We start from the raw sequence: 115,087 nt of genomic DNA on the forward strand, positions 1-115,087 counted from the left end.
TGCCAATGCCCAGCAACAGTTCGCCAGCGCGCGCTTCGGCCGTGTAGCCGTCGTATTCGGCGAACTTCGCTTCGAGCTCGGCAGCGTGCATGTAGTCGTCGTCGGTAGCGTCGGGATTCGCGTAAATGGCATCGCGCTCGGACATCGCGTTCCACATTTCCGTGTGGCCCATCATCACGACGTCGATCACGCGCATGTCTTCATACGCGAACTGATCCTGACGCAACTTACCGAGACGCACGTTCGGTTCGAGCATCACAGTGCCGGAGCTCGGTTCCAGGTCGCTGCCCAGAATTTTCATGAACGTGGATTTGCCGCAACCGTTCGCCCCGATCAGGCCGTAGCGATTTCCTTCCCCGAACTTGACCGAAATGTTCTCGAAGAGGGGCTTCGGCCCAAATTGCATGGTGATGTTGGCAGTAGACAGCACAGCGCGTCCTTTTGAATGGTGTACGGCGAAAAACCCGCAATTTTAGCAGTTTTTGGGACGAATTGCGGCATTGCAGCGGAAAGCTGCAATGCACGGGCGCGTACACCGCGCTTCCGGCGATCCGCAAATGGTGCCCTGCGTGGCGCGCCAATGACCCAGCAAATGCCGCCGCGCCGGGCGTTCCGGGCTGACTGAATCTGCCCAAATCCGCCGCTGCCGCCCGTCCCGAGCCTAGATGCGCTCCGCGATGTACGCCTTCACCAGCCCCGCCTCGGCCGCCACGATATCGAATTTCTGTGGCAATTCTTCGATACCGATAAACGCCGCCGGCCGCTCCGGCTCGCGCTCAAGCGCTTCGCGGATGGTTTCGCCGAATTTGATCGGCTGGGCGGTTTCCAGCACGATCATCGGCACGCCCGGTGTCAAATGCTCGCGCGCAACCTTCAGGCCGTCGGCCGTGTGGGTATCGATCATGGTGCCGTAACGCTTGAACGCGTCGCGGATGGTGTCCACCCGGTCCGCATGGCTGCTGCGTCCCGACACGAAACCAAATTCCTTCACGCGCGCAAAGTCACCGCTGGCCGCGAGGTCGAATCCACCCTTTTCTTCCACATCGCGGAACAATTGCAGCACGCGCGCGGGATCGCGGCCGAGCAGATCGAACACGAAACGCTCGAAATTCGACGCTTTCGAGATATCCATGCTCGGGCTGGTCGTGTGATACGTCTCGGCGGCCGTGCGCACGCGATAAATCCCGGTGCGGAAAAATTCGTCGAGCACGTCGTTTTCATTCGTGGCGACGACCAGTTGCTCGATCGGCAAACCCATCATCCGCGCAATATGCCCCGCGCACACGTTGCCAAAATTACCCGATGGCACCGTGAACGACACCCGCTCGGCGTTCGACTTCGTCGCGGCGAAGTAGCCCTTGAAATAATAGACAACCTGCGCCACCACACGTGCCCAGTTGATCGAATTGACCGTGCCGATCTTGTTGGCCGCTTTGAACGTGTGATCGTTCGACACCGCCTTGACGATGTCCTGGCAATTGTCGAAGTTGCCGATCACGGCCAGATTGAAGATGTTCGGGTCCTGCAACGAAAACATCTGCGCCGTCTGGAACGCGCTCATCTTCTGATGCGGCGACAACATGAAAACGCGCACGCCCTGCTTGCCGCGCATGGCGTATTCGGCCGCGCTGCCGGTGTCGCCCGAGGTCGCGCCAAGAATGTTCAGCGTCTGCCCTTGCTTGGCCAGCGTGTACTCGAACAGGTTGCCGAGCAACTGCATGGCCATGTCCTTGAACGCGAGCGTGGGACCGTTCGACAATTCCAGCAGCGACACCGTCGTGCCGCCCTCTTCGCCCAGCGTTTTCAGCGGCGTAATCTGCGACGCGCTCTCGTGATCGCGAACATTGCTGTACGTGCTCGCCGTATAAGTGCGGCGCGTGAGCGAGTGCAGATCTTCGTCGGAAATGTCGTCGCTGAACTTGCGCAGGATTTCGTAGGCGAGATCCGCATACGAAAGCGTGCGCCAGGCGGTCAGCTCGTCCGCCGTGACGCGCGGATATTCAGCGGGCAAATACAGGCCGCCGTCCTTGGCGAGACCGCCGAGAAGGATGTCGGAGAAAGTATGTCGTTCGCCGAAACCGGCGCCGCGCGTAGAGATATAGTTCATTTCAAAGCCCTAGTTCAATCCTTCCATGCGCAGCTTCGTCACTTTCGAAACCACGGTGGAAAGCGCCTCGATCTGCGTGATCGCCGCGTTGATTTCCCGTTCGACCGTTTCGTGCGTGAGCAGGATGATGTCGGTTTCGCCCTTGTCCTCACCATCGACGTGCTCGGATTCCTTCTGCAGCAACGCGTCGATGGAAATGACCTTGTCGGCGAGAATCCGCGTGATGTTGGCGAGCACGCCGGTGACATCCGCCACGCGCAGGCGCAGGTAGTAGCTGCTCGTCACTTCCTCGATCGGCAGGATAGGCGTGTTGGCGAGGCTGTCCGGCTGGAACGCCAGGTGCGGCACGCGATGTTCCGGGTCGGCCGTATGCAGGCGCGTGACGTCCACGAGATCGGCGACCACCGCCGACGCAGTCGGCTCAGCACCCGCACCCTTGCCGTAATAAAGCGTGGTGCCGACTGCATCGCCGTGCACGACCACCGCGTTCATCGCGCCCTCCACGTTCGCCAGCAAGCGTTTTGCCGGAATCAGGGTGGGGTGCGTGCGCAACTCGATGCCCTTCTCCGTGCGCCGCGCAATACCCAGCAGCTTGATCCGATAGCCCAGCGCCTCGGCATAGCGGATATCGATGGCGTCGAGCTTGCTGATCCCTTCCACGTAAGCCCGGTCGAATTGCACGGGCACGCCGAACGCGATCGCGCTCATGATCGTGACCTTGTGCGCCGCGTCGACGCCTTCAATGTCGAAGGTCGGATCGGCTTCGGCATAACCCAGTTCCTGGGCCGCTTTCAGCGCGGTCGCGAAGTCGAGCCCACGGTCGCGCATCTCCGAGAGAATGTAGTTCGTCGTGCCGTTGATGATGCCCGCGATGTACTGGATCCGGTTGGCCGTCAGTCCTTCGCGCAGCGCCTTGATGATCGGAATACCGCCCGCAACCGCCGCTTCGAACGCGACCATCACGCCCTTCTTGCTCGCCGCTTCGAAAATCTCGCTGCCGTGCACGGCCAGAAGTGCCTTGTTCGCCGTCACCACATGCTTGCCGTTGGAGATGGCGCGCAGCACCAGTTCGCGCGCGATGCCCGTGCCGCCGATCATCTCGGCCACGATGTCGATGGAAGGATCGTCGACGACGGCGTTGAAGTCGGTCGTGACGTCAATGCCCGCCGCGCCCTGCACCTTCGACGGCGTGCGCACCGCGATGCGCGTAATTTCGATGCCCCGTCCGGCGCGCCGTTTGATTTCTTCCTGATTGCGGCGCAGCACCGTGAAGGTGCCGCCGCCGACGGTGCCGAAGCCCAGCAGGCCAACTTTGATCGGTTCCATTGCAGCGTGAGTCTTATAAGAGAGGTTTTAGACAGAGTGACGCTTTCGATAACCATCGAGAAAGCGCGCGATACGGTTGATGGAGTCAGCGAGATCGTCCACGTTCGGCAGGAACACTACGCGGAAATGGTCCGGCGCCGGCCAGTTGAACCCGGTGCCCTGGACCAGCAGCGTACGTTCTTCGAGCAACAGGTCCGTAATGAACTGCTGGTCATCGACGATCGGATACATCTTCGGGTCGAGCTTCGGAAACATGTACAGCGCCGCCTGCGGCTTGACGCAACTCACGCCGGGAATGGCGGTGAGCATGTCGTACGCGAGTTCCCGTTGCTTGAAGAGCCGGCCGCCCGGCACGATCAGGTCGTTGATGCTCTGGTAACCGCCCAGCGCCGTCTGGATGGCGTACTGCCCCGGCACGTTCGCGCACAGGCGCATCGAGGCCAGGATGCCGAGCCCTTCCATATAGTCATGGGCAATGCGACGGTTTTCACCCGTGAGACCCGAGATGAACATCCAGCCCGCGCGATACCCGCAGGCCCGGTAGCTCTTCGACAAACTATTGAACGTGACCGTCAGCACGTCCTCCGACAACGCCCCGACCGCCGTGTGCTTGCGGCCGTCGTAGACGATCTTGTCATAGACTTCGTCGGCGAAAATGATCAGGCCATGCTTGCGCGCCAGTTCGATCATCTCCAGCAACAGTTCGTCCGAATACAGCGCGCCGGTCGGATTATTCGGGTTGATGATGACGAGCGCCTTCGTGTTCGGCGTGATCTTCGAGCGCAAGTCGTCGAGATCGGGCATCCAGCCGGCGGATTCGTCGCAGAGATAGTGCACCGGCGTACCGGACGACAAGCTCACCGCAGCCGTCCACAGCGGATAGTCCGGTGCGGGCAACAGCACTTCGTCGCCGTCGTTGAGCAGACCCTGCATGGCCATCACGATCAGCTCGGACGCGCCGTTGCCAATGTAGATGTCGTCCAGTTCCACGCCCGCCACACCCTTTTGCTGGGTGTAATGCATGATCGCCTTGCGCGCGGCGAACACACCCTTCGAGTCCGAATAACCCGACGAAGTCGGCAGGTTACGGATCATGTCCTGGATGATCTCGTCCGGCGCATCGAAGCCGAACGCGGCCAGGTTGCCGATATTAAGCTTGATGATCCGGTGGCCCTCGTCCTCCAGCCGCTTCGCGTGCTCGAGCACGGGACCGCGAATGTCATAACAGACGTTCTGTAATTTATTGGATTTTAGAATCGGTTTCACGGCGGGAAAGCTCACTGGTTACTGGAAGTCAGGCTCTGGATCAGGAAAATCGGCAAATAAAGTTGACAAGTCAGGGCCGCGGACTCGGCGCAGCGCCGGCCACGCCGGTGTTTTCGCCCGGCGCTTCAGGCGCTGCGCGTGAAAACACGTCAAACCGAGACCTTGAACGGACCGGACACCGCGCAGAAACCCTAAGTAGCGACGCGGAACAGGCAGTCTAGCGAAAATGCGTCGGATAGAGGCAGGTTTAGGCGTAATCGTGTGAGCTTATGGCCATCAGGCCAAGGCAAAACGCCCGATTGCGTGTCGGCAAGCAGCTTGTGGCGGCACGCGAAGCATCGCGCCGCCCGGGCTCGCAACCCGCTGACGGCTGAAAAGTTATAATTTAGCGGATTATCCGTGACTTTCGCAATGCGCCACCGGCAAAACGCGTGCACATCGGCTTCATCCAGGTGCCCGCACAAGCCGATGAACTCTGTATTGCCCGCCGAGCCGTCCGGTTGTCGCAGGACTCTCGCGCAGTCACCTCTCGCCATCAACTTGCCTGTCGGAATACCGATTTGAAACTACATCAGGAAGCCAGCGGCGCGCTCAATACCATCACGAGTTACGGCGCCGATTACGTCGCGATCAATCTGCAACGCCATGAAGGCAGCATCATCGTGATGCCGGAAACGCCCGTGATCGCATGGCCTGTGTCCTCGTTCGAGGCGCTGACGCCGGAAGATTTTGACGCGCTCATCGCGATCGCGCCTGAAGTCGTCGTGTTCGGCAGCGGTGCGCGCCTGCGTTTTCCGCATCCTCGGCTCATCGCGAAGCTTTCCCAGCAACGCATTGGCGTGGAGACAATGGATTTCGGCGCCGCATGCCGTACTTACAACATTCTCATGTCGGAAGGCCGCCGGGTCGCCGCTGCGCTGCTGATCGAAGCGTAACTTCGGCATACCGGTGGAAGCTCACATGAACGCCGCGGCAACGCTTCAGCGCGGATTCCACGCGCCGGTGCGATAAACTGCCGCCCGGCGCCGAAATCGATACGGCTATCGGCATCGGGAACGCCTGTTTTCTGCGCACCGATGGATGACGCGCCGGCCCGCACCCGCCCGCCGCACGGCGAAACGCACAAGGACTGGCCGTTTGGCTGGCTTGTGCGCGTTGTCGAAGCAGCGGAACCTGCATGGGCTGGCCGCGCGCCGAATGGTGCCGAATAGGTGCCGGATACGCGTCGAAGCTTGCCCCCAATGTGCCTGCTAAGCGGGCCTTAAGCCTCAATGCGCCAAACTCGAGCCCCCCATGGATTTTGCTAGCGCCGCGAAAGCGGCATCGGACAGGTCGACTCTCATGAACGATACGCCCTCCCGGCTACCGCTCACCCGCCTCTCACTTCTATTGCTGATCGCGGCACTCGCCGTGATCTGGTTCGCGCCGCTGGGCCTGCGCCATCTCGTCCCAAGCGACGAAGGCCGTTACGCCGAAATGGCGCGCGAAATGTTCGTGACCGGCGACTGGATCACGCCGCGTTACAACGGCTACAAGTATTTCGAAAAACCGCCGCTGCAAACTTGGGCGAACGCGCTGACGTTCGCATGGTTTGGTATCGGCGAATGGCAGGCGCGGCTTTATACCGCGTTGACGGGCTTTGCCGGCGTGCTGCTGATCGGCTATACCGGCGCACGTGTCTTCAACGGCGTGACGGGATTTTGCGCGGCCGTCGTACTGGCGACTTCGCCGTACTGGAACCTGATGGGCCATTTCGACACGCTCGACATGGGCCTGTCGTTCTGGATGCAACTCACGCTCTGCAGCTTGCTGCTGGCGCAACGTCCGAACCTGCCCGCGCCCCAAGTCCGCCTTTGGATGTGGCTTTGCTGGGCCGGCATGGCGCTCGCGCTGTTGTCAAAGGGGCTGGTTGGCCTGATTCTGCCGGGCGCGGTGCTGGTGCTCTACACGCTGATCGCGCGTGACTGGGCGTTGTGGCGCCGGCTTTATATTGGCAGCGGGCTGATCCTGTTCCTGATAATTGCCGCGCCGTGGTTCGTTCTGGTCCAGATCAAGAATCCCGAATTCCTGAATTTCTTTTTCATCGTGCAGCAGTTCGCCCGATATTTGACCCCCGAGCAGAACCGTCCGGGTGCGTTTTATTACTTCGTGCCGGTGCTGATTGTCGGCTTCCTGCCCTGGCTCTCGGTGTCGTTCCAGAGCGTCCGGCATGCGCTGAAGGTGCCGCGCCAGCCGAACGGCTTCGCACCGGTCACTCTGCTCCTGGTCTGGTCGGCGTTTATCTTCTTGTTCTTCAGCGCATCGCATTCGAAACTGCTGTCGTACACGCTGCCAATCGCGCCTTCCATTGCGTTGCTGATCGCGATCTACTTGCCGCTGCTCACGCGCGCCCAATGGCACAAGCACCTGACCGGGTACGCGGTATTTCTTGTCGTGGCGGCTTTCGGCGCGATCTTTTTGGGTCGGATGGGCGGTGGCCACACGCCGAATGCGCTGTACAGGGAATTTCAGGTCTGGGTGTACGCCGCGCTCGCCGTGGCCTTCGTGGTCACGCTGGCTGCGATCTGGCTGAACCGGCGCAGTTCGATGGGTGGCGTGGTGCTACTGGGAACTGCGTGGCTGTTAATGGGCACAATTGCCGGCACCGGCCACGATGTATTCGGCCGCGAAAGCTCGGGCGTGCAGTTGGTGCCCGCGGTGAAAGCCGCCATGGCCCGATTGCCCGCCGACACGCCGTTCTACTCTGTGGCCAAACTCGATCACACCATGCCGTTCTATCTCGGCCACACCATGATCATGGTTCAGGAACCCGACGAACTGAAGTTCGGAGTCACGACGGAACCCCAGAAGTGGGTGCCGACCATCGACGAGTGGATCCAGCGTTGGGATGCGCAACGCTGCGGTCTTGCGCTGATGCCGCCCGGCCGGTATGACGAGTTGCTGGCAAAGCACGTGCCCATGCAGGTCATAGCGCGGGACGACCGAAGGGTGATTGTCGAGAAACCCCAGCCTTGAAACAATGGCGCCGCGTGTTGACCTGAGCACCGGCCGCCCGCGGATACAAAAGCCGGACAACGCCACGAAGTCTCACCGCTTCGCCGCGCTCCGCAAAAAACCCTATTACGGCCCACGATGAACCCGATATCCTTCATTTGCATCATCACCGGCGTCATGCTGAACGCCGGTGCGCAGTTGCTGCTCAAAGCGGGCGTGAACGCGGTCGGCCATTTCGAATTCACCCCGGCGAACATCGTGCCGATTGGTTTCAAGATCGCGACGCAATGGCCGATCATCGGCGGGCTGGCATGCTACGTGATCAGCGTCTTCGTATGGATCGTGGGATTGTCGCGGGTCGACGTTTCCATTGCTTATCCCATGCTCTCGCTTGGCTACGTGGTGAACGCGTTCGCGGCGTGGTATTTGTTTGGCGAAATCCTGTCATTGCAACGGCTGGTCGGCATCGGCATTATCCTGATCGGCGTCGTGGTACTGACGCGCGGTTGAGGTGTTAAGCGCAGCCAAATGTGCCTGAGCGAACCTGAATCCAGCACACCCCCGGCTGACATTGCGTATCAAAGACTGTGCTTCAAAGACTCTGTTTCAAAGACTGTGTATCAAAGATCTCACCGTTCCTTTCCTTCGCAGAGCTTCCATGACCCAGAACGTGCCCTCTAATACGCTGCCCTTTCTGCCTTTCGTACGCGCCGAGATCGACGAAGAAACGATTCAGGGCGTCGTCGACGTTCTGCGTTCGGGCTGGATCACGACCGGTCCGCAAAACCAGCAGTTCGAAGCCGAACTGTCCGCCTATTGCGGCGGCCGCCCGGTACGCACGTTCAATTCCGGCACGGCGACCATGGAGATTGGCCTGCGTATCGCAGGCGTGGGCGAAGGCGACGAAGTCATCACCACACCCATGACCTGGGTCGCGACCAGCAATGTGATCATTGAAACAGGCGCTACACCGGTGTTCGCGGATATCGACCCGGTCACGCGCAATATCGACCTGGACCTGCTCGAAAAAGCCATTACGCCGCGTACCAAGGCAATCCTGCCGGTATATCTGTCGGGCCTTCCCGTCGATATGGACCGGCTGTACGGCATTGCGCGCGAACATGGCCTGCGCGTGATCGAAGACGCGGCCCAGGCATTTGGATCGTCCTGGCGCGGACAGAAGATCGGCGCATTTGGCGATATTATTTCGTTTAGCTTTCACGCGAACAAGAACGTCACGTCGATAGAAGGCGGCGCGCTCGTGCTGAATAATGAGGAAGAAGCCGTGCTGGCACAAAAGTACCGGCTGCAAGGCATCACGCGCACCGGCTTTGACGGTATGGACTGCGACCTCCTCGGCGGCAAATACAATCTCACCGATGTCGCCGCCCGCGTCGGCCTTGGCCAGCTCAAGCATGTGGAGCGCTTCACGGAACAACGCCGCGAGCTGGCACGCGCATACTTTGAGAGTTTCGCGAACGGCGCGGCCGTGCGAATGGGCGTGCAGCTACCGGTGCCGAATTTCACCGACAGCAACTGGCACATGTTCCAGATCGCCCTGCCGCTCGAGCGCCTGTCGCTTACGCGCTCGGCGTTCATGGGCCTGATGAAGGAGCGTGGCATTGGCACGGGCGTGCATTACCCGGCGCTGCACCTGTTCACGCTGTATCGCGGACGCGGGTTTCACGAAGGCATGTTCCCGCACGCCGAAAAATATGGCGCATCAACGGTCACGCTGCCGCTTTTCACGCAGATGACCCAGGACGACGTGACACGCGTCGTGCGTGCAGTCAATGAAATCTGTGCGGCGCACGCCATTTAAGGTACCTAAAAAGGCACTTGAATAAGATGCCTAAAGCAGCGCAGGCACGCACGCCACGCGGATGGCACAGCAAAACAAGAACCACATTTATCACGGACACCTTGCGGAACCATCGTCAACATGAGTCAAACGGATTTTCTGCAGACCGGCCCTGAATTAACGGTCGTGATCCCGGTGTACAACGAAGAAGAAGGCCTCGCCGCCCTCTTCTCCCGCCTGTATCCCGCGCTTGACGCGCTCGGCGCAACGTATGAAGTCATCTTCATCGACGACGGCAGCCGGGACAAGTCGGCGAGATTGCTTGCCCAGCAGTTTCGCGCGCGGCCGGACACCACCCGCGTCATCCTGCTGAACGGCAACTATGGCCAGCACATGGCCATTCTTGCGGGCTTCGAACAATCGCGCGGGGAAAGCGTCATCACGCTCGACGCCGACTTGCAGAACCCCCCCGAGGAAATTGCCAAGCTGCTCGAGAAGATGCGGGAGGGTTACGACTACGTCGGCACGATTCGCCAGCAACGCCAGGACAGCTTTTGGCGCAAGAAGGCGTCGCGCCTGATGAACCGGCTGCGCGAGCGCATCACGCGTATCAGGATGACCGACCAGGGTTGCATGCTGCGCGGTTACAGCCGGCACATCATTGACACCATCAACCGCTGCGGTGAAATCAACACCTTCATTCCTGCGCTGGCCTATACCTTCGCGCAGAACCCGATCGAAATCGATGTCGCGCACGAAGAGCGCTTCGCTGGGGAATCCAAGTACTCGCTTTACAGCCTGATCCGCCTCAATTTCGACCTGGTGACCGGATTTTCGGTCGTGCCGCTGCAGTGGTTGTCGTTTATCGGCGTGATCTTGTCCGTGGGGTCCGCGGGCTTGTTCCTGCTGCTGTTGGTTCGACGCTTCATGTTCGGCGCGGAAGTCGAAGGTGTGTTTACGCTGTTCGCCATCACGTTCTTCATGCTTGGCGTGATCATCTTCGCGCTTGGGCTGCTGGGCGAATATATCGGCCGGATCTATCAGCAAGTGCGTGCACGGCCGCGTTACCTGGTGCAGACCATCCTGGAAGAGCGCGACGGCAAGCTTGCGCGAACCATGCCACGCCAGGAAGCGGTAGCAGCAATCAGCCGCGAGGTCGATCCTCTATGAGGTCGCTATGAACCCAGCGGCTACCGGTACGAACGCTACGAGCGCTCCACGCGCGAAACCTCTCGCGGTCGTATTCGCGTATCACAACGTCGGCGTACGCTGCCTGCAGGTCCTGCTCGCGCGCGGCGTGGAGGTCGCGCTGGTCGTCACGCACGAAGACAACCCGGACGAGAACATCTGGTTCGGCAGCGTGAAGTCAGTCGCGGCGGACCATGGCATCACGGTCATCACGCCGGCCGATCCCAAGTCGCCCGAACTGCATGACGCAATCAGCGAACTCGCTCCGGACTTCATTTTCTCGTTCTACTACCGGCACATGCTGCCAGTCGGCCTGCTCGCACTCGCCGCCCGCGGCGCGTACAACATGCACGGTTCGCTGTTGCCGAAGTATCGTGGACGCGTGCCCACCAATTGGGCTGTGCTGAACGGAGAAACCGAAACGGGCGCGACGCTGCACGAGATGGCAGCAAAACCCGACGCCGGTGCGATCCTTGCCCAGACGCCGGTGCCCATTCTCCCCGACGACACCGCCGCGCAAGTCTTCGACAAAACCACCGTCGCCGCAGAACAAACCTTGTGGCGTGTCTTGCCGGCCTTGATCGCGGGCGAAGCGCCGCATTTGCCGAACGACCTCACGAAAGGCAGTTACTTCGGCGGCCGGAAGCCGGAGGATGGCCGCATCGACTGGTCGCAAACCGCGCAGCAGGTCTACAACCTGATTCGCGCCGTCGCGCCGCCGTATCCGGGGGCTTTTACGGACATCGGCCAGCAGCGGTTTATTGTCGCGCGGGCTCGTCTCGTGCCCGAAAACGGCCTGCCGGGTATCGACGCCGAAACCCTGCGTGAGGTCTCGAATTTGCCCCCTGGCCTGCACGTGAAGGATAATGCGCTGTTTGGCGTATGCGGCGACAGCCGCGTCGTCGCCATCCGTGAACTACGGCAACCATTCGTGGACGAAAACCAGACTCCCGCCGGCGGCGAACGCGTCGTCAGTCCTGCCGAATTCGGCCGACTCACTCAATCACTTCCTCATTCATGAAAAAAGTCCTGATCCTGGGTGTCAACGGCTTCATTGGCCACCACCTCTCCAAGCGCATTCTCGAGACGACCGACTGGGAAGTCTTCGGCATGGACATGCAACGCGACCGTCTCGGCGACCTCGCCAATCACGAGCGCATGCATTTCTTCGAAGGCGACATCACGATCAACAAGGAGTGGGTCGAATATCACATCAAGAAGTGCGATGTGATCCTGCCGCTGGTTGCTATCGCCACGCCGGCGACCTACGTGAAGCAGCCGCTGCGCGTGTTCGAACTCGACTTCGAAGCGAATCTGCCTATCGTGCGTTCGGCCGTGAAATACGGCAAGCATCTTGTGTTTCCGTCCACCTCCGAGGTGTACGGCATGTGCACCGACGAGCAATTCGATCCCGAAGAATCGCAACTGAGCTACGGCCCGATCAACAAGCCGCGCTGGATCTACGCGTGTTCGAAGCAGTTGATGGACCGCGTGATCTGGGGTTACGGCATGGAGGGCCTGAACTTCACGCTGTTCCGCCCATTCAACTGGATCGGCCCGGGTCTCGACTCCATTTACACGCCGAAGGAAGGCAGCTCGCGCGTGGTCACACAGTTCCTGGGTCACATCGTGCGAGGTGAAAACATTAGTCTCGTCGATGGCGGCGCGCAAAAGCGTGCGTTCACCGATATTGACGACGGCATCGGTGCATTGATGAAGATCATCGAGAACAAGAACGGCGTGGCGACGGGCAAGATCTATAACATCGGCAATCCGAGCAACAACTTCTCGGTTCGCGAACTCGCGCACAAGATGCTGAAGCTCGCCAACGAGATCAGCGAGTACACCGAAAACGCGAAGTCGGTGCAACTTGTGGAGACCTCGTCGGGAGACTACTACGGTGCGGGTTATCAGGACGTGCAGAACCGCGTGCCGAAGATCGACAACACGATCCAGGAACTCGACTGGAAACCGGTCGCGACCATGGACGACGCGTTGCGCAAGATTTTCGAAGCCTATCGCGGCGATGTAGGCACGGCGCGGCGCCTTGTCGAAGATCAGTCTTAAGGACGGCGCGTGGCTCGCATCGTTCTGAAAATCGACGTCGATACCTTGCGTGGCACGCGCGAAGGCGTGCCGAATCTGGCACGCCTGCTCGACAAATATCGCGCCCGCGCCACGTTCCTGTTCAGCCTTGGACCCGATCACACCGGCTGGGCATTGCGCCGCGTGTTTCGGCCCGGATTTCTGAAGAAGGTGTCGCGGACGTCGGTGGTCGAGCATTACGGCATCAAGACGCTCATGTATGGGGTACTTCTGCCGGGGCCGGATATCGGCCGCCGTGCGGTCGCCGAAATGCGCGCGGTTCATGAAGCGGGTTTCGAGTGTGGCATCCACACATGGGATCACGTGTACTGGCAGGACAATGTCCGTGCCGGCAATCGTGAGTGGACAGCCGGCCAGATGCAGCGCAGCCATGCACGTTTCGCCGAGATCTTCGGCACGCCACCCGTTACGCACGGCGCGGCGGGCTGGCAGATGAACGGCTACGCGTTCGAACAGATCGATGCCTGGGGCATGAAGTACGCGTCCGATGGGCGTGGCCACACGCCCTACATTCCGGTGCTAGACGGCCGAACGCTGAATCACGTCCAGATGCCCACCACGCTGCCGACGCTGGATGAAATCCTCGGTGTGGATGGCGTTGACGTGAACAACGTGGCCGCGCATTTGTTGGGGCTCACGTCAAAGCAGGCGCACGACCAGGTCTACACGCTGCACGCCGAGTTGGAAGGACAAAAGCTGGCCACGGTATTCGAGCAATTGCTGGCCGGCTGGAGCGCGCAAGGTCATAGCTTCTGCACGATGGGCGACTATCACGCGACGCTGGACCGCGCGACACTGCCCACGTACCCTGTCGCGTGGGGCGAGATTCCAGGTCGCGCAGGCGAGTTGATACTGCAGCCGGATTAATACACGTCGGACGGATTGAAGCACGTGCACGTCGGACGTGTGCTTGGGGCTCGGCCGAGCGAGCTATTTTGCAAACTCGGACGGCCGGTTCGGCTGATCCGGCTCTGCCGAACCGGGCGAGCGGGTGCCAAGCCGGATCAGACCCAGCCAGACCGCGCCTTGCCCCGACGCATCAAGCTTTCCCCTGATCCGCACTACCGTTCCAACGTGTTCGTTCACCAGAAGCTGGCGCGCGGGCACGTGTCTACCGATAAAAACTGGAGAAACTTCGTGCCGATCGCAGTCGATCAACCCGTTCCCGATTTCACCGCGCCCGCAACCGGCGGCGACTTTTCGCTGTCTAGTCTGCGAGGCAAGAAAGTCGTGCTGTTTTTTTATCCGAAAGACAATACGCCCGGCTGCACCACGGAAAGCCTGCAGTTCCGTGATCTTTATGCGAAATTCAAGAAGGCAGGCGCTGAAGTGATCGGTATCTCGCGTGACAGCGTGAAATCGCACGACAACTTCAAGGCGAAGCTGGAACTGCCGTACACGCTGGTGTCCGACTCCGACGAAGTCATCTGCTCGCTCTTCGGCGTCATCAAAATGAAGAAAATGTATGGCAAGGAAGTACGCGGAATCGAGCGTTCGACCTTCCTGCTGGACGCGAACGGCGTGCTTCGCCGGGAGTTCCGTGGCGTAAAGGTTCCAGGCCACGTTGAGCAGATTGTGGAAGCTGTACAAGCGCTTTGAGGCACGTTATATTGATTCGCAATGAGCGCTTGCCCTTCCCTCCATTTCTCTTTGCGTAGCGTCCGGTGTTTCGCGGTTTTCCCCGCGACCGGCACGGGGTCCCGCTACACGCCACGCCTTGAATCCTGGGGCGTGGCGGAAGTTGAAAGGCGCTTTGAAGCTGGCGCTGTCGAGCCGCTGGTCCCATCGTCCGGGACGGCGGCTTTTTTGTTCGCGGACGCTCCCTTACCCGCAGCGTGTGCGCCTTGGGCGTCCCGCGCCGTCCGTGCGTTTCATCCCCGTTTTCTTCAGGACGCAACTTCCAAGGAGCCGATCGAAATCTAGGCGAACCGGCGTTTTCGAAACCGAAGCGCGTCTCCGGGCGCAAACTGCATCGACGTCCGGCCTTCTGGCTAAAAGCCTGAGGCCTGAAAGACCCACGCAGGATGCGACAGGCGACGCACGACATACGATCCGAATCCTATCGAGGAAAACCATGCCTTTGCCTACCGCACCCGTCAAGCTCGGCAACCTCCTGCCGTCTGAAGAATACAAAGCCAAAGCCCGGCCTGCCCGATCATCGAAAAAGCAGGCAAGCGACGGCGATCTAGTTGAAACCGAAACCGATTTTGGCGCGAGCGTCGGCGCTTCGCGTCCTGCTGCCGCGAATACCGCCAACACGTTGCGCGCCATAGCAAGCGAGACGCTGGCGAACGCGGCCAAAGGCTCGGCGGTAGAAGCCTCCGATGCAGCGCCCGCCGCGCGCACGCGCCGCACGAAACAAACCGCGGCGTTGCTGCAACCCGCTGCTGCACCGGCCGAACAGATCGAAACCACGCAGCCCGCTGTCGCACGTACGCCGGTCGAAGCACGTGAACGCACGCCGGCGCGCTCCGAAGCACCGGTCGCGCCCGTGGCTGCGGCAGCTCAACCGCGTGGCCAGCAAAAGCGCCGCCAGCGTGGTCAGCCGGAAAACGAGATCGGCAAGCTGTTCGTGCTCGACACGAACGTGCTGATGCACGATCCGTCATCGCTGTTCCGGTTCGAGGAACACGACGTCTATCTACCCATGATGACGCTCGAGGAACTCGATGATCACAAGAAGGGCATGTCGGAGGTCGCGCGCAATGCGCGTCAGGTGAGCCGCACGCTGGATGCATTGGTGGCGCACGTCGGCGAGATGTCGGCGGGGTTGCCGTTATCGGCGCTGGGCAATCGCGATGCAACCGGCCGCCTGTATTTCCAGACCACGCTGACCGACATTGAGCCGGTCGAAGGCCTGCCGGTCGGCAAGGCCGACAACCAGATTCTCGGCGTGGTTCGCGCGCTGCAAAAGGAGCGCACCGATCGCCAGGTCGTGCTGGTGTCGAAAGACATCAACATGCGCATCAAGGCCCACGCGCTCGGCCTGCCCGCTGAAGATTATTTCAACGATCAGGTGCTGGAAGACAAGGATTTGCTCTATTCCGGTGTCCGCGCGTTGCCGTCCGACTTCTGGACGAAGCACGCGAAGGGCATGGAAAGCTGGCAGGACACCAAGACAGGCACAACGTATTACCGGGTGACCGGTCCGCAATGCGCGTCCATGCTGGTGAACGAGTTCGTTTATTTCGAACCGCAGAACGGCGAACCGTCGTTCTACGGCATCGTGCGCGAGTTGAACGGCAAGACAGCGCTGCTGCAAACGCTACGCGATTACAGCCACCACAAGAACAATGTGTGGGGCATTACGTCGCGCAATCGCGAGCAGAATTTCGCGTTGAACCTGTTGATGAACCCGGACGTGGATTTCGTCACGCTGCTGGGTCAGGCCGGTACCGGCAAGACCTTGATGGCGCTGGCCGCCGGCCTCGCGCAAGTGCTCGACGACAAGCGCTATAACGAGATCATCGTCACGCGTGCGACGGTTCCGGTTGGCGAAGACATCGGCTTCTTGCCGGGTACGGAAGAGGAAAAAATGCAGCCGTGGATGGGCGCATTCGACGACAACCTCGAAGTCCTGCAAAAGACCGACGACGCCGCCGGCGAATGGGGCCGCGCCGCCACGCAGGAACTGATCCGATCGCGCCTGAAGGTGAAGAGCATGAACTTCATGCGCGGCCGGACCTTCGTGGACAAATACGTGATCATCGACGAGGCGCAGAATTTAACGCCCAAGCAGATGAAAACGCTCGTCACGCGCGCCGGTCCGGGCACGAAGATCATTTGCCTGGGAAATATCGCGCAAATCGACACGCCGTATCTGACGGAAGGCAGTTCGGGCCTGACGTACGTGGTCGACCGTTTCAAGGGCTGGACACATAGCGGCCACGTCACGCTCGCGCGCGGCGAACGCTCGCGTCTGGCGGATTACGCGTCCGAGATTCTCTAAATTTTCAGCATGTTTTGAGAGCCCGGCAAGCGTCGCTTGCCGGGCTTTTTTGCGTCTTTTCAACGCGTTTGGATCTAAAAACACGTTCCGTCGAAGCAACACTTACAGCGTAAACCTCAAGTGACTTATCAAGAAAACTTGCCCGTGCCCCGTCTGACGGGCTAGTATCGCGGGACTGTCATCATGGCGAGCGCTCGTATTCACCTCGGCTCGCCCTTGCCGAATGCGTCGACTCTGGTCACTGCTGCTCCTCACCCTCCTCGTTGCCGCGTGCTCCAGTGCACCGACGCGGGTGTCGCGTGCACCGGCTGCATCGAACGCAACGGCTTCTAATCGCACCTTCGCTACACCCTCCGGCTTCCCGAATTTCGTCGATCACAGCGTCGGACGCGAGGAAATTTCCATTCAGGCGATGGCGCTCGTGGGCGTGCCGTATCGATGGGGAGGCAATACGCCGGAGGCCGGTTTCGATTGCAGCGGGCTCGTGCGCTATGTGGTGGATCGAGCGGCATCGGTGAATCTGCCGCGCACGACGGCGGATATGAGCGTACGCGGTGAATCGATCGAACCCGACGAAGTTGCCCCGGGCGACTTGATTTTCTTCAACACGACGGGCCGGCCGCATTCGCACGTCGGCATCTATGTGGGTAAGCTGCGCTTCGTGAACGCGCCATCGACAGGCGGCACCGTGCGGCTCGATTACCTCACCAATCCGTATTGGGCCAAGCGTTTCGATGGCATCCGGCGCGTCGCGTCGCCGAAAGCCGTGCCGGCTCCGTTCGATGCGCCGACGTATCTGGCGTCGCCGGTCCCTGTTCCTGTCCCCGTCCCGGCGGATGGCACGTCAGGCCGTCCAGCGACGCAAGTCGCCGCTCAGGCCGGCGATCGGTATGAACCGCCGCGCGATCCGCCTATGACGGCCGCGGCAAGCTCCTACCGAAGTACCGCCTCCTCCGATCAGTTCGAACCACCGCCGCCCGCGTTGTCGGCCGCACAACGGCAGGCACAATCGGCGGGTGCGGTCTCACCGGCCATCACCACGGCCCGCTCCGGCGCCGATCCGTTCGAACCGCCGCCGTCCTCGCTGTCCGCCGCACAACGTCAATCGCAAGCAGCAAACGCGATCTCGCCGCCACGCGAGTCGCAAGCTGAATCAAATGCGGTCGCGGCTGCATCGAATGCGCCCGATCCCATCGCGGCCGCTGCCGACGCATTCGAACCGCCGCCGCCCACCGCCCGGCTGGCGGCGCAGCAGGTGCGCTCGATTCAAGAGCGACAACCAGAGCAACAACCCTCATCGGTTGGCCGGATTCCCGCGTCCGATCCCGCCGCCCACGTGATGCGTGCCTCCACGAATTCGCTCACGCCCACGCGCCCCGCTGCCACCGACGACCCCATCGCGAAGTTCGCCAACGGCAGCTACTGAGCCGTCACCCGGCCAGCGCGTTCAGCGCAATGGCCGACCTGCACGTAGTTCCCAGCGTCTGCTATCGTGTCTCGATAACGATTCCATGCGTCATCGAATCGATCATCAGCCTCGAAAGGAGTGAACCTCATGGACTTGGGACTCGCCGGCAAGATCGTGCTCATCACGGGCGGCAGCAAGGGTATCGGCTTCGCGTGCGCGCGGGCGTTTGCAGCGGAAGGGGCGCGCGTCGCGATTGTTTCGCGCGATCCCGCGAACCTCGCCCGCGCTCGCGAAGAACTCGCGAAAGAGGGTTTTCACGTGCATCTCGCGCGTGCCGATCTTCACGAAGCGCACAGCGCACAAGACGTCGTGGAAGAAGCGACGGGCGCGCTCGGCCCGATCGATATTCTCGTGAATTGCGCGGGCGCCGCTAAACGCTACGATCCCGATCTCCTCGACGCCGCCGGTTACAAAGCTGCGATGGACGCGAAATATTTCCCCTGCATCTACCCTCAGCAAGCCGTGCTGAAGCAAATGGCCGAACGGCTGAAAGCGAACCCCAAGGCCGAGCCGGGCGCGGTGGTGAACATCATCGGGATGGGTGGGAAGATCGCGAGCGATATCCACATCGCGGGCGGCGCGGCGAATGCGGCGCTGATGCTGGCAACCGTCGGTCTCGCGCATCATTACGCGAAGCTGGGCATCCGCATCAACGCGATCAATCCGGGCGCGACGTTGACGGAACGCGTGGAGGAAGCGCTGGCGCTCGAGGCGCAGAGACTGGGTGTCACGCGAGATGAAGCGCTGGCGCTAAGCCAGGCGAAAGTGCCGCTTGGGCGATACGCGAAACCCGAGGAGATCGCGGACGTTGCGCTGTTCCTGGCGAGCCGTCGGGCGAGTTACGTATCGGGCGCGATCATTCCGATGGACGGTGTCGGCGCGCCGCTGATCTGACGCACGAAGCGCGGGTGACTTGAAAAAGGCAAGTCACCCGCGAGCTACTCGCTCAAAGAAAGCGATGTCCGAGCCACCAAGCGGCGGCGGCCATCACGGCAGACGCCGGAATGGTCAGGATCCAGGCCCAGACGATGTTCCCCGCCACGCCCCAGCGCACTGCGCTGAATTTCTGCGTCGCGCCAACGCCAACAATCGCGCCGGTGATCGTATGCGTGGTCGACACGGGAATACCCAGAAACGACGCGACGAACAGCGTAATCGCCCCGCCCGACTCCGCGCAAAACCCGCCGACGGGCTTGAGCTTCGTGATCTTCTGACCCATGGTGCGCACAATGCGCCAGCCGCCGAACAGCGTACCGAGCCCCATCGACAGATAACATCCGCCGATCACCCAGATCGGCGGCGCGTCGGCCGTTGCTGACGCATACCCTGCCGCAATCAGCAGCATCCAGATCACACCGATGGTCTTCTGCGCGTCGTTGCCGCCATGCCCGAGGCTATACAACCCTGCCGATACAAGCTGCCAGCGTCTGAATCGCCGGTCCACCTTGGAGGGCGGCGTGCGGAAATACATCCACGAAACGATCAGCATGAACAGCGATCCGAGCACGAAACCCAGCAGCGGCGAAATAAAAATAAACGAGACGGTCTTGAGCAAGCCCTCCATATTCAGCGAGCCCCACCCTGACTTCGCCCACGCCGAGCCGACCAGGCCGCCGATCAGCGCATGCGACGAACTCGATGGAATGCCGTAGTGCCACGTGATGATGTTCCAGCCGATCGCCCCGATGAGCGCGCCGAAGATCACATATTGATCGACGATAGCCGGGTCGATCGTCCCTTTGCCAACGGTGGCGGCAACCTTCAAATGAAAGATGAAATACGCAATGACGTTGAACGCAGCGGCGAACGCCACGGCTTGCTGAGGTTTCAGCACACCGGTGGACACAACGGTTGCGATGGAGTTGGCGGCGTCGTGGAAACCGTTCATGAAGTCGAACACAAGTGCGACCACGACGAGCGTAATAACAGCCCAGAGGGCGAGTTGAATCGAATGCATCGTTTATCGAGTGAGTGGCGCGGCTGAAATCAGGCGTTTTCCAGCACAATGCCTTCGATGATGTTCGCGACATCCTCGCATTTGTCGGTGATCGTCTCGAGCAACTCGTAGATTGCCTTGAGCTTGATCAGCGTCTTGACGTTGTCCTCTTCGCGAAAGAGTTTCGACATGGCCGAGCGCAGCACCCGGTCGGCGTCCGATTCCAGACGGTCGATTTCTTCGCAGATCTTGAGGATTTCGCTCGCGCGTTTCATGTCGGCGAGCAGCTTGACCGCTTGCTGCACACGCTCGGAGGTGGCCGTGCAGATATGGGCGAGCTGGCTCATTTCCGCGGTCGATTCGCGCACGTCGTAAAGCGAAATGGCGGTGGCGACGTCTTCCATCAGGTCGAGGATGTCGTCCATCGTCGTGATGAGCTTGTGGATTTCGTCGCGATCGAGCGGCGTGATGAAGGTCTTGTGCAGCAGATCGATGGTTTCGTGCGTGAGCTTGTCAGCACGTTTTTCGTTGGTCTGGACGTTCTGCTTATGGACCTCCATCTGGTCCATGTTGTCGATCAGCAGTTCGAGTTCGTGACTGGCGTCAACGATGCACTTTGCGTGCGCATTGAAGATTTCGAAAAATTTGCCCTCGGTGGGCATGAATCGACCGAACATGAAAATCCCGGAAAGTGGCTCAAAATGGCGCTGACATAAAACTGCCACATTGTACCTTCGCGGGACCATCGAAGCACCCTGACCGACGTCAAATCAAACGTGGACAGGCGATAAGTTCCCTAGTCGCCGTAGAAATTCTGCGCACCGGCAAAATTCTCGAACTTCGTGTATTGACCCTGGAACGTGAGTCGAATGGGACCGATCGGACCGTTACGCTGCTTACCTATGATGATCTCGGCCGTGCCTTTGTCCGGGCTATCCGGGTTGTAGACTTCGTCGCGATAAATGAACAAAATCACGTCCGCGTCCTGTTCGATAGCGCCGGACTCACGCAAATCGGACATGATCGGGCGTTTGTTTGGACGCTGCTCCAATCCGCGATTCAACTGCGAAAGCGCCATCACGGGAACGTCCAGTTCCTTGGCGAGACTTTTGAGTGAACGCGAGATTTCCGAGATTTCGGTCGCGCGGTTTTCACCGGCAGAACCGGAACCGGACATGAGCTGCAAATAATCCACGATAATCAGGCCCAGCTTGCCGCATTGCCGTGCCAGACGGCGCGAGCGCGAGCGTAACTCCATCGGGTTCAGACCACCCGTTTCATCGATAAAGATCTGCGCCTCGCTCATTTTCTGCACAGCATGCGTGAGCTTCGGCCAGTCTTCATCGGTGAGACGGCCGGTACGCATTCTGTGCTGATCCAAACGGCCCACCGAACCCAGCATACGCATGGTGAGCTGCGTGCCCGGCATTTCCATTGAGAACACGGCAACCGGAAGGCCATATTCAACGGCCACGTATTCACCGATATTCATCGAAAACGCAGTTTTACCCATCGACGGCCGGCCCGCCACGATGATCAGCTCACCGCCGTGCATACCCGATGTCATGCGGTCCAGATCGACAAAACCCGTTGGCGTGCCAGTCACATCGCTAGGATTCGCAGTGTGATAAAGCGTGTCGATGCGCTCGACCACCTGCGTGAGCAACGGCCCGATCTCGAGAAAACCCTGCGTGCCGCGCGCGCCACTTTCTGCGATCGAGAACACCTTCGCCTCGGCCTCGTCCAGCAACTGGCGCACTTCCTTGCCTTGCGGATTAAAGGCGTCGGCGGAAATTTCATCTGCGACCGATACCAGACGGCGCAACACCGCCCGATCCCGGACGATTTCCGCATAACGGCGAATGTTCGCGGCGCTCGGCGTGTTCTGCGCGAGCGCGTTCAGGTACGCCAGGCCGCCCACCTCTTCGGCCTTGCCGGTGTTCGTCAGCGCCTCGTAGACGGTGATCACGTCGGCCGGGCGCGTGGTCGCGATCAGCTTGCCGATCGCCTCGTAAATGATCCGATGGTCGTAGCGGTAGAAATCGCCATGCGACATCACGTCCGCAATACGGTCCCATGCGGCGTTATCCAGCAGCAAGCCGCCAATGACGGACTGCTCGGCTTCGATGGAATGCGGCGGGACCTTCAGCGCATCCAGTTGGGGATCTTTCGACGGTGCGTTCATGGGGAGGAATTATCGGCGAAATGACGGAGCGAAGGGAGATGGAAAAACAAAAAAGGCGGGAACCGTTGAGGGTTCCCGCCCTTCTTTTACCGCATTACTTTTGGCTTCGCGGCAGGGGCTAAGCCCGGCCAGCGAGACACTTAAGCGTGTTCGCCCAGCACCGACACCGTCACGTCGACAACTACGTCGGTGTGCAGTGCAACCTGGATGGCGTGATCGCCAACCAGCTTCAGCGGGCCGTCGGCCAGACGCACTTGCGACTTTTCGACTTCGGCCAGGCCTTGCTTCTTCAGCGCTTCGGCGATGTCCGCGTTCGTCACCGAACCGAACAAACGACCGTCGACGCCAGCCTTTTGCGAGATCTGAACGGTCGCGCCGCTCAGCTTTTCGCCCAGGGCCGTAGCGGCTGCCAGCTTTTCAGCGGCAACTTTTTCCAGATCGGCGCGGCGCACTTCGAATTCCGCGATTGCGTCTTTCGTTGCACGGCGGGCCTTCTTGCCCGGGATCAGGAAGTTACGTGCGTAACCGTCCTTGACACGAACGATGTCGCCCAGGTTGCCCAGGTTGACGACTTTTTCCAAAAGAATGATTTGCATTTGGCTTTTTCCTTATTGCGTCGTCTGATTAGGCCTTGTGCAGGTCGGTGTACGGCAGCAGCGCGAGAAAACGAGCGCGCTTGATAGCCGTATCGAGCTGACGTTGGTAGTGAGCCTTCGTTCCTGTCAGACGAGCCGGCGTGATCTTGCCGTTCTCACCAACGAAGTCCTTCAGCGTTTCCGTGTCCTTGTAGTCGATGGTCTCGACATTGGCCGCGGTGAAACGGCAGAACTTCTTGCGCTTGAAGAGCGGGTTTTGTTGCTGACGACGTTTGTCGAATTTCTTACCAGTCGGGCGGGGCATGTTCAGTCCTTTCCAATATCCTGCAATTCTGTGATGTGAAACACCAGGGTTCGCGCGTTGCGGCTTTTCTTCGCCATGAAGCCCGTGAAGAGCGTTTCTACGCCCATCGTGAGGCCTTCCAGCTTGCCGCTCGCAGCACCGGCCGCGACCGCCGGAAGAGTCAGTTCGATTTGCCGGGCAATGCCCGCTTCGACGACTTCCGTACGGTGATGCAACGTGCAACTCGCTATGGGGACGCCGGCGGGGGTGTACCGCACCGGTTCTCGCTCCACAACGCTTGCTGTCAGTTGCAGCCGGTTCACTTGATTCCTGGTGACGCGACGACCTTAAAAGTCGCCTTCTTGATTAGTTTGCCTGCGAGCTTGCGGCCGGAGCTGCATGAGCTTCAGTCGACGGCTGGCTGGCCGCCTTCTTGGCTTCTTCGCGGTGAACTTCCTTCATCATCGGCGACGGGCCGGTTTCGGCCTTCTTCAGCTTGACGATGAGGTGACGCAGCACAGCGTCGTTGAACTTGAACGCGTGTTCCAGTTCTTCGAGCGTTTCCTGGCTGCATTCAATGTTCATGCACACGTAGTGAGCCTTCGCAAGCTTCTCGATCATGTAAGCCAGCTGACGGCGGCCCCAGTCTTCGATGCGATGGATCGAACCACCGTGTGTTGTGATCGTGGTTTTGTACCGTTCGATCATGGCGGGCACTTGCTCGCTTTGATCCGGATGCACGATAAATACGATTTCGTAATGACGCATTGTTACTCCTTGAGGATATAAAGCCACCCGGGCGTCGGACCGGTGCGGCAAGAGAGAAGCCAGCGATTATAGCGAGATACGGCCGGTCACACAACTGATTTACGCATTTCGCGTATTACTTCCGCTGTGTTTTCAATGGCTTAGCACTCATGCATGCCTGAGCGGCCCGGAAACTCACCTTTCGCGGCTCCAGTAATCCGGCTGGGCGTAGATTTTCTTCAAATAATCAATGAAGTAGCGCACTTTCGCCGGCACGTAGCGCTGCTGCGGATAGACCGCGAGGATGTCGTAATCGGGCAGCGCGAACTCGTCAAGAACGGTTTCCAGCTCGCCATTTGCCAGTTGACGCTGGATTTCCCACGTCGAGCGCCAGCCAAGCCCATGCCCTTCCGATACCCAGCGGTGGAGCAATTCGCCGTCGTTGCAATCCAGATTGCCCGAGACACGCACCGTCGCAAGTTTACCGTTGCGGCGGAAATACCAGCCGCGATTTTGCCCACCCTGCAAATTGAACGCGAGACAGTTGTGACGCGGCAGGTCATCGAGCGATTTCGGCTTGCCGTGCTTCTTGAAATACGCGGGCGTGCCGCAGACCACGCGGCGGTTATCGGCGAGCTTCACGGCAACGAAGTTCTGATCGACCGCCCCGCCTATGCGGATCGACAGGTCGTAACCCTCGCGGATCAGGTCGGCGACGCGGTCGTTCAGGTTGAACGACATCTGTAACGCGGGTTTGTCGACGAGAAAACCTGGCGCGTGAGGCGCCACGTGCATTCGTCCGAAGGCCGCCGGGGCGGAGACGATCAGGTGGCCATCGACGGTGCGCTGGCCGTCGGCGAGCTCGTCTTCGGCCTGATTCCAGTCCGCCAGCAGTCCACGGCAGCGTTCAAGGAACGCCGCGCCCTCCTCGCTTACCACCAGACGGCGCGTGGAGCGGTACATCAGCTTGACGCCCAGACGCTTCTCCAACGCATCAATACGCCGCCCCAAAATGACTGGCGACACCCCCTCCTCCAGCGCCGCAGCAGCCAGACTGCCGGCCTCGGCGACCTTCACGAACGTCTCAATCTGCCTGAAGCGGTCCATTTTCTTGGCCTCCATTGCTCATTCATTCCATACTTTTTGTATCGGATCAAACGACTCTGGCTGATCTTATCAACACTCCCGCATACGCATAAAGTCCCCTTAACGACATTGCGCAACGGCGCGATGCAGCAGAACACAATGGAAGGAGACACTCATGACAAAAATGCGAGCAGTCGACGCAGCCGTTCTCGTGCTGGAAAAAGAAGGGATCGAAATGGCGTTCGGCGTTCCGGGCGCGGCGATCAACCCGTTCTACTCCGCCCTGCAACGGGCCGGCAGCATCGGCCACGTGCTGGCGCGCCACGTGGAAGGTGCGTCGCATATGGCCGAAGGTTATACGCGGGCGGCACCGGGAAATATCGGCGTGTGTATTGGCACGTCGGGACCGGCTGGAACGGACATGATCACCGGGCTGTATTCCGCCCAGGCCGATTCCATCCCGATCCTCGCGATCACAGGCCAGGCGCCGCGTGCGCGTCTGTATAAAGAAGACTTCCAGGCCGTCGATATTGAATCGATCGCCAAGCCGGTGACCAAGTGGGCGGTGACCGTGCGCGAACCGGCGCTCGTGCCGCGCGTGTTCCAACAAGCATTCCACCTGATGCGCTCAGGCCGTCCGGGTCCGGTGCTGGTCGATTTGCCGATCGACGTGCAACTCGCGGAAATCGAATTCGATATCGACACGTACGAACCCCTGCCCGTCTACAAGCCCAAAGCAACGCGCGCTCAGATCGAGAAAGCGCTGGCGATGCTGACAGCCTCCGAGCGGCCGTTGATCGTGTCCGGCGGCGGCGTGCTGAACGCGGCGGCCGAGGATCTGCTGGTCGAGTTCGCTGAAATCATGAACGTGCCGGTGATCCCCACGCTGATGAGCTGGGGCGCAATCCCCGACGACCATCCGCTGATGGCCGGCATGTGCGGTTTGCAAACGGCGCATCGCTACGGGAACGCTTCGATGCTCGCATCCGATTTCGTGCTGGGCATCGGCAATCGCTGGGCGAACCGTCACACGGGCAGCGTCGAGGTTTATACGAAGGGCCGTACGTTTGTGCACGTGGACATTGAACCGACGCAGATCGGCCGCGTGTTCGGTCCGGATCTGGGCATTGTCTCCGACGCTAAATTCGCGCTCGAATTGTTCGTTGAAGTGGCGCGTGAATGGAAGGCCGCGGGCAAGCTGAAGGATCGCGGCACGTGGGTCGGCGAGTGCCAGGAACGCAAGCGCACCATGCATCGCAAGACGCACTTCGACAACGTGCCGATGAAACCGCAACGCGTCTACGAAGAAATGAACAAGGTCTTCGGCCGCGATACCTGCTACGTCTCGACGATCGGTCTGTCGCAGATCGCCGGCGCGCAGTTCCTGCATGTGTACAAGGCGCGCAACTGGATCAATTGCGGTCAGGCCGGTCCGCTCGGCTGGACCATTCCGGCGGCGCTCGGTGTTCGTGCAGCGGACCCGCAACGGCCGATCGTCGCGCTCTCGGGCGATTACGACTTCCAGTTCATGATCGAAGAACTTGCGGTTGGTGCGCAATTCCGGCTGCCGTACATCCATGTGGTGGTGAACAACTCGTACCTCGGCCTGATCCGTCAGGCGCAACGCGGCTTCGATATGGACTACTGCGTCCAGCTTGCCTTCGAGAACATCAATGCACCCGATCTGAACGGTTATGGCGTCGATCACGTCGCCGTGGCCGAAGGACTTGGCTGCAAGGCAGTGCGCGTGTTCAATCCGGAAGACCTCGCTCCCGCCCTTCGCAAGGCCCAGGGAATGCTCGCGGAATTCGGCGTGCCGATCATTGTTGAAGTGATCCTCGAGCGCGTGACGAACATCGCGATGGGCACGGAGATCGATGCGATCAACGAATTCGAACCGCTCGCCGAAAGCGAGCAGGACGCACCGACGGCCATTGCGCATAACGCCTGAGAGAGAACAAAAACCATGCCGAAATTTGCTGCAAACCTGACCATGCTGTTCAACGAAGTGCCGTTCCTTGACCGCTTTGCGGCGGCGTCGGAGGCGGGCTTCGAGGCGGTTGAATTTCTGTTCCCGTATCCGTATGCAGCGGCCGATCTGCGTCAACGACTGGACGCCAACAATCTTCAGCTCGTGCTGCATAACTTGCCGGCCGGGAATTGGGAAGGCGGCGAGCGTGGCATCGCGTGCCTGCCCGATCGTCGAGAGGAATTTCGTGAGGGCGTAACGCGGGCGATCGAATACGCCAAGGCACTGAACGTGCCGCAACTGAATTGTCTCGTCGGCATTCCAACGGCTTCGGTGAGCCGTGAGGAAGCGCGGGCGACGATCGTTGAAAATTTGAAGTTCGCCGCCGCCGCATTGAAGAAAGAAGGCATCAAGCTGCTGGTCGAGCCGTGCAATCACTTCGATATCCCCGGCTTCGCGCTGAACCGGTCGCAGGAAGGACTCGACGTGATTCGCGACGTAGGGTCGGACAACCTGTTCCTGCAATACGACATCTATCACATGCAGCGCATGGAAGGCGAATTGGCTGCCACGATCAAGCGCAACCTGCCATCGATTGCGCATATTCAGCTGGCCGATAACCCCGGCCGCAATGAACCGGGTACGGGCGAGATCAACTATCCGTTCCTGTTCTCGTGGCTCGATTCGCTTGGCTACGACGGCTGGATTGGTTGCGAGTACAAACCGCGCGGCACGACTGCGGCCGGCCTTGGCTGGCTTCAGGAAATCGCTGGCCTGAAGACTGCACGCGCAGTGGCATAACTGGAGGAGACACGCATAATGGCAACAATCGGATTTATCGGCCTTGGCATCATGGGCGCGCACATGGCGCGCAATTTGAAGAAAGCTGGCCATTCGCTAGTGCTGAACGGCGCGTACCCTGTGCCGGACGACCTGCGCTCGCTAGGCAAAGTAGCTGCCAGCTCGACCGACGTTGCGCGGGCAAGCGAAATCATCATCATCATGGTGCCGGACACGCCCGATGTCGCTAACGTCCTCTTTGCAGAAGACGGCGTGGCGAAGGGACTCGAGAAAGGCCAGCTCGTGATCGACATGAGCTCCATCTCGCCGCTCGAAACGCAAGCGTTCGCCAAGAAAATCAACGCGCTAGGCTGCGATTATCTCGATGCACCCGTGTCAGGCGGCGAAGTCGGCGCACGTGAAGCTTCATTGACGATTATGGTCGGTGGCCCGGAAGCGGCGTTCGAGCGCGCAAAGCCACTCTTTGATGTCATGGGCAAGAACGTGACGCTCATCGGCGATAACGGCGCGGGACAAACGTGCAAGGTCGCGAACCAGATTATCGTGGCGTTGAACATTGAAGCAGTCGCCGAAGCGTTGCTGTTCGCTTCAAAGTCCGGTGCGGATCCGGAGCGCGTGCGGCGTGCGTTGATGGGCGGTTTTGCGGCATCGCGGATCCTGGAAGTTCATGGCGAGCGCATGACCAAGCGTACGTTCAATCCGGGCTTTCGGATCGAATTGCATCAGAAGGATCTGAACCTCGCGCTGGAAAGTGCGAAGAAACTCGGTCTTGCTTTGCCGCACACGGCCAGCGCGCAGCAGTTGTTCAGCGTGTGCGTGGCAAACGGCGGACGCGAGTGGGATCACTCGGGAATGGTGAAGGCACTGGAACTGATGTCGAATCATCAGGTTACCGAATGAACTGCTTGAAGACCGGCTGACGCGTACGTGGCGGTTACTTGACGCATAAGCATAGCCGGTTGCAGAAAGTGCAATAAAGCGGGGTCCGTCAAGCGGCGCCCGGTGATGACGTGGAAGCCTTGGTCGGTCAGACGTCATTGCCGGGTGTCCGCCTTGCCGGATCTTTTTTTGTTTACGTCCTCAAAAAATGCCCATCCACACAGTTTGACAATTCCATCGGTGAAATCCGAGAACTATCGATTAGTTCTGGAGACTAAATGGCTCGGCTTTATCAGGTCGATCTACCCGGTTATTACAGGAGTTGCAACATGGGCATTTTCAGTTTCATCAAGGACGCGGGCGAAAAATTGTTCGGCGCTGTTTCAACCACGGCTCAGGCTGCGCCGACCGTTGATGTCGCCGCGCTCAACAAGACGGCAGGTGACGCAATCGCCGCCTACATCCGCACGCAAGGCTTGAGCGCCGACAACCTGCAAGTCAGCTTCGATGGCGCGTCGCATACGGTCACAGTCAGCGGCCAGGCTGCCGATCAGGCGACGAAGGAAAAGATCCTAGTGGCAGCGGGTAACGTGCAGCATGTGGACAAGGTCGACGATCAACTGACCGTACCAACCCCCACGCCCGTTTCGCAATTTCATACGGTGGCTTCCGGCGACAATCTGTGGAAGATCGCCGACAAGTACTACGGCAACGGCGCGAAGAACGACGTGATCTTCGAAGCCAACAAACCGATGCTCAAGAGCCCGGACAAGATTTACCCGGGACAGGTTCTGCGGATTCCCGCGCTGGCTTGATGACGGGTTGAATGGTTGAGTAAAAACGCGACCCTCGGGTCGCGTTTTTTGGTTCCGGGTCAACCGGTTCTATTACGGACGACAGACCGGGGCCGGCCGTGGGCGCTATCGAATTATCCTTTGCCAGAGCGTTGCATTCCGGACCGTACGCCTGATCGACAGTATCTGGAAAAACCCGTGTATGCCGGCCCTCAGTTCGTCCGGGTGTTCGAACTCCAGGTAAGTCACCTCACATAAATCATCGAGTTCGCGAATGAGCGTCGTTTTGATCGGAGCATGCTTCCAGACAAGAAACAGGATCGGGGAGCATCGCCCCTTGAAGATGTGATAGCTCAGCTCAAAGGCACTGCTCTCGCTCATACCAACCCTGATATTGATCAGGACATCGGCCTGGTCCAACAGTTTTAGCCGATAGTCACGAAAATTCTTCGGCGTGAAGGGCAAGTGACGGTCACGCTCAAACGATTCTCTGAAAGTATCGGCACTTTCAGCGCCGGTGCCAGTGAGATAGTTGAAAGGGCAGCGCGAGTCGTTGGCGGTGTCGATTATTTGCAATATCTGTTCGACCAATCGCTGCTGCGTCTCACCCGATTCGGTGAACGGTTGCCTGATAAATAGCCTGAGTGGAGTGCCGTCCACAGAAGAGTCGGGACCGTCGGTGAGCAGCATTGGTTGCGCAAGCGACCGATGTAGGTCCTGCAAGGAATACACAGCCATGGGATGTTTCATTACTTATGCCGCCCATCCGGGTTGCGAACTGGCAGCCCCTATTTTTCGGGTGTTTGAAAATAAGATATTAAATAGTATTCCGAACATAATTTCAAAACCTGACGAACCATGATCTATATGTCCGCACCACACGGCTCGCTGTTCCGAGCGATCGCAAGGACTATCACTCCCGAAAACTCTTGCTCAAGTCTAGTGCATGGACCCGCACTCTCCAAGGGAATTTAACGACCATTTCGGTGCATCCAGACGCCATCGAGGCAGGGTTTCGCCCATTGAATTTTGATGTTTCATATTTTGTTCGCATTTCTAACTAATAGATCTTGCTTTCCGATCATGGTTGGATTTTCTGAAGCAAACGTCGGTTCTGATGCGAAATACCGCCATGGCATCAACATCTGGAACGCGCGAACCCATCGTTACCTTCGCTGTTTATTTCACTCTACGGACGCTTTCGGCACGTGGCACCTGGAAAACAAGCGCTGCTGGATCTTTTTGCTTTTGCTGAAGCGCCCTATGATCTCCCACGCTATTTCGCACTGTTCCAATTACCTTCGGGAAAACCGCGCCCATGACACCAAGACCCCCTGTTGAGATCAGATCGGTGGCTGTTGCCGACTTCGATGCGTGGTTGGCGTTATGGCGCGGTTACCAGGCGTTCTACAAGACCGATATCCCGATGGACACAACTCAACGCACGTGGGCGCGCATGCTCGATCCCACGGAGCCGGTATTCGGCGCGGTGGCAGTAATCGATGGTCGTATAGTCGGGATGGTGCACTGGATCATGCATCGGTCGTGCTGGACGACCGGTGACTATTGCTATCTGCAGGATTTATACGTAGAACCGGATATTCGCGGAGGCGGGATTGGGCGCAAACTCATCGAGCATGTCTATGCCAAGGCCGCGGAAGCACAGTGCTCGCGAGTCTGGTGGTTGACTCATGAAACCAATACCGACGCGATGCAGTTGTATGACCGCATCGCGGACCGGTCGGGGTTCGTGCAGTATCGGAAGGTGCTGGGGTGATAGAAAGCTAACGCAGCAGATCTTGCGTCAGTACGTATCGAACACACGCTGCAAGTCTGCCGCCGCTGTGCCCGCCGCCAACGCCAACATCAGCAGCACGCGCGCCTTGTACGGGTTCAAAGCGCCTGCCGTGATCGAGCCAAGTGCATCGTCGGGCGCAGCGCCGTTGCGCATCACGTGGCCCGCTCCCACCCGTGACGAACGTACCACCGCCACGCCGTGTTTGACGGCATCGGCAAGAGCCTGTTGCAGCGTCGAATGAATCGAGCCGTTGCCCGTCCCTGCAATCACGAGTCCTTTGACACCCGAGGCAACGAATGCATCGATAGCCGCTCGCGACGCCCCTGCGTAACTCGTCACGATCTCGACCGCGGGCAGTTCAGCGGGCATCTGGAACGGGCAATGCAGCGTATGCGGCCTGACCACTGAACGCTGGAATTCCACCTGCCCGTCCTGCACCCAGCCGAGCGCACCGCCTTCGGGCGAACGGAAGGCATCGACGGCATAGGTACTTGTCTTGGTCACGTCGCGGGCGCAGTGAATCTGGTTGTTGAACGCGACCAACACGCCCTGCTTCCACGATGCCCGGCTCGCCGCCACCGTCACCGCGTTGAGAAGATTCAGCGGGCCGTCGGCGGATAAGGCCGTCGCCGGCCGCATGGCCGCCGTGAGCACGACCGGTTTCTCGCTTTTGACGGTGAGATGCAACAGGTAGGCGGTTTCCTCGAGCGTATCGGTGCCGTGCGTGACGACGATGCCATCGATATCGTCCTGCGCCAGCAACGCATTCACCCGCGCGCAGAGGGTAATCCACAGTGCGGGCGTCATGTCCTTGCTGTCGATGCTCGCTACCTGCTCGGCCTGGATCTGCGCGACTTGCGAGAGCGAAGGCACGGCGCCGAGCAGTTTATCGACACCGACCACGCCGGCCTTGTAACCCGAGGTTTTGGCGGCATCGCCAGCCTCGCCCGCGATGGTTCCGCCGGTGGCCAGCACCACGATCCGCGGCAATGAAGTGTGTGATGAGTTCATGGCCGTAATTGTAGCGGAGCCGCGGCTGGCTGATTTCCAGGCTCTTAAACTTTCAAAGGGTTAGGCCGCTTCCCGCAATTGAGCCGCGATCTGCGCTTCGTCGAGTTGAGGTGCGAACATCTCGATCAGCCTGTACGCATATGCCCGCAGGAAAGCACCCTTCCTCAAGCCCACGCGCGTGGTGCTGGCTTCGAACAGATGCTGCGTGTCGAGCGCGACGAGTTCGGTATCGCGTTTTTCGTCGAAGGCCATCGCCGCCACGATGCCGATGCCCATGCCCAGTTCCACATACGTCTTGATCACATCGGCATCGATAGCGGTCAGCACCACGTCCGGCAGCGCGCCCGCTTTCGCAAACGCCTGATCGACATGCGAACGGCCGGTGAAATCGTGGTCATACGTGACGATCGGATATTCGGCGATCTCGTCGAGCGTGATGTTCTCGCGGCCGACCAGCGGATGCCCCTTTGGCACGACCACCGTGTGGTGCCACGAATAGCACGGGAACGTGACGATATCCGGGTACCTGTCGAGCGCTTCCGTCGAAATGCCGATGTCCGCCTCGCCGTTGATGATCATCTGCGCGATCTGCTGCGGACTGCCCTGGCGCAGCGCGAGATGGACCTTCGGGAACACTTCGGTGAACTGGCGGATAACCTTGGGCAGCGCATAACGCGCCTGCGTGTGGGTGGTCGCCACGACCAGATGGCCGTTGTCCTGATCGGCGAACTGGCGGGCGACGCGGCGAAGGTTCTCGGCATCGAGCAGCATGCGCTCGATCACCTGATGCACTTCCTTGCCCGGCTCGGTCAGGCCTGTCAAACGCTTGCCGCGTCGAATAAAGATATCGACGCCGAGTTCGTCCTCGAGATCCTTGATCTGCTTCGACACACCCGATTGCGACGTATAAAGCACGTTCGCGACCTCGGTCAGATTCATGTTCTGCCGGACGGCTTCACGTACGAAACGCAGTTGCTGGAAGTTCATGTCAGCCTCTCTCTTCAGTATGCTTATTCAATAAGCTCAATGCGCCGGGAACACACGCAGAACACGCGGCACGGCGGTCACGCCGTCGCCGATATTCAGATTTAATCCACGCCAGGTTTCGCGATCCAGTTCCGCTTCCAGCACGTTGCCCTCAGCGCCTTCCAGATCCACGCGCACCGAACCGCCCAGCGTCACGACACGGCGGACATCGACCACGATGCCATCGCGATGACCCGACGCCGTCGGGAACAGCGTCAGGTCGTGCGGCCGGACGTAAGCCACCGCCGGACCCGCGAAATTCGCAACGGTCGGAATCGGCTGCGCAGCGCCTTGCGCCACAAAACCGTTCGCATCCACGCTGCCCCTGAGCCGGTTTGCCGCGCCGAGAAACTCGTACACAAACGATGTCTGCGGATGATCATAGACGTCTTGCGGACTGCCGACCTGCTCCACATGCCCACGATTGAGCACCACGATCCGATCCGCGACTTCAAGCGCCTCTTCCTGGTCGTGCGTGACGAAAATAGTCGAGATATGCAGGTCGTCGTGCAGACGCCGCAGCCAGCTACGCAGCTCCTTGCGGACCTTGGCATCGAGTGCGCCGAACGGTTCGTCGAGCAGCAGCACCTTCGGTTCGACGGCAAGCGCCCGGGCCAGCGCGATCCGCTGCCGCTGCCCACCGGAAAGCTCAGACGGAAACCGTTGCGCCAGCCAGTCAAGCTGCACGAGCTTCAGCAATTCATGCACTTTCTCGCGGATCACCGCCTCGGACGGCCGTTCCTTGCGCGGTTTCACGCGCAGGCCGAACGCCACGTTCTCGAACACGGTCATGTGACGGAACAGCGCGTAATGCTGGAACACGAAACCGACCTGCCGTTCCCGCGCACCCACGGCCGCCACGTCCTCGCCGTTCAGCACGACCGAACCGGCGTCCGCGTATTCCAGCCCCGCGATCACGCGCAGCAGCGTGGTCTTGCCACAGCCCGACGGTCCGAGCAGCGCGACGAGTTCGCCCGACGGGAAGTCGAGCGAGACGTTGTCCAGCGCGACGAAATCGCCGAAGCGTTTCTGCAAATTGCGAACAATGATGCTCATGGTGATTTTCGCCTTCTAGTTCTGGAGTGACGCGACCGGCAACTCAGCGGGTTGCGCCTGCACTGCTTCAATCGATTGCGACATGCGGCGCTCGGCAAGCAGCTTCAGGCCGAGCGTGACGAGCGCGAGCAGCGCAAGCAGCGACGCCACGGCGAACGCCGCCGAAAAGTTGTATTCGTTGTAGAGAATTTCTACATGCAGCGGCATGGTGTCGGTTTGTCCGCGAATATGGCCCGATACCACCGATACCGCGCCGAACTCGCCCATCGCACGTGCATTGCAGAGAATCACGCCATACAGCAAACCCCATTTCACGTTCGGCAGCGTCACGCGGCGGAAGATCTGCCAGCCCGACGCGCCGAGTACATGCGCGGCTTCTTCTTCGTCGTTGCCTTGCGCCTGCATCAGCGGGATCAGCTCGCGTGCGACAAAGGGGAACGTGACGAAGATAGTGGCGAGCACAATGCCGGGCACCGCGAAGATGATCTGCACGTCGTGGTCGATGAGCCAGGGACCGAACCAGCCTTGCGCGCCGAACATCAGCACGTAGATCAGGCCCGAGACGACCGGTGACACCGAAAACGGCAAGTCGATCAGCGTCGTGAGGAAGGCTTTGCCGCGGAATTCGAACTTCGCGATAGACCAGGACGCCGTCAACCCGAACACCACGTTCAGGGGCACCGCAATCGCGGCGACGATCAGCGTGAGCTTGATGGCGGACCACGCGTCGGGGTCTTTCAGCGAATCGAAGTAATAGTCCACGCCCTTCGCGAACGCTTGTGCAAACACGGCGACAAGCGGCACGACAAGAAACAGCGCCAGGAAAATCAGCGCGATGGCCGTCAGGATCCAGCGCACGGCGCGCGGTTCGGTAACCGGATCAAGCTTGTGCTCAGTCACGCGGGCCGTGGTCACATCCACAGTTTTCTGGTTGACGGCGCTCATGCTTTCGCCCCGTCAATATGCAATGCACCGGCCGAAGCAGGCGCAGGACCTGCGCCACCACGGCTCGTGCGCCGTTGCAGGAACCATTGCAGCGTGTTGATCAGCAGCAGCATCAGGAACGATACACACAGCATCACCACGGCGATCGCGGTCGCCCCGGCGTAGTCGTATTGTTCGAGCTTCGTGATAATCAGCAGCGACGTGATTTCGGACTTCATCGGCACATTGCCTGCAATGAAAATAACCGACCCGTATTCGCCCAAGGCACGCGCAAACGCGAGCGCGAAGCCGGTCAGGATCGCGGGAAACAGCGACGGCAGCACCACGCGGCGAAACGTCAGCCAGCGCGTGGCGCCAAGGCACGCGGCCGCTTCTTCCTGCTCGCGTTCGAAATCTTCCAGCACGGGTTGTACGGTGCGCACGACAAACGGCAAGCCGATAAACGTCAGCGCCACGAGCACGCCCAAAGGCGTGAACGCCACCTTGATCCCAAGCGGCGCGAGAAACTGGCCGATCCAGCCATTTGGCGCATAGACCGCGGCGAGCGCGATGCCGGCCACGGAAGTCGGCAATGCAAACGGCAGATCGACGACAGCATCCACCACGCGCTTGAACGGGAACGTGTAGCGCACGAGCACCCACGCCACTAGGAAGCCGAACACGGCGTTGATCAGCGCGCCACCGAGGGCAGCGGTAAACGTCAGCCGATACGACGCCAGCACGCGCGGCGACGTGACCGCGCGCACGAACGTCGCCCAGTCGAGCGTGGCTGTCTTGGCGAAAGTCGCGGCGAGCGGAATCAGCACCACGAGGCTCAAATATGCCACCGTGATGCCGAGCGTCAGGCCGAAGCCCGGCAGTGCGCTGGGCTTGCGGAAAGTGAAAGTCGTCATGCGTGAATCATCCAGTTCCGCCGCGCCGCGGGGACGGCGCTTCGGGGTCGAGCTTCGGGTTGGTTTCATGGCCGTCTATGCGGCCATCGTGTTATTTCAGGCTTCTTTTACGACTACAGCACCGCGAGCGCATAAGCGCCGGCAGTGCTGCCCTTCATGCCGCCGTGCTTACTGCGGCTGATAGATCGAATCGAACACGCCGCCATCGGCGAAATGCGTCTTTTGTGCGTTGGTCCAGCCACCGAACGAGTCGTCGATGGTGTAGAGCTTGATCTTCGGGAACTGCTTCGTCAGCGCAGCGGGAACAGCGGTGGAGCGCGGCCGATAGAAGTTGCGTGCCGCGATTTCCTGGCCTTCCTCGCTATACAAATATTTGAGGTACGCCTCGGCCAGCTTGCGGTCGCCATGACGATCCACGACCTTGTCGACGACGGCCACCGGCGGCTCAGCCAGGATGCTCACCGACGGCACGACGATCTCGAATTTGTCCGAGCCAAATTCCTTCAGCGACAGGAACGCCTCGTTTTCCCACGCGATCAGCACGTCGCCCTGCCCGCGCTGCACGAAGCTGGTGGTCGCGCCCCGCGCGCCCGAATCCAGCACGCCGGCGTTCTTATAGAGCTTGGTTACGAAGTCCTTGGCGGTCGTCGCGTTGCCGCCCGGCAGATGTTCTGCATAGGCCCACGCTGCGAGGTAATTCCAGCGCGCGCCGCCGGATGTCTTCGGATTCGGCGTCACGATGGACACGCCCGGCTTGAGCAGGTCCGGCCAGTCCTTGATCTGCTTCGGGTTGCCTTTGCGCACGAGAAACACGATGGTCGATGTATACGGCGACGCGTTGTCCGGCAAGCGCTTCTGCCAGTCCTGGCTAACCAGCCCCTTGGCTGCGAGCGCATCAATGTCATAGGCCAGCGCCAGCGTCACCACATCTGCCTGCAAACCGTCGAGAACCGAGCGCGCCTGACCACCCGAGCCGCCGTGCGATTGCTTGAACGTGACGGTCTCTCCGGTTTCAGCCTTCCATTTCTTGCCGAAAGCCTGATTGAACTCCTGGTACAACTCACGCGTCGGGTCATACGACACGTTCAGGAACGACGTGTCGGCGTGCGCTTGCGCGATCATGCCCGCGGTCATCCCGGTCACCGACGCTGCCCCGATCACCGCCGTGGCAAACAGCTTCCGTGCGCGTGCGCCCCACCTCGAATTCTGACTCAGCATTACCCCGTTCCCCGTCTTATGTGGTTTGAGCAGCCGAGTCTATCGACGAGCTTTCATTATTAAAAATAATTGTTATTCATTTTTTTAGATCAAAAAGTGCTAATGACGGCTGGAAGCGGCGTTGCGGCCATCAAACAGCCGTTGGAGCACCCTGTTTACAGGCTCTGTGTGGTTCTGACGACGTCGAACTTAAAGTAAAGCTTGAAAAGCGCTGAATACTGTATAAAACTACAGGCATCTGTTCATCCATACAGTGGACGACCAGCCATACAAGGGGCAAAAGCACGTGACCAAAATGAGCAAACTGACTGCGCGGCAGCAAGAGGTTTTCGAACTGATCCAGCGCGCGATCGAACGCACGGGGTTTCCGCCCACGCGCGCCGAGATCGCAGCCGAACTTGGTTTTAGCTCCGCTAATTCCGCCGAAGAGCATCTTCGGGCGCTGGCGCGTAAAGGGGTGATCGAACTGGCGGCGGGTTCATCGCGCGGCATTCGTTTGCTGACCAATGGCGGCCTCGACGAAGGGCCTCATCAGTTCACGTTGCCCCATGCCAGCATCATGCAATTGTCCTTGCCGCTGGTCGGGCGCGTGGCGGCCGGCAGTCCGATCCTCGCGCAGGAACACATCTCCAAGCATTACGCCTGCGACCCGGCGCTGTTCTCCAGCAAACCGGACTATCTGTTGAAGGTGCGCGGTCTTTCCATGCGCGACGCAGGGATCTTCGACGGTGATCTGCTCGCTGTGCAGAAGAAAAACGAGGCAAAGGACGGGCAGATCGTCGTGGCGCGGCTTGGCGACGACGTCACGGTCAAACGCTGGAAACGTCGTCCAGATGGCGTTGAGCTGATCGCTGAAAATCCTGATTACGAGAACATCTTCGTAGCGTCAGGCAGCGACGACTTTGCGCTGGAAGGTATTGCGGTCGGGTTGATTCGTTCCGGCGAGCTTTGATTTCTGCAAGGTTTTCAGTTTCTGCTTTGATGTCTGTTTGTTGATTTCTGATTTGCAGGGCGGCGGCGGGTGTTTCGAGTATTCCGAGTATTCCGGGTGTTCCCGCCCCTAGCCGCACTGCACTTGAATTCCGGCCCTATAAAGCGTGACGGACATCGCACTCGCGATGAACCGGTGCGCGTCCTATTGTCATCGGTCATCGGAGAAACATCATGGAACGATTCGCCCGGTTGTTTTCTGCTTCTTTTTTATCCGCATCGTTCGCGCCGACAGCACGCGCCCCCTTGTCGTTTCGACAATTCCGCGAGTTCGGCCGTTTGCGGCATCTGCGCTCGCTGATCTCCTGCAAGACACCGAAGCCCGCCGCTACCCCCGATCTCTTCGACGAACTGCCCGTCCTGCCCTCGCGGCAGCCGGCGTTCGCCCGGGTATCGCTGAGTGCATCGGTGCATACACAGGCCGAGCAACGTGCGCCGGTGCGCGTGTATCGCGGTGAATCGCGGGTCATCATGGTCGGCAATATTGAAGCGGTGTCGCGCATGATCGACCGTTGTATCGACGAGGAGCGGGCCGGCGTTGAAGGCGGATTGCTCGCCTGATTTTCCGAAGCAATGAGATTCGCGGGGATAATTCTGGCGCTGTTGCGGTCCATCCAGGGGTTGAGGCTTCTTTGGCCTCTGCTCTTGCAATCGAGCTGCATCCACCTCATCAGCCCAAAGGCGCCTTAGCGTATGTCCCTGTCCCGTACCAGCAAGTCCGTTGTTATTACGTTGTTGGTTGTTGTCGTCGTGGCAGTGCTCGGTGTGATCTATGCGTCGCCGTACATCGCGCTCGACCGGTTGAAACGCGCCGCCGACGCCCGTGACGCTCAAACTGTGAATCAGTACGTCGACTTTCCGCTGCTGCGTGAAAGCCTGAAGGACCAGGTCGGTCAGTTGCTGACCCGAAAAATCGACATACAGAAGAGCGGCAATCCGTTAGCGATGATCGGCGCTATGATTGGCGCGGCGCTAATCGGCCCGCTGGTCGATTCGTATGCAACGCCAGACGGCGTGGCGGCTATTCTCAATGGCATACCGCCACGGGGCGATCCGGGCGAGAAACCGCCGGTTCCGTCCGAGGCGAGCGGCGCTGTTGTCGTTGCTCCGGAAGCCGCGCAAGCGTCCCAACCCCAACCAGCCGCGCCCGTCGTAGCTTCACCGTCCGCACCGAAACCGCCGCCGCAAACCACGGCGGGGTATCGAAGTTTCGATACTTTCGCGGTGAATTACCAGCATGGAACCGGCGACGCACGCTATTCGGCCATTCTCCGGCGCTACGGGTTGTTCTCGTGGAAGCTGGTCGCAGTGGAGTTGAACGACGGCTAGGCTATCAGCGTTCCCGCAGCAATCGGACTGTCCGCCTAGTTGCTACTTGCTAGCTGGCCTGCTGCTTGTGGTTGGCGACTTGCTGATTGAAAGCGGCACCAGCTTAACCGCTTTCAACCTCAGCAAACCCGCCGCAGCGTCAAACGCTGGCCTCGGCTTTCGCGGGCATCGCCGCATGCGCGGCGTCTTCCTGCTCAGCTGATGTACCCGTCGGCGACACCGCCACCAAAATGCTGCAGGACACCCGATCCATCAACGGCGTGTTACCCGCGCCCATCCACCAGCGCGCAAGACCCGTGCGGCACCGATGTCCCACCACCACCAGATCCACCTGCAGGCTCTGCGCGAGTCCGGCAATTTCATCGATAGGATGGCCGAACGCAAAGTGGCCCTGCGCCGGCACGCCCCGCTCGGTCAGCCAATCCACGCCTTCGCGCAAGATGTCCCGGGCAGCATCTTCGAAACGGCCGCATGCCATATCGGTGAGGAGACCGGCACTTTGGGCAATGCTGGAGCGCATATCGACAACGGCGAGCACATGCGTTTCGGCTTTCAGGTCGAGCGCGAGGTTCGCGCCGTCACGTAATGCCTTACGCCCTTCGCGAGAGCCGTCGTAACACAACAGGATTTTTCGATAGCTCGCCATGGTGGTTCTCCGCGCTGCACAACGGCAGCAAAGGGCATCAAAAAAACGGTCGTCAAGTGTTGCAGATTCTGCCCCGTGGGCCGGGCGGGCGACAAAACCCGGGCCGCGTTGCTTTCATCATGGTGCGTCGCTGAAACGGTGGCAACGATGGAAAACGCTAATGCGGGCCGGTTGCTCGCGAAACGCCAAGCGGACACCGTGCCAGGAACGTCAATCCCTTGATGGGCGGACTTTCTAGCGCTTAATCCAGGCGTCGCGAAAGCGTCCGGCGACCGCAAATCAGCTCGCGTGCGCGCCCGCAGTGCAGGTCGCGAGGGTGGGACGCGCCTCGTTGGTGCAATCGATTAAACTAGTTAGCTTGTCTTGAGACCGAACTTCCGACCCAACACCCGAGTTTGCGCATGTCAGATGCAGCAGTGTTACCCAGCGACGCAATCCGCACGACCGCCGCACAGCCAAATCCGGCGATCGAATTTATCGACGTCGAAAAACACTACGGTGACAAGACGGTCGTGAACGGCCTGTCGTTCCACGTCCAGCCCGGCGAGTGTTTCGGCCTGCTTGGTCCCAACGGCGCGGGTAAGACGACCACGCTCAAGATGCTGCTCGGCCTGACCGCACCCGATGCGGGCACGATCCGTCTCGTCGACGAACCGATCCCCTCACGCGCCCGCTACGCGCGGCGCCGTGTAGGCGTGGTGCCGCAATTCGACAACCTCGATCCGGACTTCACCGTCCGCGAAAACCTGCTCGTGTTCGGCCGGTATTTCGGCATGAACGGCAGCGAGATTGAGGCCGTGGTTCCATCGCTGCTCGAATTCGCTCGGCTGGAAAGCAAGGCAAACGCGCGGGTCGGCGAGTTATCGGGCGGAATGAAGCGGCGGCTGACGCTGGCGCGCGCACTGGTCAACGATCCCGACGTGCTGGTCATGGACGAACCGACCACCGGACTCGATCCGCAAGCGCGGCACCTGATTTGGGAACGGTTGCGCTCACTACTTGCACGCGGCAAGACAATCCTGCTTACCACGCATTTCATGGAGGAAGCCGAGCGGCTTTGCGACCGGCTGTGCGTAATCGAAGAAGGCCGCAAGGTAGCCGAAGGCAAACCCGACGACCTGATCCAGCGGGTCATCGGCTGCGACGTGATCGAGATCTATGGTCCCGATCCTCAAGCTCTTCGCGACGAGCTTTTGCCGTTCGTCGGTCGCATGGAAATTAGCGGTGAGACGCTGTTTTGTTACGTCGATGACCCCGCGCCCGTGCATCAGCGGGTAAAGGGACGGCCCGGCGTGCGTTATCTGCACCGGCCGGCCAATCTTGAAGATGTGTTTTTGCGCCTGACCGGGCGCGAGATGGTGGACTGATCCATGTCGAGCGAACCGAATGTGAACGCCGCTGAGTCCCCTGCGCATACGGCCCGCCCGGAGGGCAAGCCGCAACGCAAGTCTCATCGTGAGCCGTTCCTGAGCGCGATGCCCGCGAACGCATCGAACTGGATGTCGGTCTGGCGGCGAAATTATCTCGTCTGGAAAAAGCTCGCGATTGCGTCCATGTTCGGCAATCTTGCCGATCCGATGATCTATCTGTTCGGCCTGGGCCTCGGGCTCGGCCTGATGGTCGGCCACGTGGACGGCGTCTCGTACATCGCGTTTCTCGCCGCGGGTACGGTAGCGTCAAGCGTGATGATGTCGGCGAGTTTCGAGGCTATGTACTCCGGCTTCTCGCGCATGCATGTGCAGCGCACGTGGGAGGCGATCATGCATACGCCGCTCACGCTGGGCGATATCGTGCTCGCGGAAATTGTGTGGGCAGCAAGCAAGTCGGTGCTCTCGGGCGTCGCGATCATGCTGGTTGCCGGCGTGCTCGGCTACGCGAGTTTTCCGACGATGCTGTATGCGTTGCCCGTAATTATCCTGACTGGTTTGGCATTTTCCAGCACGGCGATGATCGTGACGGCGGTGGCGCCGAGTTACGACTTTTTCATGTTCTACCAGACGCTCGCGCTCACGCCCATGTTGCTGCTCTCCGGCGTGTTTTTCCCGCTCACGCAGTTGCCGGCGGTGGCGCAAAACGTCTCGCTGTTGTTGCCGTTGTCGCACGCGGTCGCGCTGATCCGGCCCGCGATGCTCGACCGGCCGGCAGAACATGTCGTGCTGCATGTGGCGGTGCTCGCGGCGTATGCGATCGTGCCATTTTTTATCTGCGCGGTGCTGTTCCGTCGACGGATGATGCGTTAGCTGAAGTGATTGAGATACAGACCGCTCCAAGCCGTTGTACTCAAAAAAAGCCCGTTCCAACGTGAGTTGAAACGGGCTTTTAAATGTCCTTCAATCCGCGTACTTCGATCCGCTTGCCGCTGCGGAAAAAGCAGCGGAAAAATCAGCTCACTTCAGTCCTGGACTGAACTCCTTGTGGCCGCCAAACCCGAACCGCATTGCCGATAGCATCCGGTCGGCGAACGAATTCTCCTCGCGCGACCGGAACCGCGCATACAGCGCCGCCGATAACACTTGCGCCGGCACCGCCTCCTCGAGCGCCGCCTCGATAGTCCAGCGCCCTTCGCCGCTATCAGCCACTTCGGCGGAGTATTTATCGAGCGAGCTATTCCCGGCCAGCGCACCCGCGGTCAGATCGAGCAGCCACGACGACACCACGCTGCCGCGCCGCCACACCTCGGCGACGTCGGCTATATCCAGATCGTAGCGCTGCGCCTCAGGCAGATCCGTCGACGACTTGTGCTTTAGGATGTCGAACCCTTCCGCGTACGCCTGCATCAAACCGTACTCGATCCCGTTATGCACCATCTTCACGAAATGACCCGCCCCCACCGGCCCGACGTGCATATAGCCATTTTCCACGCGTACATCGCGACCTTCGCGGTTCGGCGTGGCGGGAATATCGCCGCGTCCGGGTGCGAGTACCGAAAGAATCGGATCATGCCGCTGCACCACGTCCTTGTCGCCGCCGATCATCATGCAATATCCGCGCTCCAATCCCCACACGCCGCCGGATGTGCCTACATCGACGAAATGGATGCCCTTCTCTTTCAGCTTCGCTGCGTGGACGATGTCGTCCTTGTAGAAGCTGTTGCCGCCGTCGATGATCGTGTCGCCCGCTTCCAGGATTTCGTAGAGATCGTTCAGCGAGTCTTCGGTGATCTTGCCCGCCGGCAACATCAGCCAGACCGAGCGCGGCGCAGCAAGTTTCTTGACGAGATCGCCCAGGTCGGCGGCACCGGTCGCGCCGTCGGCTACGACCGCCTGCGTCGCTTCGGGCGCATGGTCGTACACCACGCACGTCTGCCCGCCGCGCATCAACCGGCGTGCAATGTTCGCGCCCATACGGCCTAGTCCCACGATTCCGATCTGCATGATGGCTTACTCCTTATGGCTGGTTTTGACGCGTTCGATCTGCTTTTTAGCTTCGTCGTAGACGTGTTCCGGCGTGAAGCCGAATTTCTTCTTCAGGTCGGAAAGCGGAGCCGATGCCCCGAACGTATGCATCACGATCTGCGAACCAAGACGGCCGACATAGCGGTCCCAGCCGAGCGTGCCCGCCTGCTCCACGCATACACGCGCGTCGACGTCCGGCGGAAACACGGAATCCTTGTAGGCGTTGTCCTGCCGCTCGAATAGATCCCATGACGGCATGGAGACGACCCGCGCCGCGATCCCTTCGCTCTTGAGCTTCTCGTAGGTATCGACGCATACCGACACTTCGGTGCCCGTCCCCATCAGGATGACTTCCGGCTTCTTGCCGCCTTCGGCGTCGGCGAGGACATACGCGCCCTTGTGAACGCCCTTCGCCGATGCATATTTCGACCGGTCGAAAGTCGGCATTGGCTGGCGCGACACCACGATGCACGCCGGACGTTGCGGCTCGGCCAGCGCGGCGCGCCACGATTCGGAAACTTCGTTCGCATCGCCCGGACGATAGGTGCTCAAGCCCGGCACGCCACGCAACGAGGCCAGTTGTTCGATCGGCTGATGCGTAGGACCGTCTTCGCCCACGCCAATTGAATCGTGCGTAAAGACGTAGATCACCGGCACTTCCATGATGGCCGAAAGCCGGATTGGCGGCTTCATGTAGTCGCTGAAAATCAGGAACGTGGAGCCGTAGGGCCGCAAGTTCGACAACGCGAGGCCGTTGCAAATGGCGCCCATTACGTGCTCGCGAATGCCGAAGTGGAGGTTGCGGCCGGCGTAGTTGTCGAACTCGAAACTGCCCGCGCCTTCGAACTTCATATCGGTTTTCGTCGATGGCGACAAATCCGCCGAACCGCCGATCATCCACGGGAAACGCTGCGCAATCGCGTTCAACACCTTGCCCGACGATTCCCGCGACGCCATGCCCTTCGCATCGGCGTCGAACCTGGGAATGTCTGCGTCCCAGCCCTCCGGCAACTCGTGCGCTTCAATCTGCGCAAACTCTTTCGCCAGGTCCGGATACTTCTTCGCGTAGTCATCGAAACTCTTTTGCCACGCAACGCGTGCTGCCTTGCCGCGCGCGCCGATACCCTCGTTGAAGTGCTCATACACGCCGTCCGGCACGAGGAAACTCGCGTCTTCCGGCCAGCCGTAGAACTTCTTCGCGAGCTTGATTTCGTCTACGCCCAGCGGCTCGCCATGCGCTGCGGAGGTGTCCTGCTTATGCGGCGCACCCCAGCCGATAATGCTCTTCACCACGATCAGCGTAGGTCCGTTGGTATTGGCCTTCGCTTGGTTCAGTGCAGCTTCGAGCGCCGCGCCGTCGTTGGCGTCGTCAACATGCAGCGTGTTCCAGTGGTAGCCCTTGAAGCGCGTTTCCACGTCGTCGCTGTACGCGAGATCCGTGTGGCCTTCAATGGTCACGCGGTTGCTGTCGTAGATCCAGGTCAGATTCGACAACTTCAGATGCCCCGCCATGGACGCAGCTTCATGCGAGATGCCTTCCATCATGTCGCCGTCGCCGCACAGCGCATACACGTGATAGTCAAAAATCTGCGCATCCGGCTTGTTGAAGTGCGACTCGTACCAGCGCCCGGCCATTGCCATGCCGACGCTATTTCCAAGCCCCTGCCCGAGCGGACCCGTCGTGGTTTCAACGCCCGTTGTCATGCGATATTCCGGATGACCCGGCGTCTTGCTGTCGAGCTGCCGAAAATGCTTGATGTCATCCAGCGACACCGCCGGACCACCCGTTGGCTGACCGGCGTGATCGACGGCTTTGACCCCGGTCAGGTGCAATAGCGAATACAGCAGCATCGACGCATGCCCGACCGATAGCACGAAGCGGTCGCGATTCGGCCACAGCGGCTCGGCCGGGTCGTAGCGAAGGTGGTTTTGCCACAGATGAAAACCAACCGGTGCGAGCGCCATCGGCGTACCCGGGTGACCGGAATTGGCTTTTTGCACGGCGTCCATGGACAACGTGCGGATGGTGTTGATGGCGAGGGTGTCGAGATCGGAAGAGGACTTCGAGGGGGTTTGCGGCATGAGCGACGACTCCTTTGCGTAGGGCGCGCTGAGGCACGAGAGGCACCACAGCGGCAACCGGGACCTTCGAGCAAGTGTAGTGCCATGACAACTGGCGCGTCACCAAAGAGCAGCGAAGCGCGCGCCAATCAAGCGCGGCGCGGCTTATGACAGACGATTACGACATCGACCGAGACAACAACTTTACGCTTGAAACCATGCAAAAAACGAATGCAATGGGTAAAAAATCGTGGCCGTTTTCAGTCAGCGTAACGATACCGTATGACACTTTTCAGCGAAACGATCAGGGCGCGGGATTTGGCTGGGCTTCGTGAAGCGCATCGATTTCGGCCAGGATCTCATCGGACAATTTCACGTCCAGGCTGCCGATGTTTTCGTGCAATTGCGCGAGCGATGTTGCACCGATCAGCGTGCTGGTCGTGAACGGCCGGCTGTTCACGAACGCGAGCGCGAGTTGCGCCGGGCTCAGGCCGTGACGCCGCGCCAGCTCCACGTAGCCGCTGACGGCCTTGATTGTGTGCGGCTTGCTGTAGCGTGCAAATCGCTCGAACAGCGTGATGCGGGCGCCTGCCGGACGCGCACCCGCCTCGTACTTGCCGGATAGCCAGCCGAACGCCAACGGCGAATACGCCAGCAGGCCGACGTCTTCCTTGTGCGTGAATTCCGAAAGCCCTGCCTCGAATGTGCGGTTCACCAGGCTGTACGGATTCTGAATGCTTACGATCCGCGGCAGGCCGAGTTTATCGGCGGCCTGGAGGAACTGGGCGACACCCCAGGGCGTCTCGTTCGATACCCCGACGTAGCGGATCTTGCCTGCTTTCACGAGATCGCCGAGCACCGTCAGCGTCTCTTCAATAGGCACCGTGTATTCGTCCTTGATCCACGGATAGTTCGCGCGTCCGAACGTCATCGTGCTGCGGTCGGGCCAGTGCAACTGGTACAAGTCGACGTAATCTGTCTGTAGCCGTGCGAGGCTGGTATCGATAGCTTCCGTCAGGTTCTTCCGGTCGAACTGATTGCCCGCGCCGCGAATGTGCCGCGGGTTATGCGGCTGGCGCGCGGGTCCCGCGATCTTGGTGGCGAGCACGACCTTGGCGCGTGCGCCCGGATTCGCTGCCAGCCACGTGCCGATGTACGCCTCCGTACGCCCTTGCGTCTCGGGGCGCGGCGGCACCGGGTACATCTCGGCGGCGTCGATCAGGTTGATGCCGGCATCGAGCGCGGCGTTGAGTTGCGCGTGCGCATCGGCTTCCGTGTTCTGCTCGCCCCAGGTCATCGTGCCCAGTCCGATCAGGCTGACATTGACATCCGTTCCACCGAGTTTCCGATACTCCATCGTTTGCTTCCCCATGTTCGTGTTCAGGTTTTGAAGGCTTTTAAAGGCTCTAGCCGAACGCCGAAGCTACCATAGCGCGGGCCTTGCTGCATCGATGCCCATCGCCACGGCGCTGCTCCAGTCCGATAAGCTGTCGGCATGCGGCGAATCTGCCTTTCATTCGCTTTTCACTATCACCGCGTTCATTCAAGATCCATTCAAGAGAGAAGCATTCGATGCAGGCCCCCGACCTTACCCGCACCACGTCCGGCGCGGCGAACCCACGCGGTTCCTCCGTCATCGTGATGCTGGTCGCGGCGACCTTCTTCATGGAGAACCTCGACGGTACGATCATCGCCACGGCCCTGCCGCAGATGGCGCGCTCGTTTTCTCTTCACCCCGTCGATCTGAGCCTCGGCATTACGTCGTATCTGCTGACGCTTGCCGTATTCATCCCTATTAGCGGCTGGGCCGCGGATCGCTTCGGCCTGCGCACCGTGTTCGCCAGCGCGATCGCCCTGTTCACGGTTGCGTCCGTGCTGTGCGGCATGACGTCGACGCTGCCCACGTTCACGGCGGCGCGTGTGTTGCAGGGTATCGGCGGCGCGATGATGGTGCCCGTCGGACGGCTCGCCGTATTGCGCGCGACGCCCAAAGAAGGCTTGATGCGCGCCATTTCGATCATCACCTGGCCGGGTCTTGTCGCGCCCGTGATCGGGCCGCCGCTGGGCGGATTCATCACCACGTATTCATCGTGGCGCTGGATTTTTTATCTGAATTTGCCGCTCGGGGTGATCGGCCTGGTGGTGGCGCTCCGTTACCTCGATAACACCCGGGAGCACGCCAGCCGCCGCTTCGATTTTCTGGGTTTCGTGCTGTGCGGCCTCGCCTGCACGACCCTGCTCTACGCGATGGAACTCGTCGGCCGCAACGACACGCCGTGGGTCTTCGCAAGCGGGTTGATCGCGGTCGGCGTGCTGGCGGGCGTGGGCGCGTGGTGGCATGTGCGGCGCGCGGCCGAGCCGGTGCTCGATCTCAACGCGCTGCGGATCAAGACCTTCAGAGTGGCGGTGGGCGGCGGCTCGCTGTTTCGCATCGCCATCAGCGCGGTGCCGTTCCTGCTGCCGCTGATGTTCCAGGTCGGCTTCGGGCTGAACGCGTTCGAATCCGGGCTGCTGACGTTGTCGGTCTTCGCCGGCAATTTATCGATGAAACTCGTCACCACGCCTGTCATGCGGCGCTTCGGCTTTCGTCCGGTGCTGATCGTAAACGGGATCGTGGCGGCTGCGTCGCTGGCGGTGATGAGTTTGATATCGCCGACGACGCCGACCTGGATCATCGTCGCCGTGTTGTTTGCGAGCGGGCTGTCGCGCTCGCTGCAATTCACGGCGCTGAACACGCTCAGTTTCGCCGATGTCCCGAAGGCGCAGATGAGCGGCGCGTCGGCGTTGTCGAGCACGCTGTTCCAGTTGACGATGGGGATCGGCGTCGCGCTGGGAGCGATCGCTTTGAGGCTGGCCGAATGGATGCATGGTCACGATGCGCAGACCGTCGTGCCGGCCGATTTCAGTATCGCGTTTTTGATCGTGGGGGCGGTGGGATTGCTGGGGGTGGCGGATCTGTTCAGCCTGCATCACGATGCGGGGGCGCAGGTGAGTGGGCATGGAAGGAAATAAACAAAGGACGGCACTTCGCAGCGGTACGTTCCGCTGGCGCTGTTGCCTTCGCGCGGCCGGCCGATCGGTTTTTTGGACATTACGGTAAAATTGGGGATTCCGCGCCCGAAAAGGCGCCCCAGGTCCCAAATTAGCAGTTCCCCATGTCGACAGCTTTAAAACCCAGCCCGCGCCGCGTCAGCGTTGCCCCGATGATGGATTGGACCGACCGTCATTGTCGGTCGTTTCATCGGATCTTGACGAAGCACACGTGGCTCTATACCGAGATGGTCACGACCGGCGCGCTGCTGCACGGCGACGTCGCGCGGCATCTCGCATTCACGCCTGGCGAAGCGCCCGTTGCGTTGCAGTTGGGCGGCAGCGAACCGGCCGATCTTGCCCGCAGTGCGAAGCTCGGCGAACAATGGGGTTATGACGAAATAAACCTGAATTGCGGCTGCCCGTCCGAGCGCGTGCAACGCGGCGCGTTTGGCGCGTGCCTGATGAACGAGCCGCAACTGGTCGCGGATTGCGTGAAAGCCATGCGCGATGCGGTATCGATTCCGGTCACGGTCAAGCATCGGATCGGTGTGGACGCGGTCGAGGACTACGCGTTCGTGCGCGACTTCGTCGGCACGGTCGCCGATGCCGGCTGTGACGTGTTTATCGTCCACGCACGCAATGCGATCCTGAAAGGCTTGAGCCCGAAGGAAAATCGCGAGATTCCTCCGCTCAAGTACGAATATGCGTATCAGTTGAAGCGCGACTTTCCGCATCTGGAGATATCGATCAACGGTGGCATCAAGACGCTCGACGAAGTGGAAGAGCATTTGAAACACGTCGATGGCGTGATGCTCGGCCGCGAGGCTTATCACAACCCCTACGTGCTCGCGGGCGTCGATTCACGGTTTTACGGCGCGGACACGGCCGTGTTGTCGCGCGAGGAGGCTGAGGCCAGCTTGATCGAGTACGCCCGTCAGGAAGTGGCGCGCGGGACGTTCCTCGGCGGCATTACACGGCATGCGCTGGGTTTGTACCGAGGCGTGGCGGGTGCGCGTGGCTGGCGTCGCGTGCTCTCGGACAGCCGCCGCCTCGCCACCGGCGATCTGACCATTTTCGATGAAGCACGCACTCATCTGCGTGAAGCGGTCGAATTCATCGAATAAGGGGCTAGGCAAAGCGAATCTTTGTTCGTATAATCTCGTTTCTCGATTCGGCAAGCCGGTTCCTGGTGAGCTAGAGAGGCAATAAGAAGTAAGACAGTGGTGGCTGTAGCTCAGTTGGTAGAGTCCAGGATTGTGATTCCTGTTGTCGTGGGTTCGAGCCCCATCAGCCACCCCAAAAGATTCAAGCACTTAGCCCGACTTCCAAGGTCGGGCTTTTTGCTTTTAGAATCCATGTAAGTCTGATGTAACAGAAAATGAAGAACGAACCACCCTCACTATGGCGTGTTGGTTCCCGACCTTCACGGCTGTCATTTGTAGAATGACAGATGAGAGGCAACATGAGGCGGAGCAAGAGAACTCCGCTCGCCTCGTGTTCAAGAAGGTGCAGCAACGTTTCCGCAAACGCAAAGCGAGTGAGGTAGGTGAATGCAGGCATGTGCTCGCACTAAAGCAACATGGTCTCTTTTCCGCTTGTTTGAATATATTAACTAACCAATCTCATCTGCCTCCCTGACGCAAAACGACGAAAGGGAGGCCTTTGAGGTGAGACAGGGTGCGGCATCTGCTCGCCTCAGGTTAATTCATCCGTATCGGAAGGTCTGTCAATGTGATTTCCGACGTGTCTTAGCGGTGGAGGAGTCTGCCAACCGAATGCTCACCTTGCGGCCACTGATGACTATGCCCTCCAGGTCAATAAGAAGCTGCGCGCTCGTCCTGGTGCCAGCGTCAACGGTGGCAAAGCAAAACCCTTTGTTCCTACTCCCCAATTGTCGCCCCTCTGGCATATGCAAACTGAGCACACTGCATTTTTTTCCAAGTTCGGCTACGACGGAATCTTTCTCACTTGCATAGCTAAGATTACCAATGAACAGCGTTAGCTCATTTCGAGCAAATTCGTCGGCGTCGCTAGCAATAATTTCTGCCTTTTCAAACTTGATATTCGCCGCTGGCTTTGAAACAACCTTATAAATAGGCACGGAGCGCTTCGCCAATTTTTTATCATTGGCGAGTTTATAAGCTTGTGCGTGATTTTTTGTACGAACAACTAGTCCAAGTTGGCGAAGGGGCGTTAGAATTTCCCGCACCTGGTCTGTATCAACAATACCAAGGCGATCAATAATATCTTGCGTTGAAAACTGGCGATCCTCGTGTCCCAACGCCAAAACAGCGGTCTGACTCTCGCTCAATTTATACTCGTCAAAGAGTGAGAGCCAAAATTTAACTTTCGGATCGTAAAGCGAGCGATGGAAAAGTGAGACGACAAAATTGTCGCTTACACTTTGAATGTCAGGCTCTGCTAGTGCATTGCTTCGCATTACATCAAAGATTCGCCGGATTCCTTCGCCCATTTCACGAACGTAGCCGACCTCGCGTAAAACTCGGGCCACAAGAGGATTTCGGGACTCATGCGCACCCTTTAAAGTCCGAATATCGTCTAGCGATATTGTTGAGAGGAGGCGCCCGGGGCTTTGAATCTCCAATCGATCGCTGAATATACTTATCTCGATCCCGCGCCCTTGGATTGCATAGTTTCGATGAACGATCGCGTTAATCAAGGCTTCTCTGCAAGCTATCTGTGGATACAAATAACTTTGCTTAAATTTCGCCTTATCCGTTAAAGAGGTATGCATTGTTAGCGCGTAACTAAGGCGCTCCCATGCAGTTTCAACCAAACGAAGAACGTTGTCGGCGACAATATCATCCTTAATAACGTTAAAAGCCTCTCCAGAGCGCCGTTCTTTTCCATCGATTGTGAAAATCCGAACAAAACAACCCGGATGAAATTTACGCACGTCTTTAGCAAACAGCAACAACGCGGCGACTTTCAGTTTCATTCCAGACGGAGCGAACTCTGCCACACCCAAATGTTGAAGGCATTTTTCCGGTGTCACGCCATAGGCAATCTGATTTGAAACCTGCTGCAGCAAATCAAAATCGACGTCATCTAATGTGGCGGAATGCTCAATTGCCCGATCCCACGTACGGGACTCCATCTCAAGCCGCTCAGAGCGAATGTTCTCTGAGCTTACCGGAATAGACTCAAGGTCCATCCTTTTGAGACACTTGCCGTCTGCCGTCAAATATGCGTACTCGTTCCCCTTCGAGATCGAAAAATACAGCACCTTGAGGTTGCTGTCCAAATTTACAAGGCTGACCTGTGGTTTGGGAAGGGGAGTATCGCGATGCACGTGCGTGACATACGCGTTTTTGAGCTGTGTGATTTCCTCGGCGGTGTGCAATAAACCGGTGATAGTTCCGTCGTCCTCGATCCCGATGAAAAGCTCGCCGCCGTCCGCATTGGCGAAAGCAACCAAAGTCTTGGCAATATCGGCACAAATGTCCTTGACTGAGCGCTTGACCTTCGCGTCAGGAGGACCTTGGCATGCACTTTTGAATTCCCTATAGTGGCTCTCACCTATTCGCGTTGCAAGTTGCACGCGCTCCGTCAAGACCAAAATCTGTCCGTCCATCGCATCCCCCGCTTATTTTTCTACCTGTTCGCTAAACTGCAGCCGCGATCTTATATGAACCGTCACTTGCAATGCGAGCAATAAATCTTGCTCACTGAAAGACCCCTGAGGACCACCGCACGTTCACCCTGTGGTCCGCTTCACTATTCGATGAACGAATTCTCGGCGTCACTCGGCGTGAATTGACGTGCTCCCTTACTACCTTTGCGCTTCGTGCCAGCTCTTGATTCCGATTGCTGCCCTGCCAAGCGCTTCAAGAGTTCCGCTGCTGACTCGTCGTTCGGGTCCTGCGGTACGAGCTCGCCACGAAACGCCTTGGCGAGCAATGCGGGCGTCAACCGTTCCACTGATTTTACTGCGGCGACAAGACGCTTCTCGATTTCATCCGCGAGAGAAAACAACTCACCTACCTTTCGAACAATCTTGTTTTGCTCATCAATCGACGGAACAGGAAATAAGAAGTCTCTGCATTGCGATAGCGAGATATTAACTTGCCCTGCCGAACCCCTCGTTTCGTTAACGATATCTCTGATATTCTCGCCATGGCACAGAAGAATATACAGCCACCCAGTCGTGATTTTTTCGCTCGGTCGAAAGAGGGTGATTGCTTGGTTTATGTTCCATTCGTCGTACTCGTATGGAACTACCGCCACTTTGCCTAGAGGCGGTCCGACGATGTTCATCAACACGTCACCTGGCAACGCCACAGACTTGGCTAGCGGTCCGCGATTCACTTCCGCAGTCACAAATTGTGGGCGGCAATCAAAAGCCACTTGCTGGTCCACGATGTTGTAGACCTTCAGAAAGGGAATTCCGGACTCGCTAACAAAGCCGCTTTTCGGCGTGCCTCCGCTCTGTACCTTCGCACACACGTCTGCGGCTCGTGCCTTCTTCCAAGTATGTTTGCCGTCTCCACCACAACTTGTGCAAAGTTGCCCCGACACGGCTGCACTCAAAACGGACTTGCGAAAAAGTCTGAGCTTATCGGAGGCCCGGTCAAGCCGCCCTTGGCAAGCATCGACGCACGCGAGCATGGTGTCGAGCTTGTCGGCGATGCGCTTTTGCTCGGCTAGGGGTGGCAACGGCACGGTCAACCCAAGCAAGACTGATTGATTCAGGTTGACCATCGTTGACCCCACCGAATCGCCAATTAGCTTAGCGACAGTTGCCGGTGACGACAGAAAGCGTTGAAGATAAGTCGAGTCTACGGACATAGATGGCCTCACGATGACGGAACCTGTGCCGCATACCCATCCAGCAGAAGCATCGGGAACAACAGCACAGCGTCCCATTTCTCCTCGGCGTCCCATTACCACGTCGCCAGCAGCGAGCCAGTACTCGCGCAACTTTGAAGCGGTAACCGGCGTTATCGTAACGCTGGGCGCTGGCGACAACTTGCCGTCGCGTATGTGAGTGGGATTGATTAACGGGATCTCGCCTGATACGTAGTCTTCCTTGTGAAGTGCTGAGCCAAAAGGTCCAGTCTTTAATGTGGCGACCTCTCCCAATGGGGCCATTGTCCAATTCGCTTTGCCGCCACTCATTCGAAATCCCCCTGCTCAAGAGACAACAGGACGGCGGTCATTTCGCCCAACGCACCATTTAACTCGTCCATCACCTCGCGAGCCAACACATCTGGCTCAGGTAGGTCAGTCGCATCTTCAGCGCTTTCATCTTTCAGCCACGAGATATCAAGGCTATCGCCTCGGGCCTTGACCCACTTACGGCTGAATGTACGGAATCGGCCAATCTCACCCTGATCGACTCGTTTACTAGTTCCTTCTGCTGCTTCACCGTAGGCCGTCTCGAATTCGGCGAAGTATTCGCGCAACAGCGGCGTGCGTTTACCAAACTTCGGCGCGTTGGCGCGCAGGTCATACACCCATACCTGCTTCGTGCTATCGGTCGCAGCTTGGCTTACCTTCGTGAAGAACAGAACGTTCGTTTTAACGCCTTGCGCGTAGAAGATGCCCGTAGGAAGACGCAAGATTGTGTGCAGGTTGCATTTGTTCATTAGGTCGCGGCGAATGTCCGCGCCGACGCCTGCTTCAAACAGCACGTTGTCAGGCAACACTACAGCGGCACGCCCGCCATCCTTCAAATGTCGAACGATGTGCTGCACGAAAGCGAGCTGCTTGTTGCTGGTCGCATACGTTAGGTCGTCACGAGTCGGACCACCACCGCCCTTCGCCGTACCGAACGGCGGATTGCTGAGAATGATGTTTGCTCTAGGCAAGGCCGCGCCAGCATTGCCCAGCGTATTGCCGATATGCACAACTCCTTCATCATCACCTTCCATGCCGTGCAACATGCAATTCATCAACGCGAGCCGCCTTGTGCTCGACACCAACTCCATGCCGAGAAACGCCTTGTTCCGCTGGAAGGTTTGCTGTTTGGCGTTGAGATTGTAGAGGTTGTCTGTGTGCGACTTGATATAAGCATCCGCTGCGATTAGGAAGCCCGCCGTACCTGCTGCCGGGTCCTGAATCGTCTCGCCATGTTGCGGCTTGATGAGGTGAATGATGCTATCGATCAAGGGGCGCGGCGTGAAGTATTGCCCGGCACCTGACTTCGTTTCGCTGGCGTTCTTTTGCAACAAACCTTCGTATAAGTCGCCTAGCCCATCCCTCTTCGCCGAGAACCAGTCGATACCATCGAGGTTCTTTACAAGTTGCTCAAGGTGGCGCGGCTCTTTTAGGCTTGTTTGGGCGTCAGCATAGATCGCAGCGATTAGGGGATCGGTGCTTTGGCTCAGCGACAATAACGTTGCCCGATAATGGTTCAACAGATTTAAGCCGCTCTTATCAGTCAGGTCCGTCCAGCGCGAGCCTTCAGGCAACTTGTGCTTACTGAGCACACCACTTTGGGCGTTTTCGTGCTCCATCTTGATGAACAGTAGCAAGACCAGCTCGGCCACATACTCCGAGTAGTTGATGCCATCGTCGCGCAGCACGTCGCAAAGGTTCCACAGCTTCTGGACGATTTCGTTATTGCTCATGGGGCCTGATTCTGAATGGGTTGGCAGGCCGTAAATCGGGGAAATCCGTGACGGCCTGCGAAGATTTTGGACTAAATTATGCCACCTGCGGCCACAATGTCCCCGCGAGTTCTTGAAGCACCGTATCCAGCTTGCCGCCTAGCATCTTGTTGAGCTGCTTCGCGCCGCCATCATTAGCGAATGTGCTGTTTACGAACTGCTGATCGACGACAACCTCGTGAGCGAGTTGCTTGGCTAACCGGCCCAGCCATGTACGCTGCACCTGTGTCCAGTTCGTAAGCTTATAGATGCCATCCATGGCATGAGCAACACGCTGATCGAATGAAATGAGAGCCTCGCCAAGCGCTGCCTGCCGGATATAGCCTACGATGCTCGCGGCGATCTCTTGGTTGGTCTGCTGCCGCCAAGCGCTCTTGATTCGCGCCTCCGTAAAGCCATGCTGATCGAGCAGCATGCGGACTTCTTTCAGCTCTGCACGCGTCAAGTCCTTCGGGCGATTCACGACAACCGACAACGCAGCCGACTGGTTGATTTGCTCGCGGATGAAGTGGTTGAAGCCATCAAGGTAATCTTTCGGGCGTCCGTAATCGCCGTAACTCTGCTCACGAGACAGCAGCTCGTCCGCGTGTTCGGAGATGATCGGCATGTTGCCCGTGCCCACCAGTTGCTTCACCTCGGCGAGCTGTTCCAAGAGATGCATGTGCTCGCGCACGAAGTCTGCTGCGCCCGCTGGACCTAACGAATGCAGGTGCTCGTGGAGCTTGCTCGGCGGCACACCCCAGGTTTGCTCAAGTTGTGCAAGGCGTTCCGTTAGTGCTGGCTTTTTCAACGCTTCGTGTGTCGCCTTCCGGAGCACACGCATCAGGCCTTGACTCAGGGCATCAAGGACCTCGTGAGCGTGCGTGCGATCAGACGCGCTACCCGGCGCATCGAAGCTAGCGGGGTCAGTAAGCTCGCCGATCAACTGCTCCATCGTGACGTTCGGGTCCTTCACCAGCGGCTTCATGGTCGATACGTCCTGAAGCGCGGCGTAGATGTCCACCGGGTCATAAATCTTGAAGACAGTCTTGCCAATCTCGTCGCATCGGCGGGTCGCACGCCCGATCATCTGCTCGTAGAGAATACGGGAGCGCACGCGGCGTAGGAACACGAGATGGGAGATGGTTGGCACATCGATACCAGTCGTGAGCAGGTCAACCGTGATGGCGATGCTGGGATACAGCTCGTTCTTGTAAAGGCGAATGAGCTGGTTGACTTTGTCCGACTGCCCCGTAATCTTCTTGACGGCAGCCTCGTTGTAGAGGTCGCCATATTCCTCTTTGAAGGCTTCGTTGAGAAGGCGCTTAACCATCTCAGCATGCATATCGGTCGCGCAGAAGATGAGGGTCTTCTCTTTGCCGAACGGGTCCAACTCCTTCGCCAGTTGAGCGCAAATCACCTTATTGAACTGTTCGCTAATAACACTCTTGTTGAAGGCTTCGACGCTGAAATTAACCTCGTCCTCTAGCTCCGACAGTTCTATCTCGCCCGTCGATGTGTTGATCGCCGTAACCGTCTCGCCCTTCTGGAAGTGGATGCCGTTTTTCGAAAGAAGAGTTTCGTATCGAACCGGCGGCTCGTGGTCGATCAGCCAGTCGTCGGCGACGGCCTCACGGTATGAATACGTGTAGACGGGCTTGCCGAAAATCTCTGTCGTATGCTTCGCGGGCGTGGCAGTGAGCGCGACCTTTACCGCGTCGAAGTAATCGAGCACCCGTCGATAGCTGGAGAGGTACTGACCTTGATCCCGTACAACTAGCTCGCCTTCGGTCATCTCTTGATCAAGCGTGTAGCCACGATGCGCTTCATCAATAATGATGCAATCGAACTCGTCAACGCCGGGTGGCGTATCGGACTGGAGGATGCGCCGCACCATCGCCTGAACCGTTGCGACCTGAACGCGCGTCTCGGCCTCGGCGGACATATCCCCTAGCTTCGCGATGTTGTAAATCTTCGAAAGCGGCTGATTCTGCTCAAGCAATGCTTCGTCGAACGTGTCCGTTGCCTGTTGCCCCAGCGCGGTGCGATCCACGAGGAAGAGTATTCGGCGGAATCGCTCCGCCTTCAGCATCCGATACATGAGGCCAATGATCGTTCGGGTCTTGCCCGTCCCTGTCGCCATCGCAACGAGGGCCTCGCGCTGGCCGCCAGCGAGCGCCAGCTCTACGGCTTGAATGGCCTTCACTTGGTAGTCACGAAGCTTCAGATAGTCGAAGCCTTCCTCCGCGAGCTTTGCTTCGGCGTCTTCCTTGCTCCGTTTCAGCCGATCTACTAGGCCATCCGGTTGATGGAAACCTGCTAGCGGATTGGAGAGATTCGAGGGTGCACGCACATCACGGAACCATGTGCCGCTTTGCTCCGCCAGTTGCTTGATGTAGGGGCGGCTGTTGCACGAGTACACGAACGGGACTTTAAATGAGCCGTTTTGCCCATCCGACCATGGCCCCGACTGCCCTGCCACTTGCCACGGTGCGATCAGGTCCGGCGTGAGCTTGAATCCACGCGAGTAACGCTCCGCCTGTTGGATCGTGTCTGCCACGCCCTTGCTTTGCTTCTTCGCCTCAACAATGGCAATGGGCATCATGCCTGCGAATAGCATGTAGTCGGCAGTACCGTCTAGAGTCGGCCATTCGGAGATGGCTTTATTCTTTCCCGGCTCCGGGCGTACGCCCTTTGCATATTTCAGCTCCACCGTATCTGCATCCCATCCCGCTTCCATCAACTGCTTGTCGATGAGAATGCGCGTCAAGTCCTCGGACCACACGAGTTGCTTTGTAGCCTTCTGCGTGCTGACCTTAGCCTGAGTTACCTGCTTTGCGTCGAGCTGGTCCTGAAGCGCTTTCAGTTGGGTATCGAAAGCTTGCTGCGCTTTTTTCAGCGCTGCTTCCTGCTCGAATGCTAGATCCTTGTACGTCTTCGCTTCTACGTCCATCTGCAACGCGAGCGTCTCGTACTCCTCCTTCTCTTGCGCTATGAGGTCGGCAAGTTGCTGGCTGCTTTCGAGCGTCTGCGAGGCGCTCTTTAGTTGCGCCTTGAGCACGTCAATCTCAACCTGGAGATCGCGCAGGGCTTTGCTGGGGTCTTCTGGTGGAACAAACGCACCGGGTTTGAACGCCGTACCCTGCTTGCCGAACGACTGCTCAAACCAAATCGCGAGGGCGCGGGCGACTTTCAGGCCGTCCATCGCCTCTTTGTGCTGCGTCTTAAACTCGTGGGTGGCCTTATTGCCTTCAACGCGAAGCGTATGGAACAGACCACGGATCGCTTTGTCGAGGCCAGCCTCCCGATCCAACCGGAAAAGCAGGTCCGCCTGCGTGGTTGTCTGGTCGAATTCGACGCCCAAGCGCGAGGCCAAGTCCTGCGCCATCGCCTCGCCAAACTGGCGAAGCTTGATGAGAGTCGTATTCGGGTCGCTGGCGAAGATTTTTTCGGCGGCAGTGCCGAGCTGTGCGAGAAGCGGCGAATGCTCGGCTAGAAAGCTGAAATTCCCAGTCTGGCTCACGGTCTATGGTCCGTCGTTATTGTCTGACGGACTTTACTGTAAACGGGGCGCAGGCGGGAATTCGCCGAGCATCCGATTGTGGTTCAGACGCCAAAGATGCCGCGCGCTACGATTGCATACGCCATCCCGTTACCGCGTAGCCGGATTACCTGCATCGCGAATCAGCAATGGCCTGCGACGTGAGCGCAACAAATTCGAGATTCCTCGGCAGTCTGTTCGTCTTTCTTACAGAACCGAAAGGCTGCGCCGCGTCAATCACCGTCCTCGCGTAATACCTCGCGGGCATGTGCTCGGGGTTTGTGCCGCTCATACATGGCGTCGATTTCGGGTAGGCGTCCGGCTTGCACTCCATCCACATAGTCGTTGAAGACGGCGAAAGCCGCGCGCACACGGTGAAGGGGCGCGCTGACGCGAGTAAGGGCGGCAATCGCGGCGGCAACCGGCGCGCCGCCCGGCAGGTCATCGAATTGACCGCGCTCGCACAGGTCACGGAACCGCCGCTCGATGGATTCGACCGCCGCTATCACATCTGCCGTCTCGTCGGGCGTGAGTTGCATACGACTAGCAACCTCCGCCGATATCCGGGCGAAGCCCGTCATGGTCGCTTCGAGCGCGCTTCGCGTCCCGCGCAGCAAAGCATGCCGCCGCAAAACTTCGGCGTCGCGGTCCATGTCAGGCACAAGTCCGAGAAGCCAATCGACCGACACTGAGTACACCCGCGCGGCCTGCGCGACAAACTTGAAATCTTTTGGTATCGGGCGCTCGCCGGACTCGATTAAGGAAAGTTGCGTGCTGTTGGCGTATCCGAACAATTGCGCGGCTTCGACCGCGAGCAGGCCATTGGCTACGCGGGCCTGAATGAGTCTGTATCGCAAGTCTTCCAGTTCGGCGGGCGCAGTGAAGCTGCGCTTGAATCGCGTGAGCACCTTTTCAACGAGAGGGCCGCCCTCATCCACGGGTTCACGCTTCGCGGGCACGACACGCTCTTTGGTCAGGTCAACAACTTTAAAGCCAGCGCGCGGCACGTGGTAATCACTCATTTTTTTCTCCCAGCAAGCAATACGCGTGCGACGTTTTCAAGGCGGGCAGCGACACGTTCAAGGCGCTCGGACTGCGTCGGTTTGGCGGCGGTGCGAGGTGTATCTCTCCAGCGTTCGACCGACGAGCGGTGATGAATCGCGCTCGGCGAAACACCGTAGCGTTTTGCAAGCTGCTTGGCGGTCGAGCCCGCGCGATACTCGGCTTCGATTTGAAACCACGCTTCGGGCGATAGTCGGATTGCCATGCGGTTCCCCTGCGGTGGTCAGAGGCCGAACGACGACGAAATGTCGCCACCCAGTACCACTGGGTCGAAGAAGGGCGCGGTCCGTACAAACGCGTTGATTCGCTCAAGGCGCGCTCGCTTGTCGTCAATCGCGGCCTGCCACTCTTCGAGGTCTGAACGCGTCGGAACCGGCTCGACGGCGTCGATAGTTCGCTGGTCGAGTCCAGCGTCCGCGAGCTTTACGCGATAGTCATCGCGCGCCTTATCGAAACCGCGAACGTGTTTTTCGAGTTCGACAATCGTGCCCGGTAGCTCCAAGCGCTCGCTGAGAATTCTCGGCAACGCGTGGGCGACGGACGCCCGCGCAGCCTTCGCAGCCGCTTCAAGGGCTTCGTTGTCGGCGAACGCTTCCTCGACCTGTTGCTGAAGCTCGACGGCGGTCTCGTTCAGCAGCGTGGCGGGCGATGCGCCATCGCACTGCGCGCGCACTACCGCGTCGAGAATCAGCCCGAGCCGCTCAACCCTCGCGAGCGTGGCGTGAGCGGTCTTCACGCGGACCACCGCAGCCCGAACGGCAGGGTCCGCGAGCGCGCGAAGGAAGTCGCCCTTGAGCGTCATGTCCGCATCGGCGGCAAGAGTGGCAGCAATCATGTTCATAGTGGAAAGCCTTCGATTGTGTTGGAGAAGGCTTCAATGCTCGCACCCGGCACGCGTGATACGGCGGGGCGTTTTCCAACGATTGCAAGCAAAACGGCAAACCGATGTTGTTGCGCCCGACGGGCCGAACGTGGCACGCGCACGCACGCGCTCCGTGTCGGAAAATTCGGCCCTTCGATTCGCACTGAATCGCCCAATAGCCTCACCGCACAAGGCTTTCGCGGGATTTTCATGAGCATTAAAAATGTGCTCGTATCAAGCCGTTCGCCGGATGAATTCGGGCAGCGTGCACGCGGATTGGCTGCGACCATTTGTATTTTGGGCGACAAGCTCGCGGGCGCTTCGTAGGCGTAGAATTAGTTATCCCCGCAGCCCGCCAACGAGCGGGCTTTTGCACATTCAGAATCCGAAACGCGAGGTGCGATATGGCAAGCAGAGCGAGGCGGCGCGCGGACCGGGCGCGACTCCGGCACAAGCGAGCGAAATGGTGGGGCCGGTATCTTGTCGATGCGACTGAGCGCGGCAAGGTCATCGACACGCCAACGCCGTGCAGTTGCCCGATGTGCGGCAACCCCCGGCAATACTCCGGTGAGCGCACGGTTGGCGAGCGACGCTGGTTTCAGCAAGTCGAAGACGAGTGAGCGCACCAACGCCGAACTGCGCGTGCCATTGCCCATTGCGCCACCCGGTGCCATCGGTCCACGAGCCGGGCCGTGAACTGCGGCGAGAGTTGCGCGACGATCACATAGCTATCGCGCTCGCCGAACCGTGCGCGCGCGGTGAGAATGGCGTCGTCGCGCTGCGCCGCGTGGGATTCGAAGATTTCTTGGGCACGTTCTTCGGAAAGCGGTTTCAACCCGAGCTTCTCGCAAATGGCGCGCATTTGGGCGACGCGCTTCGCGAACCTCGGCGTCATTTTGCGATGGTCAGTCATGTGGCCCGCCGTCGATGAGCTTCCGCGCGGCGGTGCGAACATCGTGATTGGCGGCAAGGCACTTTGCCACATCGGCAGGCTTGCCGGTCGGTGCGTCGCGGTGTGCCCGCGTGCGCTGCTCGACGGCATGCAAGACGGCCCGCGCATGCCGAAGGCGGCGTAGGTCTGCCGCCATTCCGGGCGGCGGTTTGCGGTTGTTCTCTTTCATCGTTTTTCCTAATATAGTTAGTTATCCTAATTCAGTGAATCACCTAGCTGCGTTTAAACGGCCTGTACCGGCCTCGCCGCGACCCGGATGACGTTCGCGTATTGCCGGGGTGTCACAAAGCCAGCAGCGAGCCGATTTATGGCCTTGCCGCGCCGCCGTTCAATCAAATCCTCTGTGTCGGCGCTTCGGTTCCGGCTTCACACCAAATGTCACCCCGTGCGCCAAATCCTCGAAGCGCTGCTGCTCGCCGATGAATGCGACGCCAACAGTTCCGGTTTCGCCTTGGCGCTGCTTGGCGATGATGACCTCGCACTTGCCACGGTCCATCGTGTCCGGGTTGTACACTTCGTCGCGGTACAGAAAAATAATTGTGTCGGCGTCGGCTTCGATGCTCCCGGAATCTTTCAGGTCGCTCATCATCGGGCGCTTGTTCGGGCGCTGCTCGACGCCACGGTTCAACTGTGAAAGCAGGACGATTGGTATGTCCAATTCCTTCGCCAAGATTTTCAGGCCCCGCGTGACGGTCGCAATCCTCAGGTCGTGCCGCTCCTCATCGCCGAGCCTCATCAAGCCGAGGTAATCGATGGTCAATAGCGACAGGCCGTGTTTGCGCTTGATTGCACGAGCCTTGCTGCGAATGTCGAGGAGCGACATGTCGGCCTGAAAGTCGATGAAAAGTCCCATCGCATTGATTTTCTGCGCGGCCAAAGTGACGCGGGCCCAGTCTTCGTTGCACATGCCGCCGACGTTGCGCAACGTGTTCATCGATATGCGCCCCTGAGCCGCAACGAGACGCTGCTGAAGTTGGACGTTCGGCATTTCCAGCGATAGAAAGAGGGCTTGCCCTTGTGATGCCGCATGGGCCGACACAGCGAGCGAGAAGGCGGTCTTGCCCATTGCCGGGCGCGCGGCGACTACAACGAGGTCACCGGGATTGAGGCCACCGCCGAGCTTGCGGTCAAGGTCAGCGAGCCCGGTCGGATGCGCCCAGACCAGCCCCGCTTCCTGCGCCTGCATGTGCTCCAGATAGTCAACGAGCAGTTGACCGACCTTGACCGGCTCCGACTTGACGGTCGCCGTCCCAAGCGCCTCCAGCTTCGATGCGGCACGGTCTATCAGCGTCGATGCATCGTCGGGCGTTGAGCCAATGGAATCCTGTATCTCGGCGGCTACCGTCAGCAATCCGCGTTTCTGCGCCCGGTCCCGAACGATTTCCGCATAGCGGCGGATATTGGCCGCGCTCGGCGTGTTTTGCGCCAGTGCGTTCAGGTATGCAAGCCCGCCGACTTGCTGCGCTTTGCCCCCAGCTTGCAAGCGCTCGAATACGGTCAAGACGTCCGCGCCGCCGCCAGCAATCATCGCCGTGACCTGTTCAAAAATCGTACGATGGTCGGCGCGGTAAAAGTGCTCGGCGCGCAGATCGCCGATGCGGTCAACGGCATCGTTATCGAGCAGCAGGCCACCGATAACGCTTTGCTCTGCCTCCACGGAGTACAGGGTAGAGCGCTTCGTGTCGTGTTCGCTCATGCCGCCTCCGCGTCGTGAAAGCGGCCTTCACGAATTTTTGCGAAATTTTCTGCCTTGCAAATCCAGTCCAGCCCCGGTGTAAACGGTTTGCGGTCTCCCGAAGTGGCCTTGCCGGTCAGAAACGGCGACGCGGAAATGTAGGTGAAAAACCGCCTCCACTATTCGATGCTCTGGCGCTTCCCGTCTTCGTTCCAACGGGCGCGAAGGTGCGCCGCGCGAGCGGGCGTCCAGTCGCGAATAGCCGGGCTGGCAGGCAAAAGTTCGTGGTACACCGCGATGATTTCCTGATGCGGGCAGTCCGGTTTCTTCGCTTTCGGTTTCTCCGTGGAATGGTCGTCGGCATCGCTGACGACAACCAACACGTCAGTGTTGGTTATAGGTTCTTCCTCTCCCTTCGACTCCCCTCGACTCCCTTCCGTAAGCGAACAGTCCCCGAACGCTCCGCTAACGTTCGCCGGTTGTTCGTCTAGTGCTCGGCGAACATCTGACGAACACTCATCCAAAGTTGCTTCGATGGGCGGTGCCGGAATGTTGACCATACGGTTCGCGCGGCGCTTTGCGGCAGCAGCCGGAACAGACCCGTCAGGGCGCGGATGCTTGAACGTCGGTTGGTCGATTTTTTGGTGATGCCAGCCAGTCACCTGCCAATACGATTCGTTGTCGATGGCATATTCCGTCAGCAAACCGACGCGCTCCAGTTCGGCAATCAGTCCACGAACGTCTGAAACCGAAACGTCGTCAGCCGGGAAAACCTCAGCCTTCAGGCGCTTCTCGCTCGCCGGATGAATGCCAGCGTCATCGCAAAAATTCCACAGGCCGATGAACAGCAGTCGGGCCGGAATCGACAGGTCCATAACTTGCGCCGAGGTCCAAAACTCAGGTTTGATTGAGCGAATACGCGCCATTTCAGACCTTCTGCAAAAGGCCAAGCAAGCCCGTGCACACCGCATGTGCAATGGCCCGCTTGGCATCCGGGCTAGGCGCGAAGTGAATCGAATTGGCAATTTCGTGCACAAGCGCGAAATCGACCGGCAGCGTGGCTTCGGGAGCCTTGCTGGGCTCATTGTGTGCGCACAGCGGGCAGTTGCGCACGGCAGTTTCGAGGCGGCGCAGCGCGTTGCGCTCGGCGGCGCGGGCCTTTTGAAGGGCGGCGTATGCCTTGCGCGTCGCGCGGTGAAAGGCGGGGTCGTCAATGTCGATGCGGTCAAGGAAGTGGCGCATCCGAAAGCGGGAGCAGCTAGCCTTGTATTTTTCACCGACAGCGAGGCGATCCGCTTTCAAGCGGAAAAACTCTTTGGCACGTTGCGCGACCAGTTCGACGGTCCACGCCGGGCGCGCGGCGGCATTCGGGATTTTTTTTGCGGCCATTATTTCGCGCCCCCTTCAAGGAGAGCATGAAGGTCAGACACGCGCCATGCCAAGCGGCCATTGATACGGACAGGGCGGATGGGGCCGTTTTCGAGGCACGCCCATTTGCGCAGCGTTTGCGGCTTGCGATTGATTGCGGCGGCGGCTTCGTCCGTAGGCAGGACTTCGGGAAGGGAAGCGCGGTTCAGCAGGTTTTGAAGGTTCATTGTCAACGCTCAATTCCGCCTAGTCCGGCGAAGCTCAAAGCGCTGATAACGTGCCGATATTCGCTATCAACGCCTCGACGCTTCGCCGTGTTCGGCCTTGTGTCTCGGCGTTGATACTTTGGAGTGGGGTGTTAGTGGGGACGCAAGAGTGGTGATGTAGGGTATTTTTCCCCTACTTGCCCGAGTATGCGTCATGGTCGGCCATGCGGATTCTGCCAGCGGCTACGGCATACTTCCACGCATCCAGAAACGGGTCGTCGCCAACCCCAAATAGGTCGGCGTAGTGCGCCTTGCACCTCACCTGAATGGCCTTCTTCCCTCCCTTCGGGACGCGCAAGCGCGGATACTTCAATCCATTCGCCTCTGTCTCTATCGCTCGAATCTGCTTCTCACGCTTCGACAGACCGCCATCAGCAGGTGGCGCGTTGGCGACGGGCGGTGCGGGTTCATCGTCCGGTTCGCGTGCGGCGTCAACATCGGGCGGCGGCACGACGGTGCAAGACGCGGCATCGCGCGACTCACCTGTGGCTTTTGGCGCTGGTGGTGCGTCTCGGTTTTCCCACAAATCGAGCCAACAGGGCTTGATGTTTTTTACCATTGCCCACGCGACAAAATACTTCGGCGGATAGCAGAGTTCGGTATGGTTGCCGCGTGCCCAGTGCGCACGTATCAACCTCAGCCTCTTTCCGGCTCCAATCAAAAGTCGTTCGTAGCGGTCATGGAAGCGAACGTTACAGTCCCAATCCAAGAGCCCGCCTGCGACAACTACGGGCGATTCGACAATTCCATAGCGTGGCGACACCCGTTCCCCGTCAACTATTTCCGCCCCGTGCGGGAAAACGTTCGCGAGCAACAAATGCGCTTCGTGAGGCGACCAGTAGTCGTACTGGAACCATTCGCGCATATGGTCGTGCCAATGTGGATGACACACGCTCGACTCGGCATTGCTTGGAATTGCATTCATAGCGCCCCCGCGCTCCCTCGTAAAGGACCCGGGCCAGTGCGGCAGGGTTTCCGCACGTTTCGGGAGCTACCCTAGGCCCGGCAAACCGGCTATCAGGTCGTGCCGCTGATGGTACACTCGGTCACAGCACGACGAAGCTCTGCCAAGCCAGCGTGCAGTTCGTTTTTGATGGTGCTGTCTTCCAGCGTTTGAACAATCGAATCGAAAATCCCGGCCGAGGTGGAGTCAAATGGGTCGCCCATCTCATCGACGGCGCTAGCTCGGGACGAACCGCCGCGCGCGACAGAATCGGCGATGTGCATCTGCTGATCGATAAGTGCGAGTCGGCTATCGATCCAATCGAAAAGCTCTTCGATTGACGCCCCCCGAAGGCCGAGTCGTTCGGCCAAATCCGATAAGTGGTTGGTACGTCCGTGCAGCGTGGCGTTAGAATTTATTTCAGCCATGTTTCCAGTTCCTTTAATAGCCTTGATTTGTGGTTAGGCGGCACGGGTGTTCGCGCACTCGCGCCGCCGCTTTTGCCTGATTCGTCAGGCGGCGTTTGCAACCCTTAAACCGGGTTTTCTTGGTCTGGCACGAACTCAACACCAGCCTGTTCGAGTACCCAACCTTCAATCTTGTCGTGCCACATACGCAATAAGTCAATCGGACGTATTTTGTAATGACGCTCGGCTGTTGCGGATGGCCGGTGACCCATGACTTGCGCGACCACGCCGGTAGGAACCTCCACCCATTCACTTAGCGATGAGAACGACCGGCGCAGGCCGTGCGGAGTCACAGGCGCGATTCCCGCCGCTTCGCAGACGCGATGCAAAGCACGATTTGGCGCGGCCAGCCTCCCTTCAGCAGCGCTGGAGCTTGAAAATACCCACTGAGACGGCTTCCACGTTTTTCCATCGCTTTCAAGCTTTCTGAGTTGCCGCACGCTGGGCGGCGTTTCGTTGAGCCGCTTCAATTCCAGCAACCTCGAATGCAGGTATGGGGTCAGGGGGATTACGCGGCCAGCCTCCTTTTCAACCTTGTCAGCAAGGTGCAGGGCGCGCCAACGAAAATCCACGTCATCCCATCGAAGCCCCGCCAGTTCTTCCCGACGTGCGCCAGTGAGCAGCAGGCCGATCAGGTATGTTTCCATGGTTGGATTGTCGAGTTGATTGACGGCGTTGAACCAGCCGCGCAATTGCTCGCGCTGAATCACGTCGGTCTTAGCGGCGCTTGTTGGGAGCGCGTCTTTGGAAATTCGGGTCGATATCGCCTGCGGATCAACTAACCCGCGATACTCGGGTTTGGATTCGAGCCATGACGCAAAGATGCGCAGTAGATTAAAGGCGAGGCGGGCACGGGCCGGGCGTTTCGCGGCTTCGCTTTCGAGCCAGTCGCTTATCAGATCCGCATTGAGGTCAGCCATCTTCAGCCGCATGAGCGCTGCAAGTGGCCCCGGCTCAGTCAGGCCCTTGCCGCGCCGCTTCGCCGCGCCGCCAAGGCTCGAAAGGTCTACGTGATCCCTGTAGTGGAGCACACTCCACTTTGGGCGGCGTGCTTCGAGATAGATGGCCCATGCTTCGCTGATAGTCGCAGTTTGACGGCGCGCTTCTAACTTACGGGCCTCATGGGCGGCGCGTTGCTCGGCCCTTTGTTCGCGCGGGTCAATTCCACCATTGACGAGGGTTTGCAGGCGACGCGCCTCATCCTGCGCCGCGTCAATACCCCAGCTTTTCACGTCGCCGATTGTCAGGCGCAGGGTCCTGTCATGAATCGTGCCTTGGAAAATATAAGACTTAGCTCCGCTTGCCGTCGCACGCAGGCCTAATCCGGGCGATTTTGCGTCCCAAAAGAACGCTTGTGACTTGCCCGCCGGGCAGGCGAACTCTTCGACTCGGCGCGCAGTGAAATTAATTTTTGCCACCCCATCCTCCCAAAATGCCTATTTTCCATGTAACGGCCATGTAAGAGAATTATGTGGCAATCGATAAACGTAGGTAAATTGTAATATTTAAATTGTGAGCGCATACTATTGATTTGCATAGGTTTTCATGGAATTTATGGATATACGTCAACACCGATAAATGCCGTCATGACAGGATTGTGATTCCTGTTGTCGTGGGTTCGAGCCCCATCAGCCACCCCAAAAGATTCAATGACTTAGCGGGTTTTTCGGCTGCTCAGTTACAGGTTTTGGAAGATGAAGTTCCAATCTCTGGAAGGTGATTTAAAAAAGCCCACTTAGCGTGGGCTTTTTTGCGTCTTTTAGAAAGGCTGTTTAATGGCTCGTTTGCCGGCAATCTGTGATCGATGTGGCACGATCTTTCCTTCCGGGTATGGCTTGGGGAACGGCACATCAGGGGTGATGTTCGAAGGCAACAAGTCCGGCCCCTGCCCGGAATGCGGCGCAATGGGAACGGTGCCGGATGGTATTTAGGGCGTGATCGACGGGTTGATCAAGTTCGCGCGTGCTGGCGAACTCCCCGGTGATCGTCTCGCTATGTTGGGCGAGATGGCCATCACCGCGAAAGCCGAGGGATGGTCGTCTGATCAGTTCAGAGCGGAAGCGGAGAAGCGAGAACCGGGGTCCGCTGGGTTGCTGGCGTGTATGCCCTCGAACAAGGTCGAGTGGTTCACGTTCATCGGCCTGTTGATCATGGCGCTGCAGTTGATGTAGGCGAGTTCCGGCTACACGCTAAAGGACCTGCTCCAGCCGGCTCCGGAGCCGGTGCCCGGCCCGGTAGCTGCGGTGACTAGGCAGGTCACCGATAGCACGCCGAAGGTAGCGCCAAGCCGGATCGCGCCAAAACCCAAGGCGGCCGGTAGGCATAAGATTGGTCGGAACGATCCTTGCCATTGTGGCAATGGGATTAAATACAAGCGCTGCCACGGCGCCTTGAACTGACGGCTATCGCGTCGCGCGCACCTTCCGCTTGCGCCGTCGGTCATAAACCTTGTTGACCATCCGTTTGTCCGCGTGTCCCGTTGCGTCGGTGATCTGCTCATCACCTTCTTCCTGGCGATCCGTTACCGCGGTCGGCCTCATGTCGGCCAGCGTGAACCGTTCGAAAGTGATCTTCCGCTCAGCCGCGACCTTCTCGCAAAACTCCATCAACTGGGTCCAACTCGTGTTCCACCCGCCGCGTGTGTAAACCTGACCGGCGGTGTTGCCGAATACATAGACACTCGGTCGCGCTGCGGCGACAGCGCTTCATCGATCATGGCTTCAAGTTCCAGCCACCTGAGAATGGACTTGAACCGCTGCGGCTGGCCGGCCTTGCGCTTACCGACCGGGATCTTGATCTCTTCAACAGCGATCGAATGACGCTTCAGCTCACGCATCTCCATGGGCCAGACTGACTGTCAGGTATGCAGCCGGTACGCACAGTGCCAGATAAGCCGCGACGGAATTACCTTCGCGCGCCGACTGTCCCGACAGAAAGCGAGACGCCCCCTTGACAGCCGGCTTCGGCAGAATCGTATGATCCGGTCTTCAGGCGTGATGTATCTGCGCCCGCACCATCTGATCTCGATTACCTACCCTATGGAGCCTCAATAGTCCAGCGCATCGTGCTCGCCTTATCAGCACCTGCGAGCACGGCCACCCTTTTCCAAGCCTATAGTCAGCTTGATAAAACCTATAAATAACCTATAATAATTGTTTTGAACGCTATCAATTGGACTCTGAAAGCCGCCAAGCGACTTCGAAAACTGGATCGGCAACATCAGGTGGCGATACGTGATGGGGTAAATACATTGGAAACCATGCCTGACTGCCAGAACGTAAAGTCACTCATGAACCACGAACACGGCTACAGGTTGCGGGTGGGCAACTACCGAATCCTGTTCAATTGGGACGGCGCTATCAGGATCGTCGATATAGAAGACATAAGGAAGCGCGATGAACGCACGTACTAACATCCAAGTCATCAATGGGCCGGACGGAAAACCGGCTTTTGTGGTTATCCCATACGCCGAGTATGTCCAGAAGCACCGTGAGGAGACCGGCCTGATTCCCCACGATGTAGTAAGCCGCACTGTTGATGGGGCATCGCCCGTGCGTGCGTGGCGCGAACATTTAAACCTGACACAAGCAGACATGGCAATCCGGCTCGGTATCAGCCAGCCTGCGTATTCAGAACAGGAGAGCGGTCAATTGCGCTTGCGCAAGGCCACGAAGGAAAAAATTGCGGCCTCCCTCGGAATCACGCTCGAACAGTTGGATTTCTAAGCGGAGGTCCCAACCATTCTTTTGCGAAGGACCCGCAAAAAACGAATCTTCCGCACGCTCCGGTGTCACAAAACCAAACGGCCGCGCTACCCGTTTCCATGAATACGTCGCCGCCGCGGAGAAACCCATGAAATCCTGTGCGATTAAAACGCTCCCCGGCACCATCGTCGCCCTCGTCTTCGTGACGGCCGTGCTCGGCATCGGATTGGAAACAAACGCGGAGGCCCAGACCGCGGCGCCGGCCGATTCTGCTTCAATGGTTAAACCGCCAGTTACGCCCAGCGCTCCGAATGCGACAATCCCGCGTGCGGCTAATCCAGACAACATGCCAACGAAGCGCCCCGCTCTGCCGCCCAACAGCAATCGCATGCTGCGCAACAACCCAGCCAGCGACGCGATCGCGAAATAGCATAGGCGGGCGCAGCATATTCGCGGAATCCGGATAACAACCGTCGCGGCAAATCATGCCGCGACGGCGCGCACCAGCCGCGAAATCCGCTCGCGCCATTTATTCACCGCCCATTCGCCCTCGCCTTCCAAGCGCTCACGACACGTCACACTGCAGATCTGACGCAAGGAACGCATCCACGCCATAGGGCATTAGCTCCCCGCACAAATTAACTACTCAACAACTCCAGCAAAGCCAAACCCAAGCAACATCGCGCCGAAACCGCAACCCGATCAGCGCATTAGCCGGTACCCCGTTGCATCGACCGCAAAGCCCCGCCCGATTGCACCATAACGCGGCATGTCCGACCCTATAATGACGCCACTTCAAAATATCGACGCAGCTGCGGCTCGCGTCACAAGCGGTGGTTTTCCATGCAAAAAGTCATTTTGCCGTTCGTCGCGGGTTTTCTGGCCGCGCTGTTTTTCCGTGAAGCCACTATCGCGTTGTTGCATGCAGCCGGCGTGGTCGATCCAGCTGGTTATTCCACCGCGCCATTCCTGCCGCTGGGGATCCCCGAGTTCATCGTCAACGCGCTATGGAGCGCAGTTTTCGGCATCCTGATGGCGTGGCTGCTGCGTGTCGCACCCGACCGCACTGCGCCGTGGATCGGCGCGCTGGTGTTCGGCGGCGTCGTGCTGACGGCCGCGAGCGTGTTCGTGGTCGATCCGTTGCGCGGCATCTGGCCGAGCGGCAACATGCTGCCCCGCCTCGCGCTCGGTTTTGCATCGAATGCCATGTGGGGCTGGGGCGCGCTCGTCTTCATGCGCGCCTTCACGGCGGGCAGCGACGCGGACTAATCTGCCAGCGCGGCCAGCGGATGGTCGCGCTCAGCCCACGGACTGTCGTACATCTGCAAGACCGCATCGCGCGTCACATCTTCCATACGCGCCACTTTCCACACCGGCTGGTTGTCCTTGTCGACAATGCGTGCCCGGATGCCTTCCATCACATCGCCATGATCGAACGTCGCGCGCGTGAGCCCGAGGTCGCGCCTCAACGTCTCGGCCATGCTCGACGTTTTGGCCCGGTCAATCAATTCCAGCGATACATCGACAGATAACGGCGAACGCTCACGCAACTCAGCCGCCGTGCGCGCAGCCCAATCGCGTTCCTCACCGGCCGTCTCACTGCCCGCCTCACCGCCCGTTAAGCTTTCCAGCGACTTCAGGCAGGCCGCGCCGTTGCCCGTAGCAAAATGCTTATCGATAAAACCACGCTCCGCCGCAAGCGCGCTCGCCTTCCCCGCATTCGGGCTTGCCTGCGTTTCGATAAACCGCACCACCTCCGCGCCGCTAGCGAACGGTTTCTCCTTCAGCGTATCGATAAGCGCGGGCAGCGCATCGTCTTCCATGTAAGCGTCGGCGAGGCCGGCGTAGAGCGCATCGGCGGCATCGATTGTCGCGCCCGTCGCCGCGAGATAACGCCCGATCGCACCCGGCGTGCGCGCGAGGAACCAGCTCACGCCCACGTCCGGAAACAAGCCGATACGCGTTTCGGGCATCGCCATCTTCGTCGAGCCGGTGACCACCCGCACGCCGCCCGTATACCGCGCACCTTGCGAAATGCCCATTCCGCCGCCCATTACCACGCCGTTCAACAACGCGATATACGGCTTCGGATAGGTGAAAATCGCGTGATTCAGGCGGTATTCATCGGTGAAAAATTCTTCGATGACCGCATGTTCGCCCGCCTTCGCCGATTGATATAAAAACCGGATATCGCCGCCCGCACAGAACGCGCGCGGATGCGGGCTGTAGATAACCACTGCGTGCACCAGAGGGTCGTCGCGCCAGGCGTTCAGCGCGCGATGAATGGCGTGCAGCATGGGCGTGGACAGCGCGTTCAACGCCTTCGGACGATTCAGCGCAATGAAGCCAATACCCTGCGCGCGTTCGATACGAATTTCATCGATGGATTCAGTCATATGCAATGCAGGTTTCTATTCGTGTGAGTGGAAATGGCGCTGAAATTGGAGCTGGAAAGCATGTCAGCCGGCGCTTGCGGATGGCCGTCGACGAGCAGGTTTCTTCTTGATGACAGTGGGCAAATACAGGTCCAACATTTCATCGATAAGCGTATCCGGCGGCGCGGTGAAAACTGTCTGTGCCGTCAGGCTCAACGACACGATACCGTGCAACGCCGCCCACAACGTCTCGGCCCGGACCGCAGGGTCATGAACCAGCGCCAGCGTCCGAGTCAGCATAGAAAGCACCGTCTCGCCGGCCGATGCCACATCGTTAAAAGCGGCGGCGGTATAAGCGGGATTTTGCATGAAAATCAGCCGATACACCTCGGGATGCGTCAGCCCGAACGTGACGTACGCATGCGCCATGGCTTTCAGCCGTTCAACCGGCTCCGCCACGTCATCATGCGCGTGCATGGACTCGAGCAACTGCACGTGACCCTCGACGCAAAGCGCGTGGGCAATGGCATCGCGGCCGGCAAAGTGGAGATAAAGCGAGGCAGGCGAATATCCGACAACCCCTGCGATCTTGCGCATCGACAACGCGTCAAAACCTTCACGCACGACGATCACGCGCGCCGCATCCAGGATCTGGATGCGCAGTAAGGGCTGATTTGAAAGATGTTGTTTTGAGCCTGCCATCCCGCGCATTTTCCGGATGACACCGGCCAAGTCAATGCAAAACTGAACAGCATTGAATGTAACCGCCTCGTTAAATGCCCGCTATCAGCTCCCCATTCCCGGCGGAAAATGACCACTCTTCAATAACACGGGCCCACCATTATTGATGTGCAGATGCTCCCTCGCAACCGCTTCAATCCTCGGGCGCGCAGCATCGAATGCGCGTATCCAGCCGGTGCTGTCGCAGCTCTCCACGCCAAAATGATCCTCCAGCGCCTCGACCGAGATCGCACACGGCACGCGCTCGCCATCGACCAGCGCGGCAAATACCACGGTCAGATTCGCGTCGCGGTACGCCGGCGCATCGGCGGGAAAAAGGATGTTCATGGCGGCCTCGAATGGCAAGGAAATGGGGGTAACGCACGATCCTACCCGCGGCGCCTCGATCCGGTCTACCCGGCTTCTTCCATGCTGAGCCGGACCAGCTCGGCGGGTACATCGACAATCAGCAGCGACACCGCGCCCGGGTCGGCGTAATCGAACTTCAGGTGCCGGCTCATGTCCCTCACCCGTTCGCAAAATTGCTGCTGTACCGGCTCGGTGACCAGATCGAAAAGGCTCAATGCTTCCGTCTCGAAGCGGTAATGCACGCCCCACGCAATATTGCCCGGATGACTTGCCATGCCGCTCGTACGCCAGCTCACGAACAGGCACGGTTTCTGATCAGTGCCGATCTCGCTGATATCCGCGCCGCTCGGGAACAAATCGAGCAGCGCCTCGGCAACGCAGCGCATCGCCGGGTGACGGATATTGAGCGTGCGCATCAGGTATTTTGCAGCAATCTGTCAATATAGGCGCGCGCCGCCTGCTCCACATTGGCGAGCGCTTCGTCCTCGCTGGCAAAGCGCTGCTCTGCGCCGACCTCGACCAGTGCCTCGAAGCGGCGGACGTTGTCCGGACCGCCCTGGGCAACGTTGACCGTACCCACGTAGATGGGCGCGCTCGGTTCTCCGCCTGCCTGATCGCGCGTTTGGGTAAGCCGCGCCGCCGCACTGATGTAATACCCGCGATACGGGCCGCTAACGCGTTCTGCCATGTTTTCCCTCTCAAATGTTTTATAAGTGCCGCGTGTTGCCCGCGTCTCTGTAAGGTTTGAATGTCGGCAATTAGTTCTCGGCCGTTGCAACCTGTTGCATTTTCTTCCGGCACTTCGGGCAACCCGGTGCGTCCGACGGTGGTTAGCTTGAAAAGCGTAATGCAACGCGCGCGCCAGCGGCCTGGCTGGAGGGAGCATTTATCGAAGTGATTTGATTTAGGTCAAAAAGCCTGCTTTTTCCTACGCTCACCAGCGTATGGGAAAATACAGGCACGAACATGTTTGGAAACACGTTGGAGAGGCGGGTCGGAGAGCACGGTCCGTGCGTTCCGCTCTATCTTCTACGGCGTTATCCGGCGTTTGCCACTCGAGGAACACAATGAAGCAATTTGCACGGCGCTTGCCGATCCCTTCCCCGTTTCGCATGGCGCGGGTTCTACAGGCCACCGGCCTAACCATCGCGGCCTCGGCTGTTTTAAGCCTGGGCGGATGTGCATCGTCGACCGACGCATCGCTGATCCATCTCCCCGACGGCCAGAGCGGTTACGCCATCAACTGCAGCGGCGCCGATGCGAGCACGACATGGGCGAGTTGTTACGTCCTGGCCGGCGATAAATGCGGCGCGACCGGCTACACGATCGTATCGAAGGACAACGAGGAAGGCGGACCGTCGGGCGGCAGCATCACCAACGTGGTATCGGCGAATGTCAAGAACCGCTCGATGGTCATACGGTGTAACTAGAGCCCACCTGCCCTCCTGCAAACACTAGTGCGGGCTGACCTTCGAAAACACGTTCAGTACAATCACGCCCGACACGATCAGGCCCATGCCGAGCACAGCGGGCAGATCAGGGATCTGCTTGAATAACAGCGCCGCGACCAGTGTGATCAGCACGATGCCGGCGCCTGACCACACGGCATAAACAATGCCGACCGGTAGCGACTTCAGCGTGAGCGAGAGCAGGTAAAACGAGATGCCGTAGCCGATCACCACGATGACCGCCGGCACCAAACGCGAGAATCCTTCCGATGCCCGCAAGGCCGATGTCGCCACGACTTCAGCAACAATAGCGACCGCGAGCAACGCATAAGCGGAAGAGCGCATGGGTTACGCCTTGTCCGATGCAAACGCGAGCGCGCCTGCGTCATGCCCGAGCACCGCGCACAGCGCTTCCACCACGAACTCATGATCCTGGCGTTGCGGCAGGCCCGACACGGTCACCACGCCAATCACACCCGCGCCTTTGACCGTCAACGGAAAAGCGCCGCCGTGCGAGGCGAATTCGGCGGCGGGGAGACTGTATTTATCGGCGAGTGTTGCCGATGCCTGCTGGAGGCTCAAGCCGATCGCATACGAGCTGCGGCGAAAGTGCTCGACCGTGCGCGCCTTGCGCTGTACCCAGCGGGTGTTATCGGGCGTGGCGCCATCGACAGAGACAAAAAACAGCGGCTGGCCGAAGGTGCGTACTTCTATGGCTATGGGCGCGCCGCGCGCCACCGCCATCTCGCGGAGTTGCGAACCGATTTGCCACGCGCGGTCCGGGTCGAAGTGCGGGAAGACCAGCGTGTGCTCCTGATGCGCGATGGTCTGGAGGTCCTGAATGATGTTCATAAGCAATGGCTTCCTGGCGAGTGAAAAGTCGAGCGACACGATCATCGGGTCGTTCAATGCCCGACACGAATTTCACAAATTGTGACATGCCTCGGGGAGAGGGCTTGTATAAGCGCGTCATTTAACTGTTCTGTGACGACTGAAATGTTTCGTCATCCGTTCGTGCGCAATTAGTCCATCGACTTATAAAGTCTTAATTCGGCTTAATTCCCGCGCCATCTCAATTTAATCGGGTCGCTAATATGTTGTTTAAATTACATCAGTAAGCTAATTAGGAGCATTCTCATTAGGGCATTCCATCTCGATAAGTAAAGTTCGAACCCTGTCCACGCAGCCATCAACGAGTCCCTCTGGATTCGGCACTGCGCTGACCCGGCATGCAGATCACCTCTGTTCAATCTGCACGTATGCGTCACGGATTCGAGTCAACTCTACGCAGGAATGCAAAATGAATAAGGTTTATAAGTCGGTCTGGAATGAATCAATTGGTGCATGGGTGGCGGTTTCGGAGAATAGTCCGGCGCGGGGCAAATCTTCGTCAAAGAAAATAGTCGCTGCCGCGGTGCTGGTCGCCAGTGCTGGAGCGTCATTGGATGCTATGGCAAGCGGTAACGGGACGCAGATCGGTGGTTGTGCGAACACCGATAACGCTGGTGCTACCCCCAGCTCCTCTATCGCAATCGACGGGGCAGCCCCCGGGTTTTGCGCGAATGCTACCGGAGTTAGTTCGGTCGCGATCGGATCCTCTTCTACAGCAGGCGGTGCCGGCACTGGTACAGATATAAACGGTCTTGGAGCAGGAGATTGGGATCAGACGGCATTTGGCGTGCGGACCAGCGCAACTGCACGTTCGGCCACGGCTGTGGGCAGCGACGCGGCGGCAAGCGGAATCGCCTCGGCCGCGTTGGGATATATGGCGAGTGCATCAGGCAATTCGTCGGTTTCCATAGGCGATAGCTCCCTTGCGTCGCAACAGGCTGCTGTTGCAATCGGCGCCCTCGCCCTTTCATCGGGCGCGCAGTCCACCGCTCTAGGATCGAACGCAACGGCATCTGCCACGGATTCGGTCGCCCTGGGTACGCTTTCGGTTGCCGACCGCGTTGGCACCGTCTCGGTCGGCAATGCCTCGACCAAGCGCCAGATCGTCAACGTTGCAGCCGGTACGCAAGCCAATGACGCCGTCAACGCAGGTCAGCTCACGCCCGTGTTGACCGCGCTTGGCGGCGCGGCCGCACTGGGAACCGACGGTTCAATCACTGCGCCGACCTATTCGATCAAAGGTACGAACTACAACAACGTGGGCGACGCGCTGACGGCTTTGAACGCGTCCTCGAAGTATCTGTCAGCCAACGATGCAGCCACGAACAACTTGGGCGCCAAGGCTGTCGGTATTGGAAGTATCGCAATTGGCGGAAACGCCGTTGCCGACAGCACGGGCGGCCTGGATGCAGCACTCGCCATTGGCTCGGACTCGGTCGCGGTCACTAGATCCACGGTTATCGGTCCAGGCGCGACAGCGACTGCCAGCAATACGGTCGTCCTCGGCACGTATTCCATCGGCGATCGTGCAAACACTGTCTCTGTCGGCAGCGCGTCGATCAAACGTCAAATCGTCAACGTCGCAGCAGGCACGCAAACCAACGACGCCGTTAACATCGGCCAGCTCACCCCTCTTGTGACAGCCCTTGGCGGCGCGGCCGCACTGGGAACCGACGGTTCAATCACTGCGCCGACCTATTCGATCAAAGGTACGAACTACAACAACGTGGGCGACGCGCTAGCGGCACTCGCCGCCAGTTCGGGCACTTCCGGCAAGTATTTTCACGTGAACTCCACGCTTGCCGATTCGTCGGCGACGGGAACCGAATCCGTTGCGATCGGCGGAGCGGCTGCCGCAAACGCCAACGGCGATATTTCGATCGGCGCACACGCCACGTCTACTGGTAGCGGCGATCCCGCAGCATCGGCCATTGCTATCGGCTCTAATGCTTCAGCCGGTACGGTGCAAGCAGTCGCACTCGGCACTTCCGCTTCCGCCAGCATGAATGGCGACGTTGCTATCGGCACGCTCGCGCAAGCGACGGGTACCGGCTCATATGGTTCCGCCACGGCAGTGGGTTTCGCGAGCATCGCGGACGGGAAACAGGCTTCCGCTTTGGGTTACCGGGCGACGGCAACGGGCGCAAATTCGGTCGCGCTGGGCTCACGCTCGGTGGCGGACGCTGACAACACGGTATCGGTCGGTTCTTCCAGCCTCCAGCGCAAAATCGTCAACGTCGCGGCAGGCGCGCAAGCCAACGACGCCGTCAACGTCAGCCAGCTTCAAAGCGTCACGGCCCTGCTGGGCGGCGGCGCCACCCTCAAGAGCGACGGCACCGTAACGGCTCCGTCATACAGCGTTGCCAGCACGACCTTCAATACGGTAGGCGACGCTATCACCCAGATCGATACCGAACTGAGCAACAAGGTCGCCTACGATACAACCAACAAAGCGCACATCACATTGGGCGGCGTGGGCACCACGAACCTCGTCACGATTTCGAACGTGAACGCAGGGGCCTTGTCCGCGAGCAGCACAGACGCGGTCAACGGTTCGCAACTGAATTCAACGAACCAGAACGTGTCGACTCTTCAAACGTTCGCCACCAATATCAACAATGGTGGCGGCGTCAAGTACTTCCACACGAACTCGACGCTCGCCGATTCAGTCGCGACGGGCGCGGATTCGGTCGCCGTTGGCGGCGCGGCGAATGCATCGGCTAAGAACGCAGTAGCACTCGGTTCGAACTCGGTCGCCGATCGCGATAACTCGGTGTCCGTCGGCGCTGCAGGCAAGGAACGTCAGATCACCAACGTGGCAGCGGGCACGGCATCTACCGACGCAGTCAATGTCGGCCAATTGACTGCCGTATCGCAGAACGTCACGAATCTCGACAGCTTCGCAGTCAAGTACGACACCAACACCGACGGCACGCCGAACTACCAGAAGGTCACGCTCGGCGGTGCCGGCGCTACGAAGCCGACCACACTCACCAACCTGACAATCGGCGACCTGAGCTCGACCAGCACGGACGCGATCAACGGCTCGCAACTGTACTCGACCAACCAGCGCGTGGGCTCGCTCGAGACGTTCGAAAGCAATATCAACAACGGCGGCGGCATCAAGTACTTCCACACGAACTCGACGCTCGCCGATTCAGTCGCGACGGGCGCGGATTCGGTCGCCGTTGGCGGCGCGGCGAATGCATCGGCTAAGAACGCAGTAGCACTCGGTTCGAACTCGGTCGCCGATCGCGATAACTCGGTGTCCGTCGGCGCTGCAGGCAAGGAACGTCAGATCACCAACGTGGCAGCGGGCACGGCATCTACCGACGCAGTCAATGTCGGCCAATTGACTGCCGTATCGCAGAACGTCACGAATCTCGACAGCTTCGCAGTCAAGTACGACACGAACGCCGATGGCACGCCGAACTACGAGCAGATCACGCTCGGCGGCACCGCAGCAACGAAACCCACGTTGCTCACAAATCTTGCCACCGGTAAATTGGCCGATGACAGCACGGACGCGGTGAACGGTTCGCAGTTGTACGCGACCAACCAGAACGTGGCCGCACTCCAGGACTTTACGAACAACGTCAACAACGGCGGCGGCATCAAGTACTTCCACACCAACTCCACGGTTGGCGATTCATCGGCAACGGGTACGGATTCGGTGGCGATCGGCGGTGCGGCTCTGTCGTCGGGTAAGAACTCGGTAGCACTCGGTTCGAACTCGGTAGCGGATCGGGACAATACGGTATCGGTCGGCGCAGCGGGCAGCGAACGTCAGGTCACCAACGTGGCGGCTGGTACGGCATCCACGGATGCGGTCAACGTCGGGCAACTCAACGCGGTATCGGGCAGCGTCACGTCGCTTGGCGCAAGCGCGATCAAGTACGACAACAACGCCGACGGGACGCCGGACTACTCCAACGCGACGCTTGGCAACGGCAATGCCGGCACCGCGCTGCACAACGTTGCTGCAGGCACAGGCAGCATGGATGCGGTCAACCTGGGTCAGGTGAACGACCTGATCGGTCAGGTCACCAACATTGCGAACGGCGCATATAACCCGCTCTTCTCCGCCGACGGCGACCGCGACACGGAAATCGCGACAGCCTCCGGCACCCACTCGGTGGCATCGGGCGCAAACGCGATGGCATCCGGTGTGAACGCCGTTGCGTCCGGCGCTACATCAGTGGCTAGCGGCGCCAACTCGGTCGCGGTCGGTTCGAACGCATCGGCCACGGCAAACAACGCAGTTGCGGTGGGCGCGAATGCATCGGCTACGGCGAACAATGCGGTCGCGTTGGGCGCGGGCTCGGTGGCGGATCGTGCCAACGCCGTGTCAGTGGGTACGACAACGGCTGGCGGTCAGCGTCAGATCACGAACGTCGCAGCCGGCACGGACGGCACCGATGCCGTCAACGTGAACCAGATGCAGCAGTCGGTGAGCACAGGTGTGAAGTCGGCCAACGGTTACACGGACGCGCTTCGCTCCGACATGAACAGCGGCCTGTCGCTGGCGAACAACCACATCAACAGCGTCGGTGCGATGAGCAGCGCGATGGCGATGATGGCAGGCAGCGCGGCAGCGGTCGCCGACAAGGACAATCGCTTCGCGGCCGGTACGGGTGTGTATCGTAACAAGGCGGCAATCGCGGTCGGTTTCCAGAAGCGCTTTGGCACCAACATGGTCATCACGGTCGGCGGCTCGACGACCGGCGAAGAATCCACGGGAGGCGCAGGCTTCGCGTTTGGATTCTAAGCAACGTCTCAGCAGCTTGGACGCGTAGTTAAAACACGCGTAGTTAAAACGCTCGGCGGCACATCTCTCTAATGAGATGCGCCGCCGAGTTTTTATATACGCTCAACAGTGTGTGAGGCAATGTCGTGCGCTTGTGCCCCACACTTACTCACAGTGTCTTGAGCACTTGAACGCGACGAGCGTCGACCTCCCTCATCAGCCAATGCTGTGCACGATCAGTAACCAAAGCGAAGCAACATGACAAACATGTTGCACTGCAATCAACGTTGTCTTATAATCTTTTTCGCGGGGTGGAGCAGTCTGGCAGCTCGTCGGGCTCATAACCCGAAGGTCGTAGGTTCAAATCCTACCCCCGCAACCAAGGATTAAAAGTCAAAAGCCCGGTTCTCCGGGCTTTTTTCATTTCAGACACGCGTGTTGTTTCCAGCATGCTTGCCCCGTGACCAAGGGGTTGTGTCCAGTGCCGCAATACGCGCAATACGTCGCAGCAGTTGCAACGCAAGCGCACAAATTGCCCCTTCCACGCGTGGCATAATCGACGGCTCAACCGCTCTGGTAGTCAACGTCAGCCCCATGCGCCGTCGCCTCGTCCGCAAGTTCGGCAGCCTCATCGGATTGCTTGCAATCCTGATGACTGCGCTCGCTCCAGCGGTGTCGCAAGCGCTTGCCTCCGGCGCGCAGCCCGAGACAATCCTGAGCGCGTTCTGCTCGGCGGGTTCCCAAGCCGCACAGGCCGGCACGAATCATCCCATCCCTTCGCAGCACTCCGCCGCAGGTCATTGGGACGCGTGCGGTTACTGCAATCTCGCGGCGCATTCACCCGCGGCGCCACCTTGCGCAGGCGCATATCAAGCACGCGCGACATCGGGGCCTCTACCCTATAACACCCGTGCCCAGGTCTTCCCTCCTTATGCACCTGTCTTCGCTGCACAGCCTCGTGCTCCGCCAGTCTTCGTCTGATTCTTCTTCGCACAGCCGGTACTCAGCATTCGCGTCACCCGGATCGACAGGATCAAACAGGATCAGCATGAACACGTCCCTCGCAAGCATGATCAAGCATGGCGGGCTTACCGCCCTGCTTCTCGCCACCGCACAACTCGCTTTTGCGCATGCGCATCCGACGCAGCAAACGCCCGCACCCGATGCGACCGTCGATGCACCACATGAAGTAGCCATCGATTTCACGGAAGGTCTCGAACCGGCATTCAGTACCCTGACCGTGGTCGATGCAGCCGGCAAGCAGGTCAACAACGCGAAATCGGCTGTCGATGTGAACAACAAGAAACATATGAGCGTCGCGCTCGGCGATCTCAAGACGGGTGCTTATCAAGTGGAATGGACAGCCGTGGCCGACGACGGCCATCGTACGCAAGGCCATTACCTGTTCAACGTAAAGTGAGCTCACTATGAAAACCAACACACTGATTCACGCAGGTTTGCTGTCCGTATGCGCCCTGGCGGCGTCCAGCGCACAAGCCGCAACGCTCGAAGCGCACGATTGCTGGATCCGTTCCATGCCGGCAAACCTGCCGTCGTCGGGCTACTTCGTGGTATCGAATAACGGCGATAAACCCGCCACGCTCACCGGCGCCGAAACGCCCGCGTTCGGCATGGCGATGCTGCATAAATCGACGAGCAACGGCAGCACATCGACCATGTCGATGGTCGAATCCGCCGAGGTGCCCGCGCACGGTACGCTCGCGTTCGCCCCGAGCGGTTACCACCTGATGCTCGAGGATGCACCCAAGCCTGTGAAAGTCGGTTCCACGATCCCGTTGAAACTGACGTTCGCGGATCAGTCGAGCATCGAGACGACATGCGCGGTGAAACCAGCGTCTACGTTAGGCAAATAACTTCGCGGCAGTAACAAAAAAAGGCGCGCCGCAATCGGATTGCGGCGCGCCTTTTTTTGCTTTGCCTTCGCAAAAACGATCAATACGGCATATCGTCGAAAGGATCCATTACCGCCTCACGCCGCACTTGCTTTAGCCAAAGCTTGAGCTGCTTGATGTCTTCAAACGCGAGCAGATCCCGCTCCAGCGCATGCACGCTTTCCCGAAGCGCGGCCATGTCACTCACCAGATCGCGCACGATCACGCCCGGAGAGACCATAGCAAATGGCTCGATTCCATAGCTATGTTTGAAATTACCTTCGACGTGAGCGATCTCCTGATCCAGTTCGTCGATCTGTTCCTTCAAAATCTTGTTGTAGTGCTTTAACCGGTCTTCACTGATGTTGTTGATCGCGTGCTGATCGATGTGTTCAAGTTCCAACTGAAGTTCCAGCAACTGCAGCAGATTGTTGTTGCTGTAGGCTTTATTCACGCGTTGCATCAGCGCCGTTTTCCGTTCGCGCTCCTGCGAATCGGACTCACGATCGGGATGCAAGGCACTAGCCAGTTTGCGGTACAACTCTCGAATAGACAGGCTGATCTGTGCCTGCTCGGCTTCCTCGCGCGCCTCTGCGGCAATCTGCTTGGCCGTCTTTTTCCGCTTGGCGCGACGCTCTTCCTGAGCCTCGTTTTCAGCGGACTCCTGCGCCTCGCGCTGCTCCATCTCTTGTTGCACACGACGCAACAAGTCTTCAGGCGAGCTCATGTCCACATCGTCGCCCAGCTCGACACCGAGCATGCGTTCCATCACCAGTTTCATGTCGTCCAGTTCGGCGGCGGCCTCAAGGTCGTAATCGGACTGGCTGTGCTTGTTGTATAGCGCCTTTAATTGCGCATCGTCGCGTTGCGCAGCAAGACTACCCGCCAGGTCAACGATCAGGTCCGACACCAGACGGCGTTCCGTCTTGGTCAGTCCCTTCTGGTCGCACGCCTGATCGAGACGATGCACCATCTTGACCTGCAAATCACCGAGCGTCTGCTCGAGCGGCGTAAACTCATTGACATATTTCTGATGGAAAGCGGGCACGGCCGCTTCCCACGCACTCAGCCGGGCACGCCGTTTTTCAATCTGTTTGATCAGCGTATTGAACGCCTTCTGTCCCTTGGACAGACTAGGTTTGTCGTGATCCGCGGCAATGCCAACGGATTTGACGCTCGTCTTCGTCATGGCGTGCATATCCTCCGATTGATAGAAAAACGCGCGTTTCGTATTTTAACCAAGGCTCGTTGCGACCGCCCCGGCTTTTTGGTCGCGCGAGCGTGCAGGAGCACGGCAGGCTCGATGTTCGAACGCGGCGGCGCTAGTCAGACAAGTCCGGCGTCAGCATGGCGGCCTATAAAGGCCGCTACGGGCTGCGTCACGTCCGTAGCGGCTTTATGTATATCCAACCCGCTCAATGCCCCTTGAAGAGATTCATGATCTCCTGACGCTCGGCCGGGTTCACGCTGGGCGGAGGCACGCTCGGAGGCGTCATTCCGCCAGGACCGACACCGCCGACCGCATCGCTTGCACCTTCAATCGGATTCGCTGAATCCACACCGATGCTCGCGACAAAACCATTGCCCGGCGTCTTGTCGGCATAGAACAATTCACCGTCGATACTCGTCAAACCATCGGGCATCGCCATGGATTGTTGCGGAACATTGGCAAGCGCCCGTTGCATGAATTCCACCCAGATCGGCAACGCAAGTTGCGCGCCAAACTCACGGCCGCCGAGCGACTTCGGCTGGTCGTAGCCCATCCACGCAATCGCCACGAGTTGATGCTGGTAACCCGCGAACCAGCCGTCCTTCGCGTCGTTGGTCGTACCGGTCTTGCCCTGCAGGTCGTTACGCTTGAGCACGTTGGTACCCGCGCCCGTCCCACCCGTCGCGACCGAATGCAGCAGGCTGTTCATGATGTACGCGTTGCGCGGTTCGAGCGTTTGCGGCGCATTGCTGCCGGCAATCAGCGGATTGGCACGCGAAATCACCGTGCCGTGGGCATCGGCTACTTCACCGATCAGGTACGGATTGATCCGCGAACCACCGTTGGCGAACACGGAATACCCACCCGCCAGTTGCAGCGGCGTGACGAGACCGGCGCCCAGCGCGAGCGGCAAGTACGGCGGGGTCTTGTCGGCATCGAAACCGAACTTCTGTGTGACGTAATCCTGCGCGTACTTCGTGCCGATGTACGAAAGGATCCGGATCGACACGAGGTTCTTCGACTTCTGCAAGGCCGTGCGCATGGACATGGGACCATCGGGCTGGTCGTCGTCCTTCGGCTCCCATGCGTCGCCACCCGGCGTAGTCGGCGGGAAATACAGCGGTGCGTCGTTGATGATGGTTGCCGGTCCAAGACCCTTTTCCAGTGACGCGGAATAAATGAATGGCTTGAAGCTCGACCCCGGCTGGCGCCACGCTTGCGTGACATGATTGAACTTATTCTTGTTGTAATCGAAGCCGCCGACCAGCGCGCGAATCGCTCCGTCCTGCGGCACGAGCGAAACCAGCGCGCCCTCGACTTGCGGCAACTGCGTGATGCTCCAGTTGCCCTTCGCGTCCTGCACCACGCGCACGATGGAACCCGGCTTGATCCGCACCGCCGCCGATGCATTGCTGCGCAAACCAGCTGCGACGAAACGCAAGCCGTCGCCGGTAACAGTCGCCGGATCGGCGTTGACGAACGTCACGACCACCTGCTTCGCATTCACCGACGTCACCACGCCCGCGATCAGATCGCCGTTGTCGGGGTGATCGGCGAGCGCATCGTCAATCGCTTCGTCGCGGTCATCCTGGTTCGGCGGCAAATTGACGAACCCTTCCGGCCCGCGATACCCGTGGCGCCGCTCGTAATCCATCACGCCCTTGCGCACGGCGTTATACGCGGCTTCCTGATCGGCGGAATCGATGGTCGTGGTCACTGAAAAGCCGCGCGTGTACGTGTCATCGCGGTATTGCGCGTACATCATCTGCCGCACCATTTCCGCCACATATTCGGCGTGCACGCTGTATTCCGTGCCCGACACGCGTGCATGTATTTCTTCCGCGCTGGCCTGGTCGAATTGCGCTTGCGTGATGAAGTTCAAATCGAGCATGCGCTTCAGGATATATTGCTGACGCACCTTCGCCCGCTTCGGATTGACAACCGGGTTATACGCCGATGGCGCCTTCGGCAAGCCTGCGAGCATCGCGCATTCGGCGAGGGTCAGGTCCTTGAGGTCCTTGCCGAAATACACCCGCGCCGCCGATGCAAACCCATACGCCCGCTCGCCCAGATAAATCTGGTTCATGTACAACTCGAGAATCTGATCCTTGGTCAGCGCGCGTTCGATCTTGTAGGCAAGCAGCATTTCGTAGATCTTGCGCGTGTAGGTCTTCTCGCTTGAGAGGAAGAAGTTACGCGCGACCTGCATGGTGATCGTGCTTGCGCCTTGCGACGCGCCGCCGTGCATGATGTCGCTCAAGCCCGCCCTCGCAATGCCGATGAAATCGACGCCGCCGTGCTCGTAGAAGCGGTAATCCTCGATCGCGAGGACAGCCTTCTTCATCTGGTCGGGGATCTCGTCGAAGCGCGCGATCCGGCGCCGCTCCTCGCCGAATTCGCCGATCAGCACGTGATCCGCGGTATAGATCCGCAACGGCACTTTCGGTTGATAGTCGGTCAGCGCATCGAGCGACGGCAGGTTCGGCCCCATCACCACCAGCGCATACCCGATGATCAGCGCGCCGATGATGGCCGCGACGGCGAACAGCCCGATGAACCACAACACGATGCGCAATACGATCGAGGGTCCGGCTGAAGACTTGGCGGTAGGTTGACGGTAACGATTGGGACCATCTTGATCCCGGTCATCGCGTGGAGCGTTCGAGGAATTCGGTCGTTTGATGATTGGCATGACTTGGATTGAACGGCGCGCCGCTAAGGCGCCCGGTGCGCAACGCCATGAAACCGCGTAACGATAAATGTTGGGGTGAGCGAAAGCCGTGGCCAGCTCCGCCGTGTAGCCGATGTGTAGCGCGGCGGTCTGATCGAACCATGGCAGCGCTCATATAAGCACTTCCATGGAAATGGTTCCAGACTGCTGCGTCGCGTGCCGTTGCCCCCGGACTGGCTGCGCGTTCCTGCGAATGGGCCGTTATCGCATTGTAAGAAAAACTGCAACACTGGCGGCCCCGCGCAGAATAACAGCGCATTTTAAAGAATTCGAGCGCCGAGCACCGGCAGTGACAGGATTTTTTTGTAAGTAAATCCCGTGTAATGGGCTGCTGTGACAGGCAAGGTCCGTCAAGGTGAGGCGTCCTGATGCCATCGGGCGGCGGTAGCACCATTATCTCAATATTGCAAGCCGTTGATGCGGGTAGCGTCTGAAGCGCGGCTCGGGGAATGTGTCCGTGCGCCACGAGAAGTTGGCAAACCGATATGATGGAAACGTTGGTTGCGTGGTTTGGCGTACCGCCGCACACGCCAAAAGCGCATCAAATGGTGTTGCCCGTGTCGGACATCGACCGTTCGGACTTGCCCAGCCCTGCTTGCGAGGCGCTCATGACTACCAAACCCAGCGAACGCATTGTTGTTTTTGTCACTCCGGCGCAGAAACTTGCGATCACCAGCACCGCCAGCGGCCTTGGCGTCAGCGTCAGTGAACTCATGCGGCGCGCCGTATTGAGCTTCAACGCGACTAGCGAACAGGTGAAGGCAGCCAGTCTTGTGGACCGGCTGCGTGCGCCGAAAACACCCGACCCTCTGAATGTTGCGCTGCGGCAAGTTGCTGAACGGGCTGCCGCGCGCGAGGCCCGGGACGCCGCGCAGGTCGCCAAAGTGGCCAGCAAACGCACGTTGGCCGCCGAAGGACCTAAGCCTTTGAGCACGCTTGAACCGGAAACAGACGACCTCCTGTCGCAAACCTGCAATTCCGGGGAAGACCTGAGTGCGTCGGATGAATCGGACGAAGACGCATCGTTTTCCGGGCGCTCCTGAAAAATCGGCTCGGCAAGCCGGCTCTGCTCAGTCGAGAGGGATCGCACGAGTGGTAATAGCAATCGCAACGGTCGAAGCGATTGCTATTGCTACCCTGCACGCACGCCTATGGGCACGAGTGCCGTGCTCCAGCCTTTTGGCGTGACGAGGCTGGTGAGGTCATACGTGGCATACCCGACGATACCGAACACCGTTCCGTTCACCAGTCCGCGCATGGCGCGCTGGCCCGGTAACGCCCGGCCGGCTATGTCGATCACATAGAAACCGCCGCCGCGCCGAGGTGGGTTTCGAGAATAACGATTCACCTATCTTCCGCTGATACAAATTCGGTGAAATCACGCCACGCCCGAGGGTATCGAGGATAAGAAAAACAACTGCTGTAACGATAAACGCAACGATAAGCATCTTCGACGTGGCCGATTCGTTCTCAATTCCTTCAAAAACTTGAATTTCCGCGGCGGCACTCGCTAAATCAACCGCATGGTGTACCGTTAAGATAAAGCCGTTAAGCCCGGTTTAAGTCGTTGCATGGTTTAATAACCCGGGCAAAATCTGGACGCTGCGCGCACGAAAGCATGAGTAACAAGGTTCATGCACCGTCAGCCAAACCCGCTTTTAATGCGCGGATTCCCGCTTCGCAACAAAGTGTATCGGCGAGCTTGTAATCCGTGCGCCCGGCCCGATTTATCCGACGCGCGACGCCGTGGGCGCCGCGCTTAATCAAACGTTGGCGAACATTCACAGAATGTTCATCGAACGTTGCTGCCTGGCAGCCGACTTCATTTCCAGGAGGAAACTCATGTCGCTTTTGGATTCCATCTCGCGCACCGTCAAGGGCCTGCTGAACGACGCCGCCGACACCGTGCAGGACCCGTCGCGGGACGCTCGCCAGATCGTGCGCGAACTCGACGACAGCATCGCGAAGGCCGAGAACTCGCTGATCGAAATCGAGGCGCAGGTCGCCACGCAACAAAGCAAGCGCGATGTTGCCGCCGAAAAGGCGAAGAAGTACGAAGACGGAGCCAAGCGCGCGCTGCAAAGCGGCGACGAAGCCCTTGCCCGCGAAGCGCTGGGTGCGCAGGCAAACGCCGAAACTGAACGCGATGCACTGGCCGCCGAGTTGGTGACCCTGGTGCCGTCGGTGGATCATTTGAAGCAGCAGATCAACGACATGCGCCAGCGGCGCAACGAGCTCAACTCGCGTTCGAACATCCTTCAGGCCAAGCAGCAGATTGCAACGGCGAAAGATGTCGCGGCGACGGCGCTGGGCGGGATCGGCGGGAAGAACCTGTCGGAAGACTTTCAGAAGCTGGAAGACAAGGTCCAGCTATCGAATGCCCGCTCGGATGCACGGCTGAACTCGGCTGATGAGAAGAGCGGCAAGGGGCTCGAAGACAAACTCGCGGCGCTCACGCGTGGCCCGTCTGTCGAAGACCGCCTGGAAGCACTCAAGAAACAGATCAACACGCCGGCGCAGTAAAGTCTCGCTTAAACCGATACGCAAGCCGGCGCGAAGGTTTTGCGCCGGCCGGTGAATAAGCAGGATCAAGGGCGGGACCAAGGCTTGCGCCCTTCGGGGCGAACGCCTGACAGCGTGAACCGGCAATGAGGGCAACCTCAAGTCTGGGCGCGGTCAAAGGCGCAGTGAACAGCGCAATACGGCGGTTCGCTGCGAGCAGCATTGGGGAATTGCATCGAAATGTCGCATGGAATGGAGACGGGTGCGAACGCCCCGGTCCGCAAATGAAAAAATATGTGATGGCTGTAGTTGCATCGCTGATGCTGGTTTCGGCAACGGCCTTCGCTGCTGTGCCAAGCGCCGGCCAGATCGAGCAGTCGATGACGCAAGGCAACTGGAGCCAGGCTGACGCCCAGTTGAACGAAGTGCTGCAGGCGCATCCGAACAATGCGAAGGCGCACTATTTGTACGCGCAAGTGCTCGACCGCGAAGGCCGTTCTTCCGACGCGCTCGCTCAGGTTCAACAAGCGCGCACGCTCGACCCTGCCATTAAATTCACCGATCCGTCGCGCTTCAACGCGATGGAAGCGCGCATCCGCTCGGATGCGAACCGGGTGAATTCATCGGCTAATACATCTAATACGTCTAACTCGACGTCTACCTCGGTCACGCGCAATCCGTTCAATCAAGGCGCCGTGGCGGCTTCAGAAAGACATGGGCCTTCAATGGGCATGTGGGCATTGCTCGCGGTCCTGTTCGTCGGGATTGCGCTGGTGCTGCGCTGGGGTCTGAAACGCGCGCGTTCGAACGACGACGGCCAGGCCGACGCCGATCGCCGCACGCAACTCAAGCGCGCGACCGAACTGCTCAATGACGTCCGGTCGCTGAAGCTCGACGTGCGTTTGTCGACGCAACCGGGGCACGAAGCGATGCTTCAGGAAGTCGAGGGCATCGAAACGCAGCTTCGCCAGATGGTCGAAGCGCTGTCCAATTCGAAAAATCCGGTCCCGCCCTACGCGATCGAAGATCTGGCGAACCAGATCGACAGCGTGCGAGCCCGTTCGGAAGGCCGGCCCGATCCGCGCACGACCGCGGCCCCGGCAAGCGCCGACGGCCAGTCAGTTTATGCGCAGGAAGCCGAGCGGTTTGGGCGCAATCCGCAAGGGCAGCCGCCCTATTCGCCTTATCCGCAACAACAGCCGCCGGTCATCGTGCAGCAAGGCGGTGGTTTTGGTGGCGGCATGGGCGGATTGCTGACGGGCGTGTTGCTCGGCGAGGCGATGTCCGGCGGCAACCGTGAGCGCGTGATCGAACGTGAAGTGCCGGTCGATGACGACGAATTGCGCCGTCGTCGCGGTAATGACGACAACAACAATGGTGGCGGACTCGATTTCGGTAACGGCTCGAACGACTGGAGCGACAATGGCGGCGGCGGCGTCGATGTGGGCAGTAACGATTCCGGCAACTGGGACAACTCCTGAACCGACTGCAGGCTGAATGTTAAAAAGCTCCGAACGAATCTGATTGATTCGTTCGGAGCTTTTTTATTAGCACCGTAAATCTGTCGAAGAGCGGGTCCTCATCCGCCCCCGAGAAAGCGCAGCAACGCCCACAGGAATTTGAAGAATCCCACTACAAATTCCCAGATGCGCTCGAGTTGATCCCAGTTCGCGACACGCATGAGTGCCTCGAAAATCATGTCGACTGGGTGCGCTGCACGATGCGCTGCGATGCGGATGAAAACGATGGGTGGCAATGTAAGCAAAACAGCGAGTCAAGGTTCATGACCCGCATGATAGCCGTTACAAATCACTGCCGTAGATAACGTCCCTTTACGTCCCCTTACGCCGCGTTACCGCTTTCTGGCTCGATTTCGTCGGTAAGCGCTTCTTCCAGCCGCTTGAAGATCCGCTTGGTGGCGCCTCGGGCATGCAGCGCGAATAAAAGCAGCGATCGTCCGGTTACCTGGTAGGTCGCGCCCGAATCGAAGTCTTCAAGCTCTTCGCGGATCGGCGCATTGGTGTCGATCAGGCAACTCCACTGATCGCTGCCGGGAATCTCGGGCAACGTCAGGTCCACCACATCGTGATGCGCATTGATCACGATCAGCAGCGTGGCATCCGATGCGGGACGGCGAATGCCCGTTGCCTGCGCGCGGCCGTCGATCACGAGCCCAAAGCAGCGCATCGACGGATCGTCCCATTGTTCCGGCGTCAGTTCCTCGCCCGATGGGCTCAGCCATTTCACGTCGCAGAGTTGCAGGTCTTCGTGGAACTCGCCCGTCAGGAAACGCCCGCGACGCAGCACCGGCAACGTGTGCCGCAAGGTCGTGAGCTTGCGCACGAAGTCGTTCAGCGCACGGCCGTCGTCGTCGATGTCCCAGTTGACCCAACTGATGTCGCCGTCCTGGCAATACGCGTTGTTGTTGCCCTGTTGCGTGCGGCCGAATTCATCGCCGGCAAGGATCATCGGCGTGCCTTGCGAGAACAGCAAGGTCGCCAGCATGTTGCGTTTCTGGCGTTCACGCAGTGCGCGGATTTCGGGGTCGTCGGTCGGACCTTCCGCACCGCAATTCCACGAGCGGTTGTCGGAGCTGCCGTCCTTGTTGTCTTCGCCGTTTGCCTCATTGTGCTTCTCGTTGTACGAGACGAGGTCGTTCAGCGTAAAACCGTCGTGCGCCGTGATGAAGTTCACGCTCGCCCACGGACGGCGGCCGCGATGGTTGAATTTATCGCCGGAACCGGTGATACGCGTAGCCAGCTCCGCCGCCACGCCCTCCTCACCCTTCCAGAACTCGCGCACGGTATCGCGGAATTTGTCGTTCCACTCGGCCCAGCCCGGCGGGAAACCACCGACCTGATATCCGCCGGGACCGCAATCCCAAGGCTCGGCGATCAGCTTCACGCTGGAGAGGATCGGGTCCTGGCGGCAACTGTCGAGGAACCCGCCGCCTTCGTCGAAACCATACGTCTCGCGGCCGAGGATAGTGGCAAGATCAAAGCGGAAACCGTCCACGTTCATCTCGGTGACCCAGTAGCGCAGGCTGTCGGTGACCATCTGCAGCACGCGCGGGTGCGACAGGTTGAGCGTATTGCCCGTGCCGGTATCGTTGATGTAATAACGCTTGTCGTCGGGCAACCGATAGTACGAAGCATTGTCGATACCCTTGAACGACAGCGTCGGCCCGCGCTCGTTGCCTTCGGCGGTGTGGTTGTAGACCACGTCGAGAATGATCTCGAGGCCGGCTTCGTGGAAGCGGTCGATCATCTGCTTGAGTTCCGCGACCGCGCCCGGGCCTTGCGCAAAGAAACGCGGATCGGCGGCGAAAAAGCCGATCGTGTTGTAGCCCCAGTAGTTGGTGAGACCCTGGTCGGTGAGATGGCTGTCGTCCACGAACGCTTGAATGGGCAGCAATTCAACCGATGTCACCCCCAGGCTCTTGATGTGCTCGATCACTTCCTTCGTGCCCAATCCCTCGAATGTGCCGCGCAAATGCTCGGGTACAGCCGGGTGGCGTTTTGTGTAACCGCGCACGTGGGTTTCGTAGAAGATGGTCTGTTCCCAAGGGACGCGAACGCGCGTCGGGTGGACCCACGAAAAGCTCTGGTCGACCACCTGGCACTTTTGCACGAACGGCGCGCTGTCGCGTTCGTCGAACGTGAGGTCGTCGCCGTCCGCATTCAGCGTGTAGCCGAATACCGCCGGGTCCCACTTCAGCTCACCCACGTGCGCCTTCGCGTACGGGTCGAGCAACAGCTTGTTCGGATTGAAACGATGCCCGTTCTCCGGCTCATAAGGACCATGCACGCGATACCCATAGACCGCGCCCGGTTTCAAACCGAATAGATAAACGTGGAAAACTTCATCGGTATATTCAGGCAATTCGATGCGTTCCAGTTCCTTCTCGCCGGTGTCATCGAAGAGGCACAGCTCGACTTTCGTGGCGTTTGCGGAGAACAGGGCGAAATTGACGCCCTCGCCATCCCACGTCGCGCCCAAGGGAAACGGCGAGCCTTCGGCAATGCGGATATCGTGTGCCATGTATACGGGTGTCCAGGTGTTGGATGCTTCAATCAATATGTGATGATGCTTCAATGCGCCGAGCCGTTAGCGGATTGACGAGTCAATAGTGAGTCATTGGATCGTCGGCCGGGATCGGACGACAGATTCCTGGCGCCATGAGTGCACCGTCATCCGGAGTTCACGGGCAGAAGAAACAGCATGTTTCGTGCCTATTGCGAAGCGTCCTTTTCGGACAGCTTTTGGCGGGTGCTGCGGTGCGGTATTGGTCTGATGTCGAGGGCTTCACACTGGCGGGCCGGATGAAGAACCCGCCGCCCCTGTGCTGACGGAACCCTGGCCTGGACGATAACGCTGCTGGCGTGCATCGTGCTCATGCGTTTCACCACGCGTCCGGCCTATCCGGCCCGGCCAGGAGCGTTCGTGAAATCGCTCACGCCTTACGCTATCGATCAACCCGAGGAAAGCTGTCTTGCCTACCCAACCTGCTGCATCCGCGAGTCCGCCAACCAGCCTGTCCGGTACGTCCATTGGCAGCGCTGAGGAAAGCCGTGCGCTTGGCCGCTCGCTGCGCGATTCGGTCCCCTTCGACGCGCACGCAGCCTGGCAGCCGGAAAGCAGCCGCCCGGACGCCGTCGCGCGGGTGCTCGCCAACAACGCCGGCCGGCAGGAGCGGCTGATCCCGTTGCGCATGTCACGCATGGCTGCATCGCCGTTCGCGTTCCTGCGCGGCGCGGCGAGCGTGATGGCCTGGGATCTCGCGCACACGCCGTCTATCGGCCATCACGTGATGATCGATGGCGACGCGCATCTGAACAATTTTGGGCTGTTCCGCACGCCTCGGCAGGACGTGGTCTTCGACCTGAACGATTTCGATGAAACCCTGGTCGCCCCGTGGGAATGGGATCTGAAGCGGCTCACCGCCAGCATCAACGTAGCGGCGCTCGAAAACGGAGTCGACGCCGCCGGCCGCGAGCGTGCCGTGCGCTCCGCTTGCACCGCTTACCGGACCACCATGTCGACGCTGGCGCAGGTTCCCGCCTACGAGTTGTGGCAGATGCGCTCATACGCGAGCGTGTTGCATATCGAAGCACCGGTCACGCTCGACGCTGCGGAGAAAGCGACCATTGCCAAGGCCGTTGAACGCTCGACCAAGCGCAGTCACGCGACGATGCTGGCGCGCGTCGCCGAGCCGAACGGCAAAAGCTGGCGTTTTCGCGACGATCCGCCGATCCTCACCCGTCTTGATGCCGCGGAGAAAAACCACGTTACGGAGGGGCTGCGCGGGTACTTGCAGACCATCGCGGGCGAATGGCGGACGATGCTCGAACGCTACGACGTGGTCGATGTCGCGCATCGCGTGGTGGGCGTAGGCAGTGTCGGGACGCGCGCGTATTTGTTATTACTGCTCGGACGAGCTCATGCCGATCCGTTATTCATGCAGGTCAAGGAAGGCATTGTGCCCGCCGCCGCGCCGTTCGTGCCGCCGCTCGCTGAAGCGTTCAGCCACCAGGGGCGGCGCGTGGTGCACGGCCAGCGCCTGCTGCAAAGCTCCTCCGACCCGTTGCTCGGCTGGACGACTATTTCGGGCCGCGACTTCTACGTGCGGCAGATGAAGAACATCCGCGGCTCGATTCCGGTCGACTGGCTGCACGGCGCGACCTTCGATTTCTACGCCTGGTGCCTCGGCTTGCTGCTCGCGCGTGCTCATGCGCGCACCGGCGACGCCGCGCTGATCGCCGGTTATTGCGGCAACTCGGACCGCCTGGATGCAGCCTATGCCCGATGGGCCGAAAGCTACGGTGCGCAGACCGTGGCCGACCACGCCGCGTTCGTCCAGGCGATTGCTCAAGGGCGCGTGATCGCTGCGCCTCCCGAAAAAGCGTAGCAGTGCGATAGGGGAACGAGAGGAATCGATTGTCAAACCTTGTCCGATCGGCCGATGACGTCAAAAAAACCCGGGACGCAAATGCTACCGATTCGCTATCATTGCCGTTATCCGTTTAAAAAAACGGTGAGAGCCTGAACACAAAAGCAAAGCCGGGACGGCGGCTGGACATGCCGACGTCATCGAATGGCACATCCCTTGCTGCCGATTCTTATGATCTTTAATGGAGGAAGCAACGCATGAGCATGATTCAGGAGTTCAAGAGCTTCGCCCTCAAGGGCAACGTGATGGATCTGGCGGTCGGTGTGATTATCGGCGGCGCGTTTTCGACCATCGTCAATTCGATCGTCAAGGATCTGATCATGCCGGTCGTGGGGCTAGTCACGGGCGGGCTTGATTTTTCCAACATGTTCATCAAACTGGGCAACATACCCCCTACTTTCAAGGGCAATCCCGACTCGTACAAGGACTTGCAGACGGCGGGTGTCGCCGTGTTCGGGTATGGCTCCTTCATTACCGTGCTGATCAACTTCATCATCCTGGCGTTCATCATTTTCCTGATGGTCAAGTTCATCAACAAGCTGCGCCGGACCGAGGAGCCAGCACCAGAGCCCGCGGCAACGCCGGAAGACGTGCTGTTGCTGCGCGAGATCCGCGATTCGCTGAAGGCTTCGCCACGCGTCTGACCTGAGGGTCCGACCTGATCCTCCAAGGGAGCAGCGATTCAGAAAAGCCCGCGACGGCCCTCGCGGGCTTTTTCGTTTTTAGGTGCAATCCCGGGGTTGGTGGCCTTCATGACACGGGTTTGAATTTTCCTGGTGAATTTTCATCGCAGCGGGGTTTCGTAGGTCTATTATTGAGACAGAAACATGCGAGCCGCAGCAGGGTTATCGGCATGATTCGTGCGCCACCGCTGGGCCGGTCGAGCATGACCGGCGTGCGGTGTCCTAAACTGAATCGCCGTGAATCCACCACTTCGATGTGCTATAAAAGATCGACGTGTCCAGACAAACGAGCGGCCCGCCAGACGGGAGTGGCCGCATGAGGACGCTGCGTTTTTTGCAATTCTTTTTCAGGCGAATTTTTATGTCCTTCCCGAAAAAGCGTAGACGCGCAAAGGTCGACGGCGACGAGTCTTTCCTCGCTGTGCTTAGGCATTTCAAGCCGTTCGGCCAACTCGATACCAAGATTGCACGCGCCCGCGCACAGGATGAACCGGTGTTGTACGCGCATGTGTTGCCGGGTCTTGATGTGCTTCTTTGCAGCGTTCGTGGGGCGCAACCGCCGTATCCTGCGGTGGACGAGTTGCATCGTCGGTGCATTGAATGTATTACGAATGCGCTGGAGCAGCCGCTCGACGGGCTCGAAAATGGTGGCTATTGGTATGAAGCCAACGGGTTTGGGTTTCTGGTGTTTGCGAGCCGGGCACGAACTCAGATTTTGAGCGAATTCGGCGCATCGGCGAGTGCGAGGTCCAGGCGCGGCGCGCGGCGGCAGGATGCGGGGGATGCTGCATCAAGGCCACTGCGGTAGTGTTCGCACCGGTGGACCGGGGGTGGTTTTGGGAGCAGGGGGCGGGAGGGTTTTGGGGTGCCAGGTTGTTGGGTTAGTGGTCGGGGTCAATGCCGGGGTGGTCGGTTCTGGGGTTAGCGGTCGGGGCTATACCGGGGCGCTAGGTTCCAAGGTTAACGGTCGGGGTCAATGCCGGGTTGCTGCTTTCAGTGTTAGTGGTCTGCGAGAGTCGGATTTTCTCTTTATCACTATTAGCCACTGTGCGTGGCGGCACGTCATTTCTTTGTCCAAAGCGACAAAGAAACGAAGCAAAGAAAACGCTTTAACCGCTCTACCCTAAGTGTCCACAGCGGGCAGTTTTGATTCATAGGTGCCCCAAAAGCACGGTGCTCGCCAGAGCGAAGGATGTGTGAACCCCTCCTTCTCCGAACACCGATACCCACACGCTTCGCCACCAGTGATTGAACCTGCCCAAGGAGCACCCCGCGCTATCCGCGGACCTCCCGCCGAATTTGTACGCGTCTCGAACCACGTAGCCAACCCTCCTGGAAACGAGGCCACAAAATGCGTGAGACCATTAGGTGACCCGCTGGCCGGCCGTGGACAACTCGCACCCCACGTCAAACGGAGCAAACTCACCTATGCAAATTCAACTGCTTAACTGCCCACTGGAGCGGGTCACCCCCAGACCGGCGAAAATAAGGCGCAGGCCACGCAAATAATCTGCAAAAAAGAAGCTTTAAATATGCGTCGGCCGTATAGCCCACCGAGATAGCCACGCGGACCACGTGGGCAACCCACCAAGACATGACCGTAAAGACGTGTGATGCCGTACGGATTCCTTGACAATGGTGCTTGCCCGAGAGCGTACGGGGCGAAGCGTGTTCATGTCAGGATTCGCGAGAAGGAGGGGTTCAAACATCCGTGGCTCTGGCGAGCACCGTGCTTTTGGGGCACCCATGAATGAAAACTGCACGCTGTGGACACTTAGGGTAGCGTGTTTTAAAAGCGTTTTCTTTGCTTCGTTTCTTTGTCGCTTTGGACAAAGAAATGACGTGCCGCCACGCACAGTGGCTAATAGTGATAAAGAGAAAATCCGACTCTCGCAGACCACTAACACTGAAAGCACCAACCCGGCACTGACCCCGACCACTAACCCCAGAACCGACCACCCCGGCACTGACTCCAACCGCTAACCCAGAACCTGACCACCCCCGCCCCCAACCACCCCTCCCCATCCCCGTAAAAACCCCAAGTGCGAACGGCCCCCCTTGGCGCATGATTTGCTCAGTCCTACCCAGGCGAATCAACGTACCATCAGCCCGACACCAAAGGAGAACACAATGACCAACCACGTCTACAAACAAATCGAGCTCACCGGGTCATCGACCCAATCAAGCGACGATGCAATTCGTGTGGCGCTCGAAAAAGCCTCAAAGACCCTCCGAAACCTACACTGGTTCGAAGTCATCGGCACCCGCGGGCAAGTCGAGGACGGCAAGGTCGCACACTGGCAAGTCACGCTTAAAGTTGGACTGCGAATCGACGATTAAGATTAATCGCGACGCAGACAACAAAGGCCGCGCTTAACCTAAGCGCGGCCTTTTCTTATGACGGAAACGATGACAAACAACAGGTAAGTTTTGCGAAGCCGCATACCCTCCCGGCAGCTTCGCAAACTACCGCCTACTACCGCCCCCGAATTACTTCGGCAACGACCCGTCAACGCCTTCAACGTACCAGTTGATACGTTGCAATTCCGGATCTGTCAGGTTCTGGCCAGCCGCAATCTTGACCGCTCCCGACTGGTCCTTGATCGGACCCATGAACACGTCCCACTTGCCGCTCTGCAGTTGCTCACGCTTTGCCGCGACAGCCTGCATCGCCTTGGCGGGCACCACCGCCGTATTCATGTCCTCAAGATCCACCGCCTTCTGCGGCATTCCCAGCCAGACCGGATCAGTCTTGACCTTGCCGTCCAGAAGCTGCTGGACCATCGAGTTGTAATACACCTCCCAATGCTGCACGACCGAACCCAAGTGCGCGCTCGGACCAAACTTCTGCATGTTCGAATCCCAACCAAATGCGTACACCTTCTTCTCGGCCGCCGTCGCCAACGTCGCGTTCGAATCAGTGTTCTGCAACAACACGTCAGCACCCTGCCCAATCAGCGTTTCCGCCGCCTGCTTTTCCTTGCCCGGGTCAAACCAGCTATTGATCCAGATCACCTTCGTGTGAACCTTCGGATTCACCGATCGCGCGCCCAAGGTGTACGCGTTGATGTTTCGGATCACTTCGGGAATCGGCACCGATGCAACAAACCCCAGCGTGTTCGTCTTCGTGACGTATCCCGCCGCGACACCGGCGAGATATGCGCCCTGGTACATGCGGTCATCGTAGACACCGAAGTTTTTGGCTTTCTTGTAACCCGTCGCAGTCAGGAACGTAATGTCCGGGTAGTCGCGCGCTACCTTCAATTGGAAGTCCTGGTAACCGAAGCTGGTCCCCACGATAACCTTGTTGCCCTTCGCGGCCAGATCGCGGAACACGCGCTCCGAATCCGCCGATTCCGGCACGTCTTCGACTCGCGTGATCTTGATCTTGCTGCCGTACTTGGCCTCCACTTCCTTCGTGCCGGCATCGTGGGCAAAGGTCCAGCCTGCATCGCCGGGATTCCCGAGGTAGACGAACGCAATGCCCGGCACATCGGCGGCCCGCGCGGGGCCGGCGACCATCGTGGCGGATAACGCGAGCATCGTGCCCACGGCTCCGGCTGCGCCCAAGGTGTTCAGCCAGCTTTTCTTCATCGTGTTTCTCCTGTCGATGGTTCAATGATGTTTGTAAAAATCGTGCTGCAGTGTCATTGGCCAAAATCGGGCCGTGGTTCAGGGCTAAATCGGAATGTCAGTCCGCCTTTCAGGCGCGTCGCCATTTGCAACGAATGCGCACCCTATTGATGAGCGGGCTGGACTTCTCTTCGGCTAGAGGAACTCCCATTGGTCGTCCCACAACGGAACGGCGATCAGGCGTCCTCGACGCGGGCGCACCCGACCCGAGCACCCGCAGGTGCCGCGCGCCGATCGCTGTCGAGCCGCACACGGTAGCCGCGTCGGGCCGCGGCTACCAACACGCCGCAAGCCCTCACCCGCACCGTCATCAGCTAGCCGCAAAAAACGGCTTGCCGAGCGATGCTGGCGCGTTCAGCTTGATCGTGTTCGGATTGCGCGAGATGAGCACCAGCACGACGACCGTCGCCACGTACGGCAACATGGCGAGAAATTGCGTCGGGATCGGCACGCCGATGGCCTGCGCGTAGAACTGCAGCGCCATCACCGCACCAAACAGCAATGCGCCGATCAGCAGCCGCCCCGGGCGCCACGTCGCGAACACGACCAGCGCCAGCGCGATCCAGCCGCGCCCCGACGTCAGTTGTTCCTGCCACAAATGCAGGTAGACGATCGAGTAATAACCGCCCGCAATGCCCGCCATGCCGCCGCCGAAAAGCGTCGCGCCGTAACGCACGCCGACTACCGGAAAACCCACGGAATGCGCGACCGAAGGCGACTCGCCTACCGAGCGCAATACCAGCCCGGCGCGCGTTCGATATAAAAACCAGCCGATCACGCCAAACATGATGAACGCGAGATAACCAAGCGGCGTCAGCGTGAAAAACGCGGGTCCGATGACGGGAATGGACGTAAGACCGGGAATGGGCAGCACGTCGATGGTCGCGCGCACCGCCGCCGACGTATAAGGCTTGCCGATATACGCCGAAAACCCGATGCCGAAAATAGTCAGCGATAAACCCGTGGCAACCTGATTCGCGAGCATGGTGATGGTAAGGAACGCGAACACAAGCGACATCAGCACGCCCGCGACAATCGCGCCCAGAATACCGAGCCACGGATTCCCGGTGATCGCGGTAACGGCGTAGCCGGTGACCGCGCCCATCAGCATCATGCCTTCCACGCCAAGGTTCAACACCCCCGACTTCTCGGCGACAAGCTCCCCTGCACCGGCGAACATCAGCGGAATAGCGGCGACGACAGCGCTTGAGGAAAGCGAACTGGCCTGATTGATATCCATGGGTTTTCTCGTCCGCTTTTTATTTACGAATGTGCATGCGCCGCAACCCGGCGCCGTACGCGATAGTTGACGAACAGGTCCGCACCCAGCAGGCAAAACAGCAGCAATCCCTGGAACACGCCGGCGATCGCCTGCGGCAATTGCATCGACGTCTGCACCGCTTCGCCGCCAAGATACAGCAATGCCATCAGCAGACTCGCGAGCACGATGCCAACCGGATGCAACCGCCCGACGAACACCACGATGATTGCCGTGAAGCCGTACCCCGGTGACCAGCTCGCCTGCAATTGCCCGATCGGTCCGGCCACTTCGCCCATGCCGGCCAAACCGGCCAGACCGCCGCTCAGGAGCAACGAGGTCCAGATGGCCTTTTTATCGGAGAAACCGGCGTAGCGGGCTGCCAGCGGCGCCAGACCACCCACGTTCATCCGATACCCCGCGAAGCTCTTGCGCATGAACAGCCACACCAGCGGAATCGCGATCGCCGTCAGGAACACCGACGCATTGATCCGCGTGCCCTTCAGCCATGCCCAGCCCCAATCGCTGTAAAGACGCGGGTATTGCGCCGAATCGCCGAACATCGCCGAGATCGGGAAGTTCATGCCTTCTGGGTCACGCCACGGACCGCTCACCAGATAGATGAGCAACTGCGTCGCGACGTACGTGAGCATCAGGCTCGTCAGAATCTCATTGGTGTTGAAACGGCTCTTGAGCAACGCGGGAATCGCGGCCCAGGCCATGCCGCCTATCACGCCGCCAATCATCATCAGCGGCAGGATCCACCAGCCGGTGGCGTCGCCGACATGAATCGCTATGCCGCCCGCCACGATCCCGCCCAGCAGCATCTGCCCTTCCGCGCCGATATTCCACACGTTCGCCCGGTACCCCACCGCCAGTCCCAGCGCGATCAGGCACAGCGGTGACGCCTTCAACACGAGCTCCGACCAGCCGTTCACGTTCGACAATGGTTCGATGAAAAACCCGTGCATCGCGCGCACCGGGTCCTGGCCCACGAGCGTAAAAATCAGAAAGCCAATAATCAATGTCAGCACCGCGGCGACCAGCGGTACGGCAAGCTGCATGGCACGGGACGGCGTCGGGCGCGCTTCAAGTCGATAAGGAAAATTCATTGTGTCGGGGCCGTGGTGTCGAGGTCGAGGGCGACGGGGTCGGCACGATTGCCATCGAAGAGACCGGCCATGAAGAGGCCGATCTCTTCTGCATTAGTCAGACCGGTTTCGCGAACCGGAGAAAGCTTGCCGCGAGCGAGAACGGCGAGGCGGTCGCAGATATCGAAGAGTTCTTCCAGCTCCTCCGAGATCACGAGGATCGCCACGCCACGTGCGGCCAGATCCAAAAGTTGTTGACGGATGAAACCCGCCGCGCCGACATCGACGCCCCAGGTCGGTTGCGCGACGACCAGCACCTTCGGCTCCTGCAAGATCTCGCGTCCCACGATGAACTTCTGCAAGTTGCCGCCCGACAGGCTTTGCGCGAGCGCGCCGTTGCCGCCGCAGCGGACATCGAAGGCGCTGATGCAGCGATCAGCGAACGCGCGCATGGCCTTTGTGCTGATCCAGCCGCCGTGCACCATATGTTCGCGATGTCCGGTGAGCAGCGCATTTTCCGCCAGCGACATGGCCGGCACCGCGCCGCGCCCGAGGCGTTCCTCGGGCACGAAGGCGAAGCCGAGCGCGCGTCGTCCACCGGCGCTATAACGTGCGGCGGGCTGGCCGACGATAGTGATGGCATCGGGCACGATATGTTTATCGCGGATCTCGCCTGAGAGCGCGGCCAGCAACTCGGCCTGCCCGTTCCCCGATACCCCCGCGATGCCGAAAATTTCCCCCGCGTGCACCGAGAACGAGACGTCCTGCAGCGACGTACCGAACGGATCGGCGCTCGCCACCGACAAGTGCTTCACCGCGAGCTTCACCTCGCCCGGCGTATGTTCGCGGCGCGTGTAATCGGGCAGCGAATGGCCAACCATCAGTTGTGCGAGCGATGCGTGGGTTTCCTTGCGCGGATCGACGCTCCCTGTCACCCGCCCGCCGCGCATCACGGTCGCGGTCTGGCACAGCGCCTGGATTTCGTCGAGCTTGTGGCTGATATAGAGAATGCTGCATCCCTCGGAAGCCAGCCTTCTCAGCACCGTAAAGAGTTTTTTAACCGCTTGCGGCGTGAGCACGGACGTAGGTTCGTCCATGATCAGCAGGCGCGGGTTCTGCAACAGGCAACGCACGATCTCCACACGCTGGCGTTCGCCCACCGCGAGACTGTGCACGTGGCGCTGCGGATCGACATCGAGCCCGTAATCCGCCGATACCTCGCGAATCCGTTTGCCAAGCGTCTTGAGATCGAATTTATCGTCGAGAGCGAGGGCGATGTTCTCGCCCACCGTCAGCGTCTCGAACAGCGAAAAATGCTGGAACACCATGCCGATGCCAAGCTTTCTTGCCGCCGCCGGACTGCTGATCTCGACCAGTTCGCCCTCCCATCGAATCTCGCCTTCGTCCGGGCGCACCGCACCGTAGATGATCTTCATCAACGTGGACTTGCCCGCGCCGTTCTCGCCGAGCACGGCGTGGATTTCACCCGGTTCGACGATGAGCGTCACGTCGTCGTTGGCCTTGACGGCGGGATATTGCTTGCTGATGCCGTGAAGCGCGAGGCGCGATGGTCGCGCACCGCCCGGCTGAATGGATGAGGAAATGGCGTCGCCCATATGGACTCAGAAAGTGCGGAAATTGCGCAAAACCGGGATGGCCGGCACGTGAGCAACGGAAACAAGCAGTCTGCGAGTAAAAGATACCCAAAACGGTGCGGGCCGTCGATTACTCAAAATAGTGCGCGCAATTAGCAACAGCACGGTATTGCGCAGCTTGCAACGAACGTGCTTGCGGGTATGCCCAGCTTGACGGAAACAATGTGTCATATTAAAAACGATATGTTCTGCACCCTGGTCGATCAGCCTGACCGTATATTGGAGAGAAGATGAGTCAGCAACGCGAAGCGATCGACACTTACCTGTTACGCGTCCTTCACACACTCTTGATGGAACGCAGCGTCACGCGCGCGGCCGTCAAGCTCAATCAGTCACAACCTGCGATCAGCGCGGCGCTCAGGCGCCTGCGCGACATCACCGGCGATCCGCTGCTCGTGCGCGGCAAAGCGGGCATGGTGCCGACCGAATACGGCCTGCGCCTGCTCGAGCCCACGCAAAACGCGCTGCGCGAAATTGAACGCATCAAGGTTCAGCAGCACAACTTCGAACCGTCTACTTCCGTGCGCTGTTACCGCATTGGCTGCCCGGATTATCTGAACGTGCTGTTCGTGCCGACCGTGGTGGAGCGCTTTCGGATAGCCGCGCCCAACGCCACGCTCGAATTTCATTCGCTCGGCCCCGCTTTCGACTACGAACTCGCGCTGGAGGAAGGCAAGCTCGATATCGTGGTGGGCAACTGGCCCGAGCCGCCTGAACAACTGCATCTCTCGAACCTTTTCGTCGACAAGATCGTTTGTCTCGTCAGTTCCAATCATCCGTTTGCCCGCCGCGGCGCACTCACGCTCGATCAATATCTCAACGCGCCGCATCTTGCGCCTACGCCGTATTCCGTGGGCCAGCGCGGCGCGATCGATGTTCATCTGGCACGCGAACGCCTCAAGCGCCATGTGGTCGTCACGCTGCCCTACTTCAATCTCGCGCCGTACGTGCTGATCAAGTCGGATCTCGTGTTCACCACCACGCGCCTGTTCGCCGATCACTACGCCAAGTTCTTGCCGCTGACCGTGGTGCCCGCACCACTCGATTTCCCGCCCATGCAGTACTACCAACTGTGGCACGAACGCTGCCATTACTCCGACGAAGTGCGGTGGCTCCGCCACCTCGTCGCCGATGCCACGCGTTCGCTGATCGAAGTGCCTCAGCCTTAAGGCTTAATTGGCCATGGCGATCAACTGACCCGCCAGCCGGTTGTGACGCTCGACGATCGGTCCGAGATCGACCGTCGTCAACTGACCGTGGCGTACCACGACGCGACCATCGATAACACTCGTCGATACCTGCGACGGCGCGCAGAACACCAGCGCCGCGACAGGATCGTGCAACGCGCCCGCAAAGCCGTGCTGGCTCAGATCGAAGGAAACAAAGTCGGCTGCCATGCCTGGCGCCAACGCGCCGATATCATCCCGGCCCAGCACCTTCGCGCCGCCGAGCGTCGCGATTTCGAGCGCTTCCCGTGCGCTCATGGCATCGGGACCGAAACCCACGCGCTGCAATAACAACGCTTGCCGTACTTCCGCGACCATCTGCGCGCCATCGTTCGATGCCGATCCGTCCACGCCGATACCAACGCTCACGCCTGCGTCCCGCATCGCCCGGATGGGTGCGATGCCCGACGCCAGCCGCATGTTCGAACACGGACAATGCGCGACACCCGTGCCCGTGCGCCCAAACAACTCGATACCCGCACGGTCCAGCTGCACACAATGCGCGTGCCAGACATCCGGTCCGACCCAGCCCAAATCCTCCGCATACTCAGCCGGCGACATTCCGAACTTCTCGCGGCTGTACGTGACATCGTTCACATTCTCGGCGAGATGCGTATGCATCGATACCCCGTATTCCCGCGCCAACAGCGCCGAATCTCGCATCAACTCGCGGCTGACCGAGAACGGCGAGCAAGGCGCCACGACCACGCGCAGCATCGCGTAACGGCCTTCATCGTTATATGTTTCGATCAGGCGCTGCGTATCCTTCAGGATCGCGTCTTCTTTTTCGACCACCGAATCGGGCGGCAAACCACCGTCCTTCTGCCCGACGCTCATGCTGCCGCGCGCCGCGTGAAAACGCATGCCAATCTGTTGCGCCGACGCGATGCTGTCGTCCAGGCGCGAACCATTCGGATAAATGTAGAGATGGTCGCTCGACGTCGTGCAGCCCGACAGCAGCAACTCGGCCATGGCGGTGAGCGTCGATACTTCGATCATCTCGGGCGTCAGGTTCGCCCAGATTTTGTACAGGCTGGTGAGCCAGCCGAACAACTCGGCGTTCTGCGCGGCCGGGACAGCCCGCGTGAGGCTCTGGTACATGTGGTGATGCGTGTTGACCAGGCCGGGAATGACCAGATGGCCTGACAGGTCCAGCACCTCGTCCGCTTGTTGCGGCAAGTCGCTGGTCGCGCCTACCTGCGTGATCCGGTTGCCTTCGATGAATAAACCGCCATTGGCGATCTCGCGTCGCGTCTCGTCCATGGTCACGAGCACGCGCGCGTTCTTCACCAGCAATGTCCGGGGTTTCTGTTGCATGCCGATCTCCGCTATTTCACTGTTTTACCGAGGGCGCAAAAGCACAAAAGCACCGCTTGAATCCGCGCCTGTTACCCGGTTACCCAGCGTCGATCGCCGTCTTCGGGATGCCCAGCAAACCTCTGTGCAAGGCGCTGTGCAAGACGCTACTGTCCGTAGCCAAAAAGCCCCTGACAATGCGCACACTGCCATAGTTGTCTTCACGGACTCGATATGATCGTGAATTTTGGCTCGCGTAGCATCGCCGGGAAGCGGTGGAAAGGGCTGAAACCGGGCTGGAACGCTGACGGTTTCTTTACGAAACCGCAATATGCGGGCAGCCGTTATGTGCTGGCGATTATCTTGCCTATCGCGGGCGTTATGATCACCGCAACTTTTTACAATGCTGGTCACGGCGCGCATCCTCTCACGCCGACGGGTATGTAGCCACGCTTGTGGAGCCTCGATCCGCCGCTGATTGTCAGAACACAGACGAGAACTCAGACGGTTCGATGCGCAGCCGCTCCTCGCACACTATAAGGACAACGCGAATGGGCAAGCTCACAACCCACGTACTCGATACCGCGCACGGCCGCCCCGGCGCCGGTATCAAAGTCGAACTTTTCGTGCTGACCGGCGATGCCCGGCGCGCGCTCCTGACCACCCACACCAACTCCGATGGCCGTTGCGACGCGCCGTTGCTACAGGACGACGCGTTTGTCACTGGCGAATACGAGCTCGTATTCCACGCCGGGGATTATTTCGCGGCAAATGGCGTGGATCTGCCTGAACCCCGCTTTGTGAACCGGGTGGTGTTGCGTTTTGGTATTGCCGATGCCACGTCGCATTATCACGTGCCGCTGCTGGTGTCTCCTTGGGCATACAGCACGTATCGCGGTAGCTGAGATTTTTATCTGACGCTTTTTCACCTCGCGTCCGTCCGATGGTTCGACAACAGAATTCGTAGTGGAGACGTTTCATGCAAGGCTTTATTGTTGACTGGCTGAATCTTGCTTTGCGCTGGCTGCATGTGGTGGTGGCGATTGCGTGGATCGGCGAGTCGTTTTATTTCGTGGCGCTCGACAACAGCCTGAAGCCGCCGAAAGACCCGGCTGCGACCAAGCGCGGCGTGTTTGGCGAGTTGTGGCATGTGCATGGCGGCGGTTTTTACAACATGCAGAAGTACACCGTCGCACCGCCGAACATGCCCGATGACCTGCACTGGTCGAAGTGGCCGTCGTACACCACGTGGATGTCGGGTTTTGGCCTGTTCATGGTGTTGTATCTGTTCTCGCCGAGCACGTATCTCATCGATAAAAACGTGCTCGATATGGGACCCGTGGTGGCGGTTTCATCGGCGCTGGGCTTCTTGCTGGCGGGCTGGATTGTGTATGACTCGCTGTGCCGCTTGCTGGGTAATCGCGATGGCCTGCTCGGAATTTGCGTGGGCGCCTATGTGGTCATCGCGGCGTGGTTGGCTTGCCATGTGTTTGCAGGGCGTGCAGCGTATTTGATTACGGGCGCGACGTTGGCGACGATCATGTCGGCGAACGTATTTTTCGTGATCATTCCCGGTCAACGGAAGATGGTCGCCGCCATGCTGAAGGGCGAAGTGCCCAATGCCATTTATGGCAAGCGTGGCAAGCAGCGTTCGGTGCACAACACGTATTTCACATTGCCGGTGGTGTTCGTGATGTTGTCGAATCACTACGCGATGACTTATACGCATCCCTATAACTGGGCTGTGTTGCTGATCATCATGTTGGCGGGCGCGCTGATTCGACAGTTCTTTGTGATGCGCCATCGTGGGCAGGTGTTGTGGTATTTGCCGGTGATTGGCGTGCTGCTGATGTTTGGCGCGTTTGCGTGGACCATGCCGAAGGCGGTGCCGACGGTTGCGCCGGTGGCCGGTGCGCCGTCGATTCGTGTGGCCGATATTGAGCCGATCTTGACGCAGCGGTGCGCGACATGTCATGCCGCTCATCCGACGATGATGGGCGCTGCGCCGGCTGGGGTTTTGCTGGATACGCCCGAGTCGATTTCGTTGAATGCGCAACGGCTTTATCAGCAGGCTGTGGTGTTGAAGGCGATGCCGCTGGGGAATGTTACTCAGATGACTGATGGTGAGCGGCAGAAACTTGCCGCGTGGTTTCAGGGTGGGGCTTTGAAGTAGGACTTGGGGTTTGCTCGCGCCGGTGGACCGGGAGGGTTAGGTCTGCTGGCGCGGTTGGGTGGGAATGAAAAGTTGCGGTGTTAGTCGTTTTGAGGTTAGCGGTCAGGGTCCATGCCGGGTTGCTAGGTTCTGGGGTTAGCGGTCAGGGGTTAGTGCCGGGTTGCTAGGTTCTGGGGTTAGCGGTCGGGGTCAGTGCCGGGTTGCTGCTTTCGGCGTTAGCGGCCTGCATGAGTCGGATTTTCTCTTTATCACTATTAGCCACTGTGCGTGGCGGCACGTCATTTCTTTGTCCAAAGCGACAAAGAAACGAAGCAAAGAAAGCGCTTTTAACCGCGCTACCCTAAGTGTCCACAGCGTGCAGTTTTCATTCATGGGTGCCCCAAAAGTACGGTGCTCGCCAGAGCGACGGATGTGTGAAACCCTCCTTCTCGCGAATCCTGACACGAACACGCTTCGCCCCGTACGCTCTCGGGCAAGCACAAGGTGCCAAGGAACCGGTTGGGCCTCACGCGCCTTTGGGGGTGGCTGCTTGGTCGGCTCGCTTTTCTCGCGGGTCACAGCTTGATCCGCCGCAGCTCGACGCGACGCGTACTACTGCCTCAGTCTTTGGTGAATTGGCTACGCGGCCTACACCGTTATTTTCGTCGGTTACGGCCTTACGCATTGTCGGAGCTTTACTACTTGGTAGGTTGGCGGCGTGGTCCGTCGTGCGTACAAATTGGTGGGTGGTCGTCCGCGGATAGCGCGGGGTGCTCCTTGGGCAGGTTCAATCACTGGTGGCGAAGCGTGTGGGTATCGGTGTTCGGAGAAGGAGGGGTTCACACATCCTCCGCTCTGGCGAGCACCGTGCTTTTGGGGCACCTATGAATAGAAACTGCACGCTGTGGACACTTAGGGTAGCGTGGTTGAAAGCGCTTTCTTTGCTTCGTTTCTTTGTCGCTTTGGACAAAGAAATGACGTGCCGCCACGCACAGTGGCTAATAGTGATAAAGAGAATATCCGACTCTCGCAGACCGCTAACATCGAAAGCAGCAACCCGATATTGACTCAGACCGCTAACCCCGGAACCTGGCAATCCAGCACAGCCCCCGACCACTAAGCCAGAAGCCAACACCAACCCCGCCCGACCTCACCCCCGAGCGCGAGCGCGAGCGAAAATTCAATCCATTAACCAGACCGATTCATCAAGCTGAACCTCATTGAGGTTAGCCCCTTCCCCACCGCGATCCACAACAATAAAGTCGCTCACTTCGCCAAGTGCGATCAACGGATGATGCCAGACCCCCTTGGCGTAATTCACCCCCTGCCACCCACGCGTAACAAACGCCCGGATAGCGGAAGGATCCAAATCCCCAGCCGGTGCAACAACAACAAGATACGCCTTATCGTTAAGCGGCAAAAACGCCTGACTCCCCAACGGATGCCGCTCGAGCATCGAAACCTCGAACGGCAACACCCGCGGCTGCCCGCGAAACAGATTCACCAGCGGCCGCCCGCCCTCGTCTTCCACATCGATCCGGGCAAGATCGTGGAAACGAATCGTCGTCCCGAGATTAATCGGAATCTGCTTCGCACCCTCAAGCTCAATGACATCGCCGAACGGCTCAAACGCCGCCCGGGTCAACGGTTCAATTGCCAACTTTTTCATCGCAGAGCCTGCTTCGTATTTACATAGATCAAACAAGCGTGCTGAACAACCGCAACCGCGATACTCCGCCGTCCGGATAAATGTTGAACCGCACATGCGTAACAGGACCCAGCGCAGCCAACTCCGACTCGAACACATGCTGCTTGTCCATCTGCAACTTCTGCTCGCCCAGCAACACCGGCCAGAACATCGCCTGCGTGACAAGCGAACTGTCCGTTCCACCCTTCACATACGCAGCCTGCAACGAACACCGGTCGGGATAATTGCCCTTGAAATGCGCCGTATCCACTTCGATCTTCTTGATCACGCCCGGTTGAGCCAACGCCACGATGCACCAGTCGTTCCCCGGCTCACGTCGACGACGCGTCTCCCAGCCATCGCCCATATTTGCGCCGCGTCCCGGCATCAGCAAGGTCGACGCCGGCCCGAAATGCTGGTTGTTCGCACCAACGACGTACGCGCCATTTTCCATCGCGGCAAGATCGAATAGCTCGGTGCGGCTGGCGCTGCGCCAGTCAAGCTGCGGCTGCCCATACACACGCAACCGCGCGATACCGCCATCCGGGTAAATGTTCACGCGCAGATGCGTGAACGGCTGTTCACTAGCAATGTCCACGTAATGATGCGTGTTCCCCTGCAACGTCATGGACGGCACCACTTCCGTCCATTGCGTCGCCTGCGTCGGCGCGCCATCAACCACGTGTGCACCTTCGATAGACGCGGCCGGCGGAAAGTTGCCCGTGAAGTGGCTAGTATCGATATCAATACCCTTGATCACACCCGGCCGTGCCAACTTCACCACGCACCAGTCGAACCCGCTCACCCGCTTGCGACGCGTTTCCCAGCCGTCCATCCACTTGCCGTTATCGTCGTATTTACCCACGATAAACACCGCCGGCTCCGGATTGAGCATCCGCTCTTTCGGTGCAAAAAATTCGTCGCTGGCCTCAAGCGCCTTCGCGCCCAACCGCGGGTCCGCGAGGTTCACATAACGGCGCGTGAATTCGGGCGCGTTGGCATCGAGTATGGGGGCGGCCATGATGTTTCCTTATAAGGTTTTGAAGTGACGCGCTACGTTCAAGCGTTCGAGCATTCAAACGTTCATCAACCAAGCAAATCGTCGAGCCTGAAGCGCGCTATCCGGTAAATCTGCTGAAGACTTTCGCGTAGCTCGATGTCGCGGCCGTGATGCAACCGCGCCTCGAAATTCGCGATAATGCCGTGGCGATCAAATCCGCGCACAGCCAAAATAAAGGGAAATCCAAACTTCTCGCGGTACGCGGCGTTAAGCACCTGCAATCGGTCGAACTCTTCCTGCGTGCACAGATCGAGGCCGGCGCCGCTTTGCTCACGCGTGGATTCGTCCGTGAGTTCGCCCCGCACCGCAGCCTTGCCGGCAAGCTCGGGGTGGGCGTTGATCAAAGCCAGTTGTCGTGCGTTACCCGCCTGGTCGACGATCGTCGTCATGACGTCGTGAAGCTGGTCGATGCTCGTGAACGGCCGCTTCCACAGCGCCGCCTCCGCCACCCACGGCGAGTGTTCGAAGATACCGGAAAGCGTGCTGATAAATGCGCCGGCAGGCAGCGCATTGAGCTGGTCCAACGTGATCCGCACGATACTCATGGCTTGGTCACTCCCGCCGTGCCTTCATACGGATGATGCTCGCGCCAGTGCCGCGCAATATCGACCCGCCGTGTCACCCATACACGATCATATTGCTCGATGTGATCCAGGAAACGCTGCAGCGCACGGAAGCGTCCCGGGCGGCCCAGCAACCGGCAATGCATGCCGATGGACAACATTTTCGGCGCGTCGCTGCCTTCTTCGTAGAGCACGTCGAACGCGTCGCGCAAGTAGGTGAAAAACTGCTCCGCCGTGTTGAAACCTTGCGGCGTGGCAAAACGCATGTCGTTGGTGTCGAGCGTGTACGGCACGATCAGTTGCGGCACCTTCGCGCCGCCGCTGACCTCCACGTCCATCCAGAACGGCAGGTCGTCGCCGTAATAATCCGAGTCGTACAGAAAACCGCCATGCTCCGCGACCAGCCGGTGCGTGTTCGGACTGTCGCGCCCTGTGTACCAGCCGAGCGGCCGCACGCCCGTCCCGCGTTCAATGGCCTCCATGCCGAGCCGCATGTGCTCCGCTTCCTTCTCCGGCGACATGTCCTGATAGTGAATCCATCTGTACCCATGACACGCGATCTCATGCCCCAATTCGACGAACGCGCGCCCGAGATCCGGGTGACGCTCGATCGCCATGCCCACGCCGAACACGGTAAGCGGCAAGCCCCGTTTTTCGAACTCGCGAAGGATGCGCCAGACGCCGGCACGCGAGCCGTATTCGTAGATGGATTCCATGCTCATGTGACGAGACGGATACGCAGCCGCGCCCACGATCTCCGACAGGAACTGTTCCGACGCCGGGTCGCCATGAAGTACGCAATTTTCCCCGCCTTCCTCGTAATTCAGCACGAATTGCACTGCAATGCGTGCGTCCCCGGGCCAATTCGGCTGCACGGGGTACCGGCCGTAGCCGATCAGGTCGCGTGGGTACTTCGATTCATTCGACATGGCTGGATGAGTGCGTGGAAGTCGATGGAGCCGCACACGGTTACAGACTTACAGACCCGCGCGACGATGGGTCAGTTTAGCGAAAACGCATCGTCACGCCCATATTCATACGCAGATATTGCGGGTCAGGCGAGATGTATGGTCCAGGCGTTTTATTGGGGTTTGCCTGGGCTATAAGCGGCTAGCGCGCCGTCATATTGCTTCGCTAGCGGGCGTGCATAGTCGCCGCGTTTCGACGTTCGCAGCTTTAGCGCAATCAGCGCTTCCGCCCATTTCACCGCGGTCGTTACGCCCTCGATGACCGGCGCGCCGATCGCATCTTCAATCTCGTGGCAAAACTCGGCCATGCCTGCGCAGCCCAGGACGATCGACTCCGCATCGTCTTCCGCCAAGGCCTTTCGACACTCTTCTATGATGATCGAGCGCGCCCTGGACCCGGGGATATCCAGGTCCAGCACCGCTACGTCGGTTGCACGGACGTTCTTGCAGAAACGCTTCATGCCGTAGCGCTCCGCCAGATGCCAGGACATCGTGCAGGTGCGCTTCAAGGTTGTCACCACGCTGAAACTCGGCGCTATGACGCTTGCCGCATGCATTGCCGCTTCCGCTATGCCGATGACCGGGCCTCTGGACAATTCTCTGGCCGCATATAACGCGGGGTCGCCGAAGCAGGCTATGACATACCCGTCCATGCCCTCTTTCTCACCCTTCTCAATCTCCTGCAGTAAGGCTAGCGATGCAAGCGCTTCGTCGTAGTAACCCTCGATAGAGGGCGGGCCCATTGAAGCACTTACGGAGATGATCTCCGTTCCTGTTGACGCTACTTCCCGGGCACAACGGTCCATCGCCAACGTCATGCGTTCCGTTGTGTTCGGGTTGATCAGCTTGATGCGCATTTGGTTCTTCCTTTATTTCCTGCAAGCGCCATTTTATTCGGATTACATAGTATTTATACAAACCCTTGCTTGCATTGTTGCTCGCAGTCGCCATCGCATCCCGGGAATCCCTGATGCGATGGCCCGCCTGTCGACCCACTTGTGCTCCTAAGCGAAATTCGATACCGAGTTCTTGTCCGCGATGATCCTGTAGAACAGCGCACCTAATCCCGCGCCTATGAACCACGAGAAGTTACCGGCGCCTTCAAGGGACGGCAGCATCACGCAGGCCACGGCGATGGCCGCCGCCGGCAGCAACGCACCCACCGCGCGCCAGTTCACGCCGTTGCTATACCAGTAGCGCCCCGTTTCCGAGGTCGTGTACAACTCCTCGACCTTGAACTTGCCACGCTTCATCAGGTAGAAATCCACGATCAGCACGCCATACAATGGACCGATGAAACTGCCGAGCACATCGAGCGTGTAGTGGATCACCGCAGGGTTGTTGAAGAGGTTCCACGGCGTGATGAAGATCGATGCCACCGCGGCCATCATCCCGCCCATCCGCCAACTGATCAGGCGCGGCGCGACGTTCGAAAAATCAAAAGCCGGTGACACGAAATTCGCCACAATGTTGATACCAATGGTCGCTATCGTGAAAGTCAGCGCGCCCAGGATCACCGCCGTCGGCTGATCGATACGCCCTACCGTTTCTACAGGGTCCGTGATCAACTGGCCAAAGACCGGCAAGGTCGCGGCAGTCGTCACAACCGTCACCAGCGAGAACGCCAGGAAGTTGACCGGCAAGCCCCAGAAGTTGCCGCGCTTCACGCTCTTGAAACTCTGGCAGTAACGCGAGAAGTCGCCGAAATTCAACATCGGACCGGAGAAGTACGAGACCACCAGGGATATGGCCGTGATCATGACCGGCACGACTTCCAGACCGTGGTACTTCACGCCGCCCAGGTTCAGGCCAATGTTGCGCCAGCCCGCACGCCACACCATGTAACCAGCCAAAATGAACATCACCACGTAGACCGCCGGACCCGCGAAGTCGATGAACTTCTTGATCATCTCCATCCCGCGCCAGAACACCACGGCCTGCAACACCCACAACAGCATGAACCCGGCCCAGCCCACTGCCGACAACCCGGCGAAACCGTATTTGTGGACATCGGCATAAGGCATCCATTGGGGCATGAATTTCAGCACCACGATCACCAGCGCACTCGATGCCAGGAAGGTCTGGATTCCATACCATGCCACTGCGATCAAGCCACGAATCACAGCGGGAAGGTTCGCCCCCAGCACGCCGAAAGTCACGCGGCATGCCACCGGATACGGAACGCCCGCCTGCTGGCTCGGCTTGGCGATGAGGTTGCACAGCAAATTCACAATGCCGATTCCAACAAGTAATGAAACCAGCACCTGCCAACTCGTCAGCCCCAACGCAAACAAGCTCCCCGCGAACACGTAACCACCCACGCTATGCACGTCGGACATCCAGAACGCAAAGATGTTGTACGCACTCCATGTCTGGTGTTTGAGCGGCGCAAGGTCATCGTTATAGAGCCGGTCGCTGTATCCGGCCGGATGGTCAGGATCCCTACCTGAATCACTGCCGGAATCGTTGCCGTAGGAAGGTATTGCCGCACTACCCGGGGTCGCACTTAACTGAACCATGACTTCTCCTTGAATGAGCTCGGCAATCAAGCCGCAAATAGTCGACTTCGTATAGCTTTCGTATAGCAATACGCACCGTCGCGTGGTCAACGCGCAGCGCTTTCTTGTCGGTATGGGCTAGCCGTCCT

108 protein-coding genes, 2 tRNA genes and 1 pseudogene (1 of these 111 only partly in view) are annotated in these 115,087 nt (G+C 59.3%); 48 read left to right on the plus strand and 63 right to left on the minus strand.

From position 1 onward, the window contains the following. The 4 genes from HB376_RS12600 to HB376_RS12615 form a co-directional block, all read right to left on the minus strand. Positions 1-430 carry the beginning of an ABC-F family ATPase gene (locus HB376_RS12600; protein ID WP_213763994.1) on the minus strand. 1,163 nt of this gene lie to the left of the window's left edge, so only the first 430 of its 1,593 coding nucleotides appear in the window; the start codon lies at positions 428-430; the stop codon falls past the left edge of the window. A 231-nt stretch (positions 431-661) separates the two neighbouring features. Continuing rightward, a complete protein-coding gene (gene thrC / locus HB376_RS12605) occupies positions 662-2,107 on the minus strand; it encodes a threonine synthase (RefSeq protein WP_213763995.1) in 1,446 nt (481 codons plus the stop codon). Between the two features lie 9 nt (positions 2,108-2,116). Next, entirely contained in the window at positions 2,117-3,433 is a 1,317-nt protein-coding gene (locus HB376_RS12610; RefSeq protein WP_213763996.1) for a homoserine dehydrogenase, read from the minus strand. Between the two features lie 27 nt (positions 3,434-3,460). Then, complete coding sequence (locus HB376_RS12615) at positions 3,461-4,699, minus strand: aminotransferase class I/II-fold pyridoxal phosphate-dependent enzyme (protein ID WP_213763997.1); 1,239 nt, start codon at positions 4,697-4,699, stop codon at positions 3,461-3,463. Positions 4,700-5,259: 560 nt separating this feature from the next. On the opposite strand from HB376_RS12615, the gene HB376_RS12620 reads away from it, so the two are divergent. From HB376_RS12620 to HB376_RS12675, 12 genes are all read left to right on the plus strand, one after another. Then, the gene (locus tag HB376_RS12620) at positions 5,260-5,634 is read left to right on the plus strand and encodes an Mth938-like domain-containing protein (RefSeq protein WP_213763998.1); all 375 of its coding nucleotides are present in this window, start codon (positions 5,260-5,262) and stop codon (positions 5,632-5,634) included. A gap of 406 nt (positions 5,635-6,040) precedes the next feature. Next, positions 6,041-7,714, plus strand: a complete 1,674-nt coding sequence (locus HB376_RS12625; protein WP_213764138.1) for a glycosyltransferase family 39 protein — start codon at positions 6,041-6,043, stop codon at positions 7,712-7,714. Positions 7,715-7,831: 117 nt separating this feature from the next. Further along, positions 7,832-8,203: an SMR family transporter gene (locus HB376_RS12630; protein WP_089159042.1), complete on the plus strand. Its 372-nt coding sequence runs from the start codon at positions 7,832-7,834 to the stop codon at positions 8,201-8,203. A 148-nt stretch (positions 8,204-8,351) separates the two neighbouring features. After that, positions 8,352-9,515, plus strand: a complete 1,164-nt coding sequence (locus tag HB376_RS12635) for a DegT/DnrJ/EryC1/StrS aminotransferase family protein (protein ID WP_213763999.1) — start codon at positions 8,352-8,354, stop codon at positions 9,513-9,515. A gap of 120 nt (positions 9,516-9,635) precedes the next feature. After that, on the plus strand, positions 9,636-10,664 hold the full coding sequence (locus HB376_RS12640) for a glycosyltransferase (protein ID WP_213764000.1): 1,029 nt from the start codon (positions 9,636-9,638) through the stop codon (positions 10,662-10,664). A gap of 7 nt (positions 10,665-10,671) precedes the next feature. Then, positions 10,672-11,703: a formyltransferase gene (locus HB376_RS12645; RefSeq protein WP_213764001.1), complete on the plus strand. Its 1,032-nt coding sequence runs from the start codon at positions 10,672-10,674 to the stop codon at positions 11,701-11,703. Next, positions 11,700-12,749 carry a bifunctional UDP-4-keto-pentose/UDP-xylose synthase gene (locus HB376_RS12650; protein ID WP_213764002.1) on the plus strand — a complete coding sequence of 350 codons (1,050 nt, stop codon included), beginning with the start codon at positions 11,700-11,702 and terminating at the stop codon, positions 12,747-12,749. Before HB376_RS12645 ends, HB376_RS12650 begins: the two co-directional genes overlap by 4 nt. 9 nt (positions 12,750-12,758) lie before the next feature. Then, entirely contained in the window at positions 12,759-13,655 is an 897-nt protein-coding gene (locus HB376_RS12655) for a polysaccharide deacetylase family protein (protein WP_213764003.1), read from the plus strand. A 270-nt stretch (positions 13,656-13,925) separates the two neighbouring features. Next, the gene (locus HB376_RS12660) at positions 13,926-14,387 is read left to right on the plus strand and encodes a redoxin domain-containing protein (RefSeq protein ID WP_213764004.1); all 462 of its coding nucleotides are present in this window, start codon (positions 13,926-13,928) and stop codon (positions 14,385-14,387) included. A gap of 475 nt (positions 14,388-14,862) precedes the next feature. After that, positions 14,863-16,737, plus strand: coding sequence for a PhoH family protein (locus HB376_RS12665; RefSeq protein ID WP_213764005.1), 1,875 nt, complete (start codon positions 14,863-14,865; stop codon positions 16,735-16,737). Between the two features lie 223 nt (positions 16,738-16,960). Then, entirely contained in the window at positions 16,961-18,163 is a 1,203-nt protein-coding gene (locus HB376_RS12670; protein ID WP_213764006.1) for a C40 family peptidase, read from the plus strand. A 129-nt stretch (positions 18,164-18,292) separates the two neighbouring features. Beyond that, entirely contained in the window at positions 18,293-19,099 is an 807-nt protein-coding gene (locus HB376_RS12675; protein WP_213764007.1) for an SDR family oxidoreductase, read from the plus strand. Between the two features lie 52 nt (positions 19,100-19,151). Here HB376_RS12675 and HB376_RS12680 read toward each other — a convergent pair whose 3' ends face one another. From HB376_RS12680 to HB376_RS12715, 8 genes are all read right to left on the minus strand, one after another. Continuing rightward, positions 19,152-20,162, minus strand: a complete 1,011-nt coding sequence (locus tag HB376_RS12680; protein WP_213764008.1) for an inorganic phosphate transporter — start codon at positions 20,160-20,162, stop codon at positions 19,152-19,154. 29 nt (positions 20,163-20,191) lie between these two features. Continuing rightward, positions 20,192-20,818: a DUF47 domain-containing protein gene (locus HB376_RS12685; protein ID WP_089159053.1), complete on the minus strand. Its 627-nt coding sequence runs from the start codon at positions 20,816-20,818 to the stop codon at positions 20,192-20,194. A gap of 119 nt (positions 20,819-20,937) precedes the next feature. After that, entirely contained in the window at positions 20,938-22,326 is a 1,389-nt protein-coding gene (locus tag HB376_RS12690) for a replicative DNA helicase (RefSeq protein ID WP_031359785.1), read from the minus strand. A gap of 140 nt (positions 22,327-22,466) precedes the next feature. After that, positions 22,467-22,922, minus strand: a complete 456-nt coding sequence (gene rplI / locus HB376_RS12695) for a 50S ribosomal protein L9 (RefSeq protein WP_089159054.1) — start codon at positions 22,920-22,922, stop codon at positions 22,467-22,469. 28 nt (positions 22,923-22,950) lie between these two features. Beyond that, positions 22,951-23,226 (minus strand): 30S ribosomal protein S18, encoded by a 276-nt coding sequence (rpsR, locus tag HB376_RS12700; protein WP_031359787.1) that lies wholly within the window; start codon positions 23,224-23,226, stop codon positions 22,951-22,953. Positions 23,227-23,228: 2 nt separating this feature from the next. After that, a complete protein-coding gene (gene priB, locus HB376_RS12705) occupies positions 23,229-23,528 on the minus strand; it encodes a primosomal replication protein N (protein WP_089159055.1) in 300 nt (99 codons plus the stop codon). A 43-nt stretch (positions 23,529-23,571) separates the two neighbouring features. Continuing rightward, a complete protein-coding gene (rpsF, locus tag HB376_RS12710) occupies positions 23,572-23,973 on the minus strand; it encodes a 30S ribosomal protein S6 (protein ID WP_031359789.1) in 402 nt (133 codons plus the stop codon). Between the two features lie 174 nt (positions 23,974-24,147). Next, positions 24,148-25,059 (minus strand): LysR family transcriptional regulator, encoded by a 912-nt coding sequence (locus HB376_RS12715; RefSeq protein ID WP_213764139.1) that lies wholly within the window; start codon positions 25,057-25,059, stop codon positions 24,148-24,150. 154 nt (positions 25,060-25,213) lie between these two features. On the opposite strand from HB376_RS12715, the gene gcl reads away from it, so the two are divergent. The 4 genes from gcl (at position 25,214) to lysM (ending at position 29,502) form a co-directional block, all read left to right on the plus strand. Then, positions 25,214-26,989 (plus strand): glyoxylate carboligase, encoded by a 1,776-nt coding sequence (gene gcl / locus HB376_RS12720; RefSeq protein WP_213764009.1) that lies wholly within the window; start codon positions 25,214-25,216, stop codon positions 26,987-26,989. Positions 26,990-27,004: 15 nt separating this feature from the next. Further along, positions 27,005-27,808: a hydroxypyruvate isomerase gene (gene hyi, locus HB376_RS12725; RefSeq protein ID WP_213764010.1), complete on the plus strand. Its 804-nt coding sequence runs from the start codon at positions 27,005-27,007 to the stop codon at positions 27,806-27,808. An 18-nt stretch (positions 27,809-27,826) separates the two neighbouring features. Then, positions 27,827-28,708 carry a 2-hydroxy-3-oxopropionate reductase gene (gene glxR, locus HB376_RS12730; RefSeq protein ID WP_213764011.1) on the plus strand — a complete coding sequence of 294 codons (882 nt, stop codon included), beginning with the start codon at positions 27,827-27,829 and terminating at the stop codon, positions 28,706-28,708. A 308-nt stretch (positions 28,709-29,016) separates the two neighbouring features. Next, entirely contained in the window at positions 29,017-29,502 is a 486-nt protein-coding gene (lysM, locus tag HB376_RS12735; RefSeq protein ID WP_213764140.1) for a peptidoglycan-binding protein LysM, read from the plus strand. A gap of 105 nt (positions 29,503-29,607) precedes the next feature. On the opposite strand, the gene HB376_RS12740 is transcribed toward lysM, so the two are convergent. Then, the gene (locus HB376_RS12740) at positions 29,608-30,231 is read right to left on the minus strand and encodes a hypothetical protein (RefSeq protein WP_213764012.1); all 624 of its coding nucleotides are present in this window, start codon (positions 30,229-30,231) and stop codon (positions 29,608-29,610) included. Between the two features lie 568 nt (positions 30,232-30,799). Here HB376_RS12740 and HB376_RS12745 point away from each other — a divergent pair. After that, complete coding sequence (locus HB376_RS12745) at positions 30,800-31,258, plus strand: GNAT family N-acetyltransferase (protein ID WP_213764013.1); 459 nt, start codon at positions 30,800-30,802, stop codon at positions 31,256-31,258. Positions 31,259-31,285: 27 nt separating this feature from the next. Here HB376_RS12745 and HB376_RS12750 read toward each other — a convergent pair. From HB376_RS12750 to HB376_RS12775, 6 genes and pseudogenes are all read right to left on the minus strand, one after another. Then, positions 31,286-32,308, minus strand: a pseudogene (locus HB376_RS12750) (asparaginase); the annotation flags it as partial. A 42-nt stretch (positions 32,309-32,350) separates the two neighbouring features. Further along, positions 32,351-33,277 (minus strand): CysB family HTH-type transcriptional regulator, encoded by a 927-nt coding sequence (locus HB376_RS12755; protein ID WP_062090223.1) that lies wholly within the window; start codon positions 33,275-33,277, stop codon positions 32,351-32,353. Between the two features lie 36 nt (positions 33,278-33,313). Further along, positions 33,314-34,372 (minus strand): sulfate ABC transporter ATP-binding protein, encoded by a 1,059-nt coding sequence (locus tag HB376_RS12760; RefSeq protein ID WP_213764015.1) that lies wholly within the window; start codon positions 34,370-34,372, stop codon positions 33,314-33,316. 15 nt (positions 34,373-34,387) lie between these two features. Next, positions 34,388-35,317 carry a sulfate ABC transporter permease subunit CysW gene (gene cysW, locus HB376_RS12765; protein ID WP_213764016.1) on the minus strand — a complete coding sequence of 310 codons (930 nt, stop codon included), beginning with the start codon at positions 35,315-35,317 and terminating at the stop codon, positions 34,388-34,390. Next, positions 35,314-36,210, minus strand: coding sequence for a sulfate ABC transporter permease subunit CysT (gene cysT, locus HB376_RS12770; RefSeq protein ID WP_213764017.1), 897 nt, complete (start codon positions 36,208-36,210; stop codon positions 35,314-35,316). The genes cysW and cysT overlap by 4 nt, the downstream gene beginning before the upstream one ends. Before the next feature lie 168 nt (positions 36,211-36,378). After that, positions 36,379-37,428: a sulfate ABC transporter substrate-binding protein gene (locus HB376_RS12775; protein WP_213764018.1), complete on the minus strand. Its 1,050-nt coding sequence runs from the start codon at positions 37,426-37,428 to the stop codon at positions 36,379-36,381. A gap of 295 nt (positions 37,429-37,723) precedes the next feature. Here HB376_RS12775 and lexA point away from each other — a divergent pair, with 295 nt between their 5' ends. The 3 genes from lexA to HB376_RS12790 all read left to right on the plus strand — a co-directional run bounded on the left by lexA (position 37,724) and on the right by HB376_RS12790 (position 39,747). Next, a complete protein-coding gene (lexA, locus tag HB376_RS12780; RefSeq protein ID WP_213764019.1) occupies positions 37,724-38,380 on the plus strand; it encodes a transcriptional repressor LexA in 657 nt (218 codons plus the stop codon). Between the two features lie 212 nt (positions 38,381-38,592). Next, entirely contained in the window at positions 38,593-38,979 is a 387-nt protein-coding gene (locus tag HB376_RS12785; protein ID WP_255631304.1) for a hypothetical protein, read from the plus strand. Positions 38,980-39,111: 132 nt separating this feature from the next. Continuing rightward, positions 39,112-39,747, plus strand: a complete 636-nt coding sequence (locus HB376_RS12790; protein WP_213764020.1) for a DUF2939 domain-containing protein — start codon at positions 39,112-39,114, stop codon at positions 39,745-39,747. A 139-nt stretch (positions 39,748-39,886) separates the two neighbouring features. On the opposite strand, the gene HB376_RS12795 is transcribed toward HB376_RS12790, so the two are convergent. Beyond that, a complete protein-coding gene (locus HB376_RS12795) occupies positions 39,887-40,393 on the minus strand; it encodes a universal stress protein (protein WP_213764021.1) in 507 nt (168 codons plus the stop codon). Positions 40,394-40,794: 401 nt separating this feature from the next. Here HB376_RS12795 and nodI point away from each other — a divergent pair, with 401 nt between their 5' ends. Further along, a complete protein-coding gene (gene nodI, locus HB376_RS12800; protein WP_213764022.1) occupies positions 40,795-41,760 on the plus strand; it encodes a nodulation factor ABC transporter ATP-binding protein NodI in 966 nt (321 codons plus the stop codon). A 99-nt stretch (positions 41,761-41,859) separates the two neighbouring features. Continuing rightward, a complete protein-coding gene (locus HB376_RS12805) occupies positions 41,860-42,633 on the plus strand; it encodes an ABC transporter permease (protein ID WP_346730487.1) in 774 nt (257 codons plus the stop codon). A gap of 147 nt (positions 42,634-42,780) precedes the next feature. Here HB376_RS12805 and gnd read toward each other — a convergent pair whose 3' ends face one another. The 3 genes from gnd to HB376_RS12820 form a co-directional block, all read right to left on the minus strand. Next, positions 42,781-43,767 carry a phosphogluconate dehydrogenase (NAD(+)-dependent, decarboxylating) gene (gene gnd, locus HB376_RS12810; protein WP_213764024.1) on the minus strand — a complete coding sequence of 329 codons (987 nt, stop codon included), beginning with the start codon at positions 43,765-43,767 and terminating at the stop codon, positions 42,781-42,783. A gap of 6 nt (positions 43,768-43,773) precedes the next feature. Beyond that, entirely contained in the window at positions 43,774-45,870 is a 2,097-nt protein-coding gene (gene tkt, locus HB376_RS12815) for a transketolase (RefSeq protein WP_213764025.1), read from the minus strand. Between the two features lie 283 nt (positions 45,871-46,153). Continuing rightward, positions 46,154-47,206 (minus strand): NADP(H)-dependent aldo-keto reductase, encoded by a 1,053-nt coding sequence (locus tag HB376_RS12820; RefSeq protein ID WP_213764142.1) that lies wholly within the window; start codon positions 47,204-47,206, stop codon positions 46,154-46,156. Positions 47,207-47,421: 215 nt separating this feature from the next. On the opposite strand from HB376_RS12820, the gene HB376_RS12825 reads away from it, so the two are divergent. The 3 genes from HB376_RS12825 (at position 47,422) to HB376_RS12835 (ending at position 50,181) form a co-directional block, all read left to right on the plus strand. Next, positions 47,422-48,861: a DHA2 family efflux MFS transporter permease subunit gene (locus HB376_RS12825; protein ID WP_213764026.1), complete on the plus strand. Its 1,440-nt coding sequence runs from the start codon at positions 47,422-47,424 to the stop codon at positions 48,859-48,861. A 143-nt stretch (positions 48,862-49,004) separates the two neighbouring features. Next, on the plus strand, positions 49,005-50,006 hold the full coding sequence (gene dusA / locus HB376_RS12830) for a tRNA dihydrouridine(20/20a) synthase DusA (protein ID WP_213764027.1): 1,002 nt from the start codon (positions 49,005-49,007) through the stop codon (positions 50,004-50,006). Between the two features lie 99 nt (positions 50,007-50,105). After that, positions 50,106-50,181, plus strand: a tRNA-His gene (locus HB376_RS12835). Between the two features lie 427 nt (positions 50,182-50,608). Here the strand turns inward: HB376_RS12835 and HB376_RS12840 are convergent. From HB376_RS12840 to HB376_RS41710, 16 genes are all read right to left on the minus strand, one after another. After that, positions 50,609-52,477, minus strand: coding sequence for an ATP-binding protein (locus HB376_RS12840; protein ID WP_213764028.1), 1,869 nt, complete (start codon positions 52,475-52,477; stop codon positions 50,609-50,611). Positions 52,478-52,620: 143 nt separating this feature from the next. Beyond that, positions 52,621-54,021, minus strand: a complete 1,401-nt coding sequence (locus HB376_RS12845; RefSeq protein ID WP_213764029.1) for a restriction endonuclease subunit S — start codon at positions 54,019-54,021, stop codon at positions 52,621-52,623. After that, positions 54,018-55,475, minus strand: a complete 1,458-nt coding sequence (locus HB376_RS12850) for an N-6 DNA methylase (RefSeq protein ID WP_213764030.1) — start codon at positions 55,473-55,475, stop codon at positions 54,018-54,020. Before HB376_RS12850 ends, HB376_RS12845 begins: the two co-directional genes overlap by 4 nt. A gap of 76 nt (positions 55,476-55,551) precedes the next feature. Then, positions 55,552-59,016 (minus strand): type I restriction-modification system endonuclease, encoded by a 3,465-nt coding sequence (gene hsdR, locus HB376_RS12855; RefSeq protein ID WP_213764031.1) that lies wholly within the window; start codon positions 59,014-59,016, stop codon positions 55,552-55,554. Positions 59,017-59,267: 251 nt separating this feature from the next. Next, the gene (locus HB376_RS12860) at positions 59,268-60,056 is read right to left on the minus strand and encodes a helix-turn-helix transcriptional regulator (RefSeq protein ID WP_213764032.1); all 789 of its coding nucleotides are present in this window, start codon (positions 60,054-60,056) and stop codon (positions 59,268-59,270) included. Further along, entirely contained in the window at positions 60,053-60,301 is a 249-nt protein-coding gene (locus tag HB376_RS12865; protein WP_213764033.1) for a hypothetical protein, read from the minus strand. The genes HB376_RS12860 and HB376_RS12865 overlap by 4 nt, the downstream gene beginning before the upstream one ends. Positions 60,302-60,319: 18 nt before the next feature. After that, positions 60,320-60,937 carry a hypothetical protein gene (locus tag HB376_RS12870; RefSeq protein ID WP_213764034.1) on the minus strand — a complete coding sequence of 206 codons (618 nt, stop codon included), beginning with the start codon at positions 60,935-60,937 and terminating at the stop codon, positions 60,320-60,322. Between the two features lie 619 nt (positions 60,938-61,556). After that, complete coding sequence (locus HB376_RS40930) at positions 61,557-61,871, minus strand: hypothetical protein (RefSeq protein WP_255631305.1); 315 nt, start codon at positions 61,869-61,871, stop codon at positions 61,557-61,559. Further along, positions 61,864-62,079: a hypothetical protein gene (locus HB376_RS12880; RefSeq protein ID WP_213764035.1), complete on the minus strand. Its 216-nt coding sequence runs from the start codon at positions 62,077-62,079 to the stop codon at positions 61,864-61,866. Before HB376_RS12880 ends, HB376_RS40930 begins: the two co-directional genes overlap by 8 nt. 159 nt (positions 62,080-62,238) lie before the next feature. Continuing rightward, positions 62,239-63,606 (minus strand): replicative DNA helicase, encoded by a 1,368-nt coding sequence (gene dnaB / locus HB376_RS12885; RefSeq protein ID WP_213764036.1) that lies wholly within the window; start codon positions 63,604-63,606, stop codon positions 62,239-62,241. 158 nt (positions 63,607-63,764) lie between these two features. Continuing rightward, the gene (locus tag HB376_RS40935) at positions 63,765-64,511 is read right to left on the minus strand and encodes a hypothetical protein (protein WP_255631306.1); all 747 of its coding nucleotides are present in this window, start codon (positions 64,509-64,511) and stop codon (positions 63,765-63,767) included. Position 64,512: 1 nt separating this feature from the next. Continuing rightward, positions 64,513-64,974 (minus strand): hypothetical protein, encoded by a 462-nt coding sequence (locus HB376_RS12895; RefSeq protein WP_213764037.1) that lies wholly within the window; start codon positions 64,972-64,974, stop codon positions 64,513-64,515. After that, positions 64,974-65,180 (minus strand): helix-turn-helix domain-containing protein, encoded by a 207-nt coding sequence (locus HB376_RS12900; RefSeq protein ID WP_213764038.1) that lies wholly within the window; start codon positions 65,178-65,180, stop codon positions 64,974-64,976. The genes HB376_RS12895 and HB376_RS12900 overlap by 1 nt, the downstream gene beginning before the upstream one ends. A gap of 172 nt (positions 65,181-65,352) precedes the next feature. Next, on the minus strand, positions 65,353-66,084 hold the full coding sequence (locus HB376_RS12905; protein ID WP_213764039.1) for a hypothetical protein: 732 nt from the start codon (positions 66,082-66,084) through the stop codon (positions 65,353-65,355). Between the two features lie 152 nt (positions 66,085-66,236). After that, positions 66,237-66,590: a hypothetical protein gene (locus HB376_RS12910; protein ID WP_213764040.1), complete on the minus strand. Its 354-nt coding sequence runs from the start codon at positions 66,588-66,590 to the stop codon at positions 66,237-66,239. Between the two features lie 104 nt (positions 66,591-66,694). Continuing rightward, on the minus strand, positions 66,695-68,047 hold the full coding sequence (locus HB376_RS41710; RefSeq protein WP_213764041.1) for a tyrosine-type recombinase/integrase: 1,353 nt from the start codon (positions 68,045-68,047) through the stop codon (positions 66,695-66,697). A 516-nt stretch (positions 68,048-68,563) separates the two neighbouring features. On the opposite strand from HB376_RS41710, the gene HB376_RS12920 reads away from it, so the two are divergent. Beyond that, on the plus strand, positions 68,564-68,800 hold the full coding sequence (locus HB376_RS12920) for a hypothetical protein (RefSeq protein WP_213764042.1): 237 nt from the start codon (positions 68,564-68,566) through the stop codon (positions 68,798-68,800). 72 nt (positions 68,801-68,872) lie between these two features. Then, on the plus strand, positions 68,873-69,028 hold the full coding sequence (locus HB376_RS12925) for an SEC-C metal-binding domain-containing protein (RefSeq protein ID WP_346730482.1): 156 nt from the start codon (positions 68,873-68,875) through the stop codon (positions 69,026-69,028). A gap of 3 nt (positions 69,029-69,031) precedes the next feature. Here the strand turns inward: HB376_RS12925 and HB376_RS12930 are convergent, their stop codons facing one another. Then, complete coding sequence (locus HB376_RS12930; protein ID WP_213764151.1) at positions 69,032-69,235, minus strand: hypothetical protein; 204 nt, start codon at positions 69,233-69,235, stop codon at positions 69,032-69,034. Continuing rightward, positions 69,235-69,465, minus strand: a complete 231-nt coding sequence (locus tag HB376_RS12935) for a hypothetical protein (RefSeq protein WP_213764043.1) — start codon at positions 69,463-69,465, stop codon at positions 69,235-69,237. Before HB376_RS12935 ends, HB376_RS12930 begins: the two co-directional genes overlap by 1 nt. A 309-nt stretch (positions 69,466-69,774) precedes the next feature. On the opposite strand from HB376_RS12935, the gene HB376_RS12940 reads away from it, so the two are divergent. From HB376_RS12940 to HB376_RS12955, 4 genes are all read left to right on the plus strand, one after another. Then, positions 69,775-70,041, plus strand: a complete 267-nt coding sequence (locus tag HB376_RS12940) for a type II toxin-antitoxin system RelE/ParE family toxin (RefSeq protein WP_346730488.1) — start codon at positions 69,775-69,777, stop codon at positions 70,039-70,041. Continuing rightward, complete coding sequence (locus tag HB376_RS12945) at positions 70,025-70,354, plus strand: helix-turn-helix transcriptional regulator (protein ID WP_213764045.1); 330 nt, start codon at positions 70,025-70,027, stop codon at positions 70,352-70,354. The genes HB376_RS12940 and HB376_RS12945 overlap by 17 nt, the downstream gene beginning before the upstream one ends. Positions 70,355-70,481: 127 nt before the next feature. Next, the gene (locus HB376_RS12950) at positions 70,482-70,763 is read left to right on the plus strand and encodes a hypothetical protein (protein WP_213764046.1); all 282 of its coding nucleotides are present in this window, start codon (positions 70,482-70,484) and stop codon (positions 70,761-70,763) included. A gap of 413 nt (positions 70,764-71,176) precedes the next feature. Beyond that, the gene (locus HB376_RS12955; RefSeq protein ID WP_213764047.1) at positions 71,177-71,602 is read left to right on the plus strand and encodes a hypothetical protein; all 426 of its coding nucleotides are present in this window, start codon (positions 71,177-71,179) and stop codon (positions 71,600-71,602) included. Here the strand turns inward: HB376_RS12955 and HB376_RS12960 are convergent. The 5 genes from HB376_RS12960 to HB376_RS12980 all read right to left on the minus strand — a co-directional run bounded on the left by HB376_RS12960 (position 71,599) and on the right by HB376_RS12980 (position 74,485). Continuing rightward, complete coding sequence (locus tag HB376_RS12960) at positions 71,599-72,729, minus strand: enoyl-CoA hydratase/isomerase family protein (RefSeq protein WP_213764048.1); 1,131 nt, start codon at positions 72,727-72,729, stop codon at positions 71,599-71,601. The two genes, HB376_RS12955 and HB376_RS12960, sit on opposite strands and share 4 nt — an antisense overlap. 63 nt (positions 72,730-72,792) lie before the next feature. Continuing rightward, entirely contained in the window at positions 72,793-73,410 is a 618-nt protein-coding gene (locus HB376_RS12965; protein WP_213764049.1) for a TetR/AcrR family transcriptional regulator, read from the minus strand. Positions 73,411-73,494: 84 nt separating this feature from the next. After that, positions 73,495-73,776: a DUF1488 domain-containing protein gene (locus HB376_RS12970; protein ID WP_213764050.1), complete on the minus strand. Its 282-nt coding sequence runs from the start codon at positions 73,774-73,776 to the stop codon at positions 73,495-73,497. Between the two features lie 65 nt (positions 73,777-73,841). Continuing rightward, positions 73,842-74,213 carry a hypothetical protein gene (locus HB376_RS12975; protein WP_255631307.1) on the minus strand — a complete coding sequence of 124 codons (372 nt, stop codon included), beginning with the start codon at positions 74,211-74,213 and terminating at the stop codon, positions 73,842-73,844. Next, the gene (locus HB376_RS12980) at positions 74,213-74,485 is read right to left on the minus strand and encodes a hypothetical protein (RefSeq protein WP_213764051.1); all 273 of its coding nucleotides are present in this window, start codon (positions 74,483-74,485) and stop codon (positions 74,213-74,215) included. The genes HB376_RS12975 and HB376_RS12980 overlap by 1 nt, the downstream gene beginning before the upstream one ends. Before the next feature lie 424 nt (positions 74,486-74,909). On the opposite strand from HB376_RS12980, the gene HB376_RS12985 reads away from it, so the two are divergent. After that, a complete protein-coding gene (locus tag HB376_RS12985) occupies positions 74,910-75,227 on the plus strand; it encodes a hypothetical protein (RefSeq protein ID WP_255631323.1) in 318 nt (105 codons plus the stop codon). Positions 75,228-75,251: 24 nt separating this feature from the next. On the opposite strand, the gene HB376_RS12990 is transcribed toward HB376_RS12985, so the two are convergent. Both HB376_RS12990 and HB376_RS12995 read right to left on the minus strand, forming a co-directional pair. Continuing rightward, on the minus strand, positions 75,252-75,590 hold the full coding sequence (locus HB376_RS12990; RefSeq protein ID WP_213764053.1) for an SMR family transporter: 339 nt from the start codon (positions 75,588-75,590) through the stop codon (positions 75,252-75,254). Positions 75,591-75,593: 3 nt separating this feature from the next. Next, positions 75,594-76,097 carry a heme-degrading domain-containing protein gene (locus HB376_RS12995; RefSeq protein ID WP_213764054.1) on the minus strand — a complete coding sequence of 168 codons (504 nt, stop codon included), beginning with the start codon at positions 76,095-76,097 and terminating at the stop codon, positions 75,594-75,596. A gap of 826 nt (positions 76,098-76,923) precedes the next feature. Here HB376_RS12995 and HB376_RS13000 point away from each other — a divergent pair. From HB376_RS13000 to HB376_RS13020, 5 genes are all read left to right on the plus strand, one after another. Then, entirely contained in the window at positions 76,924-80,904 is a 3,981-nt protein-coding gene (locus tag HB376_RS13000) for a YadA-like family protein (protein ID WP_346730483.1), read from the plus strand. 284 nt (positions 80,905-81,188) lie between these two features. Continuing rightward, positions 81,189-81,265, plus strand: a tRNA-Met gene (locus HB376_RS13005). A gap of 212 nt (positions 81,266-81,477) precedes the next feature. Then, the gene (locus HB376_RS13010; RefSeq protein WP_213764056.1) at positions 81,478-81,864 is read left to right on the plus strand and encodes a DUF2946 domain-containing protein; all 387 of its coding nucleotides are present in this window, start codon (positions 81,478-81,480) and stop codon (positions 81,862-81,864) included. 67 nt (positions 81,865-81,931) lie between these two features. Further along, positions 81,932-82,303 carry a copper homeostasis periplasmic binding protein CopC gene (copC, locus tag HB376_RS13015; RefSeq protein ID WP_213764057.1) on the plus strand — a complete coding sequence of 124 codons (372 nt, stop codon included), beginning with the start codon at positions 81,932-81,934 and terminating at the stop codon, positions 82,301-82,303. Positions 82,304-82,310: 7 nt separating this feature from the next. Beyond that, a complete protein-coding gene (locus tag HB376_RS13020) occupies positions 82,311-82,757 on the plus strand; it encodes a copper chaperone PCu(A)C (protein ID WP_213764058.1) in 447 nt (148 codons plus the stop codon). Between the two features lie 79 nt (positions 82,758-82,836). On the opposite strand, the gene HB376_RS13025 is transcribed toward HB376_RS13020, so the two are convergent. Both HB376_RS13025 and HB376_RS13030 read right to left on the minus strand, forming a co-directional pair. Next, on the minus strand, positions 82,837-83,964 hold the full coding sequence (locus tag HB376_RS13025; RefSeq protein ID WP_213764059.1) for a J domain-containing protein: 1,128 nt from the start codon (positions 83,962-83,964) through the stop codon (positions 82,837-82,839). A gap of 226 nt (positions 83,965-84,190) precedes the next feature. Then, the gene (locus HB376_RS13030) at positions 84,191-86,677 is read right to left on the minus strand and encodes a penicillin-binding protein 1A (RefSeq protein WP_213764060.1); all 2,487 of its coding nucleotides are present in this window, start codon (positions 86,675-86,677) and stop codon (positions 84,191-84,193) included. 524 nt (positions 86,678-87,201) lie between these two features. Here HB376_RS13030 and HB376_RS13035 point away from each other — a divergent pair. Beyond that, positions 87,202-87,759 (plus strand): hypothetical protein, encoded by a 558-nt coding sequence (locus tag HB376_RS13035; protein ID WP_255631308.1) that lies wholly within the window; start codon positions 87,202-87,204, stop codon positions 87,757-87,759. A gap of 89 nt (positions 87,760-87,848) precedes the next feature. On the opposite strand, the gene HB376_RS41715 is transcribed toward HB376_RS13035, so the two are convergent. Continuing rightward, positions 87,849-88,064 (minus strand): DUF2177 family protein, encoded by a 216-nt coding sequence (locus HB376_RS41715; RefSeq protein WP_213764061.1) that lies wholly within the window; start codon positions 88,062-88,064, stop codon positions 87,849-87,851. 494 nt (positions 88,065-88,558) lie between these two features. Here HB376_RS41715 and HB376_RS13045 point away from each other — a divergent pair, with 494 nt between their 5' ends. Both HB376_RS13045 and HB376_RS13050 read left to right on the plus strand, forming a co-directional pair. Beyond that, a complete protein-coding gene (locus tag HB376_RS13045; protein WP_213764062.1) occupies positions 88,559-89,239 on the plus strand; it encodes a PspA/IM30 family protein in 681 nt (226 codons plus the stop codon). A gap of 263 nt (positions 89,240-89,502) precedes the next feature. Then, a complete protein-coding gene (locus HB376_RS13050; RefSeq protein WP_213764063.1) occupies positions 89,503-90,699 on the plus strand; it encodes a tetratricopeptide repeat protein in 1,197 nt (398 codons plus the stop codon). Between the two features lie 361 nt (positions 90,700-91,060). Here HB376_RS13050 and glgX read toward each other — a convergent pair whose 3' ends face one another. Continuing rightward, a complete protein-coding gene (gene glgX, locus HB376_RS13055) occupies positions 91,061-93,259 on the minus strand; it encodes a glycogen debranching protein GlgX (RefSeq protein ID WP_213764064.1) in 2,199 nt (732 codons plus the stop codon). A gap of 451 nt (positions 93,260-93,710) precedes the next feature. Between glgX and HB376_RS13060 the strand changes: the two genes are divergently transcribed. From HB376_RS13060 to HB376_RS13075, 4 genes are all read left to right on the plus strand, one after another. Then, entirely contained in the window at positions 93,711-95,126 is a 1,416-nt protein-coding gene (locus HB376_RS13060; protein WP_213764065.1) for a DUF2252 domain-containing protein, read from the plus strand. 239 nt (positions 95,127-95,365) lie between these two features. Beyond that, the gene (mscL, locus tag HB376_RS13065; RefSeq protein WP_213764066.1) at positions 95,366-95,812 is read left to right on the plus strand and encodes a large conductance mechanosensitive channel protein MscL; all 447 of its coding nucleotides are present in this window, start codon (positions 95,366-95,368) and stop codon (positions 95,810-95,812) included. A 355-nt stretch (positions 95,813-96,167) separates the two neighbouring features. After that, complete coding sequence (locus HB376_RS13070; RefSeq protein WP_213764067.1) at positions 96,168-96,659, plus strand: hypothetical protein; 492 nt, start codon at positions 96,168-96,170, stop codon at positions 96,657-96,659. Positions 96,660-97,981: 1,322 nt separating this feature from the next. After that, complete coding sequence (locus tag HB376_RS13075; protein ID WP_097262386.1) at positions 97,982-98,191, plus strand: dodecin; 210 nt, start codon at positions 97,982-97,984, stop codon at positions 98,189-98,191. Between the two features lie 150 nt (positions 98,192-98,341). Here the strand turns inward: HB376_RS13075 and HB376_RS13080 are convergent, their stop codons facing one another. The 4 genes from HB376_RS13080 to HB376_RS13095 form a co-directional block, all read right to left on the minus strand. Beyond that, positions 98,342-99,394: a BMP family ABC transporter substrate-binding protein gene (locus tag HB376_RS13080; protein WP_255631325.1), complete on the minus strand. Its 1,053-nt coding sequence runs from the start codon at positions 99,392-99,394 to the stop codon at positions 98,342-98,344. A gap of 400 nt (positions 99,395-99,794) precedes the next feature. Continuing rightward, on the minus strand, positions 99,795-100,724 hold the full coding sequence (locus HB376_RS13085; protein WP_213764069.1) for an ABC transporter permease: 930 nt from the start codon (positions 100,722-100,724) through the stop codon (positions 99,795-99,797). A 23-nt stretch (positions 100,725-100,747) separates the two neighbouring features. Beyond that, positions 100,748-101,854 carry an ABC transporter permease gene (locus tag HB376_RS13090; protein ID WP_213764070.1) on the minus strand — a complete coding sequence of 369 codons (1,107 nt, stop codon included), beginning with the start codon at positions 101,852-101,854 and terminating at the stop codon, positions 100,748-100,750. Beyond that, positions 101,851-103,449 carry an ABC transporter ATP-binding protein gene (locus HB376_RS13095; RefSeq protein WP_213764071.1) on the minus strand — a complete coding sequence of 533 codons (1,599 nt, stop codon included), beginning with the start codon at positions 103,447-103,449 and terminating at the stop codon, positions 101,851-101,853. Before HB376_RS13095 ends, HB376_RS13090 begins: the two co-directional genes overlap by 4 nt. 269 nt (positions 103,450-103,718) lie before the next feature. On the opposite strand from HB376_RS13095, the gene HB376_RS13100 reads away from it, so the two are divergent. Beyond that, positions 103,719-104,657, plus strand: a complete 939-nt coding sequence (locus HB376_RS13100; RefSeq protein ID WP_213764072.1) for a LysR substrate-binding domain-containing protein — start codon at positions 103,719-103,721, stop codon at positions 104,655-104,657. A gap of 3 nt (positions 104,658-104,660) precedes the next feature. Here HB376_RS13100 and HB376_RS13105 read toward each other — a convergent pair whose 3' ends face one another. Continuing rightward, a complete protein-coding gene (locus tag HB376_RS13105; RefSeq protein WP_213764073.1) occupies positions 104,661-106,031 on the minus strand; it encodes an 8-oxoguanine deaminase in 1,371 nt (456 codons plus the stop codon). A gap of 213 nt (positions 106,032-106,244) precedes the next feature. Here HB376_RS13105 and HB376_RS13110 point away from each other — a divergent pair, with 213 nt between their 5' ends. The 3 genes from HB376_RS13110 (at position 106,245) to HB376_RS13120 (ending at position 108,183) form a co-directional block, all read left to right on the plus strand. Beyond that, positions 106,245-106,457: a hypothetical protein gene (locus tag HB376_RS13110; RefSeq protein WP_213764074.1), complete on the plus strand. Its 213-nt coding sequence runs from the start codon at positions 106,245-106,247 to the stop codon at positions 106,455-106,457. A 104-nt stretch (positions 106,458-106,561) separates the two neighbouring features. After that, positions 106,562-106,915, plus strand: a complete 354-nt coding sequence (uraH, locus tag HB376_RS13115) for a hydroxyisourate hydrolase (protein WP_213764075.1) — start codon at positions 106,562-106,564, stop codon at positions 106,913-106,915. Between the two features lie 74 nt (positions 106,916-106,989). Next, positions 106,990-108,183 (plus strand): urate hydroxylase PuuD, encoded by a 1,194-nt coding sequence (locus HB376_RS13120; RefSeq protein WP_213764076.1) that lies wholly within the window; start codon positions 106,990-106,992, stop codon positions 108,181-108,183. 1,159 nt (positions 108,184-109,342) lie between these two features. Here the strand turns inward: HB376_RS13120 and HB376_RS13125 are convergent. The 6 genes from HB376_RS13125 to HB376_RS13150 all read right to left on the minus strand — a co-directional run bounded on the left by HB376_RS13125 (position 109,343) and on the right by HB376_RS13150 (position 114,959). Further along, on the minus strand, positions 109,343-109,831 hold the full coding sequence (locus HB376_RS13125) for an ureidoglycolate lyase (RefSeq protein WP_213764077.1): 489 nt from the start codon (positions 109,829-109,831) through the stop codon (positions 109,343-109,345). Between the two features lie 28 nt (positions 109,832-109,859). Further along, complete coding sequence (alc, locus tag HB376_RS13130) at positions 109,860-110,870, minus strand: allantoicase (RefSeq protein ID WP_213764078.1); 1,011 nt, start codon at positions 110,868-110,870, stop codon at positions 109,860-109,862. Positions 110,871-110,935: 65 nt separating this feature from the next. After that, positions 110,936-111,454, minus strand: coding sequence for a 2-oxo-4-hydroxy-4-carboxy-5-ureidoimidazoline decarboxylase (gene uraD / locus HB376_RS13135; protein WP_213764079.1), 519 nt, complete (start codon positions 111,452-111,454; stop codon positions 110,936-110,938). Continuing rightward, positions 111,451-112,401, minus strand: a complete 951-nt coding sequence (puuE, locus tag HB376_RS13140) for an allantoinase PuuE (RefSeq protein ID WP_213764080.1) — start codon at positions 112,399-112,401, stop codon at positions 111,451-111,453. The genes uraD and puuE overlap by 4 nt, the downstream gene beginning before the upstream one ends. A 152-nt stretch (positions 112,402-112,553) precedes the next feature. Then, entirely contained in the window at positions 112,554-113,297 is a 744-nt protein-coding gene (locus HB376_RS13145; protein ID WP_213764081.1) for an aspartate/glutamate racemase family protein, read from the minus strand. A 147-nt stretch (positions 113,298-113,444) separates the two neighbouring features. Continuing rightward, entirely contained in the window at positions 113,445-114,959 is a 1,515-nt protein-coding gene (locus HB376_RS13150) for an NCS1 family nucleobase:cation symporter-1 (RefSeq protein WP_213764082.1), read from the minus strand. Positions 114,960-115,087: the final 128 nt, after the last annotated feature.

This window comes from Caballeronia sp. dw_19, assembly GCF_018449515.1.
GTDB lineage: Bacteria > Pseudomonadota > Gammaproteobacteria > Burkholderiales > Burkholderiaceae > Caballeronia.

Excerpts from the sequence above, each read along its gene's own strand:
- thrC (WP_213763995.1), bottom strand. The coding sequence starts at position 2,107 with ATGAACTATATCTCTACGCGCGGCGCCGGTTTCGGCGAACGACATACT.
- HB376_RS12610 (WP_213763996.1), bottom strand. The coding sequence starts at position 3,433 with ATGGAACCGATCAAAGTTGGCCTGCTGGGCTTCGGCACCGTCGGCGGC.
- HB376_RS12625 (WP_213764138.1), top strand. The coding sequence starts at position 6,041 with ATGAACGATACGCCCTCCCGGCTACCGCTCACCCGCCTCTCACTTCTA.
- HB376_RS12630 (WP_089159042.1), top strand. The coding sequence starts at position 7,832 with ATGAACCCGATATCCTTCATTTGCATCATCACCGGCGTCATGCTGAAC.
- HB376_RS12635 (WP_213763999.1), top strand. The coding sequence starts at position 8,352 with ATGACCCAGAACGTGCCCTCTAATACGCTGCCCTTTCTGCCTTTCGTA.
- HB376_RS12640 (WP_213764000.1), top strand. The coding sequence starts at position 9,636 with ATGAGTCAAACGGATTTTCTGCAGACCGGCCCTGAATTAACGGTCGTG.
- HB376_RS12645 (WP_213764001.1), top strand. The coding sequence starts at position 10,672 with ATGAACCCAGCGGCTACCGGTACGAACGCTACGAGCGCTCCACGCGCG.
- HB376_RS12650 (WP_213764002.1), top strand. The coding sequence starts at position 11,700 with ATGAAAAAAGTCCTGATCCTGGGTGTCAACGGCTTCATTGGCCACCAC.
- HB376_RS12665 (WP_213764005.1), top strand. The coding sequence starts at position 14,863 with ATGCCTTTGCCTACCGCACCCGTCAAGCTCGGCAACCTCCTGCCGTCT.
- HB376_RS12670 (WP_213764006.1), top strand. The coding sequence starts at position 16,961 with ATGCGTCGACTCTGGTCACTGCTGCTCCTCACCCTCCTCGTTGCCGCG.
- HB376_RS12675 (WP_213764007.1), top strand. The coding sequence starts at position 18,293 with ATGGACTTGGGACTCGCCGGCAAGATCGTGCTCATCACGGGCGGCAGC.
- HB376_RS12680 (WP_213764008.1), bottom strand. The coding sequence starts at position 20,162 with ATGCATTCGATTCAACTCGCCCTCTGGGCTGTTATTACGCTCGTCGTG.
- HB376_RS12685 (WP_089159053.1), bottom strand. The coding sequence starts at position 20,818 with ATGTTCGGTCGATTCATGCCCACCGAGGGCAAATTTTTCGAAATCTTC.
- HB376_RS12690 (WP_031359785.1), bottom strand. The coding sequence starts at position 22,326 with ATGAACGCACCGTCGAAAGATCCCCAACTGGATGCGCTGAAGGTCCCG.
- rplI (WP_089159054.1), bottom strand. The coding sequence starts at position 22,922 with ATGCAAATCATTCTTTTGGAAAAAGTCGTCAACCTGGGCAACCTGGGC.
- rpsR (WP_031359787.1), bottom strand. The coding sequence starts at position 23,226 with ATGCCCCGCCCGACTGGTAAGAAATTCGACAAACGTCGTCAGCAACAA.
- rpsF (WP_031359789.1), bottom strand. The coding sequence starts at position 23,973 with ATGCGTCATTACGAAATCGTATTTATCGTGCATCCGGATCAAAGCGAG.
- HB376_RS12715 (WP_213764139.1), bottom strand. The coding sequence starts at position 25,059 with ATGGACCGCTTCAGGCAGATTGAGACGTTCGTGAAGGTCGCCGAGGCC.
- gcl (WP_213764009.1), top strand. The coding sequence starts at position 25,214 with ATGACAAAAATGCGAGCAGTCGACGCAGCCGTTCTCGTGCTGGAAAAA.
- hyi (WP_213764010.1), top strand. The coding sequence starts at position 27,005 with ATGCCGAAATTTGCTGCAAACCTGACCATGCTGTTCAACGAAGTGCCG.
- glxR (WP_213764011.1), top strand. The coding sequence starts at position 27,827 with ATGGCAACAATCGGATTTATCGGCCTTGGCATCATGGGCGCGCACATG.
- lysM (WP_213764140.1), top strand. The coding sequence starts at position 29,017 with ATGGGCATTTTCAGTTTCATCAAGGACGCGGGCGAAAAATTGTTCGGC.
- HB376_RS12740 (WP_213764012.1), bottom strand. The coding sequence starts at position 30,231 with ATGAAACATCCCATGGCTGTGTATTCCTTGCAGGACCTACATCGGTCG.
- HB376_RS12745 (WP_213764013.1), top strand. The coding sequence starts at position 30,800 with ATGACACCAAGACCCCCTGTTGAGATCAGATCGGTGGCTGTTGCCGAC.
- HB376_RS12755 (WP_062090223.1), bottom strand. The coding sequence starts at position 33,277 with ATGAACTTCCAGCAACTGCGTTTCGTACGTGAAGCCGTCCGGCAGAAC.
- HB376_RS12760 (WP_213764015.1), bottom strand. The coding sequence starts at position 34,372 with ATGAGCATCATTGTTCGCAATTTGCAGAAACGCTTCGGCGATTTCGTC.
- cysW (WP_213764016.1), bottom strand. The coding sequence starts at position 35,317 with ATGAGCGCCGTCAACCAGAAAACTGTGGATGTGACCACGGCCCGCGTG.
- cysT (WP_213764017.1), bottom strand. The coding sequence starts at position 36,210 with ATGACGACTTTCACTTTCCGCAAGCCCAGCGCACTGCCGGGCTTCGGC.
- HB376_RS12775 (WP_213764018.1), bottom strand. The coding sequence starts at position 37,428 with ATGCTGAGTCAGAATTCGAGGTGGGGCGCACGCGCACGGAAGCTGTTT.
- lexA (WP_213764019.1), top strand. The coding sequence starts at position 37,724 with ATGAGCAAACTGACTGCGCGGCAGCAAGAGGTTTTCGAACTGATCCAG.
- HB376_RS12785 (WP_255631304.1), top strand. The coding sequence starts at position 38,593 with ATGGAACGATTCGCCCGGTTGTTTTCTGCTTCTTTTTTATCCGCATCG.
- HB376_RS12790 (WP_213764020.1), top strand. The coding sequence starts at position 39,112 with ATGTCCCTGTCCCGTACCAGCAAGTCCGTTGTTATTACGTTGTTGGTT.
- HB376_RS12795 (WP_213764021.1), bottom strand. The coding sequence starts at position 40,393 with ATGGCGAGCTATCGAAAAATCCTGTTGTGTTACGACGGCTCTCGCGAA.
- nodI (WP_213764022.1), top strand. The coding sequence starts at position 40,795 with ATGTCAGATGCAGCAGTGTTACCCAGCGACGCAATCCGCACGACCGCC.
- gnd (WP_213764024.1), bottom strand. The coding sequence starts at position 43,767 with ATGCAGATCGGAATCGTGGGACTAGGCCGTATGGGCGCGAACATTGCA.
- tkt (WP_213764025.1), bottom strand. The coding sequence starts at position 45,870 with ATGCCGCAAACCCCCTCGAAGTCCTCTTCCGATCTCGACACCCTCGCC.
- HB376_RS12820 (WP_213764142.1), bottom strand. The coding sequence starts at position 47,206 with ATGGAGTATCGGAAACTCGGTGGAACGGATGTCAATGTCAGCCTGATC.
- HB376_RS12825 (WP_213764026.1), top strand. The coding sequence starts at position 47,422 with ATGCAGGCCCCCGACCTTACCCGCACCACGTCCGGCGCGGCGAACCCA.
- dusA (WP_213764027.1), top strand. The coding sequence starts at position 49,005 with ATGTCGACAGCTTTAAAACCCAGCCCGCGCCGCGTCAGCGTTGCCCCG.
- HB376_RS12840 (WP_213764028.1), bottom strand. The coding sequence starts at position 52,477 with ATGGACGGACAGATTTTGGTCTTGACGGAGCGCGTGCAACTTGCAACG.
- HB376_RS12845 (WP_213764029.1), bottom strand. The coding sequence starts at position 54,021 with ATGAGTGGCGGCAAAGCGAATTGGACAATGGCCCCATTGGGAGAGGTC.
- HB376_RS12850 (WP_213764030.1), bottom strand. The coding sequence starts at position 55,475 with ATGAGCAATAACGAAATCGTCCAGAAGCTGTGGAACCTTTGCGACGTG.
- HB376_RS12860 (WP_213764032.1), bottom strand. The coding sequence starts at position 60,056 with ATGAGTGATTACCACGTGCCGCGCGCTGGCTTTAAAGTTGTTGACCTG.
- HB376_RS12865 (WP_213764033.1), bottom strand. The coding sequence starts at position 60,301 with ATGGCAATCCGACTATCGCCCGAAGCGTGGTTTCAAATCGAAGCCGAG.
- HB376_RS12870 (WP_213764034.1), bottom strand. The coding sequence starts at position 60,937 with ATGAACATGATTGCTGCCACTCTTGCCGCCGATGCGGACATGACGCTC.
- HB376_RS40930 (WP_255631305.1), bottom strand. The coding sequence starts at position 61,871 with ATGACTGACCATCGCAAAATGACGCCGAGGTTCGCGAAGCGCGTCGCC.
- HB376_RS12880 (WP_213764035.1), bottom strand. The coding sequence starts at position 62,079 with ATGAAAGAGAACAACCGCAAACCGCCGCCCGGAATGGCGGCAGACCTA.
- dnaB (WP_213764036.1), bottom strand. The coding sequence starts at position 63,606 with ATGAGCGAACACGACACGAAGCGCTCTACCCTGTACTCCGTGGAGGCA.
- HB376_RS40935 (WP_255631306.1), bottom strand. The coding sequence starts at position 64,511 with ATGGCGCGTATTCGCTCAATCAAACCTGAGTTTTGGACCTCGGCGCAA.
- HB376_RS12895 (WP_213764037.1), bottom strand. The coding sequence starts at position 64,974 with ATGGCCGCAAAAAAAATCCCGAATGCCGCCGCGCGCCCGGCGTGGACC.
- HB376_RS12900 (WP_213764038.1), bottom strand. The coding sequence starts at position 65,180 with ATGAACCTTCAAAACCTGCTGAACCGCGCTTCCCTTCCCGAAGTCCTG.
- HB376_RS12905 (WP_213764039.1), bottom strand. The coding sequence starts at position 66,084 with ATGCGCGAATGGTTCCAGTACGACTACTGGTCGCCTCACGAAGCGCAT.
- HB376_RS12910 (WP_213764040.1), bottom strand. The coding sequence starts at position 66,590 with ATGGCTGAAATAAATTCTAACGCCACGCTGCACGGACGTACCAACCAC.
- HB376_RS12930 (WP_213764151.1), bottom strand. The coding sequence starts at position 69,235 with ATGGAGTTTTGCGAGAAGGTCGCGGCTGAGCGGAAGATCACTTTCGAA.
- HB376_RS12935 (WP_213764043.1), bottom strand. The coding sequence starts at position 69,465 with ATGCGTGAGCTGAAGCGTCATTCGATCGCTGTTGAAGAGATCAAGATC.
- HB376_RS12945 (WP_213764045.1), top strand. The coding sequence starts at position 70,025 with ATGAACGCACGTACTAACATCCAAGTCATCAATGGGCCGGACGGAAAA.
- HB376_RS12950 (WP_213764046.1), top strand. The coding sequence starts at position 70,482 with ATGAAATCCTGTGCGATTAAAACGCTCCCCGGCACCATCGTCGCCCTC.
- HB376_RS12955 (WP_213764047.1), top strand. The coding sequence starts at position 71,177 with ATGCAAAAAGTCATTTTGCCGTTCGTCGCGGGTTTTCTGGCCGCGCTG.
- HB376_RS12960 (WP_213764048.1), bottom strand. The coding sequence starts at position 72,729 with ATGACTGAATCCATCGATGAAATTCGTATCGAACGCGCGCAGGGTATT.
- HB376_RS12965 (WP_213764049.1), bottom strand. The coding sequence starts at position 73,410 with ATGGCAGGCTCAAAACAACATCTTTCAAATCAGCCCTTACTGCGCATC.
- HB376_RS12970 (WP_213764050.1), bottom strand. The coding sequence starts at position 73,776 with ATGAACATCCTTTTTCCCGCCGATGCGCCGGCGTACCGCGACGCGAAT.
- HB376_RS12975 (WP_255631307.1), bottom strand. The coding sequence starts at position 74,213 with ATGCGCACGCTCAATATCCGTCACCCGGCGATGCGCTGCGTTGCCGAG.
- HB376_RS12980 (WP_213764051.1), bottom strand. The coding sequence starts at position 74,485 with ATGGCAGAACGCGTTAGCGGCCCGTATCGCGGGTATTACATCAGTGCG.
- HB376_RS12985 (WP_255631323.1), top strand. The coding sequence starts at position 74,910 with ATGGCGCGGGTTCTACAGGCCACCGGCCTAACCATCGCGGCCTCGGCT.
- HB376_RS12990 (WP_213764053.1), bottom strand. The coding sequence starts at position 75,590 with ATGCGCTCTTCCGCTTATGCGTTGCTCGCGGTCGCTATTGTTGCTGAA.
- HB376_RS12995 (WP_213764054.1), bottom strand. The coding sequence starts at position 76,097 with ATGAACATCATTCAGGACCTCCAGACCATCGCGCATCAGGAGCACACG.
- HB376_RS13010 (WP_213764056.1), top strand. The coding sequence starts at position 81,478 with ATGCGCCGTCGCCTCGTCCGCAAGTTCGGCAGCCTCATCGGATTGCTT.
- copC (WP_213764057.1), top strand. The coding sequence starts at position 81,932 with ATGAACACGTCCCTCGCAAGCATGATCAAGCATGGCGGGCTTACCGCC.
- HB376_RS13020 (WP_213764058.1), top strand. The coding sequence starts at position 82,311 with ATGAAAACCAACACACTGATTCACGCAGGTTTGCTGTCCGTATGCGCC.
- HB376_RS13025 (WP_213764059.1), bottom strand. The coding sequence starts at position 83,964 with ATGACGAAGACGAGCGTCAAATCCGTTGGCATTGCCGCGGATCACGAC.
- HB376_RS13030 (WP_213764060.1), bottom strand. The coding sequence starts at position 86,677 with ATGCCAATCATCAAACGACCGAATTCCTCGAACGCTCCACGCGATGAC.
- HB376_RS13035 (WP_255631308.1), top strand. The coding sequence starts at position 87,202 with ATGATGGAAACGTTGGTTGCGTGGTTTGGCGTACCGCCGCACACGCCA.
- HB376_RS13045 (WP_213764062.1), top strand. The coding sequence starts at position 88,559 with ATGTCGCTTTTGGATTCCATCTCGCGCACCGTCAAGGGCCTGCTGAAC.
- HB376_RS13050 (WP_213764063.1), top strand. The coding sequence starts at position 89,503 with ATGAAAAAATATGTGATGGCTGTAGTTGCATCGCTGATGCTGGTTTCG.
- glgX (WP_213764064.1), bottom strand. The coding sequence starts at position 93,259 with ATGGCACACGATATCCGCATTGCCGAAGGCTCGCCGTTTCCCTTGGGC.
- mscL (WP_213764066.1), top strand. The coding sequence starts at position 95,366 with ATGAGCATGATTCAGGAGTTCAAGAGCTTCGCCCTCAAGGGCAACGTG.
- HB376_RS13070 (WP_213764067.1), top strand. The coding sequence starts at position 96,168 with ATGAGGACGCTGCGTTTTTTGCAATTCTTTTTCAGGCGAATTTTTATG.
- HB376_RS13075 (WP_097262386.1), top strand. The coding sequence starts at position 97,982 with ATGACCAACCACGTCTACAAACAAATCGAGCTCACCGGGTCATCGACC.
- HB376_RS13080 (WP_255631325.1), bottom strand. The coding sequence starts at position 99,394 with ATGCTCGCGTTATCCGCCACGATGGTCGCCGGCCCCGCGCGGGCCGCC.
- HB376_RS13085 (WP_213764069.1), bottom strand. The coding sequence starts at position 100,724 with ATGGATATCAATCAGGCCAGTTCGCTTTCCTCAAGCGCTGTCGTCGCC.
- HB376_RS13090 (WP_213764070.1), bottom strand. The coding sequence starts at position 101,854 with ATGAATTTTCCTTATCGACTTGAAGCGCGCCCGACGCCGTCCCGTGCC.
- HB376_RS13095 (WP_213764071.1), bottom strand. The coding sequence starts at position 103,449 with ATGGGCGACGCCATTTCCTCATCCATTCAGCCGGGCGGTGCGCGACCA.
- HB376_RS13100 (WP_213764072.1), top strand. The coding sequence starts at position 103,719 with ATGAGTCAGCAACGCGAAGCGATCGACACTTACCTGTTACGCGTCCTT.
- HB376_RS13105 (WP_213764073.1), bottom strand. The coding sequence starts at position 106,031 with ATGCAACAGAAACCCCGGACATTGCTGGTGAAGAACGCGCGCGTGCTC.
- HB376_RS13110 (WP_213764074.1), top strand. The coding sequence starts at position 106,245 with ATGATCGTGAATTTTGGCTCGCGTAGCATCGCCGGGAAGCGGTGGAAA.
- uraH (WP_213764075.1), top strand. The coding sequence starts at position 106,562 with ATGGGCAAGCTCACAACCCACGTACTCGATACCGCGCACGGCCGCCCC.
- HB376_RS13120 (WP_213764076.1), top strand. The coding sequence starts at position 106,990 with ATGCAAGGCTTTATTGTTGACTGGCTGAATCTTGCTTTGCGCTGGCTG.
- HB376_RS13125 (WP_213764077.1), bottom strand. The coding sequence starts at position 109,831 with ATGAAAAAGTTGGCAATTGAACCGTTGACCCGGGCGGCGTTTGAGCCG.
- alc (WP_213764078.1), bottom strand. The coding sequence starts at position 110,870 with ATGGCCGCCCCCATACTCGATGCCAACGCGCCCGAATTCACGCGCCGT.
- uraD (WP_213764079.1), bottom strand. The coding sequence starts at position 111,454 with ATGAGTATCGTGCGGATCACGTTGGACCAGCTCAATGCGCTGCCTGCC.
- puuE (WP_213764080.1), bottom strand. The coding sequence starts at position 112,401 with ATGTCGAATGAATCGAAGTACCCACGCGACCTGATCGGCTACGGCCGG.
- HB376_RS13145 (WP_213764081.1), bottom strand. The coding sequence starts at position 113,297 with ATGCGCATCAAGCTGATCAACCCGAACACAACGGAACGCATGACGTTG.
- HB376_RS13150 (WP_213764082.1), bottom strand. The coding sequence starts at position 114,959 with ATGGTTCAGTTAAGTGCGACCCCGGGTAGTGCGGCAATACCTTCCTAC.